This window comes from Viridibacillus sp. NPDC093762, from assembly GCF_050279675.1.
In the GTDB taxonomy this organism is placed as follows: Bacteria; Bacillota; Bacilli; order Bacillales_A; family Planococcaceae; genus Viridibacillus.
Genome location: NZ_JBNNUK010000008.1, coordinates 57,672 through 160,826 on the forward strand (window position 1 = coordinate 57,672; position 103,155 = coordinate 160,826).

The following is a 103,155-nucleotide window of genomic DNA, read 5'->3' on the forward strand; positions in this document are numbered from 1 at the left end:
GCTTTAATACGAAATAGTAATTCTTGTGGTTCAAATGGCTTTACAAGATAATCATCTGTACCGGAATCAAAGCCTTTTTCCTTATCCGTAATTTGGTTTTTGGCCGTTAGTAAGATGACAGGAATATCAAACTGCTGACGTATTTCTTTTGTTAAAGAATAGCCATCCATATATGGCATCATTACATCGATAACTGCTAAATCACAGAGTGTACCTTTAAGAATACGCAATGCTTCCATACCATCATTTGCTTTAAATACATGGTATCCAGCATCTTGTAAATGCACCTCTACCAAATTTAGAATATTTACATCATCATCCACAATTAAAATGCTGGTCATTTATTTTGCCCCTCCAATTAATAACAGTCCCTTTAACTAATAATCATATAGTACTTCGGTAAATAATTAAAATTACAAGATTAGCGTATCTATTTTGTTGACATGAAACTAAATGGTTATATATAATCTTGATACGAAACCAAATGGTTGTACATTTGTGGTAGGAAAAGGAGAATATCAATGACAAACAATAAGCAAGAGACATTACAAGATATAAAACAAACAGTACTCGTAAATGCACCGATTCAAAAGGTGTGGGATTATGTATCGACGGCAGAAGGAATTGAAGCTTGGTTTATGCCGAATAATTTTAAATTAGAAAAAGGATATGAATTCCAAGTGCAATCTCCATTTGGTCCTTCACCTTGTAAAGTAATCGAAATCAGTGAACCAAATCGCTTATCTTTTGAATGGGATACTGATGGCTGGGTTGTGACCTTCATTTTAAAAGCATTAGGAGAGAAAACAGAATTTACTCTTATTCACGGTGGATGGAAGTATGCAGATACTATTGTAACGAAAGCACAACAGCCAAGCTCTATCATTCGAGATACCATGGAACAAGGTTGGGTTGGTATCGTTCAGCATAAATTCAAACAAGCGGTTGAAGGCTAGGCATGTCAGCTGCAGAAAAGTATGGTGTGTTCCAAGCGATTGCTGATCCAACACGTAGAGAAGTATTACATTTATTAGCTACAAAGGAACGATCCATTGCAGAAATTACTACTCATTTTGATATGAGCCGTACAGCAATAGCAAAGCATCTTCATGTACTTGCAGATGCGGAGCTTGTACGTGGTACAAAAGTGGGTAGAGAGAAAATCTATATGCTACAACCAGAACCATTAACAGAATTGAAGCAATGGCTCGCCTTCTATGAGCAATTTTGGAATAACAAATTATCAAAATTGAAGTACGTTGTAGAAAATGAGTCTATAACAGATACGGAGTAGTTGGTATATGTAATAACAATTTCACTGATAGTAAGTGAAGGGAAAGGGTGAGGAAAATGACAAAAGTGACACCGTTTTTAATGTTTCAAGGGAATGCTGAGGAAGCGATGAATTATTATGTTGCTTTAATACCAGATTCAAAAGTTTTGCATATTACTCGTTATGGGGCTAATGGAACTGGAACTGAGGGAAGCGTAATGAAAGCTGCATTTTCATTGAAAGGGCAGGAGATTTTGTGTATCGATAGTAATGTACAACACGATTTCACGTTTACGCCATCATTTTCTCTTTATATTACTTGTGATTCAGAGAAGGAAATAGATGATTTATACGGCAAGTTATCTGATGGGGGTAGTGAGTTAATGCCATTAGATAATTATGGATTTAGCAAAAAGTTTGGTTGGCTTGTTGATCAATTCGGTGTTTCTTGGCAACTTACATTTGAGTGATTGTATGATGATTTTAAAATTTCTTTAATAGGTATCAAAATTTTCAAAAATAGTATTTAAAGAAAAAAGGTTTTGCCCAAACGTTGAAGTGGGGGCAAAACCTTTTCTTTGTATCAAGCTTGTAAAAGAGCTTTATCTTTTCGACCGTGTAGAAAATAATACAGAACAATTGAAATTAAGATGACTATTACCATTGAAAGAAATAGATGACGATAGCCAAATACAGGTACTAGGAAGCCAAGTAAATACGGACCTACACCTAGACCAAAGTCGTAAAAAATAAAATAAGTGGATGTTGCTAATCCTAATCGATGATTCGGTGTTACTTTAATCGCAAGTGCTTGGGCAATGGAATTAAAGTTACCATAACCTAGACCGATTAATGCGGCAGCTAAAAGCAGAATAATACCTGAGCTTGCTTGACTGAATAATGTCATACCAACTGCAAAGATGATCAGACTTGGGTAGACGATTATGTTGGCACCTTTAGTATCCATTAAGCGTCCAGTAAATGGTCTTGAGAGTAATATAACAATTGCATAAACAAGGAAGAAGTAACTACCTGCAGTGACTAGATTGATAGACTCTGAATAAAATGATAAGAACGACATAACTCCTGAATAACTAAATCCGATGACTAGAGCTACGAATGAGATAGGAATTGCTTTCGTTTCGATAAAGTTTGAAAGTTTAAAACCTGGAGTAGCAGCTTTTTCGATTTGTGAAGATTTAGTTGCTATTTGCTGTGGTACTTTTACTAGTAAGAAAGTAGCTAAGCAGATGAAAGATAATCCTAAATTGATCAAGAAAATCATATAGAAATTCGAGAACATTTGAGTGAGTAAAATACCAATAAATGGACCTACTGCTGTTGCCATAATGGCGCTCATACTGTAATAACCAATACCTTCACCACGTCTTGTAGGAGGAATTAGTTGGGCAATGATTGTACCTGTTGCAGTACTTGCAATACCAACAGAGACTCCGTGAAGAAAACGGTTTGCTAGTAAAAGTGGTAGATTAAATGCAACGAAGTACAATGCGGTAGTGGCTGAAAAAGCAATTAGTCCGATTAATAATGTTTTTTTACTTCCTACGTCGCCAATAATTCGACCAGTAACTAGGCGACCCATTAATGTTCCGATAATGAAAATACTAGATACTAAACCGGCCATGCTAGTTGAGGCGTTAAATTCTGATTTTGCAAATGATGCAATAGTGACCATTAACATGAAAAAAATTAATGTAATTAGAAAATTAATTAATGAAACAATGATAAAATCTTTTGTCCATAGTTTTTCTTTAGACATTCGTCATTCGCATCTCCTATTTCAATAGATTATTTCGTACAGTTTCGAGTACTTTACTAACGATTATTTGCTCGTCTTCACTTACACCCTCTAATGCATCAAGTTGAAATTGTTCAATTGTTACTTGTACATCTTTACATACATCGTGTCCAAATGAAGTCAACTGTACTTTTTTTTCACGTTTATCCTTACCTGGTACGGTAGTTACATAACCAAGCTCGATTAATTTTTGAATCATTCTAGTAGTAGTTGGTTTTTCTACATTCAAGGAATTAGAAATTTCAACAAGAGTAAGTGATTTTTCGTTAATGAGTAATCGTAGGATAGCCCATTGAGAGCTATAAAGTTGATGGCTCGCCAAATAAACGTTCAATTTATTAATGAAAGGGCGGTACATCATTCGGTATTCATGGAAAAAAGCTTGATGTGGTTGCATGTCGAAATACCCTCCGTATAGTTAGTTAGGTTAAGTAACTATTGAAATACTAAACCTTTTTTAACCATTTGTCTAGATATGGTTTTAAAAAGTACAAAAAAGATGCCTAGACTTTTTATGGCCTAGGCATCTTTTTATAGTTTTACACTTTAAATTCTTGAATCATGTTTTGTAATTCTTGAGCATTTGTACTTAAATCTTCAGCAACTGAGTTAACTTGGTTCATCGAAGTAGTTTGTTCTTCAATAGATGAAGAGATTAATGCTATATTATCCGATGAATCTGAGGATCCGCTTGCAATTTCAGTAACAGATGCGGAAACCTCCTCAGCACTAGCGGAAATTTCTTCTGATGTAGCAGAAATTTCCTCCACTTGGACAGTGATTGATTCAATAGCAGAAGAAATTGATTTGAAGGATACTCCTGCTTCTCCAATAACTCGAACACCATCTTTGACAGAGGTTAAACCTTCACTCACAGCGGAAGCAACGTTTTTAGTATCACTTTGAATTTCTTCAGTAAGTGTTACGATTTGAATTGCTGACTTTTTAGACTCCTCTGCAAGTTTACGAACCTCATCTGCTACAACGGCAAAGCCTTTACCATGCTCGCCTGCACGAGCTGCTTCGATTGCTGCATTAAGTGCAAGTAAATTTGTTTGGTCTGTAATATCCGTAATGACATGCGTAATGGCGCTAATTTCTTCTGACTGTTTGCTTAGTTTTCCTGTTAGTTCAGCGATTAAATTAGTTGAATTAGAGATGATTTGCATCTGATTTTGGGCCACATCAATTGTTTCTACACCATCTTTTGCAGTCGTAGTCATATTAACGGTATTTTGAAGTAATGTTTGTGTTGCTTCAGCTATACGCTGAACACCTGCTGCAGTTTCGTCCATTGCAACAGCACTTTCTTTCGCTGCCGAAGCAGAAATAGAAGCGATATCTGCAGTTTGGTGGATACGTATGGCTACTTCACTCCCAGCTGCAGTAATTTCCTCAGTACTAGCTGACAATTCCTGTGAAGAAGCAGAGAGATGCTCACTGTTTGTTTGAATATTATGGATGAGACCTCGTAAATTGATTTTCATATTGTTGAAGACGTTTGCCAATGTACCAATCTCATCTTTAGATGTGTATGTAATATCCGATTGAGATAAATCGCCCGTAGCAATAATCTCAGCAGATTGAACTACTTCTTTTAATGGCTTTGTTATCGACTTTCTAATGAAGCTAATGAAAAATACAGCTAGGGCTAAGCTAACTATTAAAGCAGCTATTGAACTCCATAGAGATTGTTTAAGAAGAGTTTTTAATCCATCACCAGTAATTTGTAACTTCTCACTTTGGTACTGAATAATATTGTTAGATGATTTTAGAAGACCTTTACTTGCGCTCGTAGCAGTTGTATCAACTATTTGGATTGCAGCGTCTTTATTACCATTATCAAATTCTTTCAATGCACTTGCTACTGCAATATTAAAATCATCGTTAAATTTAGAGGTTTCTTTTAAATAGCCTTTCATTTCTTCGGAACGGACTATCTGAGATAATTCAGCAATTTTATCGTCTACTAAGTTTTGATACGTATGTAAATTATCAAGTCTTACATCAATATCTTGTATGAAATAAGAACGCAAAGAAGAGTCTTGCATTGCTATTCCAAATTGAATATCTTTTACGATTTCTATTTGAACAAAACGGTGATCAATGGCTTCTTCAACCTGTGATTGGATTTTAGAATATTGATAGTAAGATAAAACAATTAATAAAGCTAATAAACCAACAATACTGAGGAATCCTATATTTAATTTTTTGCCGACAGACATATCTTGGAACCTTCTCCCTTTTTTAGATTTAATATAATAATTACTTTGATGGAAAAACAATAAATAGTCAACAAATATTAGTCTAAAAGATACAAAATGGCGAGATTAGTAGGAAATTGTAATTAGTTTACTGTCATATACTTTTATCGTTTTAAAAGTATCGATTTGAAGTATCGGCTTTAAATATTCCTTCTTACTCTAAAAAATGCTAATCTAATGTATATGGAAAATTCTGAAAATTAAAGAGAGTGGGTTATATTATGTCTATAGATAATAGGAATCGTGTGTTGCCGTTTGAACAAGTTGTGAACTTCAGAGATATGGGTGGCTACCCTGCAGCAGATGGTCGCAAAGTGAAGTACGGAGTGTTTTACCGTTCGGGCGAGTTACATAAAATGACTACAGCTGATCATGAACTTTTTAAAACTTTAGGAATTAAAACGGTTTTCGATTATCGAGATGATAAAGAGGCAGAATCTAAGCCTGATCCTCAATTAGAAAATGTACATAATGAGCGTATTCCTGCAAAAGGGGACGTAGGCTTTAAAATGCCGACTTCTTCTTTGAAGGAAATGGATAATCGAGCGTTTCTACAAACTGTTAATGCGGACGTATTTACGGAGCTCTATGGACATTTACCGTTGGATAATCCATCCTATAAGCGTTTAATGGACATTATTCAGGATCCTGGAAATCTTGGATTATTACATCATTGTGCGGTAGGGAAGGATCGTACAGGTGTGGGTGGGGCACTTATTTTACTTGTCTTAGGTGTAGATGAAGACGTTGTAATGCAGGATTATTTAATAACAAATGATTGTATGAAGCCAGTACAAGATGCGATGATTCCTATGTTATCGCAACATTTAAACTCAGAACAATTACATCATTTTGGTGATATTATGAGTGCTAAAGAGCGATATTTACAAGCTTCTTTTGATGCCATTAAAAAGCGTTATGGAAATTATAGTACATTTTTTGAAAAAGAATTTGGGCTGACAGAGGAAAAAAGGAAGGCAATACAAGAATATTGTTTGGAATAATTTTATAAAGCAAACTTAAAACGCTCTATTACCAGAAATTTAATAAGGCAATAGAGCGTTTTAATATTATTAGATTTTAAATTTATGAACGGCACGGTGTAGTGTTTCGGCCATTTGAGCAAGATTATTTGAAGAGGTGGTGATCTCTTCAATACTTGCAGATTGTTCTTCTGAGGCAGCAGCTACATTTTGAATGCTACTAGATGTTTCAACAGAAATGACGCTTACCTGGTCCATCGATTGGGCAATATCCTCAATACCCTTATTCATATTCTCCATGGCGTTATTCACTTCAGTCATTTGAGCATTTACTTGATCTACTGATGTAACAATGTTCTCAAAAGCTTCGCCTGCATTTTCGAATGTTGTTGCACTTTCTTTTAAGTTGCCATGGCTGATAGCCATTGATTCAGAGGCGTCTGATGAATCGGTTTGGATTGTTTCAATCCTAGTTCTAATTTCATTTGCTGCTTCGCGAGATTGCTCAGCTAATTTACGGACTTCTTGTGCAACTACAGCAAAACCTTTACCGTGGTCACCTGCACGAGCCGCTTCAATTGAAGCATTTAGAGCAAGCAAGTTGGTTTGATCTGTAATTTCTGTTATGAGTGTCACGATATTACCAATTTCCCTTGTATTATCGCTTAGACGATTTACTACGGCAGATGTCGCTTGAATGGCATCATATGTAGTATTCATCTTCTCTACAGCGCTATTGATAATGGTATTTCCACTTTTAGCAATTTCCGAAGTCTCTTGAGCTTTTGCAGAAACATCTACAGTGCTTGAAGCGATTTGATTCATTTTGGTAGAAATCGTTGCAACGGTCGTATTCATTTCTTCTACAGCGCTTGTTTGAGTTTCTGAACCAGCTGCAACCTCTTGCATCGATTCTGTAATTTGTTTAATCGATTCATTTGTTTGTTCAGAGCTAGCGGTAAGTTCCTCAGAAGTAGCTGCGACTTGTTCAGCGTTTTCTGCAATCGAAGTGATTAAAGATCGTAAATCGGTTGCCATATTTTGAACGCCTTCGGACAATTGTGCAACCTCATCTTGTCCTTTAGTCTTTAAACGTTCCAACGTAAGATTACCTTGTGCAATTTCCTCTACATACCCTACAACAGAAACGATTGGAGCCGTAATCCGTTTACTTATGACGTAAGCGATGAGTGCTCCAAGTACTATAAAGATAAGAGTCAAACCAATGGAAATCATTAGTACGGTTGATTCTAGGGAAGAGATAAAGGAAGCATCCATATCAATTCCGAAAATAATATCTGTACCAATAAACGGAACAAATATTGATTTATGGACCCCGAATTCATCTTTGTAAATTTCACTAGTTTGAGTTTTTTGATCATTGACTGCCTTGATCATATTTTCATTGAAAGTATAGTCCGTTTGATGATCATCTGTATTACTTAAAGCAACGATATGTTCTTTACCATTTGAATTTGAAAGAGCATATATATTTTCAACACCAAACGCTTTTTGTTTTTTGTTTAGAATGTTAAGTAATTCATTGTATTTTTCAGCATTATTGTTATCTGCGCTTATCACAAGTTCTTTGTCTATATCTGACATAATATCTTGTGATATTAAAGTAAGACTTTTTTCAAATTGTACAATCACATAGTTATTAATAATATGTGTTGAGAACAAGTATAGTGCAATGCTGAAAATGATTGAGAAAATTGCAATTGGTATTACAAAACTAAATACATATTTATACATAATAGAGCTTCTGAATTTAGTAAACAAGTTCAACGTTTGAATCCTCCAAAGTTTGAATTGCAGTTAATATAGAAGCTACCATTTCATCTAAATGTTGAATCTCTGTATAAGGTGAAATTGCAAAAAGTTTTGCAGCTGCAACAGGAATCATATCTACTGAATTGATGACCGGGATAGTGCAAACCTTCGTTGTATCACCAAAGAAAACATTTTCACGATTATGACCAAGTATTTCAAATAGAGATTGATTTAAATTATTGATTGCTTGTACTTGTTCTAATGTAAAAGTACCTGTTTTTTCTTGAGTCCAATCTAATCCTTCTGGATACAGTCGGAATGCTGTTACCGGACCAATATTTGAATCATTCACAACGGATACATTAGGAAGTTGTTTTTGGATTTTATCTCTGAAAGCTAGGTTTACACGGACATAGTTAGCTAAAATTTGTTGATAACCTTCAATACCGAAAGCAGTTAAAGCAGCATAAATAGCTATTGAGCTACCCATACGAGAGCATTCTAGTGTGTAACCTGTATGATAACTACCATATCCTCTATTACCAACATAAGGTGTATCAAAGTCTTCTAAATCAAGTAATCCGAAGTGTTTCCCTTCTTTGACTAAAAATAAGCTTGTTAAGTAAGGTGTTTGTCCAAGTTTCTGGAAGTCAAAGCACAAGCTATCAGCCAGAGAAATATGTTGCATACGCTCATTAATGCTTTGCAAGCTTGCAACCACATTGTCTTCGAATTTAAGTGGGTTTGTATTGAAATCATAAGATTTAAAGAAAGAATAGAATCCACCCAATGCCGAGTCAGCGTGAATATGAATTGGTTTCAAGTCATATTTAGCTTCAACTATAGTAGTGATGTCTTTGATAGCTTTGACATCATCAATCGCAAAACTATCTGTTGCTCCAGTAGTAGCAACGATATAGACAGGAATACCGCCTTTATGAATAACTTCTTCCAATTTGTTTGCTAAGTCTTTTAAATCCATCGAATGATCGCTAGTTGCCTTAACTCTAATAAGGTTATTACTACCAATACCAACAGCTTCAGCAGATTTTAATAGACTATAGTGAGCATTTTCGGAAGCAAAGCAATATAAATTACGAGGGACACCTTCTTCTTTTGCATGCGGGAATTGTTTTGCAATTGCAAGACGTAATCCACTAAATACTGCCCCTTGTCCTCCCCAAGTTGTATAACCCCAGCTTTGTGTGAAATCATAACCAACAAGCTTTGACATCATGCCAATAACTTTTACTTCACTTTCAGCTGCAGCCGGTCCGTAAACATCCCATAGATTATTACCATTTAATAATGTCGTTGTTAATAATCCGATGATGCCAGGAATACTAGCCATTGGTAGAACGTTTGTTACAAACTTTCTTGTATGGTATGGATGGCCTTTCATTAACTCGATTAAATCATTTACTACATTATCCATTCCAGTTGCTTTAACAGGAACTTCATAGTTTTCAATTAGTTCTTTATAGAAATTAGCGGATCTTTCTTGCATGGGACCTAGTGTGCTTTTTTCTGGGTCTTTCAATTCGTCAAGTGATGTGAAAATCTTTTCTATATAATTTAAAATCTCTTTACGTTGTTCTAGATTCCCATCTTCACTAGGGAAAAGTTGTTGTATTTGCTGCATTTGTTTAACACCTCTAATTTAAATTTTAAATAAAATAGTCAATAAAGCATAATTATAGCACATGATTATTAGTTCTTAATACACTAAAAACAAAGTTTATTAAGTAGGGATAAATAATCAACTTAATATATTTAATAGTAATTATATATAGAATTTTCAGTGTTTTGAAATTATTGATAACTGAAGGTAGGTTAAGAGTATGATAGATGTTATGATATAAAATAATTAACATAATATTAAAAATATAGGAAAGGTTGTATTGTTATGAATATAGCAGCAATGTTCAAGATGACTATTGCGATGGCATTATTCGGCTCTATCGGCTTTTTTACAGTGAATACAGGAATTCCAGCGGAGGAGCTAGTATTCGTCCGCTGTATTTGTGCGACATTTTTTTTAGGAGGAATATGGTTTTTTACTGGCGGTCATAAAACAGAACAGTGGTCACGTCAGGAAATAATGCAGACACTTATTTGTGGTGTGTTTTTAGTATTAAACTGGGTGTTTTTATTTAAAGCATTTCAAGAGATGTCTATTTCAGTTGCTATTACGATTTATAATTTAGCGCCTATTTTTGTGTTGATTTTGGGGAGTTTATTTTTAAAGGAAAAAATGACAGTTCAAGCGATCTTAGCGATTATTGTATGTTTCCTTGGTAGTATTTTTATTATCGGATTAGATCAGTTTACATCTTTTAAATCATTGTTTAATTCAGGGTTTGTGTGGGCCGTGTTGTCTGCAGTTTGTTATGCATTAACGATGTTTGTAGGTAAGGGCATAACTCACTTAAGTGCCTATGCAATGACGTTTGTACAGACAGCGGTTGGAATTGTCATTTTATTACCGTTTATGGATTATGGGGTATTTGAAGGACTGACAACTTCAAATTGGATGTACATTTTAGGGACAGGATTAATACATACTGGCTTTGTTTATTATTTATTTTTTGATAGCTTACGCAAGTTGCCCACAATTGTGGTGTCTGCGTTAGTTTTTGTTGATCCAGTTATTGCAATTTTATTGGATATTGCGATTTTAGATTTCCGACCTACTTTGATACAAACTGCTGGAATAGTACTTATTTTCGCAGGTATTATTTATACGTTAGTTAAGCCAAGTAAGCAGATTACTGAATTGTCACAAGTATAAAAAGAGCTGTCCCAGGTTATATGGGACAGCTCTTTATAGTCTTAAACTTCTTTTATCATTAATACATGTTCAATACCTGCATCTAGGAAAATATCAGATGCCACGTAATAGCCTAGTTTTTCATAGAAACCTTGTGCTTGAACTTGGCCATCCAATTTTACTTTTGAAGCACCTAATTCTTTTGTAGAGATATCCTCTAAAGCCTGAATAATAACTCGGCCTAATCCAAGGTTACGATATTCTTCAAGAATAGCGACACGTTGTATTTTGCCAACACCTTCAACTAAGCGGATGCGGCCAGTGCCAACAGCTTGATCTTCATCATTTGTAACAAGAATATGATGGCATTCCCCTCCAAGATGATCGAATTGATCCATTTCCTCTTCAGCAGGTACTTTTTGTTCCTCTACAAATACTTTAACTCGAATATCAAATGCTTTTTGTAAGTCTTCTTGTGTTGTGATTTTGTGCGTTTTCATATAATTCAGCTCCTCTACTTTTCTATTCAGAAATTAAGTTTGTTCTATAAGTTATTTTAACAGGTGCTGTGTTAAGAATCTCTATTAATTGTTCTGCCATGTAGGCGGATGAGTGTTGAAACCCCTCCTTCACCCATTCTATCATCATGCCTAAAATAGCATATGAAGTATAACTAGCAAGTAAATTATTATCTATTTTATTGTTAGTGTTAGTGTATATATTCGAAAGATCTTCTAGTGCTAATCTTTTCAACTCGATGCAAATTCTATTTTGAAAGCCATATAAAACATTTGATTTAACTATAAGCGTGTAGAAACTTGCATGTTTTTCAACATGTTCGAAAATTTTCACAGCAGATGAATTGAGTTCTCTAATTACAAAAATTTTCACTTGTTTATACGGTTCACGATAGGAAATAATTAAATCAGCCACGACATCCTCAATAATCTCATTCAATAGCTCTTCTTTATATTGGTAATGTTTATAGAAGGTACCGCGGTTGAGATCTGCAAGTTGTACAATATCAGTTATAGTGATAGCTTTGAAATCCTTATTTTGCATTAAAGAAAGCAAGGATTCTTTTAACGCTATTTTAGATTTAATAATTCGTTTATCAACTATAGTGTTTTTTGTAGACATAAACGTGCCTCCGCTATTCAATATTTTGGCTTAATGAACAAATACCTAATCAACTGTTGGTTATTCAACAAAAGTTCTATGATTTGCTGATTGAATGGCGTATCTAAACCACATTATACTATAAATGGATGAGGTGTATTAAACATCTGTTGATTACTATAATAGTAGGGGGAAGTCTATATGAAACTTCAAGGACAGGTTGCAGTTGTAACAGGAGCTGCTTCAGGGATGGGTAAAGCAATTGCTGCTTTATATGCACAAGAGGGAGCAAAGGTAATCGTATCAGATATTAATGCAGAAGCTGCGGATGTAACGGTAGCGGAAATCAAAGCTAATGGTGGAGAAGCTACAGCAGTAGTGGCAAACGTTGCTAAAGAAGAAGATATTCAGAACTTAATCGATACAACAGTGAATCTTTATGGAACAGTTGATATTCTAGTAAATAATGCGGGAATTATGGACAATTTCGAAGCAGCAGCTGATATTGAAGATAATCAATGGGAAAGAATTTTTGCTATTAATACAACGAGCGTAATGCGTGCGACACGTAAAGTTCTACCTATTTTCTTAGAAAAGAAAAAGGGAACAATCGTGAATGTCGCATCAGCAGGGGGCTTAAACGGAACTCGTGCAGGAGCAGCTTATACAGCTTCCAAACATGCAGTTGTCGGTTTCACGAAAAATACGGCGTTCATGTATGCAAATGATGGAATTCGCTGTAATGCGATTGCACCGGGAGCAGTAGAAACAAATATTAATAGTTCAATGACGAATATTAATGAATTTGGTGTAGGACGTGCAATGTCAGGATTAAATATTAACCCTCGAGTTGGTCAACCGGATGAAATTGCAAAAGTAGCATTATTCTTAGGATCTGATGACTCTAGCTTTGTTAATGGAACAGTAATTGTTGCAGATGCAGGTTGGACTGCTTACTAATATATAAAAATAAGACACCGTTTCCTAATAGAAACGGTGTCTTATTTAGTCTTGACCCACAATGGTACTTCTTCTATCAAGTAAGGTAACGTCTCTCCACATACCATTTAACTGACCAAAGCGTTCGCGTACACCAACCTCTTTGAAGCCGAATTTCCGATGTAGATGTATGCTAGAGGCATTCTCAGAGAAAATTTGTGCCTGGATTGTCCAAATACCACACTTTTCACTTTCTTCGATGCATTTTTTTAATAACTTAGTACCAACGCCCAATCCTTGAGCACGCTTACTAATATAAATGCTATCCTCTGTCACACCCTTGTGGAATATATTATTGGAAAAGGGGCTAAGTGCAATCCATCCAACGATTTCTCCATCCACACGTGCGACAAAACGACATTCTTCTAAATGTCCAGCGTCCCATTGCTCCCATGTAGGTGGAGTGGTGCGAAATGTTGCATTACCGCCTTCAATCCCTTCGATAAAAATAGCTCTAACTTGGTCCCAATCAGTGGGCATCATTGTTTCAATCTTGACTTGTTCTGCCATATGGTTGCCTCATTTATAATAGATTTCAATGCTTGGAAATATTATATTCTATAAAGCATAGAAATGGTTTAATTATCTGAAAATAAATTAAGATACGAGTTTTAGTCCGACTGCTGCACTTAGCACCATCGTAATAAAAACAATACGTTTCCAATCTTTTGATTCACCAAAAAAGAAAATGCCAATTAATGCTCCACCAGAGGCACCGATTCCTGTCCAAATAGCATAAGCAGTACCCATAGGAATTGTGTTCATAGCATAAGAGAGACAAGAAAAACTAATTGTAAAGCCAGCGATTAGGCTTAACATAATAGTTGCTTTCTTTTCATGCTGCCATTTGTTCATCATAGCTACTCCGAAAACCTCACAAAATCCTGCTACAATTAACGCGATCCAAGCCATTATTCTGCACCCTCCTTTTTATCATCTGTGACAATCTTCAAGCCCATTACACCGACAAGCAATAAAATAATGAGTAAAATTTTTGAGATTTTAAATGGCTCATCGAAAAACAAAATGCCTGTAATGACAGTGCCAGCAGTACCAAGTCCTACAAAAACGGCATATACCGTGCCAACAGGAAGATAACGTCCTGCTACGAGTAATAAATAAAAGGTAAAGACGATGGCAAACACAGTACCTCCCCAAGTCCAAACGTCATATGAGTGTTTTAATCCGACAACCCATAACACTTCAAAAACAGATGCAACAATTACAATTAACCAATGTTTATTCATTTCATTCATCCTTTCTAATTTTAGATAAAAAAAGCCCAGGAGACACTGAATAACAGTAGTCTCCCAGGCTTTTATCCTTCCGTGGCATAGCAATATGGCTATGAGATTTCTCTCGGACCAGGCTAGTAACATACTACGGAACCCTAGAAATCATTGTTGTATCAAGTTAACCATATTGTAATAAAAAGGAGAGAAAAGTTCAAGTGAGAAGGTTATTTATCAAGATAACCGCGTTCGCCAAATGGTTCTAATTTAGTTATCCATTGCTCTTCAAGATTTGCTAATTCTCTCTTCGCATCGAAGAAACCTTCTTCTTTTTTCTTCAATATTTCAAGAATTTCAATTTCAAATGAAGCTTCACCAAATTTGTTCCAATCTGCTTGTAGAGCTTTATTTGTATGATTATTCATTTTAAGCATGAATTGTACACCATTTAATCTCTTTAAATTATTTGTACTACCGATATAGATTTTATTATTTGTGGTGTTAGTAATTTTATAAACACCTGATTGGATAGGAGTTTCTTTATAAATTTGTTTGAGTTCTTTTTGACGGTCCACTATGAGCTACCTACTTTCTTTATTTTTTAATCCAATATGCACTGCCATCTGCTTTACGATCTAAAAAGCCGTATTCTATTAAATAACGACGAATCATAGCATAGTCATCATGAATTGGCATGAGAATAGCATTAATTTCTTTTTCTGTATAAGTACTTTCGCTAGCAAAGCGGTTAGTAATTTCGCGTAGGATAATAAGTTTTTGTTTTTCCTTTTTCGGAAAGCGTAACAAAGGTCCATTTGTACCTTCAGGGAAAAGTTTATTTAAAACTTCATCCTGTTCATTATTGGTGATATTATAACGGTCATCCACCATCGTAGCGGTTTTGTGTACAGGTACGAATGTAGGTGCATTCATATCTTTTTCCTTTAATAGCTCCATCATGACTAAAAATGTTTTCGCTTGGCGTTCCTTTTCCTTTAAGGCAAATCGATGATGACGGATTGTAGAGGCACTACCGATTTCTAATTCTTCCTGTACTTCAGCATCTGTCTTTCCTGCATAAAATAGTCGTAATAAATTGCTTTGATGCTCAGTAAGACCTGTCATCTTTTTGTTAAGTCCGATTAAATATGCAAAAACAGATTGATGTGTGTCTTTAATGTGCATTTGCATATATTTCTCTGCTTCATAAAGTACATCATTTTGAGGATAAATAATGCCCTTTTCTATTTTTTCGCCGCAAAGAAGACAAGTGTAACAATGTGCATCTTCTGAATAGCCCTTTTTTAGTTGATCGATTGATGCATTCCAAAATAGTTCTGAGTTCTCCATACATAAACACCTTCAATTCTTGTTTTCTATTTTTAAACTTAGATATAAAACGTTTGTTTATTTATAAACATAATACTTAATCGTTTGTTTTTTGTCAATGATTAACAATCTGGTTATAATGAAGAGAATAGATAGGGATAATTATGTTAAAACGATTCAAAATGCAGATGGAGAAGATGTGGAAGGCGAGGCGTGTGTTGCTTTTCGTTAATATTTGAGTAAATAGCTTCTAAAATAAAGTGTTGATTAGAAATGAACGATTCATGTTGAACCATTAAAAATTTGATTTGGGAGTGAAATAAAATGCTATTGCATACGAATGTTAGCGGTGAAGGAGAAACTATTGTTTTTTTACATACAGGTTTGCAAACAGGGAAATTAGATTTCGAATATCAACAAGCATTTTTTAATAAGAATTATAAAGTTATATCTCCTGATTTAAGAGGTCATGGGCAATCCACATCGAATGATTTTACTAATTATTTTAATGTATCAGCAAAAGACCTATTAGAAACTTTTGATCACTTAGGATTAGGTCGGGTTCACCTGGTAGGTGCTTCACTGGGTGCAATTGTTGCGACTGTTTTTGCAAAGTTATATCCAGAAAGGTTGTCCTCATTAATTATTTCGGGCATAACTCCTGAAAAACCAGAAAATTGGTTATCGTTGCATGAGCAGGATGTTGCATTTCAATCAAAGCTTTTACAAAATGAAGAAACTTTAGCTTACTTTAACTCAATACATACATCTGACTGGTTTCAAATGTTAGATTTGGTTCGTGATATGAATTGGTATCCATTTGAAATAACGAGAGAGTTAGCTTATTTAAATTGCCCAACCCTATACTTAGCAGGTGAAGGTCAAGTAAATGAAGTGAAGGGCGCAATTAACTATGCACAAAAGAATGACAATATTCATCCAGCAATAATTCCGTTTGCAGCTCATCTAGTTCATAATGAACAGCCAGAAGTTTATACAATTTTGATGGAGCAATTTTTAAGGGAAACACAAAAAAGGCGCTAAAATAGCGCCTTTTTTAGTCCTTAATCTGAATCTGATAATCTTCAAACCAAGTATGAATTTGTGCTAAATAAGCGAGAAGCTGAGGACCGGCCATTAATTGTCCAAACCAAGGGACTTTAAATGAAGTACCACCGGATTCTATGAGGCTATCTAGACGTTTCCGTTCAAAGAATTCATGTAGGATTGAGTTTTTATCTTGGAGAATTTCTTTAAGCCATTGTTGGACACCAGCTGTATAAGCAGGGTGATATGTTTTTGGATATGGATTCTTTTGTCGATAGAGCACTTCTTTTGGCAAGAGCTCTTCCATTGCCTTTCGCAAAAGTCCTTTTTCCATATTACCTGTTGATTTCATTTCCCAGGGAATATTCCATATATATTCTACGAGGCGATGGTCTGCAAAAGGAACTCGCACTTCAAGACCTGCCCCCATACTCATACGGTCCTTGCGCTCTAATAATGTCGTCATAAACCAAATCATGTTGAGATAGAACAATTCTCGTCGTTTTGCGTCTTGTGGTGCTTCTCCGTCAAGTCGAGGCGTTTCGGCAATGGATTCTTCGTAGGCATTTTGCATATAGTCTGGGATATTGAGTTTTTGCTGCCATTCGGTGCGTAGCACAGATTCGCGTTCATCAATTGATCGAATCCATGGGAAGCTGGAGAAAGACTGTTTAAACCAAGGATAGCCTCCAAATATTTCATCGGCACATTCACCTGACAAACCAACAGTGAAGTCTTTTTTAACTACTTTTGCAAACCATAATAGGGATGAGTCTACATCAGCCATACCTGGGACATCACGTACATGTACCGCTTCTTTCAAATAATCAATTAGTTCTTGTTGTGTAATTACTTCTGAATGATGTACGGTATTAAACGTTTCAGTCATTTTTTGAATCCAGAAAGCATCTGTGGAAACTTGAAAATCATTCGATTCAAAAAACTTAGCATTATCTTCGTAATCGATGGAATAGGTGTGAAGAGCTTCTTTACCATCTTTTTTATATTTATTTGCTGCAATTGCTGTAATAATACTGGAATCTAATCCTCCTGATAAGAAAGTACAAAGGGGTACATCGGAAACGAGTTGTCGCTCCACTGCATCTGTCACAAGGTCACGTACATTGGTCACTGTCTGTTCAAAGGAATCTGTATGCTCTGAGCTTTTAACATTCCAGTATCGCCAAATACGAAGACCGTTTTTTGTAAATGTAAGTGCGTGAGCAGGGCGTAATTCATGTATATTGTTGAATATTCCTTTGCCTGGAGTACGAGAAGGTCCCAGACTAAAAACATCAGCGAGTCCTTCGTGTTTAATGATTGGTTGAATATCTGGGTGTGCAAGTATAGCTTTTATTTCAGAACCAAATAATAAGCCGCTATTTTGTTCTGTATAGAATAGTGGCTTTACGCCAAGTCGATCTCGTGCAATGAAGAGCTTTTCAGAAATATTATCCCAAATAGCAAAGGCGAAAATTCCATTTAGATGATCGACACATTGTTCCTGCCATTCAATATAGCTTATTAGTAAAACTTCAGTATCAGAATTAGATGAAAAGTGGTAGCCGCGCTTTTGCAATTCACGACGCAATTCGTCTGTATTATAGAGTTCTCCATTATAGGCCATTGTGTAGTTAGTGCCGCCTTTTGAGCGGGTCATTGGTTGCTCGCCACCACTTGGATCGATGACGATGAGTCTTTGATGTCCAAATGCTGCATGTGTTTCAGTCCAAATATTTTCCGCATCTGGGCCACGTTTTTTTAATGTTTTAGTCATGGTATGTAAAACATTTTGTTGCAACCGTAAATCCTTTTTGAAATTTACCCATCCTGTGATACCACACATCATTTCACATCCTCTGCTTCTAGTCGTTACCTAGTGTATGCGAACTGGGCGGAGGATGTTCGCAGGTTATTGTTCTTTTTCTTTCATATGCTCAATATGCTTGGCGCCCCACTTTTGCATAGTTGTTAAAATAGGCCGTAGTGTCATGCCATATTCGGTGATTTGGTATTCTACTTTTGGAGGTACTTGTGGATATACAGTACGTGTTAGGATGTCGTGTTCTTCTAATTCGCGTAGATGCATTGTGAGCATTCGTTGAGTGATATCCGGAATGAGTTTTTTTAATTCATTAAATCTAAGTGCTTCTCCATGTAATAAGTGATCTAAAATAATAGGTTTCCATTTGCCGACAATCATGTTTAATGCAACAACCATTTGGCATTGACTCGGGTTTTTTTGTCCCTTTAACATGCGTAACCTCCCATTAGTATCTTTTTTTATACTATGTTTAATTAATGTGCCTACTTACAATTCGTAACTAGATATATCATAATTGATTTTAGTTAAGAAATATACATTAATTGGAGGATTTATAATGACTAAAAAAGATTTTGCAACAGCTGTAGAGGAACGTCGTAGCGTATATGTAATTAATAATGAAGCCATCGTATCTGATGAACGTATTCAAGAAATCGTTGAACATGCAGTAAAACATACACCATCTTCTTTTAACTCTCAAACAGCACGTGCAGTTGTTTTGTTAGGTGAGCAACATTCAAAATTATGGAGCATTACAACCGAAACTTTACGCCAAGTTGTACCTGCTGATGATTTCGCGCCGACTGAAGAAAAAATGAACATGTTCGGTGCTGGCTATGGTACTGTGCTATTTTTTGAAGACCAATCAATTGTAAAGGGCTTGCAAGAAAAATTCCCTTCATATGCGGGTAACTTTCCAATTTGGTCTTTACAATCATCAGGTATGGTGCAATATGTAGTATGGACTGCACTTGAACAAGAAGGTTTTGGTGCCTCATTACAGCATTACAACCCATTAATTGATGATGCAGTGAAAAGTGAGTGGAATATTCCTTTAGACTGGAAATTACTAGCTGAAATGCCTTTCGGTAAACCGGTTGTTGCAGCTGGAGAAAAACAATTTTCTCCTGTTGAAGACAGAGTGAAAGTCTTTAAATAAGTTATGGATATTAAAGCTACTCTTAAGTATGACTTAGGAGTAGCTTTTTTTGTCGTTTATGCGAATCAAGTAATCTATAAAAATTCTACTTAATTGATTAGAAATTTCTCCTTTGGCGCGATATCTGAAAATCAGTTAATATAGAGTAGTTGTAGTTTAATATGAAAGGAAGTCGATTATGAGTCAAAATCGTAATCAAAATATAGAAGAGATTAGTACAGCGAAGTTGATGTGGCAACTTACTCGTCCGCATACATTAACGGCGACATTCGTACCAGTCATTCTTGGGACAGTACTTGCTGTGTTTGATGTAAGAATAGACTGGCTATTATTTGTAGCAATGCTTGTGTGCTGTTTAGCACTACAAATTGCAACAAATTTATTCAATGAATACTATGATTTCAAACGTGGATTAGATACAGCTGATTCTGTAGGTATTGGTGGTGCACTTGTCCGTCATGGTACTAAACCTTCTACAGTACTAGCTTTTGCACTATCGTTATATGGAGTTGCTGTTGTACTTGGGATTTTTATTTGTATGAATAGTAGTTGGTGGCTTGTAGCAATAGGTGCGGTAGGAATGGCAATCGGTTATTTATATACCGGTGGACCTTTCCCGATTGCGTATACACCGTTTGGGGAGTTGTTTGCAGGTCTTAGTATGGGAATTGGATTTGTATTAATTTCATACTTTATACAAGCAGGAACGGTTAGTATGACAAGTCTTTTGGTGTCAATTCCACTTGGGATATTAGTTGGAGGCATTAATATGTCGAACAACATCCGTGACATTAAGGAAGATACAATTGGAGGACGTAAAACATTAGCAATCCTTTTAGGGCGTGAAAAGGCTGTGAATTTACTAGCGCTTTCATTTATCGTGTCATATCTATGGATAATTGTACTTGTTATTATTGGAACGGTTAGTCCATGGTTACTTGTTGTATTAATAAGTATTCCGAAACCAATACAGGCAATTAAGGCCTTTAAAGAGGGCGTAAATGATCCAGCTAAACAGGGGATTGCAATGAAATCCACTGCACTGACGAATACATTCTTTGGATTTTTATTGTCGGTTGGACTAGTTTTAAGTTACTTATCCTAAATGAAAAACTGTCTAACAATCAAATGAGATTGTGGACAGTTTTTTTGTGGGTATATTTAGTGTTTTTGTAGTTGATGAGCAAATTTTGTTTCCTTTAGGCGAACAGAGATAATGCAACCAAGCAAAGCACCGCTAACACTTGATACAAGGAAAACGGGCATAAAGAATAGTGCAGTAACTGAAGTGCCCATTAAAATTTTGGCATAGGGTACTGCAACCAATGAAGCGAGTATGCCAGTACCAATAGTTTCTCCTACAGCAGCTAGCCAGACTTTACCGTAGTGTTTGTAGAGTACACCTGCTAAAAAAGCTCCAATCATACCACCGGGAAAGGCGAGTAAGGAACCGGTGCCAGTTATTACTCGGACAAGCCCAGTAAGAAATGCAATAAGAACAGCTGGGCCAGGTCCTAGCATTACAGCAGCTAGAACATTTACAGCATGTTGAACAGGATATGCACGTGCAATACCTGCTGGAAATGATACAAAAACAGATCCTGCAACGGCGATAGCGACAAACATGGCTATAGTCGTTTTGCGTGAAGTCATGAAATTTTCGCCACCTGTTGTAAGACATGAAGTAGTTGTCGTGTGGCTACAAATGGTTCTTCATGTGTTGTGATAGCAGAGATGAGTGAAACGCCATCTGCTCCTGCTCTGATCACGGTTTGACAATTATTTATTGTAATACCACCAATACCAACAATAGGTAGAGAGGGATACGTAGCAGCTGTTTGTTCTATTAATGTTGTACCAGCAGGGGAATTTGCGTCTGACTTAGAGGTAGTAGCGTAGACTGGACCAATGCCTACGTAATCAGCTCCTGCCTTTATTGCAGCGGTTACCTCTGTTAATGAATGGGTAGAGACACCTAGAATTTTATCTAGACCAATCTTTTCTCGGACCGCATTTGCGTTAGCGTCATTTTGGCCGACGTGCACACCATCTGCATCTAGAGCGATTGCTAAATTTACATCGTCATTGATAATGAAAGGTACATTATATTTTTTACACAGGGCTTTGCATGATTTAGCAAAGTTTATTTTATCTTCCCCGGTGAGCGCATTTTCTCCTTTTTCTCTGAATTGAAAGAAGGTAATGCCACCACGGAGAGCTTCTTCTAAAACAACGAGTGGATCGTGTTCGTCGATGTTTTGACTCCCCATAATGAAATATAACTGAAGTTGTTCTCTATTCAATGATCATAACTTCCTTTCTTGCCCTTTCTGAAATTTCACGATAGGCCCAATGATTTGTAGGTCCATGGCCAGCACCCAATTGTAGTCCATTCTTTATAGCGGCTTGGATAAAATGTTTCGCATCAATTACGGCATCTGAAGCAGTAAAACCTTGTGCCAAACGAGCTGCAATAGCTGCTGAGAATGTACAGCCTGTACCATGTGTATCTTTCGTGCTGATTCTTTCAGAACGCATGATGAATCGTTCACCTTTTGCTGATAAAAATAAATCCTCTGCATAATCTTTTGTATCGCGGTGCCCACCTTTTAAGACAACGGCTTGAGCGCCCATTGTAATTAGCCGATTTGCAGCATTCTCTACATCACTATCTGAGTGAATCGTTAATCCTGTGAGTACTTCAGCTTCAGGAATATTAGGTGTAATAATGGTTGCAAGTGGTAGTAGCTCAGTTTTCATCGAGTGTACAGCTTCATTTAATAGAAGTGATGCACCACCTTTTGCAATCATGACTGGATCAATAACGAGCATTGGTAGATCATAACTTTTTAATGTTTCAGCTACTCCGTGGATGATTTCTGCTGAAAAAAGCATCCCTGTTTTAATAGCTCCTACTTGGAAGTCATCAAGGACAGCTTTGATTTGGCTGACTACATTGTTCACTTCTACGGCATAAACGTCGTGAACACCTAGTGTATTTTGTGAAGTCACTGCTGTGATTGCAGATGTACCAAATGTACCAAGTTCTTGAAATGTTTTTAAATCTGCTTGAATACCTGCTCCACCACCACTATCAGAACCTGCGATTGTCATAGCAACATTTGTCATATTTGAATATCCTCTTTTTCTACAATTTTCATATTGTCACGTAAATCTTCTGAAGTAAGAGAATATAAACTGTTAATCATTTCAACTGCAAAAGTGCCTGGAGCAATGGCTGTTTTTGCAGCTCTTTCTCCAACTTGTTTGTAAAATGATAGAGCATTAGCTGTTGCTTGCAAATGATGGCCATCTGAAACAGCAAGAAATGCACCTGTCACCGCACTAAGCAAGCACCCGGAGCCTGTAATTAGTGGCATTAAGTCATGCCCACCATCAATTTGAATTGTCGTTTGGCCATCGGTTACGGTATCCTCAAACCCAGTGACTGCAACAATACAGTTAAGCCGTTTAGCAACTTGTTTAGCAGTTAGTTGTACATCTATTTGACCTTCACCAGCATCAGCTCCCCTTGATTGCCATTCGATATTACCGAGTGTAGCAAGTTCACCTACATTACAGCGGATAGCCGTAACTTGGACTTCCTTTAAAATGGTTGTCACGGATTTCTTACGAAACACACTAGCACCTACGCCAACTGGGTCAAGAACAACAGGAATACCTTTTTTATTGGCACTTTTACCTGCCTCAATAATGGATAAAACAGTTCCTTGATCGAGTGTACCAATGTTAAGAACTGTACAGTCTGCAAGAGCAGCCATTTCAGCTACTTCCTCGATTCCCTCCGCCATCATAGGAGAAGCACCTAGTGCGAGGAGACCATTAGCTTGGAAATTGGCAACAACGATATTGGCAATATTATGGACTAGCGGTTTTTCGCCACGTAACTTTTCAAGGAAAGGTTGTTGATCCATTATTTAGTCAGCTCCTTTTCGTAATGTCCAATTGTCCATTGTTGTTTCGTCCAAGCCATTTCCCAGAAATGCCATTCATAATAACTACTTTTACGGAAATGTTCTTTTAGTTGTTGAATACGTGCAGGGGGTAAGTCTTTGGCAAGGTCATTCATGCGATTAATTTGTTCTTCTACTAATTCTCCGAACCACTCAGAGCCATATGTTTGAATCCATTTATCATAAATAGGGTGATTAGGTTTTGAATCTTTTAGGCGGTCGCCAATTTCATAGTAAAGCCAGTAACAAGGAAGTATTGCAGCGAGAGTATCAGCTAAATCACCATTGTTTGTAGCGCGATACATATGAGATACATATTCATATGCTGTCGGTGCGGGCTCAAATGCAGCAAACTCTTCATCTGTAATTTCCAACATAGTAAAAAATTGTTCATGAAGTGACAATTCAGCAATACAAGTTGATTCAGCATGTTTGGCAAAACGTTGTGTAGTATGTAAATCATTTGCCTTTACTGCTCCTAGTGCTTGCACCTTTGCAAAGTGGGTTAAATAATAAGCATCTTGTTGTACGTAATATTGGAAAATATCGAGTGGTAAAGTACCTGCTGCTAATGATTTTACAAACGGATGTTGAAAGCTACCTTCCCATAAATCATTACACTCTTGTCTTACTTCTTCACAAAATGTCATCTTTATGCACCCCAAGTTCATTTGTTTTTGAAAACAAAAAGCCGCCCCCTGATCTGTGTCAGTAGGCGGCGAGCAATCATTTTCAATAAAACAAAATAGACTGATAGCGCCACTTCCCTCCGCTGGTATGAGCCAGATCAGGTTCCAAGGGTCCGTAGCACTCTACGTCTCAGCCAATTATATGACTCCCCTAGTGGTTAAAAAGCGATTTAGTTTTCAACATCAATATAACATAAATATTGGAATTAGCAAGGTGTAATTAAGCAAAGTAAATAGATTGTAATAAATGGCATTAAGCCATAGATATGAGCTGATTTCTATGTTAAGATACAAATTATCTGAATTTGATAGTGGGAAGCAAGGTGTTTAGATGGGCACAACGGCAACAGTGAAAGAGCCTGAAGTGAAATTAAATTTATTTCATTTAACTTGGCCGATTTTTTTAGAAGTATTTTTATTTATGTTAATGGGGCTTGCTGATACATTTATGCTGAGCGCATTGTCTGATGATGCAGTATCAGGAGTAGGAGCAGCCAATCAATATATTCATATAGCAATTTTAATATTAGAAGTAATAGGAAACGGGGCATCGATTGTTGTTGCTCAATATTTAGGGTCTAAGCGTTATTTGGAAGCAGCCAAAATTTCAGCACTAGCCGTTTCCTTGAATTTAGTTATTGGTTCAATAATGAGCATCGCTTTCGTGATTTTCTCGAAAAATATTATGATTGCAATGAATTTACAAGGTGATGTGCTTGAGTATGCTAGTAAATATTTATTCATTGTTGGGGGAGCAATTTTCCTACAAGCAATCATCAACTCGTTAGCAGCGATTATTCGTGTGCATGGTTGGACCAAACAGACTATGTATGTATCGCTTGGAATGAATATTTTTCATGTAATAGGGAACTATGTTTTGATCTTCGGTAAATTTGGCTTCCCTGAACTAGGGGTGCAAGGTGCGGCAATTTCATCAGTCGTCAGTCGTGTTTTGGCTCTATTAGTATTCTTCTGGCTATTGTATCAAGCGCTAGAGGTACGTATTAAATTTCAATACTACGTTTCATTATCAAAAGAATACATCGGTAAGATTTTGCAAATTGGGCTTCCATCTGCATTTGAGCAGGTGATGTACCAAGGTTGTCAAATTGTCTTTTTATACTACGTGACGTATTTAGGTGCAGAATCACTAGCAGCTCGGCAATACGCTTATAATATTTCAATGTTCACCTATTTATTTGCTATAGCGATTGGAACAGGAACTGCGATTATGGTTGGCCGTTACGTTGGTGCCAATGAAAAGGATGCAGCGTATAAACAATTGTGGGTTAGTCTGAAATGGGCGATTATATTTACACTAGTGATGGTCACAGTGGTGGTTATTTTCCGCTATCCGCTAATGCGTCTCTTTACTGATAATCCAGAGGTTATAAAAATTGGTGCGGCAGTGTTAATGTGTAGTATTTTGTTAGAAACAGGACGTACATTTAATATTACGATTATTAATTCATTGCGTGCTTCAGGTGATGCTAAATATCCATTAGTCATCGGATTTTTCTCAATGGTTTGCATGAGCTTACCACTTGGCTATTTACTTGTATTCCAATTAGATATGGGTCTAATAGGTGTATGGTTGGCAATTGCAGCGGATGAATGGTTCCGAGCTATTCTTGTTTTCTTTAGATGGAAAAGTCGTCGCTGGGAAAGATATGCTCTCGTTGCGCCTGATAAAACGAAGTAAATTGATTAGATGTGAGTTTTGCAAGTGATAGATTAGTATTACTTGAGAATTTAATCGCTGATGGCATAAAGTCATCAGTGATTTTTTTATTATAAAAAGATTACTCATTGTTCGTAAGTATCCCTATTATCAAGATGTTATGCAAGACCCTTGATATTTTATCTTTAGCCAACCAACACTTTGTTTTGTATACTTGGTAAAGAAGATTAATGAACGAGGTGTTAGGCATGGCATTGCCGAGAAAAGTAGAGAGTGCTAATAATATGAGAGAGAATCATGCGCTGTTCGCTTGTCCAGTTTGCGGGGATGAGATGATGGTGACTGAGGATTGTATTGTTGTTTGTGATAATCGACATTCTTTCGATATTGCAAAGCAAGGCTATGTAAATTTTATGACGCATGCTGCGACTTCAATGTATGGCAAAGATTTATTTGAAGCGCGTAAGCTGGTTATTGAGAGTGGATTATATGCACCTATGCATACAGCTATTTGTGATTTACTTAAGCAGATGAATACTAATGTTGCTGTACTAGATACGGGTTGCGGTGAAGGATCGCATTTAGAAAGTATTAAAAATAAATTCCAGGAGCGATCTGATAACGGTTTTGTTGGAGTAGGTATTGATATCGCAAAAGAAGGAATTATTGCAGCAGGAAGGCATTATAATGACATAATTTGGTGTGTCGGTGACTTAGCAAAAAGTCCATATCAACAAGAAAGCTTTCATGCAATATTGAATATTTTATCACCTGCCAATTACACGGAGTTTAAACGACTTTTGAAGCCGAATGGATTGGTTATTAAAGTCGTACCACAAAGTGGATATTTACAACAATTACGTGCTTTATTCTTTGCGGAATCTGAAAAGGAATCTTATTCAAATGAACATACTGTCGAACGGTTCAAGGAGAATTTCCTTGAGGTTGAAGTAAAGCGTATTACACAAACAATAGAAATAAATCAAGAATTGGTGCCTTTATTAATGCATATGACACCAATGGGGTGGCATCAAAAAAGTGATGTAGCTGCTACAAACTTAACCGAAATTACGATTGATTTAGACATATTAATTGGGAAAATATAAAACTGTCCTCCGCTTTTTTAGCGGGGGATATTTTTATTTAGAAACTTTTTCCTTATTTTAGACGTAATAGTAAAGAAGGAGTGGTTGGATGTATTTAAAGATTGAAGCGCCACAGCGATGTATTTCGAGAGAAGCTGTAAAGGTTTGGCGTATGACTGAAACATTAACAAATACAGGGATTATTGCTGTGCTTTTAGTCCTCTACTATTTACATATTCACTTTGAGTGGAAAGAATGGATTGGTTGGATCGTCTTAGGACTTATAGTATTGACTTTCTTCACTGCAATTTGGGAAATCCTGTTTAAACCTAGTTTTATGCAAAAGTATTGGCGTTATGATGTAAATGAGGAATTTATTCAATTAAAGTACGGAGCTTTTAAAGAAGTCAATGAGTTAGTTCCGATGACAAAGGTACAGTCTGTAGAATTAATTCAAGGGCCATTAATGCGCAAGTACAATTTGTATTCAATTCAGATAGGTACTATGGGAACAGAACATGTAATCCCTGCCATTTCTGAGGAAGAGGCATTTGAATTACGTGATCAAATTGCGCATTACGCAAAAATTAAGGAAGTGGAATGATGACGCAACCATTGAAAAGATTACATCCTCTAGTACTAATATTCGATCTGTATAAGCTTATTAAAAGTAATATAATCTTTTTTATATTTCTTTTTTTATTAAATATGGGTTCTGAAAAATGGTGGATTCAAACAGCGAAATGGATATTCTTAGCCTATGTTGTGATAATGCTTTTTTTAAGTATTGGTAAATGGATAACATATAGATATGTGATAAAGAATGATGCTTTCTATATTAAGTCGGGGATTTTTTCGAAAAGTGAGCGGACTATTCCATTTTTAAAAGTGCAGAATGTCCAACGCCAAACGACTGTTTTTCATAAAATTTTTAAAGTGACGTCACTAACTCTAGAAACAGCGACTGTTGGTGATGAAAGCTCCATTACATTTGACGTGATTTCTAGAGTAGAAGCAGAAAGTATAGAGAGCGCAGTTACAGAAACTCATGAACAGAAGAAAATTATTGAACAATCATCAGATGGGTTGTTTGAAGAGTCGGTTGTGGTTGTAGAACCAGAGAAAAAAGATAAAAAAGTGATCCATTTTACACCGACGAAAAAGGATTTGGTGAAGGCGTCTTTTACTTCATTTAGTTTTTTAATTTTAATTCCAATCATTCTTAAACTAGATGATGTTGTTAAATTTGATGTATTTAGAGATGAAGTGACGAATGCTTTGAGATGGGGGTGGGCAATCTTAGCAGCTATATTAATGGGCGTACTACTTATTTCCATTGCAATTGGTATGGTTCATACCTTTATTAAGTATGGCAAGTATGAAATTTCATCGGATACTCAGAAGGTTTATATTAAAAAAGGTGTCTTAGATGAATCAATTTTTTCAATTCGCAAAGAGAAGATACAGGCTGTTGAGATTTCGCAATCTTTCATGAAGACACTTCTCGGACTAGCTGAGGTAAAACTAATTAGTGCAGGAAACACTACGATTGGGGAGGTAGAGTCGAATACACTTTATCCATTTTTACCAGTTAGAAAGGCATATACATTGATAAGTGAGTTACTTCCAAATTATCAAGTAGTAGAAAGTATGCATGAATTGCCGAAAAAAGCATTTTGGATTCGTATGATTCGTCCAAGCTATATTTGGCTAATTGCAACGTCATTAATTTGGTATTTCAAGCCTTCATTGTGGTGGGTTTCTGTAGTATTACTTCTAATTATATATTCTTCACGCATATTAGATTATAAAAATAGCCGATATTTACTGAATGAGTCATTTATTCAAATGAAAACAGGTGGATTTTCTACCGTATTATTTATTACAAAGCGTAGTCAAGTTATTGAAGTGAAGACAGAACGTTCGAAGTTGCAACGATACTTCAAGTTGGCTTCAATTAAAACGGTAAACCGAGCAAAACCAGTGCTACATAAGGAGATTCTTGATGTGCCTCACGGGGCCGCATCTGAGTTTTACAGCTGGTACGTAGATAGAACTAAAGATGTCAAAATGTAATAAGTAGTTTTAACGCGCATAGAATGGGAATAATGGAAGCAGGGGTGAATGATTATGAAATATGTAATTATTGGCGGTGATGCTGCAGGTATGAGCGCAGCTATGGAAATTGTACGTCGCGATAAACAAGCGGAAGTAACGACATTGGATAAAGGGCATATTTACTCTTATGGACAATGTGGTTTGCCATATGTTATTGATGGACGAATCCCATCGACAGACAATGTGATCGCACGGAGTGTAGAAACTTTTAGAACGAAATATGGTATTGATGCTAGAACAGGGCATAATGTGACAAATATCAATTCAGAGGCTAAAACAGTATCTGGTGTTGTGCTTGAGAAGGATGAAACCTTCCATATTCCATATGACCGTTTACTTATTGCTACTGGTGCTAACCCTATTTCCCCAGGCTTTGATGGTTCTGACTTAGCTGGGATCCATACGTTAAAAACTATACCTGATACAAAAGCTATTTTAAATGATTTAAATGATGCTTCTGTTAAACAGGTTACCATCATTGGAGGTGGCTACATAGGCTTAGAAATGGCTGAAAGTATAGCGGAACTTGGCAAAAATGTACGCATTATTCAACTTGGTAGCCAGTTAGCTGATATATTCGATCAAGATATGGCAGAGCTCATTCATGAAGAGGCAAGACAAAATGGGATTGAATTAATTTTCAATGAAGAAGTGAAAGGCTTTAAGGGCAAAGGTCATGTACAAACGGTTGTGACGGATAGGGGAGAGTATGGGACTGATTTTGTACTAGCAGCTATTGGTGTAAGGCCTAATACAAACTTTCTTGATGGAACCGGTATGCATATGATGCCAAATGGTGCAATTTTGGTGAATCCATATATGGAGACAAGTATAGAAAATGTTTATGCCGCTGGTGATTGTGCTAGTCATTATCATCGTATTAAACAGAAGGCTGATTATATCCCACTTGGGACTACAGCAAATAAGCAAGGGCGTATTGCAGGGATGAATATGGCTGGAGGTGCAAATACGTTCAAGGGAATCGTAGGTACTTCTGTTGTGAAATTCTTTCATCTAACTTTAGGGCGAACCGGATTATCTGAAAAAGAGGCAGATGAGCTGGGGTTCGATTACGAAACACATAAGCAAAAAGCGAAAGATATTGCTGGTTACTATCCTGGAAACCAGGAAATGCAATTGAAGTTTATCTATGAAAAAACGTCGCAGAAATTGTATGGAGCACAGATTATAGGTGGAAATGGTGTAGATAAACGTATTGATGTTTTTGCAACAGCACTCTATCATGAAATGACTCTGAATGACTTATTGGATTTGGATCTTGCCTATGCACCGCCTTATAACGGAGTTTGGGATCCGATTCAACAGATAGCAAAACGAAAATCATAAGATATATATAGTTGGTTTTTTAGTCTAGCTTCTATATAAAATGAAAATCCGTAGAGATATTAAGCCTCTACGGATTTTCTTCGTGTAAGTACTAGTATGAATTTTAAAAGGATGAGAAATGTTACAGCACCTGCTGTATCTAACATCACATCTTGAAAAGTAGCCGTTCGACCGGTTGTAAAATATTGATGAAGTTCATCAAGTGCCGCTAATGAAAATGTCAGAAGTGCAGCGGTGAATAGGCGGAATTTATGTTTAGGTAAAGCAATAAATATTGTTATCGCTATCAATCCGAACATGCCAAAGTGTGCAGCTTTTCGGATTAAGAATTCTAAAAAATAATAATAGCCGCGCTCGTCTACTGATACAATTATGCCCCAATAGGGAATTTCTAATAGGGATAATAAAGGTTTTAGTGGTTCATTTGGAAACCACTCGCGTAATGTTGGTACGATAGTTTGCTGCTCATAACTCTGACTAGAAGAGATGAAAATGACTAAGAGTAATATGAGTAAAGGAATTAATTTTTTCATATAAGAACCATACCATAAATCGACAGGATTTTCAGTTGGCGTAATGAAAATGCTAATTATAGTGTAACCTTTTGCAATTTCATGAAAGATGGTATGCTAAAAAAGCACTTAAATGATAAAGGACGTGTTAGAATGCCCGGACGTAATGAACCGTGTCCATGTGGTAGTGGTAAGAAATACAAAAAATGCTGTGAGAAGAAAGAAGCAGTCACAGTAGAAACCGTATACGCAGAAGAATTAGAACGAGTATTGCAAACATTTTATGATAAGTATCCGTTACGTAGCGACATTCCTGAGTTTGCTGAAGTAGCGAAGAAATGGCATGATGCAGTCGGCAAATATTTATTAGAAGATATGATTGAAGCCATTGCATTAGATGCATATTTCTTCCATAATAGAACGGATATTTGGCAAGGATATTTGCAAAAAGTGAAAAAAGAAGTAGTACGCCCATCGACTTTAACTGTATTAAATACTTGGGATCATCCAACAATGATGGTTGCTGAAATAACAGCAATTGAAGAGAATTATATGGTGGTGCGAAATATTTTAACAGATGAAGTTGTACATTTGCGTCGTGAAAGTGACAAGCCTGTGCCTGTAGGCGTGCATGTATTTTGCTTTATCTTATCAGACGGCTCAAATAAAGAATCGCATCATTTAGCGGTATCAAGTATGATTTTCTTCCCGAAAGATCATCAAGCTGTATTCGGAAAATTAGCAGAAACTTTTAAAGCACAATCGGCTTTAGACGAAGAAGCTTATTGGAAAGAAAATAGCCTGAGCTTCTGGAAAGAGCTAGGTGAAGCTGGCTTTGAAGGCGGAGAATTTACGGATTTTGAAGCGGATGTATTTTTACGTGTGCTAGAATTTTTAGAAGACAAAGGACAAGACCCAAGACCAGTTCTTGAAATTGTAGAAGATTATGTTGTAGAGCGCCAACCGAAAGCACGTAAGGCTGTAGCAATTGCAGCTGGTGCCATTCGTTTTGGTGAAGAGCAAAAATTATTTGGACCACTTGGCATGACAGTGAAAGAAATTGCTGAAAACTTTGAGGTTTCTCCATCTTCATTAAACAAATATTATAATGAGCTAACGACTTATTATACTGAAAAAAACAACTGATTTTGAGGAACCAAGCCTGGTATTATACCGGGCTTGGTATTTTTAGTTTTTTCTTAATTCCTCTGATTAGTGGTAGTTAGGGGCATTAGTCTAGAAATTTACTTTCTCTATAAGAAAGGTTAGGCTAAAGGTGGATTTCTAAAAGTACAAAAAGTAAAAAGTTTGCATTCTTAAGAGGTCTGTTATAGCTTTAAAATATGAGAAGTATTGTCCAACCTTCAGGAGGTTTTAACAGATGAACACAAATCAACCTTTTACAGATGCAGAATTTGATCATATTTTTGAAGAAAAGTCAGAAGAAATTAATGCCCAGCTGGATCGTGAAATTTTGATAGCCATGATAGGTGATGTAAACGCTGGGAAATCCTCAACAGTAAATAAATTAATGGGTGACGATGTGGCACCAGTGGGCGCAAATCCTGGTGAAACTCAGCATGTCAGAAAGTATATATACAAAGATAAAATTGTTTTCGTCGATACTCCAGGGCTTGATGATATTAAAAGTGAGAACTCGGATTTAACGATGAATTTTTTCCATGAGGCAGATGTCGTGCTATTTTTCCTTAATGCAGCGGGTACTGTTCTTTCAGAAACGGAGCTTGCTTCACTAAAGAAAATAAGTGCGGTCAATAAAGACATTATTCTAGTACTTAACAAAATTGATGCAGCCGACGATATACCAAGCCTTGTGAAATATGTACAAGACCATACAAATTATCAGTATCCAGTGACACCGATTTCTTCTCGCACAGGTGAAAATATGTCCATGTTACAAGAAAAGGTGTTAGAGCTTTTAGAGGTCAAAAAAAAAGACATTTTAATGGCAGCTCATCTGGCTGATAAGTCGGCTACTGCTAAAAAATGGATTTTAGGAGCAGGTGCATCAGCGGCTGCGATTGGAGCAGTACCGATTCCAGGTGCTGATTTCGTACCATTAACAACTTTACAAGTAGGTATGATGTTGAAGTTATCTACCCTTTATGGAAAGCCCATTTCTAAAGATAAAGCTAAGGAAATGATTATCGCAACGATAGTTGGTAACGTTGGGAAAACAATCTTCCGCCAAATAGTAAAATTCGTACCAGGAGCAGGCACTGTTGCTGGTGCGAGTGTGGCAGGTGGAATGACAATAGCACTCGGCTATGCGGTGAAATATGCGTACGAAAATGACATCGACGTCAATTCAAAAACACTTAAACCGTTATATGAAATGTTTTTAAAAGACCAAAAGAAAAAGTAATATTATATTCTGTGCTATAAATCCTATGAAGGATTTATAGCACGTTTTTTGTTTTATGTAAGATATAATATAGCTAACGGCTTTTTTTATTTTGAAGTAGATTATTCCGTATTTAGTGATAGAATATGTAAAAGTATTTTTGTAGGGGGTAATTCTCATAGCTATTATTAAGCCAAAAAGATTAAAGGTTGGTAGTACAATCGGAATTATAGCGCCATCTTCAGGTATAGCAGCTGATTGTCCTGGTCGTTTGCAAAGAGGAATTGAAGCGATTGAGAAAATGGGCTATAAAGTAGTTGTTGGAAAGAATGCGACAAAGAGCGACCACTATATGGCTGGCGCTGTAATTGAAAGATTGGTGGATTTACATGCGATGTTTAGTGATCCAAAAATTGATGCGATTATTACGACCATTGGTGGGACTTGTTCACATCAATTATTAGATAAAATCGATTATGAACTAATTAAAAATAATCCTAAAATATTTATGGGCTATAGTGATATTACAGCTTTGAATAGCGCTATTTATGAAAAAACAGGACTCGTTACATTTTTAGGACCAGCGATTTTACCTCAGTTCGGTGAATTCAATGGGTTGATGGATTATACATATAATTATTTTCAAAATACATTGGTTGAGGCAAATACTGTTGAGATTAACAGTTCATCATATCGTGTATTGGAATCATTATCTTGGGACAAAAAAGATACTAGGGAGCGTTTTAAAGAATTTAATACTGGTATGCAAATTTTCAAACAAGGAAAAGCAAATGGCAAGATTATTGCAGGTAATGTTGGGGTTATGTTACTTCTAGCAGGAACAGAATACTTTCCAAATGTGGATGGAGCAATTCTTTGTTTAGAAGATGATGAAGGTGAATGTCCAGAATCAATAGATCGATATTTTACACAACTGAGACATATGCAGGTATTTGAAAAAATTTCTGCGTTAGTCATTGGTCGGTTCCATCCATCGGTAGGTTTTGGAGATAATCACGAAAATGGGTTATTACACGCTATTTTACAAAGAGCTACAGAGGGGTATGATCTCCCGATTGTTTACAATGCTGACTTTGGTCACACAGATCCGATGTTCATTTTACCAAATGGTATTCAAGCTTCAATTCAAGCAAATGAAGACGGAATTGAATTTCGATTTTTAGAAACAGCTGTACAATAAATAATTAGAAATAACGGTGTATTAGTTGACCTAAAAGAGCAGATATAAAATTTCATGCAGAAACATAGTATTTAATAGTGAAATAATAACATTCTTTTACTAGCAGATTCATATTTATCATGGTACTATCGAAATAAATAAAACTGAAATTTTCAAATAAAGAGGCGAAGTAATTTGTTAAAAGGTTTACCATTATATATGGTGTTAATCGCTGTCGGTTCGCTTAGTATCACATTTGGTATGACGCGTAATTTACCTTTGACGATGCAATGGATATTACTTATAAGCGGCACGATTTTGAACATCATTAGCTTAATCGGACTTTTTATATTTTTGGCAAAGCAAGACTCGAATAAAAAAGCATAACTATTAAGAAAGCTATCTCACTAAAAGTGGGGTAGTTTTTTATTTTTGGAAAATATTGTTGTATAGATTTAACGCAGCGTGATATAGTCGAAGTGTGACATAGTTGCAGTAAAACAAGTGTCGCATGAATATAAAGCAAATGGTATCTTGTTTTATGGTGTTTCGGCAGTTAAAATGTTTTTTGTTTTTGATACAACAGTTTAGTTTGAGCTATCCATAAAAAAGGATAGCTTTTTTATTAAATTCAGTACCTTGCATTGAACAATAGTCATATGATATAGTACTGTTTAATAAACAATAGTGAAGGGAGGAAGCTGTATGAACGTGCAATTTAAAAAGGGTGTATTGAATTTATGTGTGTTAGCTTTACTTGAAAATCAGGATCGTTATGGATATGAGCTAGTGCAAGCTATTTCACATCAAATTGAAATTTCAGAGGGCTCTGTTTATCCATTGCTTCGCCGTCTCACGAAAGAAGGCTATTTTACCACTTATTTAAAGGAATCAACGGAAGGACCGCCACGTAAGTATTACCAAATTACAAAGCAGGGCCTAATTTATCTGGAAGAATTACGTCAAGAATGGGATTCATTTATTGCTGGAGTAAACCATTTAATCCATGAGGGGGATGTAAAATGAATGAGGAACGTTATTTACAAGCACTAGAAAAAGAGTTGGATTGTTTAAAACAAGAGGAAAGACAGGATATCATTCGTGATTTTCGCGAGTATTTTTCAAATGGACGTAGTGAAGGGAAAACAGATACCGCAATCATTGATGCCCTTGGGACTCCAGCACATATTGCTAAGGAATTATTAAAGGCTTATGGTGAGGAGGATATGAAGGTGACGGAGGAACAGCCTAAAGGGGAGTACTTTACGAAAGTTAGTATAGAGGCTGATTTTGCAGACCTAGATATTATTCCATCACCAGATGACCGTGCATATGTTGATATGAAAGATCAATTAAGCAATAAGTTGATTTCAATGGATATTGTCGGAGATACACTTAAAATCGTTATTAAAGAGAAGAAAAAATGGTTCACGTTTGGCGTGATTTTAACATTTGGCAACGCACCTAAAGTGACGATTAAATTACCTAAACGTATGTATGATATGATTCGAGTTGATAACGATAATGGTGCAACGAAAGCGGAACAATTACATGCTATTTTAATGCATATCGAATCAGATAATGGTCGAATTATATTAACAGATAGTGCTTCTACAAACTTACATGTAGAAACTGACAATGGCCGTATTACGTTAAAAGATGTTCAATGTAAAACATTAACGGGTGAGACGGATAATGGCCGTATAGAGTTACATCATGTACAAACAGAGACAGTTAAGGTTAAAACAGATAATGGTCGAATCGACATTCGAGAAGTAACAGGTGCCATTGAAGCAGAAACAGATAATGGCCGTATTGAAGCTTTTATTCCTATTATCACTAAACCAATTTCTTTGGAAACGGACAATGGTAGCATTCAATTATACGTAAAAGAAAAGCCAGATAATGCTACGATTCAAACTAAAAAGGATATGGGGAAGAGTATAATTTTCGGTGAGAAAACGAAAAAAGTAATCTTGGGTAATGGTCTATTACCAATATTCTTAAAAACAGATAACGGTAGCATTACCGTTGCAGAAAAATAATATCTAGCCCCCTGTGCATATTGTACAGGGGGCTTTGCTGTAGTTAAAAATATATAAATGACGGAATATTTGCTAAAATAAGAATGGTAGAAATTTCATAAGGGGGAGAGATTATGAAGAAAATTTTAGTACTAGGTGGCACGCGTTTTTTTGGCAAGAGATTAGTTGAATTGTTAGTAGAGGATGGCCATGAAGTAACAATTGCTACACGTGGAAATTTAGCCAATCCCTTCGGTGATAAGGTACAACAAGTCACAGTAGATAGACTAAATGCCAAGGCGCTAAAATCAGCAGTAGGAAATGAACAATGGGATATTGTATACGATAATATTTGTTATTCACCAGATGATGCAGCGGTGGCTTGTGCTATCTTTGATAAAAATGTAGGACAGTATGTTTTCACTTCAACATTATCAGTTTATTCAGCAGATGGGGTTGCTAAGATAGAAGAGGATTTTGATCCTTATACTTATCCAATTCAAATGGGAGATCAACAAGCATTTTCATATAGCGAAGGGAAACGTTTATCAGAAGCGCTATTTTTTCAAAAAGCAACGTTTCCAGTAACAGCAGTCCGATTCCCAATTGTAATTGGTGAAGAGGATTATACAGAAAGATTACTTTTCCATGTTGAGCATGTGAAAAATGAAGAAGAAATAGGAATGGTTAATACAGAAGCACGTATGTCCTTTATCTCATCTGATGAAGCAGGCTCTTTCTTGAAGTGGGTTGGACAAGAGCAGGTTACTGGGCCTATAAATGCGACATTAAAAGGCACATATTCATTAGCAGAAATGCTAGAAATTATTGAAGAAGAAGTCGGTAAAAAGGCCATTGTTTCAGCTGAAGCGGAACAGGAAAATGTTTCACCTTATAATATTCCGGATTCTTGGTATATGGAAACATCAAAAGCAGAGTCTGCTGGTTATACATTTGCAACATTGGAAAGTAGTTTTCCACAACTTGTCCACAATCTTGTACAAGAAATACATCACAAAACTAGATAAATAAATCATTGATATGCGAGGAGCTACTATTTTTACAAGTGGCTTCTTTCAGTTTTAAGTGTATAAATCTATTTTTCGGGAACTATAAAAATATGTAAAGAATCTATTTTGAATGCGACTAGGAGTTGAAAACTATGATTGAAATGATTTTACTAATCATTGTAATTAACATTTCTTATATGACTTTAACAACGCTACGGTTGATTTTGGTCATTAAAGGCTATCCGAAAGTTGCGTCCCTGCTCTCGATGGTAGAAGTATTTATCTATTTGATGGGATTAACGATTGTATTAGACAATTTGGATAATCCGTGGAATATCGCTGCTTACTGCCTAGGTTGGGGATTAGGTGTTTATTCGGGAAGTCTAATTGAACAGCGCCTGGCATTAGGCTATGTACTATTTGAAGTAATAGTTGATGCAAGTGAAGCAGCACTAGTCGGAGAGTTACGTGCTAAGGGGTATGGCGTCACTTCATGGTTTGCAGATGGTAAGGATGGCAAGAAAATAAGTATGACAGTAATAGCCAAGCGCAAAAATGAAGCAAAATTACGTGCAACAATAATAGGCATCTCGCCAAAGGCATTTGTTATCTCTTATGAACCAAGTAAGCTCAATGGAGGATTTTTAGTAAAGCAAATGCGTTAAATGTAATAAAGAAGAAGCATCATATCGTCTAGTTTTCTAGACAGTATGATGCTTTTTTAGTCAGTAGAATCATTAGCCAGAAGAATCTTCACTACTTCTAATGGACGTACATCTAATTCACCTATTTTTGTGAGGGGTAGCCAGACAGCTTCATATGTACCACCTTCAATTGAAGATTTTGTGAATTCTTCACCATTTCCTGTGCCAAATTCACCTGATATGATTTGAGCTGTGAAATAATATTGTGTACCATTGTATGGAACGGTTGTGAGTAATTTTTTGAGTTCTACGTGAACACCTAGTTCTTCAAAGGTTTCCCTAATCGCTGCTTGTTCAGCTGTTTCGCCATGCTCAATTCCACCCCCAGCGAAAACATAATAGTTACCATGACCTTTATTTCTTTTCAATAAAGCTACTTTATCTTCTCGGATAATGACAGTAGCTGCTCGATTCCGCATAGACATACCTCATTCAACTTAAAATGTTTGAAAAAACAATTAATTATAACCTTTTTTTGTACATTTGGTACAAATTTTATAAATATCGATTACAATAATAGGTAGGGGAATGTAGAATTATGGATTCAATATATGAACCACCTATTCGTTGCTATCGTTTGAATTTAATTTCTTTTGTAGATACTATCTCTAGTATAGAATATTAGAGCTCTTCAAAATAGTAACAATCGCAGTAAATGAATATCGCTGAAGATAGATATTTATAGTGCAAGTAAGGAGTAGAAAATTGTATAGATTTGTAGGTCTTTTTGTAGTAAAGTTTTTAGGTTTATTTAATAAGGTGAGAGTTTATGACAAGCATAATGTGCCAACAGAGGGTGGTTATGTTGTAGCTTGTACTCACACAGGTTGGATTGATATTTTGAATCTTGGTGTTTCTATATACCCGAAACCTATTCATTTCATGGCTAAGAAGCAACTTTTTGATCATAAGCTACTAGGTTGGTTTATTACGAAGATGAATGCTTTTCCTGTAGATCGTGATAATCCTGGACCAAGTGCAATTAAAATACCAATGAAGTTGTTAAAAGATGGTGAAGTAGTAGGTATTTTCCCAAGTGGAACACGAAATGCGGAAGGAAACTCTTTAAAGCAAGGTGCGATTACAATTGCTCAATTATCCAAAGCACCAATTGTACCAGCTGCATATATTGGGCCGAATACACCGGGTGAAGTATTTGCTCGTGAAAAGGGCTACCTTATCTATGGTGAACCCATTTATATTACGGCTAAAGGTAAAGCTGGAAGAGAAGAATTTACGCATCTTCTTGAAGAACAATTAGCTACGTTACAGAAGAAGCTAGAAGAGAAAATTGCTCATGACGCTAGCTGATTTTTAATCAGTTAGTGACTATAAAACAACATAGAGTATATCTACCTACTGCGGGGGCAAATCAACTTTAAAGTAGCTGAAAAAGAATCGTTAATACACAATTTCTTTTAGGGGTGGAGCGTATGGTTACTGTTGATTTTTATGAAAAAGACGAGAAAGTTGGAGGTAAGTCTCCGTTAGAAGTAATGGCAGAAAAGCGTAGTCAACTGATTTTTAAACAAAGAATGTCAGTTGGACTTACGCAGTCTGAATTAGCGGTACAGGCAAATGTAACGCAGAAAACGGTAAGTCGAATTGAACGTGGAGACATAAAAGTTCGTGAAACGACTTTACAAAAGGTTTATGATGTTTTGGGGATAACGGAAGAACATCTTATTGTATTAAAGGACCATCCGAATACATAAAGAAATACTACTTTTAAGTGCCATATCTGATATGATAGGGCGCTTTTTTTAGGTTCAACTACTTGGAAAAAGGATTAATTGGTTGATTTGTATAAATAGTTGTAGTGAAAAATTGCGTTAATGAGCTGGTAAATGGGATAATATAACTAATGTTAAGTTATAATGAAATATATGGAATACCTTTAGTAGGGGGAGAGTTTAAGTGGAAAAAAGTCAAAAAAAAGAATTGCTTTCTTGGTTACGTCCCATTCTCATTGCTGTTATTATCGCTGTTGTTTGTCGCCAGTTTTTGATTGCACCTATAACAGTTAGGGGAGAGTCAATGGAGCCAACATATGTTGATAACAATAAAGTGTTAATAAGTAAATTAAGTCATATTGAAAGATTCGATATCATTGTATTTGATGCGCCGGACTCAGACGAGAAATATATTAAAAGGGTAATTGGTTTACCTGGTGACCATGTAGCAATGAAGGATGACACGCTTTACATAAATGGGAAGGCATACGAAGAGCCGTACTTAAACACGAAGAAAGAAAATTTATTGGAAGGCCATTTTACATATGATTTTACGTTAGAAGAAATAACAGATGAAAAAGTAGTGCCTTCTAATAGCTATTTTGTTCTTGGGGATAATCGTTTGGAAAGCTCTGATAGTAGAGAATATGGCTTTATTTCAAAAAACGCAGTGAAGGGCGAAGTGAAGCTTAAGTTTTTCCCCATATCAATAGTTAAATAAGGGAACCTTAATTGATATTTTGGGATGTAAAAAGGTATATTAAACTAAATTGAAAAAATGAAATTGAAGAGACTCGTAGAGTGAATATAAAAAGGTCTTCCTATCAAGGGAGGCTTTTTGTTTTGTATAAATTTATGTAAAGTAATATAAAATTGTTTATATATATTTATATCTATCAAATAATTATAATAGATATGGAATATATGCTAAAAATAGCGGAGAAATTGTGGAGATAATTGAATGCGAGAGTGTTTTATAATATGCAATTTTTTTAGAATAAGAGGTGTAAAGAGTTGAAGATGTTCATAAATTTTAGGTCGGTGGCATTGGTAGCATGGCTAATTATAACAATAGTTATGATTTTGACAATGCCTGATATGGACCGGCTTGTTAAAGAAAAAGGGCATTTGAATGTAAGTAGTGCAGTGCAAAGTGGAATTGCAGCTGAGATGATGAAAGAAATGAATGATAAAAGTGGTGAACACTATTCCTTCACTGCAGTCTTCCATAGTGATACAGATAAAAAATTATCTGGTGAGCAATTAGAAGAAATTTGTACAGCGATTACTCGTTTAAAAGATCACCAAATTGATCTGGGTATTACATCCATAATGTCGCATACAGACAGTAAGGAAATGAAATCGCAGCTTGTTTCAGAAGATGGGACAACCATCTTGACGCAAATTACAATAGATAAAAAGCAAGGTGAAATTTCAAATGTTGAGAAAGAATTAAATACATATTTTCAATTGAATAATGTAGATACATATTTAACTGGAACTGACTTGGTGATTAGAGATTTTGCAAAGTCTACACAAGATGGCGTTGCGAAGACAGAGGTTATTGCTATTATGTTTATTGTAGTTGTATTAATTCTAGTTTTTCGTTCACCGGTAGTTCCATTGATTTCTGTAGTAACAGTTGGTATAGCTTACATCGTTTCTTTAGGAGCTATCGCACATTTAGTGGACAAGTGGGATTTTCCATTCTCCAATTTTACACAAGTGTTCCTAGTTGTTGCGCTCTTTGGTGTCGGTACAGATTACAACATCTTACTGTATACCCGATTTAAAAAAGAACTTAGAGATACTAGCAATTGTTTAATAGCTGTAAGAGCAACTTATAAAACTGCTGGGAAAACGGTTCTTTATAGTGGTGTAGCTGTGTTTATAGGTTTTATAGCATTGAGCTTTTCAGACTTTCCTTTATACAAGGCAAGTTCCCTCGTAGCAGTAGGTGTGGGGATCTTATTACTTGTCCTTACCACGTTGAACCCATTCTTTATGGTTTTCCTAGGTGAAAAAATGTTCTGGCCAGTCAGAAATTTCGAAGGACATGGTGAAAGTAAATTATGGTCAATTTTAGCGAAGTATGCATATTATAGACCCATTTTAGCGTTGCTTTTAGTAGCCATTATATGTACGCCATTTATTATGAAAAATTCAGGTGAATTAAATTACAATGATTTATTAGAGATTGCTGATAGCTATGAATCAAAACAAGGGATTAAGGTTATTGAAGAGCATTTCCCACCAGGTTTCTCATCTCCAACAAATATCGTCATTAAAGGAAGAACGACTTTAGATAACCAAAAGTCTCTACAATCACTTGATGAATTAACTCAAGCTATTGCAGAAATAAATGGTGTATCAAAGGTATATTCGACAACTAGACCTGAAGGGAATCGAGTGAAGGAACTTTACTTGAATCGCCAAACTGAACAAGTTAATAGTGGCTTAGGAAACGCACAGGATGGCATCGGAGCAATTCATAATGGTTTATCAATTGCTGGGGATGGACTTAGTAAAGCCGATGATAGTGGGATTGAAAATGTCCAAAAGTTAATTGACGGTACTACAGAAGTAAAATCAGGAATATTAGCATTGAACTCTGCTATGGAGAAAGTTACAAATGGCTTCCAACATGGAGCAACAGGAGCCGATCAAATTCAAACAGGCTTAAATGAATTAAATAACAATATCGCGAAATTGTCTGTTGGTACCAGACAATTACAGGATGGGTATGCAGATTTATATACAGGCCTTCATACATTTTCACAATATTTTTCATCATTGAGTGATGCAATTATCGGCGCTAGACAAGGGTATGCGCGGATTGAAGTTTCTATGAAGGCTCTGATTAAAACAAATCCTGAATTAGAAAATGATGAAAATATAAGAACTACTCTACGTATAGCACGAGCGGGTCAGCTAGAGTTCTTGGTATTAAAAAACCAAATGAATAAAATTGAGCCACAGTATAATAACGCGATGAAATCATTTAATAAAGCAAATGCTTCATTCTCAACAATTAATAATGGCTTAACGTATGTTGAGCAGGGTGTGAAGCAACTTGAAAATGGAGCACGAGAATTAAAAACAGGATTAGATAAAGGAGAAAATGGTTCTGAGCAAATTGCTAGTAATCTACCCTATTTACAAAACGGACTAACTCAAATTAATAATGGCCAGGAGCAACTGAAGTCAGGACTTTCTGATTTACAACAACACATGGAAACTTTGCAAAAAGGTCTTGCTGATAGTACAGATGGTTTAGATGAAGTTAGTGCAGGCCTAGCGAATGCACAAGATTATTTAGGCAACGTTAGTAACTCAAAATCAACTGCGAAATTCTTTGTTCCTAAGAATGTTTTAGAGGGAGAGGATTTCCAAAGAAGCTTGGATATGTATATGTCTGAAAATCGGGAAATGACAAGATTAATGGTCGTTCTTGATGTTAATCCATATTCAAAAGAGGCAATGCATATCGTTGAGAAAATCAATGAACGTATAGAATCAGTTTCAAAAACTGGCGAGTTAAAAAATGCGCAAATTGCAATAGGTGGGAAGACTGCTCAAAATCTAGATTTACAAGATATTTCGAGCAATGATTTTACGAGGACTATTATTATTATGCTCATCGGTATTGGAGTGGTACTTGTTATTATTACACGTTCACTTTGGAGACCAATAATTATTATTGCTTCATTAATTATTGCCTATTACTCATCACTTGGAATTTGCGAATTAATTAGTAAATATATTTTAAATATTGATGCCTTAAGTTGGAGTGTCCCTTTCTTTGGCTTCATTATGCTAATTTCATTAGGAGTAGATTATAGTATCTTCATGATGATGCGCTTCAATGAACTTGAACAGAAATCTAGTGAAGCAATAATAGTGGCTGCAAAAAATATCGGTGCGGTTGTATTATCAGCAGCAGTTATTTTAGGTGGTACATTTGCTGCGTTAATTCCTTCAGGCATTTTGACGTTGATACAAGTAGCACTAGTTGTCATAGTGGGGCTTGTATTAATGAGTTTACTATTGATGCCAATCTTTACACCTGCAATGTTTGGGCTAACTCATAAGCTTAGACAGTTTGGTGATAGAAAGAAGTCCAATAATTAAAGGGATTCTTTAAAAAAAATGTAAGCTACTTTACCATTTTGAAAGAGATGTGTAGAGTAGCTTATATTTTTATCTAGAATGGGCTTTCTGACTATTCGTGACTAAGTGCATATATAGATGGGTGAAAATAAATGAAGTTAGAGTAATAAGGAGATGTATTACGATGAATGGTAAAGTATCGCAAGCTGAGTACAATAAATATTCTGTTATGCTAGAGCTCCAAGCGGATTACTATGCAGGTGTATGGAGTCATACATGGTTATGTCGTACCTGAAAGTTTTACACACGGTACATCTAAACAGCGTGTAAAATGGTTTGAAAAAGGATTTCATAATGGGACAATTGAAGGTGGAGACACTTTCAATGCTAAAGACTTATAGGAACTAGAAAAGGGTATAAAACGCTGAAAAATACGAAAGAAGACTAGTTTAGCCCCCTTTCCGCATTTGACGAATATATTAATTGCTATGAAAATAGTGTATAATACTACAGTAAATTAATGGCTTATCCTCAAGTGGGCAAAAGTAATGCCCGCGCGTCATTTATATGTAGACTATTTGAAAGAGAGTGAAAATACATGGGACGTAAGTGGAACAATATTAAAGAGAAAAAAGCTGCTAAAGACCAAAGCACAAGCCGTATTAACGCTAAATTTGGACGTGAAATTTATGTAGCTGCTAAACAAGGAGAACCTAATCCGGAATCTAACGGTGCATTAAAAGTTGTTTTAGAACGGGCTAAAACATACAGTGTACCAAAACATATTATTGATCGTGCAATCGATAAAGCTAAAGGCGGCGGAGATGAAAACTTCGATGAACTTCGTTATGAAGGTTTCGGACCGAATGGCTCTATGGTCATCGTTGATGCTTTAACAAATAACGTAAACCGTACTGCTGCAGATGTACGTGCTACATACGGTAAAAACAACGGGAACATGGGTGTCAGTGGTTCTGTAGCTTATATGTTCGATCCTACAGCTGTATTCGGTATCGAAGGAAAAGAAGCTGAGGAAGTACTTGAAATGCTAATTGAAGCTGATGTTGATGTACGTGACGTATTTGATGAAGGTGAAGCAACAATTATTTATGCTGAACCATCTCAGTTCAACGCAGTACAAGAAGCTTTAAAGGCACAAGGTATTACGGAATTCACAGTAGCAGAATTAACAATGCTACCACAAACTGAAATCCAACTTACAGGCGATGATCTAGCAAAATTTGAAAAGTTAATTGATGCACTAGAAGAACTTGACGATGTTCAACAAGTTTATCACAATGTTGAACTTTAATAGCTGAGGGTTCTCAGGTTCAATAAATCCAATTTATTACTTGGACAACTTAAAGCCAGTGGCAATTTTGCCACTGGCTTTTTTATGAACTTTTGAGGCATGGACAGTAAATATTACTGATTCCATAATGTTAGTAACAATAATTGATCTATAGAAAAAGGATGTGCATATGAATATGCACATGTTGAATTAGAGCAATGATACATAAAAATAAAACTAAGAGGTATGTCACAAGTCGATTTTTTGACTTCGGGATACCTCACTTTTTGTAGGAAGATAGAATGTGTATTTATATTTTTTTGCCGTTATTTAAAACTATCTAATGTCTATAGTCACATTCCTTGCTTTATTACTATGAAAATTAGGTAAAGAATAGTAAAATAGAATTAAATAATAGAGATAAATAGTAAGTAAATGGTTTGAAATGGGTTAAAAAAACGATTTTCCCCTATATTAATATATTGAAAATAATTAATGAAGTGTTAAAAAAGCGGAAAGTTTATATCTCTATTTAGATGAATAACTTTTAAATGAACAATATAAAACTTATTAAACATCGAATCATAATATAGATTTGAAAATATTTAAGTCATGAAAGGTATTTAAGAATAGATGCCATTATATTATTTCAATATATGTGTAATAGGGAGAATATATCTGATGTTTACTAATGACATAAAAGGGTAGCTGATAACCGTGGAAACAAAATTCCCTAATTTTGGTCATCTAGTAGACCCGATAGGAAGGGTATTATATATGAGAATACTATCAATGTTATTGCTTTTTTCTGTACTTATTTTAAGCTCATGTTCTTCAGTTGAACAATCAGATAAGCAATTAAAAGTGCTCAAGGCAGAGGTACCTAAAGTTGAAACAGAAGCATTTATTCAAAAGTATCTTATCCAAAAGGATGGACGTATACGCACTAATTTGACAGATCGAACTGATAACTATTTATCTGAATCAGTCGGATTATGGATGCAATATTTAGTAGAAAGAGATAGCTATAATCAGTTCCAGAATCAAGTTGAAGTGCTCAGAAGCTTTTTTTTAACCAACGATAATTTAATTGCTTGGGAGCTAAATGGAGAAGAGAAGGCAGCTACTAATGCTGCTATCGATGATTTACGCATTGTGGATGCACTGTTTAATGCAGGGGAGCAGTGGGGGAATCCAGCTTATACAAAACTCGCTCAACAGTTAGGTGAACGTTTTGTTAGTGTTCAGATAAAAAATAAGCTAATGGTTGATTACGTAGATTTAAAAAGTAAGAAGCAGAGTAATGAAGTGACTATTAGCTATATCATTCCGTCTGGTTTTGATCATTTACAAAGTGCGGGATTAATATCGTCTGATGTATATGAAGCAAATCGTAATTTACTATTAAAGGCTCCGCTCTCTAAGAATGGATTTTACCCAAAATATTACGATGTGGAAAAAGCTAATTATTACTATGATGAAGAAATCAACTTAATTGACCAGCTATATGTCGGATATCATTCGTCACAATGGAAAGGCAATACGGATAAGGTAATGCAATTCTTGAAAAAGGATTTTGCAACAAACGGAGGAAAGTTATTTGGTCGTTATGATGCAGAGACGTTTAGGCCAACAGTAAATTATGAAGCTCCTTCGGTTTATGCGTTGGCAATCTTATTTTCATTAGAACGTGGTGATAAGAAGTTTGCTCAACAACTTTATAATAGAATGCGGATTTTACAACAAAGCAATAAAAAGCAGGAGTATTACGGAGGATACATTGATGTAGAAACTCAAGAAACACATGCATTTGATAACTTATTGCCTTTAATTGCAGAAAGGAAGGGATTGAATGGGGCGGTTTTTAAACGCAAATAAGCAATCTCTATTGCTAATTACGATACTTATTTTATTATTACAATTTCCTGCTTATTTCATGTTGGGTTATGAGAGAGAAGAAATTCTTTTATATATTTTTTTAATCATTTTAATTATTGTGAGTTTATTATTAGGAACAGTAACAGGTCTGATTTTTAGTTTAATATTCATCTTCGTTATTGGTAGTGTTTTGATTTATTTTAATTATACTGATAATGCAATTGCAATTAGCTTTACAATGCCGGTACAGCTGTTTTTGGTTTATGGGCTAATGATCATTATTCTGGTGTTAGTTGCAGGGCGTTTACATGAAGTTATTATTGCCCGGGAAAAGCTGAATCAGCGTTTGCAAGAGGAAGTACGCAATTTTATCGCTGTCGATGTAGAAACTGGTTTTGATAACAGCTATCGAATGGGGATAGCGATAACAGAAGAGATGATGCGTGTAGATCGTTATGGTAAATCATTTACTCTAATTCTATTACAGATTGACCACTTAAAAGATTTTAATAGACTTTATGGTGCTAAAGAGACAAAACAATTGCTTCAGGGATTAGCTCAAACAATGGATAAGGCAATGCGTTTGACAGATAAAAAATTTAGATATGATACGGATCGTTTTGCTATTTTATTGACAGAAACCGGTGGCGATTCAATTGATTTAGTAATCGGTAAACTTGCTAGCAAGATTAAAACGCACCAGCTTTTAAGTGGTAAATATGTAACTTTGACATTCCGTACGGGTTATTTTGTATATGAGCCGAAACTAGATACTTCATATGATGAGATTATCAGTAGGGTTGAAAGTGAGATGGTTTCTCATGAATTATAAAAGGTTGGTTCTAGGGATTTTCATCATAACTGTGATGTGCATTCAAAGTATACCTGCATTCGCTACAGTCTCAACAGAGCAGAAGAATCCAACAATACTGATAGCTTATCAGTCAGAGAATGGTGTTGCGAAATCAGATACTCTATTACTGGAGGCAATTTTTTCAGGAATATCTGATCAAGTTCAGTTGTCGAGTGTCCAACAAGTAACAGTAGAAACCATAAAAAAAATAGATGTCGTGGTATTTGTAGGAGAAGACAGAAGTAAGCTACCAACGGAATTTATTAATGCTATAAAGAAATTTAAAGGCCATTTGATTGCTTTTGGTAAAAATGCTGAACAACTCCCTCGCTTTGAAAAGTGGCAATTCTTCGGTAGCCAATCACTGCGTACTTTGGATGGAGAGCCTCTTTCTAAGTTAATAACTATCGAATATGTTAAACCTCCAAAAGGTAGTGAAGTGCTAGTTGAAGGTACTAATATAAATATTAAATATCCTGTTATTGTGAAAGACGGAAATACATCTTTTATAGCAAAGACAAATTTTATTTCCAATGATAATTATATTTTGTCTCGAGAATTATTTAATTTACTAGACTTGCAAGAACCGGTAAAACACCTGGGGTATATACGTCTAGAAGACATTTCTCCTATATCAAATCCGAAGCTTGTGAAGGAAACAGGTGAGTATTTAGCACAAAAGGGTATTCCTTTTTATATGGCACTAATTCCTGTTTATGTGAATAGTGAGTCTGGGGAGCAAGTGCAGTTAAAAGATAATAAAGAGCTTGTGAAAGTACTTCAGCATCTACAAAGCTTAGGCGGTATGGTTATTGCTCATGGCTATACACATACATATCGACATACAGAAACAGGCGAAGGTTTCGAGTTTTGGGATTCAATAAACAACCAAAAAATTTCATCGATTAGCGCTAGTGATGATCCTATAAAAATGAAAAAAAGAGCTGACTTTTCTACAGAGAAAGCATATCAACACTATTTGGAATCGATCGATGCGATAGAGAAGAAATATATTGAAGATAAAATGAAGCTCTCTATTGAAAAATTAACAGAATTAAAATTGTACCCAATTTCCTTTGAAGCGCCACACTATGCAATGAGTTCAACAGGATATGACATCATTGCAAAACACTTCACATCTATATTTGGGCAAATTCAATTATCAGATGATACGTGGAAGAGAATGGGCGTGCCATTAATGATAAGTAAGCCATCACTGCTAAGTGATATGACATTATATCCTGAAACGATCGGCTTTATTGATCCGAGTAGACCGGAGCCATTGAAAGAAATGGAAGAGGAAATTAAAAAAGTTCAGCAGGTTCCTGGCTCAGTCATTGGCGGTTTTTATCATCCATATTTAGGGATGAAGTATTTACCTGAAATGGTGAGTTTAATGGAAGAGGTACCCAATTTAGAATGGCTCGATTTACGAAAATCGAAACAAACTGTACAGTCTGAAAACATCAGGATTCAGCAAGTGGAAGATGGAGAGTTAAAAGTAGTCTCTCATATTAAATGGACAGACAAGGTAAAGCAAAGGATGGAAGAAAATCCATTTGAAATGGTGTTATGGATTTTAGCAATCATCGTCGCATTATTTGTCATAGCATTCTTTATTTATGTTGTGAGCTTACGTACAAAGCTGCGAAAACGATTGTTTGAGGAGCGAAATTTTAATGGCTAATATATTATTCTACATTGCGCTATTTTTGATATGGATTATGCTTTTATACCATATGTTCTTAATGCAAGGTGGCTATCTTCACTTTAAGACATTTGAGCGTGTTATTCCTGAGTGGGAAAAGAAAATGGTTGATTTACCTACAGTAAGTGTTTTTATACCCGCGCATAACGAAGAGGTTGTAATTGGGCAAACTTTACAAGCAATGTCGCGGTTACATTATCCGAAAGAGAAACTTGAAGTAATTGTTATAAATGATAATTCTTCAGATAGAACAGGTGAAATTGCAAGGCAGTTTACAGAAAGGTACCCCTTTATTCGCGTCATAGAAACAGAGCCCCCTAATAAGGGAAAGGGTAAGTCATCCGCGTTGAATGAGGCGTTAAGAAAATCATCTAGTGATGTAATTGTTGTTTATGATGCAGATAATACACCGGAGAAAATGTCAGTTTGGTATTTAGTCATGGGCTTAGTAAATGATCCGAAGGCAGCTGCTGTGGTTGGTAAATTTCGAGTTATTAATGCGGCAAAAACATGGCTTACACGTTTTATTAATATTGAAACGATTTGTTTTCAATGGATGGCGCAAGGTGGCCGATTTAAATGGTTCAAAGTGGCGACTATTCCAGGGACTAACTTTGCGATTCGAAGAAGTATCGTAGAAGAACTTGGTGGCTGGGATGTTAAAGCATTAGCCGAGGATACTGAGCTAACTATTCGTGTTTACAATAAAGGCTATCATATTCGATTCTTTCCTAAGGCAATAACATGGGAACAAGAGCCTGAAACTCTAAAAGTTTGGTGGAAGCAACGAACTCGCTGGGCCCGAGGAAATCAATATGTCGTCCTTAAATTCTTGGGTCAATTTTTTAAGTTAAAACGTAAAAGTATTATTTTTGATTTGTTTTACTTTTTCTTTACGTACTTCCTATTCTTTTTCGGTGTTATTTTATCAAATACTCTGTTTATCATTAATCTCTTCTATGATTTAAATCTATCAATTGGAAATGTAGCTCTTGCACTATGGATCCTGGCATTCCTTTTATTCTTAGCTGAGGTGATGATTACGCTAAGTATAGAAAAGACAGAGATGAATCGAACAAATTTCTTTTATGTAATATTAATGTACTTTACGTATTCACAAATGTGGATTGTTTTAGTTGTTTATTCATTATTTTTAGAGATGAAAAGGGTGTTATTTAAACAAGAAGTAAAATGGTATAAAACAGAGCGCTTTGAACAAAAAGAAAAAGGGGAAAAAAAATGAAGCAATATCAGTTATTAATAGCGAGTTTATTATGCATAATTATTGTGGCTTTGGCACCAACCAAAAGTGAAGCTAACACTACAATTTCAGTCAATGGAGTAAAAGTGAATAATGTTAAAGATACCAATCAACCACAACCGTTTACCAATTCTCCTATTACTTTAAATGGCCCAGCAGCTGAGGTCACTTTTTACTACGAATTAGTAGAGGATGCAAAAGGAAAAGAAAGTAAAATTGTATTGAATACCGAAAACTCTGAGTTACTAATTGCACCATCGTCTCTGTCAGTTAGTATAGATAATAAAATGGTGAAATCTATTGCAATTAATGGGGACAAGCCTGTACGTGAAATGACTATTCCAATTAAAGGTGATGCTCTGAAAGAAGGAGTTCATGCTGTAACTGTTAAATATTATGGTGTGCTAAAAGAAGGTATTTGTGTTAAGCAAGGTACTTCAGCTAATTGGCTTACACTTAATATCAATTCATATTATCAGTTGAATGGTCTAGTAGAAAAATCAGATGTTACGCTAGGGGAGTATCCGACTAAATTTGTTGGAACTGAGGAACAACCTGTATATATTGTAATACCAGATAAGGCTTCAACAAGTACGTTAAACAGTGCACTTCAGATGACTAATTTCTTAACAAATCAATCAGGTAGAAAAAATACAGTACAAATTATTAGAGAATCTAAAATAAAAGAATTAAATCAGAATGCAGTATTTATCGGTGTACCTTCTGAATTTTCAAATTCTAATATAAAAAAACTATGGCAAGATGCTAATGTGAAGCAAACAGCAAATGCACTTAACTTATCAATTCGTACGATAAAACAAGGACAGCAAGAAACTTCAGCAATGTTTGTAACAGCAAACAAGGCAACTGATATAGAAGATAGAATGGCTATTTTAACTAATCCACAATTTTCAAAACAACTAAGCGGCTTAGATTTGTCGGTAAAGGATTTACCAAAACAGTTAAAATTGACACAGAATGGAAGCGTCACATTAGAACAACTTGGTGCAGAGAATATTACCCTTGATAGTCAGAGTACTAATAGTGCGCATTATTATTACTATGTTTCAGCTAATACGCAACTAAATAAAGCATTTACACTCAATCTAAAATTAAAAAAATCCGAAAGTATTACATCTATAAAAGAGCAAATGGAATTAGACACTAGTACGAATATAGAGTTAATTGTATATGTAAATAATATACCGCATTCGGTGAATCTACGTACCTTGGCAGATAGTAAGGATGGAATTTACAATGTAAGTGTACCAATTGATGCTAAAGCTATTAGAGATAACCGTTTAATAGATTTGCAATTTCAAACTACTGGTCTGAGCGTGAATGATTCTTGTAAAGAAACAGATGAAAAACGTTGGATTTATATTGAAAAGGATAGTAGTATTACATTTCCAATAATACAAAACGCTAATGAACAAAAAGGGATTACATTTGCTGCATTTCCTTATCCATTTGTAAGTACGGAAGGGAGGACTATGGTTGTCTTACCCCAAAAAACAGATGTTTCAGATAAACAATTACTCAAGTTGTATAATGCTATTTTGCAAGGTGTTCAACAACCTACTATACAATTAAAAACTGCTGAGCAAGTAACAGCTAAGGATGTTGAAAATGCAAATGTTATATTTATAGGCGGACCGAATGAACAACCTTTGTTACAAAAAAATGTGAATGATTTGATAGTTTCATATAAGGGAAATAAACCTGTATTAAGTGATGAGGGCTTTGTTTCGGAAACGGTTCAACAATTTAGCTGGATCCAAAAAAACCCTTGGAGTAAAGGGAATAATTCAATTCTAGTAATGGATCATCAAGGGTCAACTCCAGATTATATTGAAAATAATTTTCTTCAAGAAGTAATAAACACAGATGAATTGGCAACGGTCGTTGTACAATCTAGTGACAAGCAATTTTTTACTAATGCTGAATATGCGAAAACAAATAATCAAGTAAGTATCGATAGTAAAAATGGAAAAAGCAATAACACAATTTCAAAATGGTGGATTGTTGGATTTGCAGGGTTACTCTTACTAATTGGATTGTTGATTTTTAGGGTTAAAAGAAAAAAGTATAAGAAGTTAAGATAGATTGAGACAAGACTAGTTCAGATTAAATGGGCTAGTCTTTTTTAGAGAATTAATTACTGTTGTACTCTATGAAAATACAATATGTAAGCAGATTCTAATCATTATATTCAGATAATATTTAAATACCCTTGGAGCATCGATAGCTCTTAGGTTATCTTTAATGTAATTATGGAAATGTTCAGAAGGAGGAACTTGGCGTGTTTCTAAAGAAAGTAACTTTATTAAAAGATGGTACTGAAAATTTAAGTGATTATCCGTTCAACATTCCTTCATTACAAGCGCTTGAAACATTAGAATTTACGCAAAATGTAACGTTTCTAGTAGGTGAAAATGGTTCCGGGAAATCGACATTACTAGAGGGTATTGCTGATAAATGCGAGTTTAACACAGCAGGTGGAGGTCGCAATAATTTATATGAGGTGCATGCTGCAGAATCTGTATTAGGGAACCACTTACGGTTATCTTGGTCACCAAAAGTGATGAATGGTTTTTTCCTTCGAGCGGAAACGTTTTATCAATTTGCTTCACATATCGATTCGGATCCTTTGCATTTAAAAGCATACGGTGGGAAATCATTACATCAACAATCCCATGGAGAAGCGTTTCTTTCACTTTTCAAAAATAGATTTGGTAAAAAGGCCATATACTTATTGGATGAACCTGAAGCAGCATTATCTCCTGCTAGACAATTATCATTAATGCGTATTATGAAAGATTTAGAGCAGGAAGCACAGTTTATTATTGCAACACATTCACCTATTTTACTTGGTTATCCAGAGGCAACTATTTATGATTTTGATAGTCAGCCTATTCAAGAAGTACGTTATGAGGAAACATTACATTATATCTTAACAAAACGTTTTTTAGATAATCGGCAAGCTATCTTACATGAGCTTTTTGCCGATGATTAGAAGGAGAGAAAAAAATGAATTATACATATTTCAAGGGCATTCCTAATAAAGAAATCCTTATAGGCATACAAGACCTTCATAAGCATGTATTTGAAGGTGAAGAGCTAGAGGTGAGTGAGCTGAAGGTGAAGCGACAATTGCTGTGCTGTGTTGCTATAGATAATGCTAGATTAGCTGGTTTCAAATTAGGGTATGAGATGGAAGAAGGAAAGTTTTATAGTTGGCTTGGTGGAGTTCATCCGGATTACCGTGGTCAAGGAATTGCTTCGCATCTAATGGAGCTACAGCATAAAGTAGTACAGGAGAGAGGGTATAAAACAATTCGTACGATTGGGAGAAATCACCGCCGAGCGATGCTTATTCTTAATATTAAGTATGGTTTTAATGTAATCGAAACATTTATAAGTAAAAAAGGTACCCATAAAATAATACTAGAGAAAGATTTATAATGACTTTCATTTGTGAATCTTTTCCATAACCTTTAACGTTTAAAAATAAAAAGTGGAAGAGGTTGATATATTGAAAGGTTTATTGAGGAGGCTTCTAATGATTGGAGGAGGCATTGTTGTCGTAGCGAGTTTAACGTTTTGGGTTGTGACAACTATATGGCTATCAGATGGAGCAGAGCCAAAAGCGGATGGCTCCAATGAGTATGCACTTGTACTAGGTGCCAAAGTGAAGAAAGGGAGCGTACCATCAAAATCTCTTTCCTATCGCTTAGATGCTGCGTTACAATATGCAAAGCAATATCCTCACGTCAAGTTGATTGTGTCAGGTGGTCAAGGGGCGGATGAAGATACTACGGAAGGATCTGTTATGCAAGCATATCTAGTTGAGCATGGTTTAAGCCCTGAACGTATTATAATAGAGGAAAAAGCAACAAATACCTATGAAAATATTGTTTATTCTTTAAAGCTATTGGATGAGGATATTAGTGCTTTAACAATCATTTCAAGCGATTATCATTTAGCAAGAGCTAAGATGCTTGCTAATCGATTGGATCTTAAAGTAGATGTAGTTACAGCGAAAACGCCAAAAATTATTGAGGCAAAAGTACGTTTTCGTGAACGTTTTGCATTAGTAAAATCATATATACTGGGTAGGTAGTAAATAGGAGGCTGTTAAGTGAGTATTTATAAATGGCAAGGTGCGGCAGGGGTTAGCTTAAATGATAACGGAGAAGTATTGATGGTTCTTCAAGCAGCACCAGGTGAAGATCAGAAATGGACAGTACCTAGCGGGGGCGTCGAAGGTAATGAAACGTTTGAGGAATGTTGCCGTCGAGAATTTTTTGAGGAGACAGGTTATGAAGTAAAAGTGATAAGAGAACTTTATACGAAGTCAAACGAGCTTAAAGCGCTAGGTATTGAGATTGATGTACATTATTTTCATGTGGAAATCATAGGTGGAGAGCAAGTTATCGCAGATCCCGACAATTTAATATATGAAATCGCGTGGAAAAAAGGTGAAGAGCTATCGTCCTTACCGATGGCATATTCTGACGATGTACCATTGTTGCAGGAATTTATTCGAGCATTAAAATAAACATAAAAAGGCAATCCCTAATTGGATTGCCTTTTTGTTATTGTGCTAAAAATTCGCTAATTTGATCGCGATATTTTGACACAGATGAAGCGGATACTTCATAGTATGCTGCAACATCTTTGACTTTTGATAAACCGCCTTCAGGAATGATAGCAGAAGCTTGTCCAGCAAGCACTGCACCTGCAGCGACAGTATTGGCTTTTTTCGCTTTTACTGTGTTTTGTTCTAAATATTGTTGTAGTAGGGCAGTGAATGCATCAGCAGACAGATTGTATTCAGTTAAGTATTGCTGCACTAGTTCAAGAATTTCAGTTTGGAAAGGTGATAGTTCACTTTCTGTTACTGCTTTCTCTACTTCAACAGCTTTAGTCACAGGTACTTCTTCAACAACAGTAGCTGCCACGTCTGATTGAATCTCTGGGGTAACAGCTTCTAGGAACGTTTTGTACAATTCAAATGAATCAGTAACATTACCTTCAAGCTTGCTATGTAAAGCTTTTGAAATGTTCACTTTGTCATTTGGAATGAAAATAACGCTACTTGTTGCAGTTAAACCATTTTCACCTTTACGCTTATCCGGCATGAAAATACCGAATAACCAGTTACCGCTGAATTTCTTAGATGGAGAGCCAGTCATCAAATAACGTTTTTTAGATACTTCATCTATTAAAGTAATTAATTCGCCATTTTGCGACTCAACTTTTGCAAGTAAGAAAGCCGGTGTTAACCAAGCTGATAGAATATCTTTTACTTGAGGACGAATAGGTTGTGCTAATTGTTTATTTAAATAGTTTCTCCACAAATTTGGGCGATCAATATAAATATATGTTTCCATAGCAATTGTATCTATTAAACTGTCTGCAAATGCATGATTTAATGCATTTTGCCATTGATGATTGCGTTTTTCTAATGCATGATAGTCAGCTGTATTAAAAGATTCTTTTACAAAACCTTCCACAATGCGATCGATATCTTCACTTACTAGTGTTGAAATATCTCCTACTGCATTTTTACCACAACATTTTTTGTATTTTTTACCACTGCCACATGGACAAGGATCGTTACGACCTATCAATGTAAAGCACCTCACTTTATAATTAGGCATGAAAATAGGTTAGCACAAAATGAGCTAAAACATAAGTCTTTTAGATGTAGTATTTTAAATAAGTAATTAAATACCATTTTTTTTAACTAATTACGACAATAATAGTTGCAATATTTCTGAAAATATTGAACAATAAGCTTAACGTTTCGACTATCGAAAGATAAAGGGGAGAAGGATACAATGACAACATTTAAAGACTATGAATATAAAAAACCAGATTTAACAACTACTAAAAGTAAATTCCACAAACTTTTAGAGGAATTTAAAGCTGCTCAAACAGTAGAAGATCAAAGTGCAGTGATCAGTGCTATTAATGAATTACGTAATAATTTTTCTACACAATCTACTTTAGTAGAAATTCGTGCTTCTATTGATACAAATAATGAGTTTTATCAAAAAGAGAGAGACTATTTCGATGAAATTAACCCTGAGATGGATGATTTAGTCACTGAATACTATAAAGCTCTAACAACTTCAGCGTTTAAACAAGAATTGCAAGAGAAGTGGGGACAGCAATTATTTGATTTAGCAGAATACCAAATTAAGTCATTCTCACCTGAGCTTATTTCATTGATGCAAAAAGAGAACAAACTAACGTCGGAGTATTCTAAATTAGTAGCTTCAGCCCAAATTGATTTTAATGGTGAAGTATTAACGCTTGCACAATTAGGTCCTTATGGAGAATCGACAAACGCTGAAACTCGTAAAAAAGCAAAAGAAGCAAGCTTTGGTTTCTTTAAGGAAAATGAAGCTAAATTTGATGAGATATATGATGAGCTTGTAAAAGTACGTCATGAAATGGCTGTGAAATTAGGTTATAAAAACTTTGTTGAACTAGGTTATATTCAAATGAATCGTATTGATTATAACGCTGAAATGGTGAAAAAATTCCGTGATCAAGTACGAGATTATATTGTTCCTGTAGCAAATAAATTATATGAACGCCAAGCAAAACGCATTGGTGTAGATAAATTAAAATACCAAGACGAAGGATTAAATTTCTTAACAGGTAACGCAACACCAAAAGGAACACCTGAATGGATTGTGGAAAACGGTAAAAAAATGTATGAAGAGTTATCCCCAGAGACTGCTGAATTCTTCAATTGCATGATTGACAATGATTTGATGGATTTAGTAGCGAAGAAAGGAAAAGAGGGGGGCGGTTATTGTACATTTATCGATGATTACGAAGCACCGTTCATTTTCTCGAACTTTAATGGTACTTCTGGTGATATTGATGTGTTAACACATGAAGCAGGCCATGCTTTCCAAGTATATACGAGCCGTAATATTGGTATCCCAGAATATATTTGGCCGACATTTGAGTCTTGCGAAATCCATTCTATGAGTATGGAATTCTTCACTTGGCCGTGGATGGAGCTATTCTTTAAAGAAGATACTGAGAAATACAAATTTGCTCATCTAAGTGGTGCATTATTATTCTTGCCGTATGGTGTAGCTGTAGACGAGTTCCAACATGTAGTTTATGAAAACCCTGAAATGACACCAGCAGATCGAAAAGCTGCTTGGAAGAAAATAGAGGAAATTTACTTACCACACCGTGACTATGATGGTATTGAATATGTAGAGCAAGGTGGTTTCTGGCAGCGTCAAGCACATATTTATGCTAGCCCGTTTTATTATATTGATTACACGTTAGCGCAGATCTGTGCATTCCAATTCTGGAAACGTTCAAGAGAGAATCACGAGGAAGCATGGGCAGATTATATCCACCTTTGCCAATTAGGAGGTTCACAATCTTTCACTAATCTTGTAGCGGAAGCGAATCTAGTATCACCGTTTGAAGAAGGGTGTGTGGAATCTGTCATTGATTCGATTGAGGAATACCTAAATTCAGTTGAGGATGACAAATTGTAAAAGGTATCTAGAAAACTATTTACTTTCGTTAGATAAATAAAAAATTTAAATAGTTAAAATTAAAAGTATTGAAGAGAATTGAGTAAAATGAAAGCATCAAAAATAACTCTTGATTGCCATATAGAACATATCTATTCAGCACCAGTATATATCTCGTCCTTTTTAATCATTTTAATGATTGAGAGGGCGAGTTTTTTTGCATTTATATTGTGGCTTATAAATTGATATAGTAGAAGACCATTTATAGCGTAGAAAAATAAAAAAGCCTTATTGAAATTAAGTTTTCAATAAGGCTTTCTTTACTTATTGTCCGATTTGCTCTCGACGTAGTTGATCGGAGTATTGCAGTATCGTTAGTGTATTATTGATGTTTTTTTGTGATCTGTTTGTGAGTTTTGCCTTTTTCATCGTTTCTCTCGTTAACAATGAGGCGGGATGTTGAGCACTCGGTGCAATATACAGCGTGTGGTCGCTTATATAAGAGCCCCCAGGCAAGTAATAGCGCATGCCGAGTAGATTATGTTCATATTGAAATAAGTTGTGTCCTATAAGCTGTGAAGTAGGTTCAATGCCAAGTATATTCAAAAGTGTAGGCATTAAATCTGTTTGACCACCAAGATGTGTAATTTGCTCATTGTCAAAAATTCCTGGTGCTGTGAATAGTACAGGTACTATGAATCGATCATTCAAATTGTAAGGATGACCAAGTAAATCTTCCAATAGCACTTGGTCTTCTTCTGTTACAGGTTTTCCATGCAAACCCGAATGATCACCATAAATGAGAATAACGGAATTATCATACAATCCTAAACGCTTAAGATTCGCAACAAACTGTCCAATTTGCCTATCTGTATAACGAACTGATTGTAAATAGTCTCCGACATATGTGTCGTTGAATTTCGTTGGTAAGTCTAGGTATTTGTAGCCTTCAGGCATGTTAAATGGCGTATGGCTGGTTAGTGTAATGATATTGGCGTAAACTCTATTGAATTGTTGTAACAAGCTTTGTACTTGTGATTCAGCAAAACGAAATGTAACTTCATCTGCGGGGCCAAAGCCGATAATTTGCTGTTCTGGAATATCCTCCGAAGTATAAATATGATCAAAACCGAGTGCAGGATATAGCTTATTACGATTCCAATACGATATATCATCTGCATGAAATGTGGCTGTACCGTAACCTTCTTCACTTAGCATTCGGGGCAAGGAATCAACCTTAGAATCCTTTAGCAAATTGACAGTAGGATCCATGCCTTCGGGATAAAGTCCTGTATGCATAGCCCATTCAGCATCTGAAGTGTTACCTGCACCGATTTGTTGGTAAACATTATTGAAATATGCACTATCTTCTAGTATCTTATTTAGATTTGGTGTAATTTCTTGGCCGTTAATATCACGGTTAATGACAAAGTTTTGTAACGATTCTACTTGAATTACAAAGACGTTTCGGTTTTTAGCTACGCCAAATGTTTTGTGCTGGTTAAATGGGACATAGTCATTGCCCTTTAGTTTTTCAAGATCGGCATCACTTAACTTTTCATGAGTAGCAAGTGCGACACCAAAGCTTCGTGCGTACAATTGGACGACTTGTGATTGTAAGTAACCGTTTTCTTTTGCGAAATAAGATACATCAATAAGAGGCTGTTTAAATGCACTTGCTGTCGATACGACACAGATACAAGTGAAGGCAAGTAGCCCTTTTCTAACGCCGGTGCAGTAAAGTTGCCGCTTGTCTTTTGTGAAATAACGAATTAGTGGCAACAACAAGACAATATCTAAGAAAAACAGGTAGTCATAAGGGGTTCCAAGTAAGGCAACGGTACCACCGACTGAATGAGATTGATAAATTTGCTTGACGTCATAATAAGACGGTAAAGTTGAAAAATAGCGAGTGTAATACAATATGACGATAAACAAAGTAGATAAAATAGTATTGAAAATCCATACAGCAAGCCATGTACGCTTTTTAAATAACACTACGACAAGAGTAAGTGCCAAAGCCCACATTGGATACTCTAGTAACACAATCTGAGTAACAGAGCGGTTGTGGAAAATCACCGTACGAAATGCGATTATCTTCACAAGTAATACGGTGAGAATGAGAGTATATGGATGTAGTAAGTCTTTCTTGGCCACATGAGCCCAATTGCTTTTCATTACACCATCACCTTTATGTAAAGTTCTACTAAATAACGTAACAACACCCAACTGGAAAATCAACTCATGTCACTGTAATTATTTATTTTTTTTAGAATATTTGTATTATTGTATTTTCTATTCTAACTGTTAGATTTCTTTTCCTGCATAAAATATCGTATACTTAATGATAAAATGGGCCTATTTAGGCGATAAGGAAGTGAAGTTTGTGACGAAAAAGTTATGGTTTCAAACAGGTGTCGGTATATTACTCGTTTTATTAATAGTTAAGTATTTTTTAGAAATTAAACATTTGTTTCATCCAGTGGTTATTATTGCAAGTGCAATTTTTACGCCACTTTTACTAGGCGGAATTTTATATTACATAACAGAGCCTATTCAGCGTTTTTTAGAGAAACATAAATTTCCGCGCTGGGCGAGTATTTTGACCATTATTATTGCATTAGTAGGAGCATTTGGGAGCATTGTCTCGTGGATTGGTCCTTCTATTGCAGAACAGTTGAATCATTTAATAAAGAGCACACCTTACCTAGCACGTGAAATTACAGATATGGCTGATTATATCCAAGATAATCGTGGAAGTTTTCCATCCCAAGTAAATGAATTCATAGATAAGATGGCAAACTCTATTCAAAAATACGCAGTTATGTCGAGTGTATTTTTAGTACAACTAATACAAACTATTTTGTCATGGGCATTTATCTTAATATTGGTGCCTTTCTTCTTTATTTTCATGTTAAAGGATCATGAGAAATTTGCGCCATCAATGTATAATCTGTTTTCTGGGAACCGTCGTGAATGGATAAAGAAAACACTGTCGGATATTGATGATGTGCTGCGTGCTTATATCCAAGGGCAGCTTCTAATTAGTTTATTGTTAGCTATTATGATGTGTATCGGTTATTTAATAATAGGATTAGATTACGCATTATTATTGGTTGTTTTTGCCTTTTTTATGAATATCATTCCATTCATTGGACCGTGGATTGCATTTGTGCCAGCGCTAATCATCGGATTTTTACAAGAACCTAAATTAGCTATCTGGGTGTGTGTTGTAACATTAGTAGCGCAACAGATCGATAGTAATTTAATCACACCGAATGTTATGGGGAAATCATTAGATATTCATCCACTGACTGTTATTACAATCATTTTAGCTGCAGGTAATATTGCAGGTTTCCTAGGTATTTTACTTGGTGTACCTGCTTATGCAGTTGGGAAAGTAATTGTAAAAAGCGTTTATGAACATCGTAAAGAAATTCGTTCAGCTGCAACAAAGAATGTGTAGGTGCCAAATATGGAAAGTGAATTATTAAGAATATTTAATGATGAACATGAACCTATTGGTGAGGCATCTAGAGAAGAGGTACACGCGAAAGGCTTTTGGCATGAGACTTTTCATTGCTGGCTTGTTAGTAAGATAGAAGATAAGTACTACCTTTATTTTCAGCTCAGAAGCGCTTGTAAGAAGGATTATGCAAGTCAGTTTGATATAACGGCCGCTGGGCATTTACTAGCGAATGAACGAGCTGAGGAAGGCATTCGTGAATTACAAGAGGAGCTTGGTTTGCCACTTACGGTTAATGATGTGAAAAAGCTTGGGGTATTTGAAACGCGTATTCAACAGCCACCGATGATTGATATGGAATTTGCCCATGTGTACTATGTATTTAGTGACGTAGACTTTGTAGGATTTCAATTACAAGAGGATGAGGTTGCTGGTATTGTTCGAGCAGAGCTTGGTACAGTGCAGGATTTCTACTCAGGTAAGATTAAAACTCTATATGTCGAGGGGTTTGAAATCATCGAAGGTGGAAAGAAGATACCTCTTGTAAAAAATGCTATATACGCTGATTTTGTTGAGCATAATGCATCCTATATGGATAATGTTTTAGTTAAATTAATGGAGGTTTTATAAGGGAAGCACGTTGCAGATGCAACGTGCTTTTTGTTTTTGAAGTATAGCCGTTGCCACAGGACGTGGCGGTTTTAGGCTATCTTCAATTATACGAGCCGCTTCAGCATTTAATATGCCTTAGCCCATACGACCATTTTTTCTGCGGGTTTGCTGCAACAGATACACACTTCTGAGATCTGTTCTTGTTTAAATGGCATACATCGGGAAGTTGCACCTGTTTCTTCTTTAATCTTATCTTCACACGCTTGGTCACCACACCACATGGCTTTGATAAATCCTTGTTTTTCTTCAAGTTGTGCTTTGAATGCATCAAATGTTTGAACGATAAATGTGTTTTCTTCACGGTGATTTAGTGCTTTATTGTATAAATCATTTTGTATTTCTTCTAACATTGCAGGTAATTTTACTTCTAGTTCATCAAGTGACACGATAATTTTTTCCCCTGAATCACGACGGGCTAGAACCACTTGATTATTTTCGATGTCCTTTGGTCCTACTTCAAGGCGTACTGGAATACCCTTCATTTCATACTCATTGAATTTCCAACCTGGTTTTTTATCACTAGCATCAATATTAACTCGTGCCACTTTTCCAAGACGTTCTTTTAAATCATAAGCAAAATCCAGGACGCCTTCTTTATGTTGAGCAATTGGAACAATCATTACTTGTGTGGGTGCAATACGTGGAGGAACGACTAGACCACGATCATCACCATGAACCATAATAAGTGCCCCTATTATACGTGTTGTGAAACCCCAAGATGTTTGATGAACAAATTGTTGTTTGCCTTCTTTATCAAGATATTTAATATCAAATGCACGTGCAAAACCATCTCCAAAATTATGTGATGTTCCTGATTGTAATGCTTTCCCGTCATGCATTAATGTTTCGATTGTGTAAGTGGATTCAGCGCCTGCGAATTTTTCCTTCTCAGTTTTTTGCCCTTTTAATACAGGGATAGCTAAGTACTCTTCACAAATTTGAGCATACACATTTAACATACGTAATGTTTCCTCTTGCGCTTCTTCTTGTGTAGCGTGAGCAGTGTGTCCCTCTTGCCATAAAAACTCAAGTGTACGCAAGAATGGACGTGTCGTTTTTTCCCAGCGTACAACATTAGCCCATTGGTTATAAAGCTTTGGTAGATCACGATAAGAATGAATAATATTAGCATAGTGTTCGCAGAATAGTGTTTCTGAAGTTGGACGTACAACTAAGCGCTCTTGTAGTTTTTCGTCCCCACCATGCGTAACCCATGCCACTTCCGGTGCAAATCCTTTTACGTGATCTTTTTCTTTTTGTAAAAGTGATTCAGGTATGAATAGAGGCATATAAACATTTTCATGACCTGTTTCTTTCAGTTTTGTATCGAGTTCATTTTTGATATTGTCCCACAATGCATAGCCATAAGGACGTATAATCATTGAACCACGAACGCTTGAATAATCGATTAAATCAGCTTTTGTTACAACGTCTGTATACCATTGAGCAAAATCCTCATCCATTGCTGTTACGTCTTTTACAAATTGTTTTGCCATTATAAACACCTCTTCTTTAAAATAAAAAGCCCCGCCTTAAACAAGGGACCCATTACGGCGGTACCACCCTTATTTAAAGCGAAGCTTTACTCTCGAACATGTTAACGACTGTCGCCGCGCCATTTTTCAATGACGAACTCGAAGGTAGGTTCAAGAAGCTGTTAATGAGAATCTTCCACCAATCAATCCTCTCTCTATAAAAACAGGTCATTCTTTACTAATCCTTGTCTTAGTTTCAATTATTGTTGTTTGTGATTATAGTATTGTCTAAATAGTATGTCAATACTATATAATATTATTCAAAAGATAGGGGAGTTGTGTTAATGAATAAAATTTACATTATTCGTCATTGTAAGGCTTATGGTCAAGAAAAAGAGGCAACTCTTACAAGTGAGGGTATTGAGCAGGCTAAACAATTAGCAGAGAGATTACAACAATACGATATAAAGAGAGTTATTTCTAGTCCGTTTACAAGAGCAATCCAAACGATAGAACCATTTTCCAAGAAAATGCAAATAGAAGTTGAACAGGATGAAAGACTAGCTGAACGTGTATTAAGTACACAAAATTTTGATGATTGGTTAGAAAAGTTGGAACAAACTTTTCTCGATGAAAACTTGAGGTTCATAGGTGGAGAATCAAGCAAAGAAGCAGTTGTACGAATTGAACAGTTAATCAAAGAATTACTCGAATCATCTATTGCTGATACTGCAATTGTTTCGCATGGCAATCTATTATCAATACTCATTACAAAATACAATTCGAAATTTGGTTTTACAGGATGGAAAACTATGAGAAATCCTGATGTATTTTTATTGACGAAAGATGGACAAGATGTTGATATAAAGCGAATTGATATGTAAAAAATGCTATACTAAAGGTTGAATGCAAACGAAAAAGGAGTATATTATGTTAACATTTGAACAAAAACAAGCGATCATCGAAAGTTTCCCTCAATTAACTCGTAAAGAAATTTCGATGAAACGATTAAATTATCACTTTGATGGTAGCCAATATGAGAAAAAAATTGTGGTAGAAAAATTACACCCAAACGGTAACGGTTTTGTTTACGTAGGGGATTTACTACGTTATAAAGCAGACGATCGTGGTTTAATAAATATCCGTGATTTCTCTGAGCAAGAGCTACGTGAAATTATCGAAGATTCCCTTATGTACTTATCTGAAATTGATGAAGTAGTTCCTGAAGTGAGAATTGAGCAAAGCTGGCGTAACCGTAATGATGACCAACTTCTTTTAGTAGAAGAAGATCCTTTTTGGAATGTATATCATGGCTTCAATTTAGAAGAAAGCTTCGGAACTCGTGATGATGCGGAAAACTATTTATATTCTGAAGGCTTTAAGCCGTCTAAAAAATGATGTTAACAATATCGTTTATTGGCGGTATTTGAACGACCACCAATGGACTTGCTGTTACTAGCTGATCCGTCTGAGCACATGATTGCACAATATATTCGCGATGGTAATTATTATATCGCGAGTATGGCGGGTGAGGATGTTGGGGTGGTCGTTTTGTTGATTCATAATACAGAAACCATCGAGGCAGTGAACATTGCTATAGCTGGAAAAGGTAAGAATATAATTTTGGTACGTCACTTATTCAGTAAGCCATAAGTGAAGCAACAGCTGGTTCGTCGAATTCTAATCGCTACGGGTAACTCTAGCATTGGTCAACTGGGGCTGTATCAAAAATGTGGATTCCACATGATTATTGGATTAATCATTATTAAGAAGAAATTTTTGAATATGGCATACAATGTCGAGGTCGGATAGTTCTCGCAAAAATGCTAAAGGAAGTAGGTAATTTTATGTCTGGTAAAAAAACAGTTATTGCATTAGTTACTGTCGTAATATTTGCAGTTATATTGATTGTCCTTTCAATTCAACTATTTTATAAGAATCATTCTAAGCATGGTTCCAAAGCATATTCATTGACTCCTAGTACTGTTCAATCTATAATTATCTCGAATTCAAGATATTGATTGTAGAATATAGATAGGGGGATTCTCCGTGCAACATATTTTCATTAAAGGTACTGATGATAGTAAGCCAACATTGTTGTTGCTACATGGCACTGGTGGGAATGAACATGATTTAATCTCTTTAGCAAAAGAGATTGATCCAACAGCTTCTCTTTTAGGTGTACGAGGAAATGTTGTAGAGAATGGCATGCCGCGCTTTTTCAGACGTTTAGCAGAAGGCGTTTTTGATATGGCTGATTTAGAGGTCCGTACAAAGGAATTGGCTGAATTTATCGACGGAGCAGCGGTGCGATATAGCTTCAATCGGGAGAATGTTGTAGCAATTGGCTATTCGAACGGGGCAAATATTGCAGGTAGTCTGTTATTCCGAAATGGGGCAATCGTGAAAGGTGCTATTTTGCATCATCCAATGGTTCCAAGAAGAGATATTGAAGTGCCAGTATTACCACAGTTACCAATTTGGATTGGTGCTGGTAAAAATGATTATATGTGCCCTCCTCAAGAATCTAAAGATTTAGAAGGATTGCTAACAGCAGCAGGGGCAGAAGTAGAGGTATATTGGAGCGATTATGGTCATCAGTTAACACATGATGAATTAAAAGCGGCAAAAGCTTGGTATGCAAATCACTTTTAATAAATATGAAAAGAGGCAACCTGATTATTAACAGGTTGCCTCTTTTTTATTTGCGATATTTCTTTTGAAACGGCATCCACCAGTTCCAGTCACCTAATAATTTCATCAGACTTGGTACGAGCATTAGACGTATAATTGTCGCATCAATAGCGATGGCAATGGCAATGCCGACACCTATTTGCTTCACAGGCATTACATCTGTGAAGGCAAATGCACCTGTAATAACAATCATAATTAATGCAGCAGATGTAATGATTTTACTTGTAGAAGTAAGTCCATCAATCGTAGCACGCGTATTACTCGCGCCTTTTTCATATTCTTCTTGAATTCTTGAAATCAGGAATACTTCATAGTCCATACTTAAGCCGAATACCAGGCAAAATGTAATAACCGGTATGATTAAAACAATTGTCCCTTCCTCTATGCCGAAATTTCCGTATTGGAATATATATACAAGGATTCCGAAAGCTGATGATAAGCCAATAATATTCATTAAAATAGCCTTTATAGGAATTAACACAGAACGGAATGCAAGCATTAGAATAAAGAATGTTGAAACAATAATAATGGATAAGGCTATAACGATTTTATTTGAAATTTCATCGAAAATTTCTTGATTAAATTTCGCTTCTCCACCAAGTTTAAAGTTCATGTTTAAATCTTTATTCGACCACTTTCTCACCCAATCTTGTGCCTTTGTAGAAGCTCCTTTAGCATCTAATGTAATGGGGATAAATAATTGATTATCATGTATAAATGTTTCTTTTAAGGGTTTTAGTTGCTCGCTAGCAGAAAGGTTTTTCATACTTTGCTGCCAGTCCTCTACGCGATTGATTTTAGATTCAGTGAAAATGGTCTTCACATCGAGGACTAAGGCATCTTTCTGTAATGCTTTTTGTAGCTCTAGGATGTCATTTAAACCAGCTTTGGAATCCCATCCATCTTCACGTTCTGCTAATAAATAAACTGTAGAGTTTTTGCCTAAATCAAATTCTTTTTGTAGTTTCTCAAAAGAAGTACGAGAATCGTATGAAGTTGGTAAAGCATCCATTTGTGGAATGGTTAGTTTCATATCCTTCACGGGGACAATACCTATTCCTAAGATAATCAAGGAAATAATAGCGATTGTCACGGGACGTTTCATGACTAGTGTTGCAAAACTACGCCAACGCGATACACTATTTGGTTTCACTCGAATAATCGTCCATTTATTTAAGTGATCACCTAGTAACAATATGCTTGCGGGTAACAAAGTTAATGAAGCAACAACTGCTAGGAAAACTGCAATCGTACCACCGAGTGCGATATTATGGAATATTTCTACTTGGATAACAATCATCGCACCGAGGCCAATCATGACACAAAATGCAGAAAAGATAATCGAGCGACCGGCAGTTTGAATAGTTGTTTGCACAGCTTGTTGAATGGTAGAGTGTAATCTTTCCTCACGATAACGATTGATAAATAACAAAGCGAAATCTATACTGAGTGCGAGTCCAAGCATAGGAATAATATTCATAATGAAGATGGATAAATTAAACTGTCCACTCAACATAGATAGTATGCCAAACGCAGATATGACGGTAATGATACCAATTACAATTGGTAGGAGTGAAGCAACAACACTACCAAATGCTAGTAATAACACAAGTAATGCAATGGGTAAACCAATTGCTTCTGCATTAGCTAAGTCCTTTTGACTGGCTGTATTAAGATCAGAAGAAATCACCGATCCACCTGTTATAGTAACTCCTTGTTTATTGTTTATTTTATCTCGAATTTTCGGGACTACAATTGACATATCCTCAATGGTATTATCGAAATTTAAAATAGCATAGGAGATATTTTTTTTATGAAGTTCCGAGTTCTGTAAAGGAGATTGAATAGAATCGATTTCCTCTACCTCTTCGATTTTCTGTAATGTCGCTTTAATATCGTCGTCTTTGACTTTATCAAATACGACAAATATAGTTTCAGCAGGTAGTCCAAATTCTGCTGTTAGTTCGTTCATAACCGCTTGATGATCGCCATTAACTTTAAAACCATCGCCTTTCAATTGACCAGGTAACTGAATAGCGAAGTATGCAAAGATAATGAACAATGCACACCAAATCGTTGCGATTATTTTATAATATTTTGTTATAAATCGAGATAAGCCTTGCAAATGTATGTACCACCTTTCTTAAACAGCTCTATGGATTAGTGTAAAGCATACTGTCTAGCTTTGTCGTTAAACAGTCAAAATTTTTTACATAAAAAAAGTTCCCATCCGATAGCGAATGGAAACCTAGTATGGTAATTATTAAATAAATAAGTTGAGAACAAAAAAGATAGCTGCTCCCATTAATGCAGATGTTGGCAAAGTGATTATCCACGTAATAACAATTTTCCTTGCTACGCCCCATTTAACCCCTTTTACACGTTGAGCCGAACCAACCCCCATGATAGAAGTGGAGATAACATGTGTTGTACTTACAGGTAAGTGAAGCTGTGTAGCACCAAAAATAACAGCAGCAGAAGCTAAATCAGCAGCTGCTCCGTTAACAGGTCGGATTTTCATAATTTTACCGCCAACAGTTTTGATAATTTTATATCCACCAATGGATGTACCTAATCCCATTGCAGTTGCAGCTGCGATACGTACCCACATTGGAATATCGTCACCAGTTTGTAATCCAGCAGCAATTAAAGCCATTGTGATAATACCCATTGATTTTTGAGCATCGTTTGTACCGTGTGTAAAAGATTGTATCGCAGCAGTGAAAATCTGTAGCCTGCGGAATCCTTTATTAGTACGGTATAAGTTTAAGTCTTTGAATAACACTTTGAAAATGGACATCATGATAAAACCAGCAAAGAAAGCAATAAATGGTGAGTAGATTAATGCTTTAATAATTTTGATAAATCCTTCATAGTTTAAAACAGCAAAACCTGCAGCAGCAATTGCTGCACCAGCTAAGGAGCCGATTAGGGCATGCGATGAACTAGATGGAATGCCATAATACCAAGTTACTAAGTTCCAAATAATTGCGGATAGCAAAGCAGCTAAAATAATGACAACCCCGTTATCAAGTGAAAAAGGGTCAACGATATCTTTGGCCAATGCTTTTGCTACGCCTGTAAATGTGATTGCACCTATAAAGTTCATAGTTGCGGCCATTAAGACAGCTACACGAGGAGGTAATGCACGTGTAGAAACAGCAGTTGCGATGGCATTTGCAGTATCGTGAAAACCATTAATGAAGTCGAATAATAATGCGAAAACTACAACAAGAATGGTTAAAAATAGAACAGTATCCAATATATCTACATCTCCTAGGCGTTACGCATTATAATTGTATCCATTGTATTTGCAACATCTTGGCAGTAATCAGCTACTTCTTCAAGTTGTTCATAAATATCTTTGAATTGAATTATGCGAATAGGATCTTTTTCATGTAAGAATAGTTGTTTAATTGATGTGCGAAGAACGTCATCACATTTGCGCTCATAGTCTTTAATGAGGATGGAATGATCACGCATATCGATCAGTTTTTTGTTTGTTAAATGTCCCATTGCTGCGACGATTTCATCTGTACTTTTTACGATGTATTTAAGGAAATCACGCATATAGTCGTCTACCTCTGTTAATGAGAACATTTCGAAGTGGGCGATACAGCCTTCAATGCCATCAAGAACATCATCCATACGTACAGCTAATTCCAAAATATCTTCACGTTCGATCGGTGTCATAAATGATTTGTTTAACATGAAAATTAATTCATGAATTAATTTATCTCCATCGGTCTCATACTGTTTTAATGTTACGCTAAGCTCTTTTAAATCTGCGATGCTTGTAATTTTAAAATCATCTGCATAATGTACAGCTTCATTAACTGTTTCTGCAATTTTCAATAGCGACGCAAAAAAAGGGTCTTGTTTTTTTGAGCTAAACATGTGAATCCTCCTAGGTTGAATCTCAACTTATCAATCTCTTTTAACGCTACACAATCATATCAAAATGCAATAGGAATCCCCACATTATTTACATAATTTCGACTAAAATTTACATTCCCGTAACATTAGAAATAATTCAAAATAAAATGTGTAAAATATTTGAAAAAAAACGAAACTTTCCTTCTACTTAACCGTATAACTTATTGTGAGGAAAATAACATAAGTATGAGAGGTGAGTCTAATAGAACTGTTTGGTATAGCAATCCAACAAGTGTATTTATATTCCCTAATAATTCTTGCAGTATGCATGGTCTTATTTTTATTTTTTGGAGATGTAATTGATGGTGTTGGAGAAGGTATTCCGTTTTTTAATCCAGCGGTTATTCTTTCTTTTCTAACATTCTTTGCAGCAATTGGTTTCATCTTGGAAAGTTTAACGTCATTTTCTAGTATCATGATCATCGCAATTGCAACAATTATCTCTACCGTATTAAGTGTATTGCTCTATTTCTTTATCTTATTACCACTTAAATCAGCAGAAGTATCAATGGCATATACAGATGAGTCATTGGCAGGGCAAATTGGTAAGGTGATCGTACCTATTCCTGTTGATGGGTTTGGTGAAGTTGTTATTGAAACTGTAAATGGTTTAATTTCAAAACGTGCTGTAGGTTATGATAATGAAGAAGTTGAGTATAACCAAAAAGTCCTTATAGTAGAAGTAAAAGAAGGCACGGTGTATGTCAGAGCATATGAGCCGATGTTTTCAAAATAGATTAAAGGGGGAAATGAAATGGATTTTGGAAATATAGGGTTATTAGTCGTTATAGGAATTGTAGCTTTTGTGTTATTGGCGATTATTGGTGTTTATGTTACGAAATACCGAACAGCAGGTCCAGATGAGGCGCTAATCGTAACTGGTAGTTACTTAGGATCAAAAAATGTACATACAGACGAATCAGGAAATCGAATTAAAATTATCCGTGGTGGTGGTACATTCGTACTTCCTGTATTCCAGCAAGCGGAACCATTAAGCTTATTATCAAGTAAACTAGAAGTCACAACACCTGAAGTATATACAGAGCAAGGTGTTCCAGTAATGGCGGATGGTATTGCAATCATTAAAATCGGCGGTTCTATTTCTGAAATTGCGACAGCAGCAGAGCAGTTCTTAGGAAAACCTAAAGAAGAACGAGAGAATGAGGCGAAGGAAGTTTTAGAAGGCCATCTACGTTCGATCTTAGGTTCTATGACAGTTGAAGAAATATATAAAAATCGCGATAAATTCTCACAAGAAGTTCAACGTGTTGCATCACAAGATTTAGCTAAAATGGGTTTAATCATTGTATCGTTTACAATCAAGGATGTACGTGATAAAAACGGTTACTTAGATTCATTAGGGAAGCCAAGAATCGCACAAGTAAGACGTGACGCTGACATTGCAACAGCAGAGGCCGAAAAGGAAACACGTATTAAACGTGCTGAATCAGATAAAGAAGCGCAAAAAGCAGAGCTTGAACGTGCCACTGAAATTGCAGAAGCAGAAAAAGAAAACCAATTAAAAGTAGCTGAATTCCGCCGCGAGCAAGATGTCGCTAAAGCCCGTGCTGACCAAGCATATGAATTAGAATCAGCTAAAGCAAAACAAGAAGTAACAGAACAGGAAATGCAAGTTCGTATTATCGAGCGTCAAAAACAAATTGAATTAGAAGAAAAAGAGATTCTTCGTCGTGAGAAACAATACGATTCTGAAGTGAAGAAAAAAGCGGACGCGGATCGTTATGCAATAGAGCAAAATGCAGCAGCAGATAAAATGAAACAATTAGCTCAAGCTGATGCGGAGAAATATAGCATCGAAGCAAGAGCGAAAGCTGATGCAGAAAAAGTACGTTTAGATGGTCTTGCAAAAGCTGACTCAGAGCGCGCACAAGGTGAAGCAGAAGCAGATATTATCCGCCTTAAAGGTCTTGCAGAAGCAGAAGCGAAACGTAAAATTGCCGAAGCATTCGAGCAATACGGCCAAGCAGCTGTGCTCGATATGGTTATCCACATGATGCCTGAGTATGCGAAACAAGTTGCTAGCCCGCTTTCAAATATCGACAAAATAACAGTTGTTGATACAGGAAGTGGTGGTGAAGGTGGCAGTGGTGCTAACAAAGTCACTGCTTATGCAACCAACTTAATGTCTACTTTACAAGAATCTCTTAAAGAGACATCAGGAATTGATATGAAAGAACTAATAGAAAACTACTCAGGCAAGGGTACCATTCGTCCAAGTATCGAAAGATTGGCAGATGAAGTTCAAGGTAAGTCAACTGCATCTACAACTGCAGTTTTAGAACCAAAAGAAGAAGCTTAAATGAAAGAGCTGGCTCATGAAAATGAGTCAGTTTTTTATGTATAAAAAGATGAGGATCTGTTTAACAATATAGAAAAGCTTACTACCTACTGATAATGTAAATTATTTGTCATAAAAGTTTTGATACTTATTAAGGTACAATAGGGGAAAAGTGTATGAAGGAGTTATTAGTAATGAAATTTAAATGGTTAACGTTATTACTAGCTGGTTCAATGTTATTGACTGCTTGCAGTAGTGGTGAGGACAAGGCAGATGCGCCGGTAAAACAAGAACAACACAATGTAGAAGCAGGACATCAACACACTGTAGCCAATGGTGATATTCAAGAGACAACACCTTCAGCAGAAGTTCTACCAAGCTTTTTAGATAAACAGTCTGAAGATTTGAAACTTGTTTATAAAGCAACAGGTCAAGCAACGGAAATTTTAAAATGGATACCTTGCTACTGCGGATGTGGAGAAAGTGCTGGCCATAAAAGTAATATGAACTGCTTTATTAAAGAAGTAAAAAAGGACGGTTCAATCGTTTGGGATGATCATGGGACACGCTGTGTAGCTTGTGTAGAAATAGCAATCCAATCAATTAAAATGGCGCAAGAGGGTAAGTCATTAAAAGAGATTCGCGATGTAATTGATGAAGCTTATAAAGAAGGTTACGCTAAACCAACGCCAACACCAACACCAGCTTAATATAATTCTCAAACCTTGTACTAGCTTTTGCGTGCAGGGTTTTTTTATATCTCTTATGCAAACAGCATTTAGGACATTTCAATAAGAAAGCGTTATCATAAATAATAGAAAGGTAATAAATTTCGTAGAAAAACAAGGGAGATGGATGATTTTGGATTATCGTATTGAACATGATTCTATGGGAGAGATAAAAGTACCATCAGCACATAAATGGGGAGCTCAAACACAGCGTAGTAAGGAGAATTTTAAAATTGGTACAGAACAAATGCCAATTGAATTTATTTATGCGTATGCACTTCTAAAAAAAGCGGCAGCTACTGTCAGTGCTAAAATTGGTAATCTGTCACAAGTTAGGGCCAATGCCATTGTACACGCAGCTGATGAGATTATGGCAGGTAAATGGGATGGAGAATTCCCGCTTGTCGTGTGGCAAACGGGTAGTGGTACGCAAACTAATATGAATGTCAATGAAGTGATCGCCCATCTTGGAAATGCATATTTGCAAAAACAAGGTAGTGATGAAAGACTGCACCCAAATGATGATGTTAACAAATCTCAAAGCTCTAACGACTCATTTCCGACAGCTATGCATATTGCAGCTATTACTGTTGTTACGAATGATTTACTACCAGCTCTACAAGAGATAAAAGAAACATTGCAGGCGAAAGCTGAGCAATTTAAAATGACGATTAAAATTGGCCGTACGCATTTGCAAGATGCAACACCTTTAACACTGGGTCAAGAGATAAGTGGATGGTTGCATATGATTGAGAAATCAGAGCAAATGATTAAGCAAAGCAAAGAGCATTTACTAGAGCTTGCGATTGGAGGAACGGCAGTAGGGACGGGTATCAATGCACCTAGTGGATTCGGTGACAGAGTAGCTAAAGCTTTAGATGAAGAAACAGGACTCCATTTCATTTCATCTAAAAATAAATTTCATGCGCTCACTAGCCATGACCAAATTGTTCATGTGCATGGTGCTTTAAAGGGCTTGGCAGCAGATATGATGAAAATTGCCAATGATGTTCGTTGGCTTGCAAGTGGTCCTCGAAGTGGTATTGGCGAAATTACCATTCCTGAAAATGAACCGGGTAGCTCTATTATGCCTGGTAAAGTAAACCCAACACAATGTGAAGCCGTTACGATGGTGGCAACTCAAGTTATGGGCAATGATGTGACGATTGGTATTGCAGCTAGCCAAGGGAATTTTGAACTCAATGTATTTAAGCCTGTTATTCTATACAACTTCATGCAATCTGTCAGTTTGTTAAGCGATGTTATCCGAAGCTTTAACGAACACTGTTTAGTAGGCATTGAGGCAAATGAAGAAAAACTAGACCATTTTGTGAAAAATTCACTTATGTTAGTGACGGCACTTAATCCACATATTGGTTATGAAAATGCAGCAAAAATAGCGAAGCATGCACATAAAAATGACCTAACATTAAAAGAAGCAGCTCTTGAAACAGGATTATTAACTGAAGCTCAATTTGATGAAATAGTAGACCCAGTGAAAATGATTAAATTTTAAATTACAACATTAAAAAGCCTTGTACAACAGCAGAAGAAATACTGCTGAGTGCAAGGCTTTTTATTATTATTTAATATAGTGATTACTTACAAGGTCTTTTTGTATAATATTTGTTGGGATTTTGAATTTTACAGCACCCATATAGCCTGGTGCCACCTCATATTGATCAAAGTAGATGATAAGCTCATTATTCTCCGTAATAGTGAAGTTTTGATCTGCTTTAATTTTGTCAAAGCCATCGTTTGCATCTGATTCTCCTACAATTAGGTAGATTTTCTCAACATCAGCAGCCATTTGTTTACGCATTTCATCTTTAATATAATTTGAGATGGTTTCGATATAGGCATTATCTTTGAATAGACTTGGTAAAGTAATGAGTAATTCATTCTTTTTGTCTATTGTATCGTTGTGAATTGTCTCATAGCTTGAAGCTTGTGTTTCTACTGTATAACGACTAATTGAAAGTAAATCTTCTGTATCTGTTAATACTTTATAGCCGACGTCTACCCCTAAGTGTCCTCCGCCTCGTTCTTCAATTTTGGCCATTTTCTTTTGGAACTGAGCAAATAGCTTAGCATTTTCATGCTCGTATTTTGAATTCAATGTTGCTTCCAATTCTTTGTTCTCAAGACCCGTAATTTGAGGAGTTGAAATGTTGGCTTGCGAATTGTCGTTACCATCAGCTATTTCATGAATAGTGATAACTTGGACAATTGAATTTAAGACAGGAATGTTAGACATTGATTGTGCAAAGGCTGGACTTATGTTTACACTACCTGCAAATAATATTGCAGCAGCTGCGGCCCCTAGTCCAAAAATTTTAAAAGGGTTCATTTTTTTTCGGTTATTGTTTTTCATTGGATTAGCTTCCTTTATTGCTTTTTGGACAACAAAATTTAGTTCATCAGGAATTTCAATATTGTCGAATCTTTTTTTGGCGTCGTCAATTTTACTCATGATTCCACATCCTCTTTCATTTCTATGCGTAGCTTACGCAATGCGGCATAAAGCCTTGTTTTAATTGTGTTGCTATTTTCCCCGAGCATTTCGGCAATATCATCGATTTTCATATCCTCGAAGAAGCGCAAGATGATAATGGTTTTGTAAGTAATGGGTAAATGATCAATGGCGTCATATAAATCTAAATCATGTAAATTATTTTCTTGGATGGGTAAATGAAAATCTATAATTTCATCTGGAGAGGCAATTGTTCGTTTATTTCTTTTTAAATAATCGATAGATGTATTGATTAAAATACGGTAAAACCATGTTTTAATATATTCAATTTGCTCTATATAGTCGATTGATTTGAGTGCTTTGACAATGCTCTCCTGTACGATATCTAGTGCATCTACTTTATTTTTGATATAGCTAAATGCTAGCCGATAATATAAATGCTGATTTTCTATGATAAATGCTTCTACAAGCTTGTATTTTTCCTCTTTTGTCATGACCAGTTAAACTCCTTCACAAATATAGCGTATCGCGAAAACACTACAATATTTTGACTTGGAAGTATCTCAAAAAGTTTGCATCTATCAAAATTTAATTGAAAACCTTAACGCCACTATATCTAATCTTAAGAAATTCTTCATCTTTACCCTTCTTTTTCCTTAAGAATCTACGTGTATACTTAATTTCAGTAAGTAAGTGGAGAGGGGCTTAAATAAATTGATAGAAATAAAAAATGTGAGTCATACATTTGCTATAGGAAAAAAAGGAAAAGAAAAGAAAGTACCTGTGTTGAAGGATCTATCATTCGATGTGGCAAAAGGAGAAATAGTTTCTATTGTTGGTAAGAGTGGATCTGGTAAATCGACTTTGCTAAATACTATCGCTGGTTTTATGACACCTGAGCATGGGTCAATCGTTATCAACGGTCAAGAAACAACATCTATGAGTGAGATTACTCATGCACAGTTTCGTTTAGAAAATTTCGGTTTTATCTTTCAAAATTTTCAATTGATGCCTGGTTTAACAGCATTTGAAAATATTGAATTACCGCTGAAAATTAAAGGTATCCCGTCGGCAAAGCGTAAAGTTAAGGTGAAAGAACTATTACAACAAGTTGGACTTGAGAACGTTTCAGATCATTATCCAAATGAATTATCAGGTGGACAGCAACAACGTGTTAGTATTGCTCGTGCATTGGTAACTAATCCCCCTATATTATTAGCGGACGAGCCTACAGGAAGCTTAGATTCGGAAACAGAGCAAGATATTTTACTCCTTATTCAAAGCCTTAACAAAGCGTTGAATTTAACGTTTGTCATTATTACACATGATGAAGAAGTGGCTAATATTGCACATCGCAAATTCAGAATGCACGATGGCGAATTAGTGAAGGAGGTATTGTAATATGTTATTTAAGGATCAAGTAGATTTTGTTAGACAACATTTAAAGAAAAATAGGCTACGTGTGTTTACAACTGTTTTAGCAACTACTATGGGATGTGCGTTTTTAATTGTATTAGCATCCATCGGTTTTGGTTTACAAGGGTCAATAGAAAGAGAAATCTTAACAGATCAAACAGTGACTGAAATTGAAGTATACGGAGATCCTCAAAAGAAAATCGATGTAGATGCCATTAGAAAAATGGACAATGTCAGGGCTGTAATTGAAAAAACAAATGCTAATTTAATGGCTAACGTAAAATTTGAGGAACGTACAAATAGCGTACAAGTAAACATGACTGATTTTGATAACGAAGAAAAGATCGGGAGTAAATTATCTGAAGGTCGTCTACCTCAAAATGCAGATGAAATTGTAGTAGGTTATCATTTTGCAGAGAATTTATTATCGAAAGCAGATTTGAAAGAGCAGGAAAAGTTAAATGAGGAATCTGCAGAAAATGACACAACTGCTACTGAGCAAGCAAAGAAATTTGGTTACAAGGAATCGCTAGTAGGTAAAACAATTTCAGTAAAACTACAAGATTTTGATAATGATAAGGCGATTAATAAAGAGTTAACATTCAAAGTGGTTGGTGTATCAGAAAAACCGGCAAAAGATTGGCTTATTCAAAATACGATACTATTTAGTAATGAACTAAAAGGCGAGTTTTATAATATTTATAAGGCATCTGTAAAAGATTCGAAAGACATTAAATCTGAAAAAGATATGTTCTATCCGGAGATAAAAGTACATGCGACGAATTTAGAAGCAGTAAAAGGTGTAATAACCAAGCTGAAGGATAAAGGTTTAAGTGTTTACTCTGTTACTGAGCAGCTGGATGAAATAAATGTTATATTCTTAGCATTTAAAGTAGGTTTAATCTTTGTAGGGACGATTGCGGTTTTAATCGCTTCTATTGGCATTTTCAATACAATGACAATGGCAGTAACTGAACGCACACGTGAAATTGGCGTTATGAAAGCGATTGGAGCAAGTCCAAAATTGATTCAGCGATTATTCTTAATGGAAAGTGCTTGGATTGGTATTATTGGAACAGTGATTGCAATTGTTATTTCATATGGCATTAGTTTCTTATCGAACTGGCTATTACCGATTATTATCGATATGGCTACTGATTCGAATCAATTCCAAGAAGCGGATATTGTGTTCTCACATATTCCATGGCAACTCATACTTGTAGCTTCAGTGATTAGTATTGGAGTAGCATTACTTTCAGGATGGAGACCTGCACGTAAGGCAACAAAAATTGATGTCATCCAAGCTTTGAGACAGGAATTATAAATATAAAAAGAGCGATCAGCCGTTAGGCTAATCGCTCTTTTTGATAGTTTCATCCAGCTACTCTTTCGTTATGTCGTTTGTAGAAGAAAGTAATAATTACTAGAACAATTAATATCACTTGTCCAATAATTGTTTCGATTGTAGGGTAGAAACCGATTGGGGCCCATACAGGCAGATTACTAATAATGGTTGTTGGTAGCACATTTGTTAACTGCAATGTATGAATACTAACACCGATAATTTTAAATGCTAATATATAGATTAAAACGGTTGCGACAGCAAATAAGTAGTGGATTGGGATTTTACCACTTGCTCGCAGTAATACGATGGCTACAACAATTAAAATAGCAAGTGCAATGCCAATCCCTAAAGTGAAGTCGAAAGTCGACATTTTAGGTGCAATCCCAGCGTAGAATATAAGTGTTTCAGCACCTTCACGGAAAACAGATAAAAAGCTGATAAAGGCCATTGCCCATACACTTTGTTTAGACATCGCATGATTCATTTGTTTTTCAATGTAATTATTCCATGATTTGATATTGGACTTGCTGTGCATCCATACACCAACACCAATCATCATTGCAGCAGCTGCAAGCCCGATATAACCTTCTAGCATTTCACGGCTCGTATTAATAGTTGTTGAGTTAAATAATGTTGACATTAAAATTGCTGCTACAGCACTTAAACCAATACCAATGCCAGCCCCAATATAAATCCATCTTTCCATATGTGTTTGGCCAGATTTTTTTAAGAAAGCCACAAGTGCAATAATGATTAATAAAGCTTCTAGACCTTCACGTAAAAGGATTAATGCAGCATCCCAGAAGCTATAATTCTGATCTCCTTGGATAAGCTGGATTTGCTGTTTAAAGTTGTTTAACTGAGATGTGATGTCCTTAACATCTTTAGAATCTTTCATTAAATTGCTGGCGATGATAGGCATATCACTTTCGATTTTCGTATATAGGCTTGCGTTTTTAGTGCGAATATCCCCTTCAACATTAGGCCATGTAGTGATGAATTTTTTTATAGTTGCCGATGCTTTAGAGTATTCTTCATCATCAATTTGATCTTTTGCCTCGTCAATTAGATCTAATAATGTTTGCAGGGAGTAGGTATTAGATTGAGTAGCTGTTTTTTTCCCGGCTGCAAAGTTATCTATTGCTTGTTTTAATGAGTCGAATTGATCTTTTAATGAATCGATATTAGGATTGTCGTCTGCAAGTGTCATTCTCATAAAGGACATTTGCGTTTCTATTTGTCCGTATGCTGCAATATCATGCTCTCGGACTGGGCGTTCAGTTCTTTTCCAAAAAGTATTGAACTGTTTGTACTGCACTTCAATTTTCTCTATGTCACCAGTTTGTATGGTTTGACCTAGCGAGTTCAATGCAGGAGTAATCGTTTTTAAAAATCCAGCACGTTCTGCCATTTCGTCTACAGGATTTTCTGCTTTCTCTAAAGCTGTTAAAGCTTTTGATAGCTTTGTAAGTGCAATAAGGCGATCTTCATTAGATGAGGCATTTAAAGCTTCATCTAATGAAGATTCGATTGCCTTTGTTTCATCGGATGATTTAACATCAGCTTTTTTCCAATCAGACTGGAAAGTTTTAATAGCATCGATTGCTTCTTTATCTTGATCCTGCTTAGAGTTCATAATGGCATCACTAATAGAAATATATAAATGACTATAGGATGTAGCAGCATTTACAGAATGTAATGATGTTAAGATGATTACTCCAAGAATAACGGCAATTTGACTACAGCGTTTTAAAAAGTGCTTCACCGATATAACTCCCTTTTTGTATACCAGGGAAGCAAGCGAATAAGGCACTGCCTCGATGGGTAATATATTCGTTCATTTTGTCTAGTCGGCCTAGACTATTTTGAATTTTAATGAATTGTTCAGGATTTTTTTGGAATGAAACAAATAGTAATCCTGCATCATATGAGCCTGTAGCATCCATTACGCCAGATGAGTACGAATACGAGCGACGAAGAATTCGTGCATCGACAGATTTCGCCAGGAAGACATGTGAAGTTTCAGGGACAATATAATTTCCTTTGTCATCTTTTCGATGGATATCCATCTTTTCAAACTCATCTTTTTTACCGATTGGAGCTCCACTATCACGGTGTCGCCCAAATGTATTCTCTTGTTCTTTTAGAGAAGTACGGTCCCAAGTTTCTAAATGTAACTGAATACGACGGGCAACTAAATAAGAACCGCCAGTCATCCAACCTTTAGATTCACCAGATTGTACCCAAACCACTTTATCCATATCTTTATTACTAGAAGTGATCGGATTTTCTGTTCCATCCTTAAATGCAAATAGATTACGCGGAGTTTGTTTTTTTCCTTTTGAAATAGGAAATGCATTAAAACCAGCTTGTGACCATTTCAATGATACTTTACCAGAAGCCGCACGTACTAGATTACGCACAGCGTGGAATGCAACTTGTGGATCATCAGCACATGCTTGAATGCAAATATCCCCACCTGTATAGGCAGCATCTAACTGGTCTTTTGGAAAGTGAGGTAAGTCTTTTAATTCGTTTGGTTTTTTAGAAGCTAGTCCGAATTCTTCTCTATCAAAAAGAGATGGTCCAACTCCGAAGGTAATACTTAAGTTAGCTGCATCAAGTCCTTTGGCTTCCCCAGTATCTTTTGGAGGAACCATGCCATTAGCTGTTGAATCGCCAATTATTTCACCGTTCATCAAACGTACAGCAAGAGGTGTCCACATTTTGAACAACTCTTGCAATTCTTGTTTAGAAGTAACTAAAACGTTTAAAGAGGCGAAATAGATATTTGTTTGTACATCTGTTGCGATTCCAGATTGATGCTTATCGTAGAAACTTACCTTATTGGTAGCTGTTGAATCGTCATCTAAGAAATCCATACCAAAGGTTTTGATGACACCCCCAAGACCTGTTGCGCCAATTGCTACACCAGCAGCTCCAAGACCAGTTAATTTCAACATCTTTCTACGTGATATTTTTTTATCTAAGATTTTTTCGTCTTTTGTTTCAGTCATTGTAATCTCACTCCAATATGGTTCCCATTTGGCTTAGTGGTTCTCCAAGATGGTTTACTGCTTCAGCTAGAGCTTTTGTATCGTCTTTTGTAAGCTCAGTGTAAGAAACGTAACCATCTTTAGTTTCGTATTTAGCTAGCAGATCATTAACTGCTTTGAATTTTTCATTTAGGTTTTTAGCCAATTCAGGGTCTTTTGCTTCGATTTTATTTTCTAAAATAGTAAAGATTTTTTCGGCACCTTCAACATTAGCTTTGAAGTCATATAAGTCAGTATGAGAAAAGATTTCTTCTTCACCTGAAATTTTAGATGTAGAAACTTCGTTCAATAAGTCTATAGCTCCGGTCATCATTAAATCAGGAGTTACTTCAACTGTTTCTACTCGCGCACGTAATTCTTTTGCATCTTTAAGTAATTGATCAGCTGTTTTTTCATAGCCTTTTGTTGTATTTTCTTCCCATAATCCAAATTCAATTTTGTGGTAGCCACTCCAATCTTCTTTTCCTTGACCTTCTTCTTCTAAATCAGCTAAACGAGCATCAATACGAGGGTCAAGATCACCGAAGCTTTCAGCGATTGGTTCAGAACGTTCAAAAAACATACGAGCATTTGGGTAGATGGCTTTTGCTTTTTCAATATCGCCAGCTTTTACAGCAGTAACGAATTTTTCCGTTTCAGTTGTGAATTGGTCCATTTGATTAAGAGCGAATTCTTTATATGCATCTACTTCAGTCTGTAAGTCAATTGCTGCTGTATCTTTAGTTGTTGTTTCAGTTGATGATTTCTTAACAGTAGATTCCTCATCTGAGCTATTGCACCCTGTTACGATAACGCTTCCTGCTAATAAAATGGCTAATAATGATTTTGAATTTGATTTCATTGATATCCTACTTTCTTCGAATCGATTTTATACCTACAATAATGATAATCATTATCAGTGAAAAGTCAATGCTTTACAAGACAAAAAATTCAATGAAATGGAATTGAATTCCTTTCTAAGTAAAAGTGTACCATTTATAAGGGGAGTGATATGATTTTTCTCCACTGTCCTTCTTACAATATACCTGATTAGAAAAATATCTCCTACACCAAATATTGGTATAGGAGAAATCATTAGCTGAGATATTCCTTTAATTCTTTTTCTAAAAAAGGCTTTGCGGATAAAAAATTAGTAAATGCATCATAACCTTCTTTTTGAGTAACTGTTGGTTTTTTACCTGTGAAGTAAGCTCGAATTAAAATATTCTTCGGTGTATTCTCCATATCGATAAATTCTAGCAGCTGTGTTTCGTAACCAACAAGTGTTAAAATCTCAGCTCGAATAGAGTCTGTAGCTAATGCAGCAAATCGCTCTTTTACTAAACCATGTTGAAGCATAATATCGAGTGGTGAAGATTGAATTTGAGTATTTAATTCATGTTGACAGCAAGGAACACTCAAAATTACTTTCGCTCCCCATTTTACTGCGCGAGCTAATGCCATATCTGTAGCAACATCACATGCGTGTAAAGTAACGACCATATCGACAGCTGTTTCATCATTATAGTCATTAATGTCACCTACCAAAAATTCAAGTTGGTCATATTCTAGATCCTTGGCGATTTGGTCACAATGCTCAATGACTTCCTTCTTTAAATCTAAACCTGTTACACGAATATCCAAGCCTTGCTCAATTTTTAAATAATGATAAAGTGCGAAAGTTAAATAGGATTTACCTGAACCGAAATCGAGTATACGAATGGTACGGTCTTTCGGTAGATAGTCAAGTGAATCATGGATAAATTCGATAAAGCGATTTATCTGTTTGAATTTATCGTATTTTTGTTTTTTTACTTTACCATCATCAGTTTGCACCCCTAGGCGGATAAGGAATGGATAAACAGTGTCAGGATCTAACAAGTAATTTTTTTTGCGATTATGTGAAAGGTCGACCGTTTTATTTGTTGTTTGTTTAACTTTCCAAAGTACTTTGTTTTTCTTGGATAGTTGGATTTGTATATTCTCACTAGTGAATTCTCCATGGAACTGACGGAATTGCTCAAATAGCTCATTAACCGTCATTTCAATAGAAGATAACGGTATATTTTCGTGCTTTAAAATACGTTCATATTGATATTCAAGTTGAATATGGTAAATACCTTTTAGTTCAATTGGCTTTAATTTAATACGTTTAATTTCATTTGATTTTGTACGTGGTTGGCTAATTGTAGCAGTTACTAATTCTTTATTTAACAATCGTTGCAATAACGCTTGTGTCATTTCTTGATAATCCATTGTTACTCGCCTTCTTTATTGTTTAATAGTTGGCATTAGTGTACCATAATTCGCCCCTATCAAAGAATAAAAGAAGTTGAGCAATTATTTTTCATCAATATATGAAAGTGTTTTGCCTGTCCAGCCAAATAGAATTGTTAAGATGGGTGATAACAAACAGAAGAAGGTAAATGGCAAGTAATCCCAAGTTGAAACACCTAATACATTGGTGATGAAAATACCACATACACTCCAAGGAACGAGTGGGTTTACAACGGTACCTGCATCTTCCATTACACGTGCAAGGTTTTTACTTTTCAAGCCAACCTTTTTGAACTGTGCTTGGAATGCTTCACCTGTTAATAGAATAGATAAGTATTGCTCACCGATTAATGTGTTAATTCCAATCGCTGTAACTGCTGCACCTGTTATAACAGATCCAGTACTTTTAAAGAGGCTTTCTACTTTTGATAATAGTGCTTGCACGATACCAAGCGTGAATAATAAGCCACCCATGCTAAGTGCTAAAAGGACAAGTCCGATTGTGAACATCATGCTATTAATACCGCCGCGTGAAAGTAGGGAATCAATATCTTCTATACCTGTAGTAGATTTGAAACCATTAAATAAAATGTCCATTACTTCACTAATTCCAAATTGCGTATGGAAGTATGCAACGATAATAGCTGAGATAGAGCTAACTGCTAATGTTAAAATAGCGGGTGTTTTTTTCAAAGTTAGAATGATAAGAATAACTAAAGGGATTAGTGTATACCAATGCACCATACCTGTTTGTAACAGACCGTTTTGAAATGCATCAATTTTGTCTGCGTGTTGTAATTCTTTATTCGGCGAAATTGCACCATAAACAACTAATGAGATAAAAAATGCCGGGATTGTTGTCCATCCCATATTTTTAATATGTTCAAATAAATCTACGCCAACAATGGCAGATGAGAGATTTGTCGTATCAGATAGAGGTGACATTTTATCGCCAAAAAAAGCACCTGAAACGATAGCGCCGGCAGTGATTGCTAATGAAATATCCATTGCGCTAGCCATGCCGATAAATGCTACACCGACTGTAGCAGTAGTTGTAAGTGAGCTACCTACTGCAAGTCCTACAATACAAGTAACAAGAAATACAACAGCATAAAAGAAATGTGGTGTAATTGTTTGGAAGCCTAAGTAAATCATTGTCGGGATGGTGCCACCCATCATCCAACTACTAATTAAAATACCGATAAAGAAGAAGATGAAAATAGCGCTTAACCCAGCTCTAGAGCCTTCAACTAGACCATCTTCTAGTTGTTTATAAGGGACTTTTTTGGTTAAGCCATAAAAAAGTAATAATAATATACTCATAATAATTGGTATATGTGGTACTGCATCAAATTTAGCAATACTAATCCCCATAGTAGCAATAATGATGCCTACAAGAAGTAATGACTCAAAAAAAGATGGTGTAATTTTAGATTGAATACGAAACATGGAAATCCTCCTATATATTAAAATGGCATAAAAAAATCCTTCTATCCCTATAAAAAGGGACGAAGGAGAACTCCGCGGTACCACCCTAATTGTTGAATAATAGAATCCAACCACTTCATTTATAACGAATATCTAATGGTGTAATTCATCTATAATACAGACCTAAGTTTGCACCAATTACTTAGTCTCTAATTGCTGTCTGTAAAATACCTACTATGTCCATCACTCGTAATGTTCACTTTGTCGCTTCAACGCATTGAAGTTAATAAAAATTCTACCACGTTTAAGTATATAGTCAATAGATTTGACTTAAATATATTATTTGAGACAGTATTTTTATATCTTTATAAAAAAGAAAGTCTGTTGATAGTGTATTTCGAGGTATACATAAACTATACCGTGTTGGAAAAAATAATAATAACTAATAAACTTTACCATTTTGCAAGTTAATTAATCAGAATTTTGTGATAAAATAACTTAAGATATTACTTCGAACAAAGGGGGCATGTTTTATGTTATTACATAAGACTGTTGGAGAAGTTTTACGAAGCACAGCGGAAGCGTTTCCGAATAACGAAGCATATGTGTATCCAGAAAATAATGTAAGAAAAACTTATGAGGAATTTAATCAAGAGACGGACGAATTAGCGAAGGCATTTATCGGCATGGGTATCGCAAAAGGGGAGCATATTGCCATTTGGTCGGATAATAAGAGGGAATGGCTACTTAGTCAGTTTGCATCAGGGAAGATGGGAGCTGTTCTTGTAACAGTAAACACAAATTATCAAGAAAAAGAACTTGAATATTTGCTACAGCAATCGGACTCAACAACATTAATTCTAGGGGAAGAATTTAAAGGTACTTCTTATATTAATATCATCCAAAAGATATGTCCGGAACTAATGAACTCCCAAAAAGGGTATATTCAATCAGGAAAATTACCACAATTCAAACGTGTGATAGTTATGAGTGAAAATGATTATCCGGGTATTTATAAATGGAGTGAACTTGTAGAATTTGCGGAGCAAGTGACGGATGAAGAATTAGAAGAACGTTTTCAATCTCTGGATCCAGATGATGTTATTAATATTCAATACACATCAGGAACAACAGGTTTTCCAAAAGGAGTCATGTTAACACATAATAATGTCATTAATAATGCTCAGCTAGTTGGAGAGTATATTCACTTAACGGAGCATGATCGTTTGTGCATCCCAGTACCATTCTTCCACTGCTTTGGTTGTGTGATGAGTACATTAGCTTCTGTATTACGTGGTGCCACAATGGTCGTGTTGGAACAGTTTGAACCGGGGTTAGTGCTACAAATCGTCCAAGATGAAAAGTGCACAGCTTTACAAGGGGTACCTACAATGTTCATCGCAGAACTAAATCATCCTGACTTTGGAAAGTTTGAATTATCCTCACTACGTACAGGGATTATGGCGGGTTCAATTTGTCCAATCGAGGTAATGAAAAAGGTCATTAACGATATGGGTGCTCGTGAAATTACGATTTGCTATGGTCAGACAGAATCTTCACCAGTTATTACACAAACAAGCACGGATGATTCGATTGAAAGGCGTGTATCCACAGTTGGTAAGCCTCATCCGAATGTAGAGGTAAAGATTATTGATTCAGTGACTGGGGGTGAAGCTCAAATTGGTACACCAGGTGAATTATGTGCGCGTGGTTATTTAATTATGAAGGGTTACTATAATAATCCGGAAGCTACGCATGCTGCAATCGATCATGAAGGTTGGCTTCATACAGGGGATATCGCAGTTATGGATAACGATGGTTATATCGACATTACGGGGAGGATTAAAGACATGGTGATTCGTGGCGGTGAAAATATTTATCCGCGTGAGGTGGAGGAGTTTTTATATGAGCATCCACAAATTCAAGATGTTCAGGTTGTCGGAGTACCGGATGAAAAATACGGAGAAGAACTAATGGCTTGGGTCATATTAAAAGAAGGGGCATCTGTCACGGAAGAAGAGCTTAGAGCATATTGTAAAGGGAAGATATCCTATCATAAAATTCCGAAGTATATTCAGTTTACAGATGAATATCCAATGACAGCATCAGGAAAAATTCAGAAGTTTAGATTAAGAGAATTATCACAATCACACCTAGTGAAGTGAGTTTTTATGAGCACAGATTATATGCTGAAGTATTGTATAACCTGATTTTACTTTTAATGATTTTATAGATGAGAATTGTTGACACGTAATGAATAAATACACTACTCTACTTACTTATGCTAGGAAAGTCATGATAAAATGGCTATATCGTATAGGTGAAGGGAAGAGTGAGATTTATCATGTCTGATAACATGTATCAACTCATTGCAATCGTTATTTATATGATTGCGATGTTAGTAATTGGCTGGTATGCATTTAGGCGTACGACTAATTTGACAGATTATATGCTCGGTGGTCGCTCATTAGGACCTGCAGTTACGGCGTTAAGTGCCGGAGCAGCAGATATGTCAGGTTGGTTATTAATGGGGCTACCAGGTGCAATTTACGCAAGTGGATTAATAGAAGCATGGATTGCCGTTGGTTTAACTGTAGGAGCATATTTAAACTGGGTGTTTGTGGCACCACGTTTACGTATGTACACACAAGTATCAAACAACTCAATTACAATTCCAAGCTATTTAGATAACCGCTTAAGAGATAATACGAAGTTACTTCGCATTGCTTCAGGTTTAATAATTCTTGTGTTCTTTACTTTCTACGTTTCTTCGGGCATGGTTGCTGGTGGAGTATTTTTCGAGAGTTCGTTTGGATATGATTATCATACGGGGCTATTAATTTCATCTGGTGTTGTAATTGCATATACATTATTTGGAGGATTTTTAGCTGTTAGTTATACAGACTTTATTCAAGGATTAGTGATGTTTTTAGCACTTATAATTGTTCCGATTTTCGGTTTATTCTTAACAGGCGGATTTGGAGAAACTGTAGATTCCATTAAAGAAGTTGATCCGAAATTATTAAGTTTATTTGCTGGTACAACGATTACAGGAATTATTTCTACTGTGGCATGGGGGCTAGGTTATTTTGGTCAGCCGCATATTATTGTTCGTTTTATGGCTATTAAGAGTGTGAAGGAAACAAAACAAGCTCGTAGAATCGGAATAAGCTGGATGTTACTAAGTTTATTTGGTGCTATTGCAACAGCGCTTGTTGGTGTTGCCTATTACCAACAAAATGCTGGAGTATTAAAGAATCCTGAAACAGTATTTATTGCTTTAGGGCAAATTTTATTCCACCCATTCATTGCGGGGATTATGCTTGCAGCTATTTTAGCGGCAATTATGAGTACTATTTCATCTCAATTAATCGTAACATCATCTGCATTAGTGGAAGACATTTATAAAGCTGTATTTAAATCAAATGCTTCAGATAAACAATATGTGTTTTTAGGACGTGTAGCTGTACTTTTAGTATCTATTTTAGCTATGGCTTTAGCTTGGAAACAGGATAACAAAATTTTGGATTTAGTATCCTTCGCTTGGGCTGGCTTTGGCGCGGCATTTGGCCCTATTATTTTATTGACATTATATTGGAGGAAGATCACAAACTGGGGTGCTCTAGCAGGTATGGTAACCGGCGCAGTGACAACATACGTTTGGGGCTCAAATGATAAGCTTCACGCGGCTATGTACGAGATTGTACCAGGATTTATTATCTGTCTACTCGTAGCGGTTGTTGTTAGTTTATTAACGTATAAACCAAATAAAGAAATTGAAGAAGAGTTTGATAGAACAATAGAGTTATTGAAAGAAGAACAAGAAGGCTAATCATTCTTGTGTCCGTAGTTGGCTATGCTTGCATACATACAGCTACGGACTTTTCTATATACATAAGGGGTGATAGGGATGTTTGAATTAGATCATGTCGTATATTTCACAACAAAAAATCCGCAGCAGGTTGTCGAACAGGAACAAATTGAAGGTTTGCACCCTGTCGAAGGTGGGCAGCATTTGGATTGGGGAACGTATAATGCACTTTTTTATACAAAGAATAGTTATATCGAATGGCTGGCTGTTGAACATGAAAATATAGCGAAACAATCAACTCAGCCTTTAGTGAAACAACTTTTATATGATATTGTCGATGGTGAAGGTTTTGCATCATTATGCTTACGTTCAAACGATTTAGAAAAGAAGAATCGCTATTTTAAAAAGATGGGCTATCGTACATCAGGAATTATCCCTGCCGAGAGAAGAACGTCCAATGGCGGTTTGCGCAAATGGAAAATGCTTTTCATTGATCATAAAATTGACCATAGTTTACCTTATCCATTTTTTATTCAGTGGGAGCAGACGGATGAAGAACGTTATTCGTCATTAAGAGAAGATGGAACAGTCAAATCGGAAAATGAAGAATTGACGATTAAACGTTGTATCTTCCATGTGAAAAATGTTGAAGAGAAGCTTATTCAATGGTCAAGATTATTATCGTTATCTACAAAGGGGAACACATTGAAGTTGGGGAATACCTTATTTGTTTTTGAGGAAAAACATGATAGTAAGGAACGATTGCACGCAATCGAAATTGCAAAAGGTTGAGAGTAAAGAAATGAATGTGTTAGGATAAATTTACCTTTTTAAATAAGGGTTCTAAATGGAATTTGAACTGAACTGTTTGAATATTTGACGGAGTGATTATGACACAGCTGCTTTTTAGAACATGTTATATTTAATGGTAAGAGAAGAGTAGAGTAGATATATCAGCTCTACTCTACTGTTTATTTCAGTGGGAATTAAGAATATATTCATACTCTTTGTTTTGCGTAGTAAGAGGAGGAAATTTGTTGGATGAATTAATGGAAAAAGCCGTATTAGTGGGTGTTAATTTACGAGGGGATGTTCATTTCGAATATTCGCTTGAGGAGCTACGAAATTTGGCGGAAGCATTAGATGTAGAAGTAGTTGGCACCGTTACACAAAATTTAGAACGTGTAAATCCATCTCATTATGTTGGAACAGGTAAAATAGAAGAAATTAAAAATTTCTATGATGAATCAGACGCAAATTTAGTCGTTTTTGATGATGAGTTATCACCATCTCAAATACGTAATCTTGAGGCTGATCTAGAATGTAAAGTGATTGATCGTACAATGTTGATCTTAGATATATTTGCTAGACGTGCAAAATCGAAAGAAGCACAAATGCAAGTAGAATTAGCACAGTTACAATATATGCTACCACGTTTAGTAGGTTTGCATGCGTCCCTTAGCCGCCAAGGTGGAGGAACAGGTGGTGGTTTCAAAAACCGTGGTGCAGGTGAAACTAAACTTGAACTAGATCGTCGAAAAATCGAGGATCAAATTGCAAAATTACGCCGTGATTTAGAAGTGGTCAAAGAACAACGTGAAACACAGCGTAAGCAACGACGCAAAAATGAAATACCTGTCGTATCCATTGTAGGATATACGAATGCTGGGAAATCGACGATTATGAATCAGTTGTTACGTAAAACTGAGCATGAGGAACATAAGCAAGTATTCGAAAAGGATATGCTTTTTGCTACTCTTGAAACATCGGTTCGTCAGATTGAATTACCGGATCATAAAAGCTTCCTATTAACTGATACTGTTGGTTTTGTTAGTAAATTACCCCACCATTTAGTAAAGGCGTTTCGTTCCACTTTGGAAGAAGCACGAGATGCAGATTTACTTTTACATGTAGTGGACTCTTCTAACGAAGAATATCAGTATATGATGGAAGTAACGAATGATACATTACATTCTGTTGGGGTTGAAGATGTACCAACAGTATATGTGTATAATAAGGCTGATCTTGCTAATGCAAAGTATCCACATGTAAGTGGAGATACGGTATGGATGTCTGCAAAAGAGGGTGTGGGATTGGATGAACTTTTACAGGTTGTTCGTCGCCATATTTTCTCTGATTATGTAATATGTCGCATTTGCATACCATATGATAGAGGGGAAATTGTCTCGTATTTAAATGAGTATAGTAATATTCAAGAAACAGCATATGAAGAAGAAGGTACTGTATTGAAAGTTGAAATGAAAGAAGCAGACGCAAATCGGTTTGCTGAATTTATCTTGAAATAAGAAAGAGTAGAGAGTCGATGTGAAACCGACCCTCTACTCTTTTAGTTTTGATCAAACTGAATGTTGTGTAGCTTTGTGAAAATGCCGTTTGCTGCGACAAGTTCGTCGTACTTACCATCTTCAGCAATTCCTTCTTCAGTGACGACGACGACTCGATCAGCATCTCGTATTGTTGCAAGACGATGAGCGATGACGAGAGTCGTACGATTTTTTGCAAGTTCATTTAAAGAACGTTGAATAATTTTCTCTGTTTCTGTATCTAGAGCAGATGTTGCTTCGTCTAATATGAGAATAGGCGGATTCTTTAGAAACATTCGTGCAATTGCTAGTCGTTGTTTTTGACCACCAGATAATTTCAATCCTCTTTCACCAATTTGTGTATCATAACCATCTTGAAGATCTTCGATAAATTCCTCTAAATGAGCCTTTTTTGCAGCCTCTTGGATTTCTTCAAATGAAGCCCCAAGTTTACCATAAGCAATATTATCACGGACCGTTCCGGTAAATAAGAAGACGTCCTGTTGTACGATGCCGATTTGTGAGCGTAAAGAGTGTGATGTCATATCACGTACATCAATGCCATCAATTGAAATCGAACCTTCAGTGACATCATAAAATCTTGGTATTAATGAACAAATCGTTGTTTTACCAGCACCTGAAGGACCAACGAATGCAATTGTCTGTCCTTCTTGAATCGATAAATTAATATTGGACAAAATCTCTTTATAAGACTCGTATCTGAAATGTACATTTTTAAATTTAATATTTCCAGACAATGCATGATTATCGAGGGCATTGTTACGATTTTGGATGTCAGGTTCTTGGTCAATAAGCTCACGAAATCTCTTGAATCCAGCCATTCCTTTTGGATACAACTCTAAGAGGGCGCTAATTTTATCGACGGGTTTAATTAGTACATTTGAATAGAGCACGAAGCTAACAAGTTCACCGTAAGTTAGCAATTTGTTGAAGCTAAGCCACGCACCAACAACTAATATGATTAGTGTGACAAGGCGGGTCATCATATAAATGCTGGAGTGTGTACCTGCCATAATTTTATATGCTGAAAGCTTTGCAAGACGAAATCGGCCGTTATTTACTTTGAAGCGGTCCATTTCAAATTGTTCGTTTGTGAATGCTTGTACAACACGTACGCCTGACACGCTATCTTCTACTCGAGCATTGACGTCTGCAATGCTACCGTACATGGACTTCCAAGCTTCATTCATTTTGATATTGCCATATGTTACTAACCAAACTAAGAAGGGTACCATGATTATAGCGATAATGGCTAATTGTGGGTTGATACTGAACATAATAGCAAAGGCACCAAAGAACGTCATAATGGCAATGAAGAGATCTTCCGGACCATGATGAGCGAGCTCACCGATATCAAATAAATCATTCGTAACCCGACTCATAATATGACCTGTTTTCGTGTTGTCAAAAAAGCGGAATGACTGTTTTTGTACATGATTAAAAAGTTCTTGTCGCATATCTGTTTCAATATTAATGCCAAGTTTATGACCTAAATAGCTGACGATATATTGCAACAAGGTGCTAAAAAGGTAAATGATTAATAGTAGTACACTCACTGTCACAATTGTGTCCCAATCGCCACTTGGTAAAAGTTTATCAATAAACCATTGTACGGCAATTGGAAAGGCAAGTTCTAAAATTGCAACGATGACAGCACTTGTAAAATCGACAATAAATAATCGCTTATGCGGTTTGTAATAGGAAAAAAACTGTTTTAGCATGTATTTGCTCCTCTGTAATTTCAATTATTTGTATTATAACGAAAAAGTTAGATAAATGTAATAACTCGTCCGACATACAATTGTTTTATAATTCAAAAAAATGTTAAAATACTCAATATTTTGCAAACTTCTATTCTTTGACATGCATACAACTAACTATTTATAATAGACTTACTGTTTTTTCTGAAAATAGACATCCTACTTACTTATTGGAAAGAGGGAAATTAAATGATAACGAAAGAAGATATCGTTAAGTCGGTACCCCAAAAAGGCTTTGTCGGTCATCCTAAAGGATTATTAACCTTATTCTTTACTGAATTCTGGGAACGTTTTTCATACTACGGCATGCGGGCCATTTTACTTTACTTTATGTACTATAGTTTAAATGATGGCGGTCTAGGATTAGATAGAACGACAGCTAACTCAATTTTCGCTATATACGGCTCACTTGTATATATGTCAGGGATTATTGGCGGTTGGGTTGCTGACCGTTTATTAGGTACCAGAAGAACCGTATTTTACGGTGGTATTTTAATAATGTTAGGTCATATTTGTTTGGCATTTCCAGGTGGATTGACAATGCTACTAATATCAATGGTATTCATTGTAATGGGTACAGGTTTATTAAAACCAAACGTTTCAAGTATTGTTGGTGACATCTATGCTGAAGCTGATAACCGTAGAGATGCTGGATTCAGTATTTTTTATATGGGTATTAACTTAGGTTCATTCATTGCACCTTTAATAGTGGGAACAATTGGACAAAAGTACAGCTTCCATTTAGGTTTCGGTATTGCTGCAATCGGTATGTTTATTGGTTTAGTCATGTATGTAATTACTTCTAAGAAATATCTAGGCTTAGCAGGTAAACAAATTAATAATCCGTTAACAAAAGATGAATTCTCAAAATTAGCAATAAAAACAGTTATTGGCGTTGCAATTGTTGCAGTACTCGCAGTGATTGCTTATATAAACGATCAATTAACAATTAACAATGTTATATTATTCATTTCTATTTTAGGAATTCTAATTCCTACTGCGTTTTTTGTGGTGATGTATAGAAGTCCAAAAACTAATGCAGAAGAAAAATCTCGTGTGTTGGCTTATATACCAATGTTTATTGCTGCTGTAATGTTTTGGGCAATCCAAGAGCAAGGGTCAAATATTCTAGGAACGTATGCAGACTCACGTACTGATTTAAATCTTGGTCCAATTAAATTGGAATCTTCTTGGTTCCAGTCATTAAATCCGTTATTTATTATTACAATGGCACCGTTATTTGCCTGGATTTGGATGAAACTTGGAACGCGCCAACCATCTACACCAGTTAAATTTTCATTAGCATTATTTTTCTCTGGATTCTCATTCATTGTCATGGTAATTCCTGCTTTTCTTTCAAATGGTACAGCTTTAGTAAGTCCTTGGTGGCTAGTACTTAGCTTCTTCCTAGTAGTAATAGGAGAATTATTAATCTCTCCAGTAGGGTTATCTGTTACAACGAAATTAGCACCAAAGGCATTTAGTGCACAAACTATGAGTTTATGGTTCCTAACGAGCGCAGCAGCCCAAGCGGTGAATGCACAGTTAGTAAAAGTATTCGATAAAATTAGTGAAGTTGCTTACTTCGGTACAATTGGTACAGTTTCAGTGCTGCTTGGTATCGTGATGTTAATCATTTCACCAATAATTTCGAAAGCGATGCAAGGTATTCGTTAATAAATAATTATAAAAGCACTGAGATTATCCAAATCTCAGTGCTTTTATATATAAGGAATAATAGAAACTAATGCATAAAATCCTAGGATATTACGTAACTATAACGAAATTAGTCCGGATAAAGAAGTATAAATAGATTTTAATAGAATAAAGCGTTTTACTCTGAAATAGCTCTATACCGGTGTTTTAAGGCAATGAGCAACTTTTTGAATTCACAAAACTGTCATTGTAGTATGATAATCATTTTCATTTAAGGTTGACGGAAAAAGTCGTCATGTTATAATGGGAATTGTGAGTCAATGATAATCATTTTCAATAAGAAGATTATTTACTCATAAAATGAATACATCGGGGATTACAATGAAGAAACGATACCTTTTTATAGCACTTATCTTGTTATCATTAATATCGCTTTTTGTGGGAGTGAGCCGAATCTCTCCGGCAGATTTGCTAGATTTTAAATCTGAAGAAACTCAAATTTTCTTAATTAGTCGTGTGCCTAGACTAATAGCCATTATTTTAGCTGGTATGGGAATGAGTATTGCAGGTTTGATCATGCAAAGTTTAAGTAGAAATAAATTTGTTTCGCCAACAACTGCAGGTACACTAGATGCCACTAAGCTAGGCATACTAGTATCAATGTTACTGTTTGCGAATGCATCTTTGATTGAAAAAATGGCGGTTTCATTTGTATTTGCGCTAGCCGGCACGCTTTTATTTATGCAAATTTTAAATCGTATTAAATTCAAGGATGCCATTTTTATTCCACTTGTTGGATTAATGTTCGGAAATATTTTATCGTCTATCACGACGTTTTTCGCTTATAAGGCGGATATCATTCAAAATATATCTTCTTGGTTACAAGGTGATTTCTCAATGGTTATGAAGGGGCGTTATGAACTTTTATACATAAGTGTACCTATATTAATTATCGCTTATTTATATGCGAACCGATTTACGGTTGCGGGTATGGGTGAAGATTTCTCGAAAAATCTTGGCCTTGGTTATAAAAGAATCGTTAACTTTGGTTTAATCCTCGTGGCACTCATTACAACAACCGTTGTGCTAACGGTTGGGATGATACCTTTCCTTGGTTTAATCATTCCGAACATTGTATCGATCTTCAAGGGAGATCATTTACAAAAAACACTTCCACATACCGCATTATTGGGTGCAATTTTCTTATTAGCCTGCGATATTCTAGGTAGGATATTGATTTATCCATATGAGATTTCAATTAGCTTAATGGTAGGGGTAATTGGTAGTGGCGTCTTTCTATACTTGTTATTTAGGGGGAAGGCGTATGCGTAACAGTACAAAAATGATACTATTAGCAGCCTTGGCTGCAGTATTTTGTGGTTTATATTTGTTTCAAGGTTTAAATGGAAGCTATGACTATGCATTGCCTCGACGAGGTATTAAAGTGCTAGCAATGGCCATAACGGGTATTGCAATTGCGTATTCAACAGTTGTTTTCCAAACAATTACGCATAACCGCATTTTAACGCCAAGTATTATGGGACTAGATTCACTTTATTTGCTATTGCAAACAGTGATTATTTTCTTCTTAGGTTCCGGGCATATAGTAGTTCTCAATGCAAAAGTAAACTTCGTTCTATCATTAGTCGTCATGATTGGATTTGCACTTCTACTATACAAATTTCTTTTCCGTACAGGAAAACAGCCAATTTATTTCCTACTGCTTGTAGGTATAATTCTTGGTACTTTATTAGGTAGTATCACGACATTCATGCAAGTTTTAATTGATCCAAATGAATTTATGCGCGTGCAGGATAAAATGTTTGCCAGCTTCAATAACGTAAGTGGAGACTTAGTATGGTTCGCATTAATTATCGTACTAGTGACGATGATATACGGGTGGCGAATGGTTCGTGACTTGGATGTATTATCTCTAGGGAGAGATAATGCCATCAACTTAGGTGTTCCCTACGATAAAGTTGTTAAACGTATGCTTGTTATTTCAGCGATTTTAGTTGCTTCGTCTACAGCACTAGTAGGACCGATAACTTTCTTCGGTTTAATTGTTGCAAACTTGTCATATCAATTTTTTAAAACGTACAAGCACACGGTGTTAATCACTGGTGCTAGTCTAATGAGTTTAGTGGCGTTAATTGGTGGGCAATGGATTGTTGAGCGTGTATTTACATTCTCAACAACATTAAGTGTTATCGTCAATTTTGTCGGTGGTATCTACTTCATCTATCTATTATTAAGGGAGAGTCGATCTGCATGATCCAAGTAAAAGAAATATCTAAACTATTCGGCAAGAAAGTAGTAGTTGATAAGGTAAGCGTCGATATTCAACGCGGCAAAATCACGTCTTTTATCGGCCCAAATGGTGCAGGTAAATCTACGCTTCTGTCGATGGTAAGTCGTTTACTTGATGCAGACACTGGTGATGTATTACTAGACAGCTCAGATGTGAAAAAATTAAAATCGAATGATTTTGCTAAGCGGGTATCAATTTTAAAACAATCAAACTATATGAATGTGCGCTTGACGATTCGTGAGCTTGTATCTTTTGGCCGTTTCCCATATTCTCGAGGTCGCTTAAATGAGGAAGATGTAAAAATGATCGACCAAGCGATTGAGTATATGAATTTAGCAGAAATCCAATATGATTTTTTGGACGAATTATCTGGTGGTCAACGCCAACGTGCTTTCATAGCAATGGTTATCGCACAAGATACCGAATATATATTACTTGATGAACCACTCAACAACTTAGATATGAAGCACTCGGTGCAGATTATGAAAATCCTAAGAAAACTTGTGGATGATTTAGGCAAAACAGTAGTCATTGTTTTGCATGATATTAACTTCGCTTCTGTTTACTCAGATCGAATTGTTGCTTTGAAAGATGGTCGTATTGTAAAAGATGGTCCAACCAATGACATTATCAACTCAGAATCATTAAAAGAAATTTACGATATGGATATACCTATTCAAGAAATGAATAGTTGTCGTATTTGTGTCTATTTTAATTCATAACAAAAGGAGACTTTACCCAATGAAAAACTGGAAATTACTTACGTTAGTTTTTGCAATGCTTTTAGTATTAACAGCTTGTGGCTCTAAAGACGATAAAAAAGAAGAATCAACTTCAGGTTCAAAAGCAGAAGAAATTACGATTACAAATGACTTCGGTATTTCAAAAGATGACGGAACTTCTGATAACGTTAAAGATGAAGTGAAAGTTAAGAAAAACGCTGAAAAAGTTGTTGTATTTGATATGGGATTCTTAGATACTCTTGACACTTTAGGTGTTAAAGTTACTGCATTACCACAAGATTCAGTTCCGAGTTACCTTGAAAAATATAAAAGTGCGGATTATACAAACGTTGGTTCTTTAAAAGAGCCTGATTTTGAAGCAATTGCAGCATTAAAACCAGATGTTATTTTCATCTCTGGTCGTCAAGCTAGCCTTTACGAACAACTTAAAGAGATTGCACCAACTGTTTATGTAGGATTAGATACTTCAAAATACATGGATTCATTCAAAGCTAATACCGAATTAGCTGGTAAAATCTTCGATAAAGAAGATCAAGTAAAAGAAGAACTAGCAAAAGTTGATGATAAAGTTGCTGCAATTAATGAAAAAGCATCTGCTTTAGATAAAAAAGCATTAATACTCTTAGGTTCAGAAGGCAAAGTCAGTGCTTACGGTCCAGCATCTCGTTTTGGTGTAATTCATGATGTATTCGGTTTTAAACCTGCGGACGAAGGTATTGAAGTTTCAACTCACGGACAAAACGTATCATTTGAGTACATTTTAGAGAAAAATCCAGATATTATCTTTGTAGTTGACCGCGATGCAGTAGTAACTGAAGGTGCATCTTCTAAAGACTCAATCGAGAATGCTTTAGTGAAGAAAACAAAAGCTTATAAAGACGGTAAAATGTTCTACTTAAATCCAGAAGTTTGGTACCTATCAGGTGGCGGATTACAATCAGTATCACTAATGATTGATGAAGTAGAGAAGGCGCTATAATATGTTTTATCAAATGAAACGAATAATTGTACAGGAAGGTTTTTCTGGACAGGTTGTAGAACGTTTTAGTGGCGATACACCATTAGCAAAGCAACCTGGTTTCATTGATATGAAAGTACTTGTGAAGAAAGTTAGACGTGGGGACGAGGAAGTAATGATTCTCGTTCAATGGCAAAGTGAAGAAGATTGGAAAAATTGGGAGAAGAGTCCGGAGCACATCGCTGGTCATAAAGCGAATATCGGCAAGCCCAAACCAGAGTATATAATCGAATCCAGCCAAAACGTCTATGAAGTAAAAGCAACAAAATAAAGTAAGCTCCCCTAGCTTATTATTACTGAAAGTGCTCTAGCTTGATGCTAGAGCATTTTTTTATGATTTTCGTTCATTTTGCTATTACATCGAGTAGAAAAGAGCTATAGTAGAAGAAATGTTAATCGCAAGCGTGAGGAGGGATTAGTATGAAAAAGTTGTTTTATCCACTTGCGATAGTTACCACAATCGTTTATATCGTTCTCTTTTTAAATATAAAAAGTAATTGGGTATTCAATCTAGATCAGTGGGCATCAGATTTGTTGAAGGGTAATAATTTTTTAGGTTTTTTCCATTACTTTGGTGAACCAGCTTTCGTTGTGGTCATTGCCATTATATTATTATTAGTGTTATGGATAAGGGATCACAATTACCGAGGAATGTTTTTTGTCCTTGTAACAATAGCAGCTGGTAATGTGCTTAATCAGTTATTAAAAGTGTGGGTGCAGAGACCACGTCCTGACATACCTGATCAGCTTAAAAGTTTTAGTTTTCCATCAGGTCATTCTATGACGGGGATTTTATATTTGTTTACATTGGCCTATATAGCAAATGAATATCAATATTCTAAAAAGGTAAAGATACTCACTTGGGTAGGAGCTGTCATACTGACGGTGCTTATTGGTATGTCACGTGTTGCTGAAAGTCGTCACTTTGCTTCAGACGTGATAGCGGGTTGGTCGATGGGTTACACTTGGTTTATAATTGCAGTAATATGGTATGAACGAAGAAAACGAATATTTAAAGAGTTAGCACAGGAAAAAATAGAAGAATAATAAAATACTTAGTTCTACGTTATTTGAAATTAACCAAAATAAAACAACCAGCCGTCGAGTAGATATCGACAACTGGTTGTTTTGTTTTGAAATCTGTTAAAAAACAGATGAAAGACTCTTATTTAAGCTAAGTGACTGGTTGTACTTCGATGGTTCTAACAAATATTTCTGCAAGACCGAGGTCACCTGAGTTATAAATGTAAAGCGTATATGTTCCCTATAGAGCTTGCTCATGCAGAACTTTTCGCAAGGAAAAAGCTAATATGAAAGAGGCAAGTAGAAAACCTATAATCATACCAATAACCCCATGCCAGCCATATACTGTCCAGAATATTCCCCCTACCGTTCCGCCAACACTTGAACCTACATAGTAAAAGAATAAGTACAATGAGGATGCCTGTGCTTTGTCATGTGTAGCATGTCGACCAACCCAACTACTAGCAATAGAATGTCCACCAAAGAATCCGAATGTGAAAATAGCGATGCCAGCTATCTTTAAAAGTAAGTGGTTTTCTAATGTGATAATACCACCAAAAAACATAATGACTATTGCAATGACTAACATTTTATATTTTCCGAAACAATCAGAAAGGCTGCCAAACCATGTAGAGCTAAATGTACCGACAAGGTAGATGATGAATATCCAACCGACAATTGTTTGGCTTAAAGAAAAGGGAGGTGCTATCAATTGAAAGCCGATATAATTATAAAGTGTGACAAAGCTCCCCATTAACAAAAAGCCTAATCCGAATAAACTTAGTAAAGCAGGATCTTTCAAATGAAGAATCAATGAATGTAACATTCCTTTTACATTAAGTTTCTTCGCTTCAAAGTGTTTAGAAGCTGGAAGCAAAAAGTAGAAGACGAAGCTCACAATAAAACTAATCACCCCAATTGCAATCATCCCAATCCGCCAACTGAATAAATCGGTCATCGTCCCAACGATGATTCGCCCACCCAATCCACCAATTGTATTACCACTAATATATAATCCCATTGCAATACCTAAACTTTTAGGTTCGATTTCTTCTCCTAAATAAGCCATAGCGATGGCCGGCAGCCCGGCAAATACAATGCCTTGTATAATTCTTAATGTTAATAAAATAGAATAATTTGGTGCAAAAGCAATAAATAAAGTTAAAATAGCACCTGCAAACATGGAGAAAGTCATAATCTTTTTTCTGCCCCAAGCCTCTGATAATGAACCAATGATTAGCATACTGAATGCTAATGTTAAAGTCGTTACAGACAATGACAAACTAGCTACTGTAGGTGAAATGTGGAACACTTCTGTGAAAGCTGGAAGTAATGGTTGTATCATGTATAAATTTGCAAATGTACTAAAAGCTCCTGCGAATAGTGCTAGATTCACGTTTCGGAAGTTAACGGTACCACGTTTTATATAGTCCATTAGAGGTCACTCCAAAATTGAGTTATTTAATACTTATTATAAGGATGTACAAATCATAATAACAATTGATTAGATTTGTACATGGATTTAAAATAGGCATTCATGAAAGTTGTATACGTGTATAAAAGTGTTATGATTTCTAAAATTTTCTCTCACCCACTTTATTTTTGGTAGTTAAAGAAAGTTGCATTAAGGAAACATTTTGCATACAATGAAATTAACATTTTAATAGAGAAAGTAGTTGAGTATATGGATGGGAATGTCGTTTTTGCCTTAGCGTTAACGCTCTTCGCTGGTTTAGCAACAGGAGTAGGTAGTTTAATAGCATTTTTCACTTCGAGGACGAATACAAAGTTCCTATCGTTTTCTTTGGGTTTTTCTGCAGGAGTTATGATTTATGTTTCACTTGTTGAAATATTTGTGAAAGCTAAGGATTCGCTTGTTGGTGAGTTAGGGGAGAAGCAAGGATACACATTCACGGTAATTGGTTTTTTTGCTGGTATGTTGTTAATCGCACTTATTGATAAAATGATCCCAAAACACGAAAATCCTCATGAAGTAAAAAAGGTTGAAGATATGTATGTGGGGCCATCGAATGATGAATATGCTAAGTTAATGAAGATGGGTATATTCACCGCACTTGCAATTGGAATTCATAACTTTCCAGAGGGAATTGCGACATTTGCATCTGCCTTGCAAGATCCGAATCTCGGTATTGCGATTGCAATTGCGGTTGCTATTCATAATATTCCAGAGGGAATTGCTGTCTCTGTCCCGATTTTTTTTGCGACAGGAGATCGTAAAAAAGCATTTAAGCTTTCATTTTTATCCGGTTTAGCTGAGCCAGTTGGAGCATTTGTAGCATATTTGATTTTAATGCCATTCTTAAATGATATTGTGTTCGGAATGCTTTTTGCGGGTGTTGCCGGTATTATGGTATTCATTTCGTTAGATGAATTATTACCAGCTGCAAAGAAATATGATGAGGCTCATACATCGATTTATGGTGTTATTGCCGGAATGGCTGTAATGGCTATTAGTTTAGTATTATTAGTTTGAAAAAACAGGACCCATCATGAACTGACCCAAGAAAGTTAGACATATTTATTTAAGCAGCTTCTAAGACCTGAGTTCGGTATTCCACCGGGCTTAGGTCTTTTAATTTTTCCTT

The 103,155-nt window shown here is 35.8% G+C and carries 99 protein-coding genes, 1 pseudogene, 2 riboswitches and 1 other annotated feature (1 of these 103 cut by a window edge); of the genes and pseudogenes, 63 read left to right on the top strand and 37 right to left on the bottom strand.

What is annotated here, in order from left to right; all coding sequences use genetic code 11:
- On the bottom strand, nucleotides 1-341 hold the 5' portion of the coding sequence (locus tag ACQKM9_RS11825; RefSeq protein ID WP_427734539.1) for a response regulator transcription factor. It extends 340 nt beyond the left edge of the window; 341 of the gene's 681 nt are visible here — the first part of the coding sequence; its start codon is at nucleotides 339-341; its stop codon lies off the left edge, out of view.
- Nucleotides 342-521: 180 nt separating this feature from the next.
- Between ACQKM9_RS11825 and ACQKM9_RS11830 the strand changes: the two genes are divergently transcribed.
- From ACQKM9_RS11830 to ACQKM9_RS11840, 3 genes are read left to right on the top strand one after another with little or no spacing between them, the layout of a single operon-like run.
- Entirely contained in the window at nucleotides 522-956 is a 435-nt protein-coding gene (locus ACQKM9_RS11830; RefSeq protein ID WP_427734540.1) for an SRPBCC family protein, read from the top strand.
- A gap of 2 nt (nucleotides 957-958) precedes the next feature.
- Complete coding sequence (locus ACQKM9_RS11835; RefSeq protein ID WP_427734541.1) at nucleotides 959-1,294, top strand: ArsR/SmtB family transcription factor; 336 nt, start codon at nucleotides 959-961, stop codon at nucleotides 1,292-1,294.
- 56 nt (nucleotides 1,295-1,350) lie between these two features.
- On the top strand, nucleotides 1,351-1,743 hold the full coding sequence (locus ACQKM9_RS11840; RefSeq protein ID WP_427734542.1) for a VOC family protein: 393 nt from the start codon (nucleotides 1,351-1,353) through the stop codon (nucleotides 1,741-1,743).
- 113 nt (nucleotides 1,744-1,856) lie between these two features.
- Here the strand turns inward: ACQKM9_RS11840 and ACQKM9_RS11845 are convergent, their stop codons facing one another.
- The 3 genes from ACQKM9_RS11845 to ACQKM9_RS11855 all read right to left on the bottom strand — a co-directional run bounded on the left by ACQKM9_RS11845 (nucleotide 1,857) and on the right by ACQKM9_RS11855 (nucleotide 5,317).
- The gene (locus ACQKM9_RS11845; RefSeq protein ID WP_427734543.1) at nucleotides 1,857-3,053 is read right to left on the bottom strand and encodes an MFS transporter; all 1,197 of its coding nucleotides are present in this window, start codon (nucleotides 3,051-3,053) and stop codon (nucleotides 1,857-1,859) included.
- 16 nt (nucleotides 3,054-3,069) lie between these two features.
- Complete coding sequence (locus ACQKM9_RS11850; RefSeq protein WP_427734544.1) at nucleotides 3,070-3,489, bottom strand: MarR family winged helix-turn-helix transcriptional regulator; 420 nt, start codon at nucleotides 3,487-3,489, stop codon at nucleotides 3,070-3,072.
- Nucleotides 3,490-3,631: 142 nt separating this feature from the next.
- Complete coding sequence (locus ACQKM9_RS11855) at nucleotides 3,632-5,317, bottom strand: methyl-accepting chemotaxis protein (protein ID WP_427734545.1); 1,686 nt, start codon at nucleotides 5,315-5,317, stop codon at nucleotides 3,632-3,634.
- 260 nt (nucleotides 5,318-5,577) lie between these two features.
- On the opposite strand from ACQKM9_RS11855, the gene ACQKM9_RS11860 reads away from it, so the two are divergent.
- On the top strand, nucleotides 5,578-6,360 hold the full coding sequence (locus ACQKM9_RS11860; RefSeq protein WP_427734546.1) for a tyrosine-protein phosphatase: 783 nt from the start codon (nucleotides 5,578-5,580) through the stop codon (nucleotides 6,358-6,360).
- Between the two features lie 69 nt (nucleotides 6,361-6,429).
- On the opposite strand, the gene ACQKM9_RS11865 is transcribed toward ACQKM9_RS11860, so the two are convergent.
- Together ACQKM9_RS11865 and ACQKM9_RS11870 are read right to left on the bottom strand one after the other, a co-directional pair.
- Nucleotides 6,430-8,127, bottom strand: coding sequence for a methyl-accepting chemotaxis protein (locus tag ACQKM9_RS11865; RefSeq protein WP_427734547.1), 1,698 nt, complete (start codon nucleotides 8,125-8,127; stop codon nucleotides 6,430-6,432).
- On the bottom strand, nucleotides 8,111-9,754 hold the full coding sequence (locus ACQKM9_RS11870) for a pyridoxal phosphate-dependent decarboxylase family protein (RefSeq protein WP_427734548.1): 1,644 nt from the start codon (nucleotides 9,752-9,754) through the stop codon (nucleotides 8,111-8,113). The genes ACQKM9_RS11865 and ACQKM9_RS11870 overlap by 17 nt, the downstream gene beginning before the upstream one ends.
- A 264-nt stretch (nucleotides 9,755-10,018) precedes the next feature.
- Here ACQKM9_RS11870 and ACQKM9_RS11875 point away from each other — a divergent pair, with 264 nt between their 5' ends.
- Nucleotides 10,019-10,903 (top strand): DMT family transporter, encoded by an 885-nt coding sequence (locus ACQKM9_RS11875; protein WP_427734549.1) that lies wholly within the window; start codon nucleotides 10,019-10,021, stop codon nucleotides 10,901-10,903.
- 41 nt (nucleotides 10,904-10,944) lie between these two features.
- Here ACQKM9_RS11875 and ACQKM9_RS11880 read toward each other — a convergent pair whose 3' ends face one another.
- Nucleotides 10,945-11,382, bottom strand: coding sequence for a GNAT family N-acetyltransferase (locus ACQKM9_RS11880; protein ID WP_427734550.1), 438 nt, complete (start codon nucleotides 11,380-11,382; stop codon nucleotides 10,945-10,947).
- Between the two features lie 22 nt (nucleotides 11,383-11,404).
- Entirely contained in the window at nucleotides 11,405-12,022 is a 618-nt protein-coding gene (locus ACQKM9_RS11885; protein WP_427734551.1) for a TetR/AcrR family transcriptional regulator, read from the bottom strand.
- A gap of 180 nt (nucleotides 12,023-12,202) precedes the next feature.
- Between ACQKM9_RS11885 and ACQKM9_RS11890 the strand changes: the two genes are divergently transcribed.
- Nucleotides 12,203-12,961, top strand: a complete 759-nt coding sequence (locus tag ACQKM9_RS11890; RefSeq protein WP_427734552.1) for an SDR family oxidoreductase — start codon at nucleotides 12,203-12,205, stop codon at nucleotides 12,959-12,961.
- A gap of 45 nt (nucleotides 12,962-13,006) precedes the next feature.
- Here ACQKM9_RS11890 and ACQKM9_RS11895 read toward each other — a convergent pair whose 3' ends face one another.
- The 5 genes from ACQKM9_RS11895 to ACQKM9_RS11915 all read right to left on the bottom strand — a co-directional run bounded on the left by ACQKM9_RS11895 (nucleotide 13,007) and on the right by ACQKM9_RS11915 (nucleotide 15,582).
- Nucleotides 13,007-13,510, bottom strand: a complete 504-nt coding sequence (locus ACQKM9_RS11895; protein WP_427734553.1) for an N-acetyltransferase family protein — start codon at nucleotides 13,508-13,510, stop codon at nucleotides 13,007-13,009.
- Between the two features lie 87 nt (nucleotides 13,511-13,597).
- Complete coding sequence (locus ACQKM9_RS11900) at nucleotides 13,598-13,912, bottom strand: DMT family transporter (protein WP_427734554.1); 315 nt, start codon at nucleotides 13,910-13,912, stop codon at nucleotides 13,598-13,600.
- A complete protein-coding gene (locus ACQKM9_RS11905) occupies nucleotides 13,912-14,247 on the bottom strand; it encodes a DMT family transporter (protein WP_427734555.1) in 336 nt (111 codons plus the stop codon). The genes ACQKM9_RS11900 and ACQKM9_RS11905 overlap by 1 nt, the downstream gene beginning before the upstream one ends.
- A 58-nt stretch (nucleotides 14,248-14,305) precedes the next feature.
- Nucleotides 14,306-14,405, bottom strand: a riboswitch (guanidine-I (ykkC/yxkD leader).
- A gap of 54 nt (nucleotides 14,406-14,459) precedes the next feature.
- On the bottom strand, nucleotides 14,460-14,807 hold the full coding sequence (locus tag ACQKM9_RS11910; RefSeq protein WP_427734556.1) for a GIY-YIG nuclease family protein: 348 nt from the start codon (nucleotides 14,805-14,807) through the stop codon (nucleotides 14,460-14,462).
- Between the two features lie 19 nt (nucleotides 14,808-14,826).
- Entirely contained in the window at nucleotides 14,827-15,582 is a 756-nt protein-coding gene (locus ACQKM9_RS11915; protein WP_427734557.1) for a DUF2087 domain-containing protein, read from the bottom strand.
- A 303-nt stretch (nucleotides 15,583-15,885) separates the two neighbouring features.
- On the opposite strand from ACQKM9_RS11915, the gene ACQKM9_RS11920 reads away from it, so the two are divergent.
- Nucleotides 15,886-16,605 carry an alpha/beta fold hydrolase gene (locus ACQKM9_RS11920; protein ID WP_427734558.1) on the top strand — a complete coding sequence of 240 codons (720 nt, stop codon included), beginning with the start codon at nucleotides 15,886-15,888 and terminating at the stop codon, nucleotides 16,603-16,605.
- Between the two features lie 13 nt (nucleotides 16,606-16,618).
- On the opposite strand, the gene asnB is transcribed toward ACQKM9_RS11920, so the two are convergent.
- On the bottom strand, nucleotides 16,619-18,454 hold the full coding sequence (gene asnB, locus ACQKM9_RS11925) for an asparagine synthase (glutamine-hydrolyzing) (protein WP_427734559.1): 1,836 nt from the start codon (nucleotides 18,452-18,454) through the stop codon (nucleotides 16,619-16,621).
- A gap of 66 nt (nucleotides 18,455-18,520) precedes the next feature.
- Nucleotides 18,521-18,865: a winged helix-turn-helix transcriptional regulator gene (locus ACQKM9_RS11930; protein WP_427734560.1), complete on the bottom strand. Its 345-nt coding sequence runs from the start codon at nucleotides 18,863-18,865 to the stop codon at nucleotides 18,521-18,523.
- A gap of 124 nt (nucleotides 18,866-18,989) precedes the next feature.
- Between ACQKM9_RS11930 and ACQKM9_RS11935 the strand changes: the two genes are divergently transcribed.
- Both ACQKM9_RS11935 and ACQKM9_RS11940 read left to right on the top strand, forming a co-directional pair.
- Nucleotides 18,990-19,592, top strand: coding sequence for a nitroreductase family protein (locus tag ACQKM9_RS11935; RefSeq protein WP_427734561.1), 603 nt, complete (start codon nucleotides 18,990-18,992; stop codon nucleotides 19,590-19,592).
- A 178-nt stretch (nucleotides 19,593-19,770) separates the two neighbouring features.
- Nucleotides 19,771-20,697, top strand: a complete 927-nt coding sequence (locus tag ACQKM9_RS11940) for a 1,4-dihydroxy-2-naphthoate polyprenyltransferase (protein WP_427734562.1) — start codon at nucleotides 19,771-19,773, stop codon at nucleotides 20,695-20,697.
- 56 nt (nucleotides 20,698-20,753) lie between these two features.
- Here the strand turns inward: ACQKM9_RS11940 and thiW are convergent, their stop codons facing one another.
- The 5 genes from thiW to tenA are packed head-to-tail and all read right to left on the bottom strand — an operon-like array spanning nucleotide 20,754 to nucleotide 24,216.
- Complete coding sequence (thiW, locus tag ACQKM9_RS11945; protein ID WP_427734563.1) at nucleotides 20,754-21,245, bottom strand: energy coupling factor transporter S component ThiW; 492 nt, start codon at nucleotides 21,243-21,245, stop codon at nucleotides 20,754-20,756.
- A complete protein-coding gene (gene thiE / locus ACQKM9_RS11950; RefSeq protein ID WP_427734564.1) occupies nucleotides 21,242-21,895 on the bottom strand; it encodes a thiamine phosphate synthase in 654 nt (217 codons plus the stop codon). Before thiE ends, thiW begins: the two co-directional genes overlap by 4 nt.
- A complete protein-coding gene (gene thiD, locus ACQKM9_RS11955; protein ID WP_427734565.1) occupies nucleotides 21,888-22,721 on the bottom strand; it encodes a bifunctional hydroxymethylpyrimidine kinase/phosphomethylpyrimidine kinase in 834 nt (277 codons plus the stop codon). The genes thiE and thiD overlap by 8 nt, the downstream gene beginning before the upstream one ends.
- Nucleotides 22,718-23,527, bottom strand: a complete 810-nt coding sequence (gene thiM, locus ACQKM9_RS11960) for a hydroxyethylthiazole kinase (RefSeq protein ID WP_427734566.1) — start codon at nucleotides 23,525-23,527, stop codon at nucleotides 22,718-22,720. Before thiM ends, thiD begins: the two co-directional genes overlap by 4 nt.
- Nucleotides 23,527-24,216: a thiaminase II gene (gene tenA, locus ACQKM9_RS11965; protein WP_427734567.1), complete on the bottom strand. Its 690-nt coding sequence runs from the start codon at nucleotides 24,214-24,216 to the stop codon at nucleotides 23,527-23,529. Before tenA ends, thiM begins: the two co-directional genes overlap by 1 nt.
- Nucleotides 24,217-24,313: 97 nt before the next feature.
- Nucleotides 24,314-24,418: riboswitch (TPP riboswitch) on the bottom strand.
- A gap of 168 nt (nucleotides 24,419-24,586) precedes the next feature.
- Here tenA and ACQKM9_RS11970 point away from each other — a divergent pair.
- The 5 genes from ACQKM9_RS11970 (at nucleotide 24,587) to ACQKM9_RS11990 (ending at nucleotide 30,486) form a co-directional block, all read left to right on the top strand.
- Nucleotides 24,587-25,957: an MATE family efflux transporter gene (locus tag ACQKM9_RS11970; protein ID WP_427734568.1), complete on the top strand. Its 1,371-nt coding sequence runs from the start codon at nucleotides 24,587-24,589 to the stop codon at nucleotides 25,955-25,957.
- A 227-nt stretch (nucleotides 25,958-26,184) separates the two neighbouring features.
- Nucleotides 26,185-27,042, top strand: coding sequence for a putative RNA methyltransferase (locus ACQKM9_RS11975; protein WP_427734569.1), 858 nt, complete (start codon nucleotides 26,185-26,187; stop codon nucleotides 27,040-27,042).
- Between the two features lie 88 nt (nucleotides 27,043-27,130).
- Complete coding sequence (locus tag ACQKM9_RS11980) at nucleotides 27,131-27,625, top strand: PH domain-containing protein (RefSeq protein ID WP_427734570.1); 495 nt, start codon at nucleotides 27,131-27,133, stop codon at nucleotides 27,623-27,625.
- Complete coding sequence (locus ACQKM9_RS11985; RefSeq protein WP_427734571.1) at nucleotides 27,625-29,097, top strand: PH domain-containing protein; 1,473 nt, start codon at nucleotides 27,625-27,627, stop codon at nucleotides 29,095-29,097. Before ACQKM9_RS11980 ends, ACQKM9_RS11985 begins: the two co-directional genes overlap by 1 nt.
- A gap of 54 nt (nucleotides 29,098-29,151) precedes the next feature.
- Entirely contained in the window at nucleotides 29,152-30,486 is a 1,335-nt protein-coding gene (locus tag ACQKM9_RS11990; protein ID WP_427734572.1) for a CoA-disulfide reductase, read from the top strand.
- Nucleotides 30,487-30,545: 59 nt separating this feature from the next.
- Here the strand turns inward: ACQKM9_RS11990 and ACQKM9_RS11995 are convergent, their stop codons facing one another.
- Nucleotides 30,546-31,019, bottom strand: coding sequence for a VanZ family protein (locus ACQKM9_RS11995; protein WP_427734573.1), 474 nt, complete (start codon nucleotides 31,017-31,019; stop codon nucleotides 30,546-30,548).
- An 81-nt stretch (nucleotides 31,020-31,100) separates the two neighbouring features.
- Here ACQKM9_RS11995 and ACQKM9_RS12000 point away from each other — a divergent pair, with 81 nt between their 5' ends.
- The 8 genes from ACQKM9_RS12000 to ACQKM9_RS12035 all read left to right on the top strand — a co-directional run bounded on the left by ACQKM9_RS12000 (nucleotide 31,101) and on the right by ACQKM9_RS12035 (nucleotide 38,242).
- A complete protein-coding gene (locus ACQKM9_RS12000; protein WP_427734574.1) occupies nucleotides 31,101-32,144 on the top strand; it encodes a YecA family protein in 1,044 nt (347 codons plus the stop codon).
- A 235-nt stretch (nucleotides 32,145-32,379) separates the two neighbouring features.
- On the top strand, nucleotides 32,380-33,384 hold the full coding sequence (locus tag ACQKM9_RS12005; RefSeq protein WP_427734575.1) for a GTPase: 1,005 nt from the start codon (nucleotides 32,380-32,382) through the stop codon (nucleotides 33,382-33,384).
- Between the two features lie 208 nt (nucleotides 33,385-33,592).
- Nucleotides 33,593-34,564 carry a S66 family peptidase gene (locus ACQKM9_RS12010; RefSeq protein WP_427734637.1) on the top strand — a complete coding sequence of 324 codons (972 nt, stop codon included), beginning with the start codon at nucleotides 33,593-33,595 and terminating at the stop codon, nucleotides 34,562-34,564.
- A gap of 174 nt (nucleotides 34,565-34,738) precedes the next feature.
- Nucleotides 34,739-34,930, top strand: coding sequence for a hypothetical protein (locus ACQKM9_RS12015; RefSeq protein ID WP_053419097.1), 192 nt, complete (start codon nucleotides 34,739-34,741; stop codon nucleotides 34,928-34,930).
- Nucleotides 34,931-35,248: 318 nt separating this feature from the next.
- Nucleotides 35,249-35,569, top strand: a complete 321-nt coding sequence (locus ACQKM9_RS12020; protein ID WP_053419099.1) for a PadR family transcriptional regulator — start codon at nucleotides 35,249-35,251, stop codon at nucleotides 35,567-35,569.
- Nucleotides 35,566-36,588, top strand: a complete 1,023-nt coding sequence (locus tag ACQKM9_RS12025) for a DUF4097 family beta strand repeat-containing protein (RefSeq protein ID WP_427734576.1) — start codon at nucleotides 35,566-35,568, stop codon at nucleotides 36,586-36,588. The genes ACQKM9_RS12020 and ACQKM9_RS12025 overlap by 4 nt, the downstream gene beginning before the upstream one ends.
- A gap of 113 nt (nucleotides 36,589-36,701) precedes the next feature.
- The gene (locus ACQKM9_RS12030) at nucleotides 36,702-37,595 is read left to right on the top strand and encodes an NAD-dependent epimerase/dehydratase family protein (RefSeq protein WP_427734577.1); all 894 of its coding nucleotides are present in this window, start codon (nucleotides 36,702-36,704) and stop codon (nucleotides 37,593-37,595) included.
- Between the two features lie 134 nt (nucleotides 37,596-37,729).
- On the top strand, nucleotides 37,730-38,242 hold the full coding sequence (locus ACQKM9_RS12035; RefSeq protein ID WP_038186334.1) for a DUF2179 domain-containing protein: 513 nt from the start codon (nucleotides 37,730-37,732) through the stop codon (nucleotides 38,240-38,242).
- Between the two features lie 56 nt (nucleotides 38,243-38,298).
- Here ACQKM9_RS12035 and ACQKM9_RS12040 read toward each other — a convergent pair whose 3' ends face one another.
- On the bottom strand, nucleotides 38,299-38,700 hold the full coding sequence (locus ACQKM9_RS12040) for an NUDIX hydrolase (RefSeq protein WP_427734578.1): 402 nt from the start codon (nucleotides 38,698-38,700) through the stop codon (nucleotides 38,299-38,301).
- Nucleotides 38,701-38,986: 286 nt separating this feature from the next.
- Here ACQKM9_RS12040 and ACQKM9_RS12045 point away from each other — a divergent pair, with 286 nt between their 5' ends.
- The 15 genes and pseudogenes from ACQKM9_RS12045 (at nucleotide 38,987) to ACQKM9_RS12115 (ending at nucleotide 55,676) form a co-directional block, all read left to right on the top strand.
- A complete protein-coding gene (locus tag ACQKM9_RS12045) occupies nucleotides 38,987-39,592 on the top strand; it encodes a lysophospholipid acyltransferase family protein (protein ID WP_427734579.1) in 606 nt (201 codons plus the stop codon).
- Nucleotides 39,593-39,714: 122 nt separating this feature from the next.
- The gene (locus ACQKM9_RS12050; RefSeq protein ID WP_427734580.1) at nucleotides 39,715-39,996 is read left to right on the top strand and encodes a helix-turn-helix transcriptional regulator; all 282 of its coding nucleotides are present in this window, start codon (nucleotides 39,715-39,717) and stop codon (nucleotides 39,994-39,996) included.
- A 202-nt stretch (nucleotides 39,997-40,198) separates the two neighbouring features.
- Nucleotides 40,199-40,735, top strand: coding sequence for a signal peptidase I (gene lepB / locus ACQKM9_RS12055; RefSeq protein ID WP_427734581.1), 537 nt, complete (start codon nucleotides 40,199-40,201; stop codon nucleotides 40,733-40,735).
- Between the two features lie 293 nt (nucleotides 40,736-41,028).
- A complete protein-coding gene (locus tag ACQKM9_RS12060) occupies nucleotides 41,029-44,145 on the top strand; it encodes an MMPL family transporter (RefSeq protein ID WP_427734582.1) in 3,117 nt (1,038 codons plus the stop codon).
- Nucleotides 44,146-44,308: 163 nt separating this feature from the next.
- Nucleotides 44,309-44,525, top strand: a pseudogene (locus tag ACQKM9_RS12065) (neutral zinc metallopeptidase); the annotation flags it as partial.
- Between the two features lie 197 nt (nucleotides 44,526-44,722).
- Nucleotides 44,723-45,436, top strand: a complete 714-nt coding sequence (locus ACQKM9_RS12070; protein WP_427734583.1) for a YebC/PmpR family DNA-binding transcriptional regulator — start codon at nucleotides 44,723-44,725, stop codon at nucleotides 45,434-45,436.
- A gap of 756 nt (nucleotides 45,437-46,192) precedes the next feature.
- Entirely contained in the window at nucleotides 46,193-47,293 is a 1,101-nt protein-coding gene (locus ACQKM9_RS12075; RefSeq protein ID WP_427734584.1) for a glycosyl hydrolase family 8, read from the top strand.
- Nucleotides 47,268-48,125, top strand: coding sequence for a diguanylate cyclase domain-containing protein (locus tag ACQKM9_RS12080; protein ID WP_427734585.1), 858 nt, complete (start codon nucleotides 47,268-47,270; stop codon nucleotides 48,123-48,125). Before ACQKM9_RS12075 ends, ACQKM9_RS12080 begins: the two co-directional genes overlap by 26 nt.
- Entirely contained in the window at nucleotides 48,115-49,833 is a 1,719-nt protein-coding gene (locus ACQKM9_RS12085) for a DUF2334 domain-containing protein (RefSeq protein ID WP_427734586.1), read from the top strand. Before ACQKM9_RS12080 ends, ACQKM9_RS12085 begins: the two co-directional genes overlap by 11 nt.
- Nucleotides 49,826-51,097 carry a glycosyltransferase family 2 protein gene (locus ACQKM9_RS12090; RefSeq protein ID WP_427734587.1) on the top strand — a complete coding sequence of 424 codons (1,272 nt, stop codon included), beginning with the start codon at nucleotides 49,826-49,828 and terminating at the stop codon, nucleotides 51,095-51,097. The genes ACQKM9_RS12085 and ACQKM9_RS12090 overlap by 8 nt, the downstream gene beginning before the upstream one ends.
- Entirely contained in the window at nucleotides 51,094-53,220 is a 2,127-nt protein-coding gene (locus ACQKM9_RS12095; protein WP_427734588.1) for a hypothetical protein, read from the top strand. The genes ACQKM9_RS12090 and ACQKM9_RS12095 overlap by 4 nt, the downstream gene beginning before the upstream one ends.
- 197 nt (nucleotides 53,221-53,417) lie before the next feature.
- Nucleotides 53,418-54,131, top strand: coding sequence for an AAA family ATPase (locus ACQKM9_RS12100; protein ID WP_427734589.1), 714 nt, complete (start codon nucleotides 53,418-53,420; stop codon nucleotides 54,129-54,131).
- Between the two features lie 14 nt (nucleotides 54,132-54,145).
- Complete coding sequence (locus ACQKM9_RS12105) at nucleotides 54,146-54,580, top strand: GNAT family N-acetyltransferase (protein WP_427734590.1); 435 nt, start codon at nucleotides 54,146-54,148, stop codon at nucleotides 54,578-54,580.
- A gap of 97 nt (nucleotides 54,581-54,677) precedes the next feature.
- Complete coding sequence (locus tag ACQKM9_RS12110; protein WP_427734592.1) at nucleotides 54,678-55,238, top strand: YdcF family protein; 561 nt, start codon at nucleotides 54,678-54,680, stop codon at nucleotides 55,236-55,238.
- Between the two features lie 18 nt (nucleotides 55,239-55,256).
- A complete protein-coding gene (locus tag ACQKM9_RS12115) occupies nucleotides 55,257-55,676 on the top strand; it encodes an NUDIX hydrolase (protein WP_427734593.1) in 420 nt (139 codons plus the stop codon).
- A gap of 37 nt (nucleotides 55,677-55,713) precedes the next feature.
- On the opposite strand, the gene ACQKM9_RS12120 is transcribed toward ACQKM9_RS12115, so the two are convergent.
- On the bottom strand, nucleotides 55,714-56,751 hold the full coding sequence (locus ACQKM9_RS12120) for an SEC-C metal-binding domain-containing protein (protein WP_427734594.1): 1,038 nt from the start codon (nucleotides 56,749-56,751) through the stop codon (nucleotides 55,714-55,716).
- Between the two features lie 210 nt (nucleotides 56,752-56,961).
- Here ACQKM9_RS12120 and ACQKM9_RS12125 point away from each other — a divergent pair, with 210 nt between their 5' ends.
- Nucleotides 56,962-58,659, top strand: a complete 1,698-nt coding sequence (locus tag ACQKM9_RS12125; protein WP_427734595.1) for a M3 family oligoendopeptidase — start codon at nucleotides 56,962-56,964, stop codon at nucleotides 58,657-58,659.
- 303 nt (nucleotides 58,660-58,962) lie between these two features.
- Here the strand turns inward: ACQKM9_RS12125 and ACQKM9_RS12130 are convergent, their stop codons facing one another.
- Nucleotides 58,963-60,816 carry an LTA synthase family protein gene (locus ACQKM9_RS12130; protein ID WP_427734596.1) on the bottom strand — a complete coding sequence of 618 codons (1,854 nt, stop codon included), beginning with the start codon at nucleotides 60,814-60,816 and terminating at the stop codon, nucleotides 58,963-58,965.
- Nucleotides 60,817-61,024: 208 nt separating this feature from the next.
- On the opposite strand from ACQKM9_RS12130, the gene ACQKM9_RS12135 reads away from it, so the two are divergent.
- On the top strand, nucleotides 61,025-62,104 hold the full coding sequence (locus ACQKM9_RS12135) for an AI-2E family transporter (protein WP_427734597.1): 1,080 nt from the start codon (nucleotides 61,025-61,027) through the stop codon (nucleotides 62,102-62,104).
- Nucleotides 62,105-62,113: 9 nt separating this feature from the next.
- A complete protein-coding gene (locus tag ACQKM9_RS12140; protein WP_427734598.1) occupies nucleotides 62,114-62,734 on the top strand; it encodes an NUDIX hydrolase in 621 nt (206 codons plus the stop codon).
- A gap of 107 nt (nucleotides 62,735-62,841) precedes the next feature.
- Here ACQKM9_RS12140 and proS read toward each other — a convergent pair whose 3' ends face one another.
- A complete protein-coding gene (gene proS, locus ACQKM9_RS12145; protein WP_427734599.1) occupies nucleotides 62,842-64,272 on the bottom strand; it encodes a proline--tRNA ligase in 1,431 nt (476 codons plus the stop codon).
- Nucleotides 64,273-64,312: 40 nt separating this feature from the next.
- Nucleotides 64,313-64,512 (bottom strand) — a binding site (T-box leader).
- A gap of 83 nt (nucleotides 64,513-64,595) precedes the next feature.
- On the opposite strand from proS, the gene ACQKM9_RS12150 reads away from it, so the two are divergent.
- The 5 genes from ACQKM9_RS12150 (at nucleotide 64,596) to ACQKM9_RS12170 (ending at nucleotide 66,906) form a co-directional block, all read left to right on the top strand.
- The gene (locus ACQKM9_RS12150) at nucleotides 64,596-65,135 is read left to right on the top strand and encodes a histidine phosphatase family protein (protein ID WP_427734600.1); all 540 of its coding nucleotides are present in this window, start codon (nucleotides 64,596-64,598) and stop codon (nucleotides 65,133-65,135) included.
- 46 nt (nucleotides 65,136-65,181) lie between these two features.
- Nucleotides 65,182-65,649 (top strand): hypothetical protein, encoded by a 468-nt coding sequence (locus ACQKM9_RS12155; protein ID WP_427734601.1) that lies wholly within the window; start codon nucleotides 65,182-65,184, stop codon nucleotides 65,647-65,649.
- A 48-nt stretch (nucleotides 65,650-65,697) separates the two neighbouring features.
- Entirely contained in the window at nucleotides 65,698-65,904 is a 207-nt protein-coding gene (locus ACQKM9_RS12160) for a hypothetical protein (RefSeq protein WP_427734602.1), read from the top strand.
- Nucleotides 65,905-66,063, top strand: a complete 159-nt coding sequence (locus ACQKM9_RS12165; protein WP_427734603.1) for a hypothetical protein — start codon at nucleotides 65,905-65,907, stop codon at nucleotides 66,061-66,063. It abuts the gene before it with no gap.
- Nucleotides 66,064-66,300: 237 nt separating this feature from the next.
- Nucleotides 66,301-66,906: an alpha/beta hydrolase gene (locus ACQKM9_RS12170; RefSeq protein WP_427734604.1), complete on the top strand. Its 606-nt coding sequence runs from the start codon at nucleotides 66,301-66,303 to the stop codon at nucleotides 66,904-66,906.
- A 46-nt stretch (nucleotides 66,907-66,952) separates the two neighbouring features.
- Here ACQKM9_RS12170 and ACQKM9_RS12175 read toward each other — a convergent pair whose 3' ends face one another.
- The 3 genes from ACQKM9_RS12175 to ACQKM9_RS12185 form a co-directional block, all read right to left on the bottom strand.
- A complete protein-coding gene (locus ACQKM9_RS12175) occupies nucleotides 66,953-69,070 on the bottom strand; it encodes an MMPL family transporter (protein WP_427734605.1) in 2,118 nt (705 codons plus the stop codon).
- Nucleotides 69,071-69,208: 138 nt separating this feature from the next.
- A complete protein-coding gene (locus ACQKM9_RS12180) occupies nucleotides 69,209-70,207 on the bottom strand; it encodes an inorganic phosphate transporter (RefSeq protein WP_427734606.1) in 999 nt (332 codons plus the stop codon).
- Between the two features lie 14 nt (nucleotides 70,208-70,221).
- A complete protein-coding gene (locus tag ACQKM9_RS12185) occupies nucleotides 70,222-70,842 on the bottom strand; it encodes a DUF47 domain-containing protein (RefSeq protein ID WP_038186284.1) in 621 nt (206 codons plus the stop codon).
- Between the two features lie 241 nt (nucleotides 70,843-71,083).
- Here ACQKM9_RS12185 and ACQKM9_RS12190 point away from each other — a divergent pair, with 241 nt between their 5' ends.
- The 4 genes from ACQKM9_RS12190 (at nucleotide 71,084) to fumC (ending at nucleotide 75,424) form a co-directional block, all read left to right on the top strand.
- Nucleotides 71,084-71,617: a hypothetical protein gene (locus tag ACQKM9_RS12190; RefSeq protein ID WP_427734638.1), complete on the top strand. Its 534-nt coding sequence runs from the start codon at nucleotides 71,084-71,086 to the stop codon at nucleotides 71,615-71,617.
- 18 nt (nucleotides 71,618-71,635) lie between these two features.
- On the top strand, nucleotides 71,636-73,201 hold the full coding sequence (locus ACQKM9_RS12195; protein ID WP_427734607.1) for an SPFH domain-containing protein: 1,566 nt from the start codon (nucleotides 71,636-71,638) through the stop codon (nucleotides 73,199-73,201).
- A 173-nt stretch (nucleotides 73,202-73,374) separates the two neighbouring features.
- Entirely contained in the window at nucleotides 73,375-73,890 is a 516-nt protein-coding gene (locus tag ACQKM9_RS12200; RefSeq protein WP_427734608.1) for a PCYCGC motif-containing (lipo)protein, read from the top strand.
- 151 nt (nucleotides 73,891-74,041) lie between these two features.
- Nucleotides 74,042-75,424, top strand: coding sequence for a class II fumarate hydratase (gene fumC, locus ACQKM9_RS12205; RefSeq protein WP_427734609.1), 1,383 nt, complete (start codon nucleotides 74,042-74,044; stop codon nucleotides 75,422-75,424).
- A gap of 66 nt (nucleotides 75,425-75,490) precedes the next feature.
- Here the strand turns inward: fumC and ACQKM9_RS12210 are convergent, their stop codons facing one another.
- The gene (locus ACQKM9_RS12210) at nucleotides 75,491-76,381 is read right to left on the bottom strand and encodes an RsiV family protein (protein ID WP_427734610.1); all 891 of its coding nucleotides are present in this window, start codon (nucleotides 76,379-76,381) and stop codon (nucleotides 75,491-75,493) included.
- Complete coding sequence (locus tag ACQKM9_RS12215) at nucleotides 76,378-76,875, bottom strand: RNA polymerase sigma factor (protein WP_427734611.1); 498 nt, start codon at nucleotides 76,873-76,875, stop codon at nucleotides 76,378-76,380. The genes ACQKM9_RS12210 and ACQKM9_RS12215 overlap by 4 nt, the downstream gene beginning before the upstream one ends.
- Nucleotides 76,876-77,095: 220 nt before the next feature.
- Here ACQKM9_RS12215 and ACQKM9_RS12220 point away from each other — a divergent pair, with 220 nt between their 5' ends.
- Entirely contained in the window at nucleotides 77,096-77,782 is a 687-nt protein-coding gene (locus tag ACQKM9_RS12220; RefSeq protein WP_427734612.1) for an ABC transporter ATP-binding protein, read from the top strand.
- A gap of 1 nt (nucleotide 77,783) precedes the next feature.
- Complete coding sequence (locus tag ACQKM9_RS12225) at nucleotides 77,784-79,121, top strand: ABC transporter permease (RefSeq protein WP_427734613.1); 1,338 nt, start codon at nucleotides 77,784-77,786, stop codon at nucleotides 79,119-79,121.
- A 49-nt stretch (nucleotides 79,122-79,170) separates the two neighbouring features.
- Here ACQKM9_RS12225 and ACQKM9_RS12230 read toward each other — a convergent pair whose 3' ends face one another.
- From ACQKM9_RS12230 to nhaC, 5 genes are all read right to left on the bottom strand, one after another.
- Complete coding sequence (locus ACQKM9_RS12230) at nucleotides 79,171-80,907, bottom strand: FTR1 family iron permease (protein ID WP_427734614.1); 1,737 nt, start codon at nucleotides 80,905-80,907, stop codon at nucleotides 79,171-79,173.
- Entirely contained in the window at nucleotides 80,882-82,159 is a 1,278-nt protein-coding gene (gene efeB / locus ACQKM9_RS12235) for an iron uptake transporter deferrochelatase/peroxidase subunit (RefSeq protein ID WP_427734615.1), read from the bottom strand. Before efeB ends, ACQKM9_RS12230 begins: the two co-directional genes overlap by 26 nt.
- A gap of 7 nt (nucleotides 82,160-82,166) precedes the next feature.
- Nucleotides 82,167-83,039: an iron uptake system protein EfeO gene (efeO, locus tag ACQKM9_RS12240; protein ID WP_427734616.1), complete on the bottom strand. Its 873-nt coding sequence runs from the start codon at nucleotides 83,037-83,039 to the stop codon at nucleotides 82,167-82,169.
- 233 nt (nucleotides 83,040-83,272) lie between these two features.
- Nucleotides 83,273-84,433, bottom strand: a complete 1,161-nt coding sequence (locus ACQKM9_RS12245) for a class I SAM-dependent methyltransferase (protein WP_427734617.1) — start codon at nucleotides 84,431-84,433, stop codon at nucleotides 83,273-83,275.
- Nucleotides 84,434-84,517: 84 nt separating this feature from the next.
- A complete protein-coding gene (gene nhaC, locus ACQKM9_RS12250; RefSeq protein WP_427734618.1) occupies nucleotides 84,518-85,903 on the bottom strand; it encodes a Na+/H+ antiporter NhaC in 1,386 nt (461 codons plus the stop codon).
- 512 nt (nucleotides 85,904-86,415) lie between these two features.
- Between nhaC and ACQKM9_RS12255 the strand changes: the two genes are divergently transcribed.
- The 4 genes from ACQKM9_RS12255 to hflX all read left to right on the top strand — a co-directional run bounded on the left by ACQKM9_RS12255 (nucleotide 86,416) and on the right by hflX (nucleotide 91,999).
- On the top strand, nucleotides 86,416-88,047 hold the full coding sequence (locus tag ACQKM9_RS12255; protein ID WP_427734619.1) for an AMP-binding protein: 1,632 nt from the start codon (nucleotides 86,416-86,418) through the stop codon (nucleotides 88,045-88,047).
- A 179-nt stretch (nucleotides 88,048-88,226) separates the two neighbouring features.
- The gene (gene putP, locus ACQKM9_RS12260) at nucleotides 88,227-89,714 is read left to right on the top strand and encodes a sodium/proline symporter PutP (RefSeq protein ID WP_427734639.1); all 1,488 of its coding nucleotides are present in this window, start codon (nucleotides 88,227-88,229) and stop codon (nucleotides 89,712-89,714) included.
- Between the two features lie 78 nt (nucleotides 89,715-89,792).
- Nucleotides 89,793-90,485: a VOC family protein gene (locus ACQKM9_RS12265; protein ID WP_427734620.1), complete on the top strand. Its 693-nt coding sequence runs from the start codon at nucleotides 89,793-89,795 to the stop codon at nucleotides 90,483-90,485.
- A gap of 245 nt (nucleotides 90,486-90,730) precedes the next feature.
- A complete protein-coding gene (gene hflX, locus ACQKM9_RS12270) occupies nucleotides 90,731-91,999 on the top strand; it encodes a GTPase HflX (RefSeq protein ID WP_427734621.1) in 1,269 nt (422 codons plus the stop codon).
- A gap of 41 nt (nucleotides 92,000-92,040) precedes the next feature.
- Here the strand turns inward: hflX and ACQKM9_RS12275 are convergent, their stop codons facing one another.
- Nucleotides 92,041-93,759, bottom strand: a complete 1,719-nt coding sequence (locus ACQKM9_RS12275) for an ABC transporter ATP-binding protein (RefSeq protein WP_427734622.1) — start codon at nucleotides 93,757-93,759, stop codon at nucleotides 92,041-92,043.
- Nucleotides 93,760-93,987: 228 nt separating this feature from the next.
- Here ACQKM9_RS12275 and ACQKM9_RS12280 point away from each other — a divergent pair, with 228 nt between their 5' ends.
- The 7 genes from ACQKM9_RS12280 (at nucleotide 93,988) to ACQKM9_RS12310 (ending at nucleotide 100,573) form a co-directional block, all read left to right on the top strand.
- On the top strand, nucleotides 93,988-95,475 hold the full coding sequence (locus ACQKM9_RS12280; RefSeq protein WP_427734623.1) for a peptide MFS transporter: 1,488 nt from the start codon (nucleotides 93,988-93,990) through the stop codon (nucleotides 95,473-95,475).
- 360 nt (nucleotides 95,476-95,835) lie between these two features.
- Nucleotides 95,836-96,786: an ABC transporter permease gene (locus ACQKM9_RS12285; RefSeq protein ID WP_427734624.1), complete on the top strand. Its 951-nt coding sequence runs from the start codon at nucleotides 95,836-95,838 to the stop codon at nucleotides 96,784-96,786.
- Entirely contained in the window at nucleotides 96,779-97,729 is a 951-nt protein-coding gene (locus ACQKM9_RS12290; RefSeq protein WP_427734625.1) for an iron chelate uptake ABC transporter family permease subunit, read from the top strand. Before ACQKM9_RS12285 ends, ACQKM9_RS12290 begins: the two co-directional genes overlap by 8 nt.
- Nucleotides 97,726-98,487 (top strand): ABC transporter ATP-binding protein, encoded by a 762-nt coding sequence (locus ACQKM9_RS12295; RefSeq protein WP_427734626.1) that lies wholly within the window; start codon nucleotides 97,726-97,728, stop codon nucleotides 98,485-98,487. The genes ACQKM9_RS12290 and ACQKM9_RS12295 overlap by 4 nt, the downstream gene beginning before the upstream one ends.
- Nucleotides 98,488-98,506: 19 nt before the next feature.
- Nucleotides 98,507-99,487 (top strand): siderophore ABC transporter substrate-binding protein, encoded by a 981-nt coding sequence (locus ACQKM9_RS12300; RefSeq protein ID WP_427734627.1) that lies wholly within the window; start codon nucleotides 98,507-98,509, stop codon nucleotides 99,485-99,487.
- A gap of 1 nt (nucleotide 99,488) precedes the next feature.
- The gene (locus tag ACQKM9_RS12305) at nucleotides 99,489-99,797 is read left to right on the top strand and encodes an antibiotic biosynthesis monooxygenase family protein (protein WP_427734628.1); all 309 of its coding nucleotides are present in this window, start codon (nucleotides 99,489-99,491) and stop codon (nucleotides 99,795-99,797) included.
- Between the two features lie 149 nt (nucleotides 99,798-99,946).
- The gene (locus tag ACQKM9_RS12310) at nucleotides 99,947-100,573 is read left to right on the top strand and encodes a phosphatase PAP2 family protein (RefSeq protein ID WP_427734629.1); all 627 of its coding nucleotides are present in this window, start codon (nucleotides 99,947-99,949) and stop codon (nucleotides 100,571-100,573) included.
- Between the two features lie 217 nt (nucleotides 100,574-100,790).
- On the opposite strand, the gene ACQKM9_RS12315 is transcribed toward ACQKM9_RS12310, so the two are convergent.
- A complete protein-coding gene (locus tag ACQKM9_RS12315; protein ID WP_427734630.1) occupies nucleotides 100,791-101,984 on the bottom strand; it encodes an MFS transporter in 1,194 nt (397 codons plus the stop codon).
- A gap of 249 nt (nucleotides 101,985-102,233) precedes the next feature.
- Here ACQKM9_RS12315 and zupT point away from each other — a divergent pair, with 249 nt between their 5' ends.
- Nucleotides 102,234-103,043, top strand: a complete 810-nt coding sequence (gene zupT / locus ACQKM9_RS12320) for a zinc transporter ZupT (RefSeq protein WP_427734631.1) — start codon at nucleotides 102,234-102,236, stop codon at nucleotides 103,041-103,043.
- Nucleotides 103,044-103,155 lie beyond the last annotated feature (112 nt).

Excerpts from the sequence above, each read along its gene's own strand:
- ACQKM9_RS11830 (WP_427734540.1), top strand. The coding sequence starts at position 522 with ATGACAAACAATAAGCAAGAGACATTACAAGATATAAAACAAACAGTA.
- ACQKM9_RS11835 (WP_427734541.1), top strand. The coding sequence starts at position 959 with ATGTCAGCTGCAGAAAAGTATGGTGTGTTCCAAGCGATTGCTGATCCA.
- ACQKM9_RS11840 (WP_427734542.1), top strand. The coding sequence starts at position 1,351 with ATGACAAAAGTGACACCGTTTTTAATGTTTCAAGGGAATGCTGAGGAA.
- ACQKM9_RS11845 (WP_427734543.1), bottom strand. The coding sequence starts at position 3,053 with ATGTCTAAAGAAAAACTATGGACAAAAGATTTTATCATTGTTTCATTA.
- ACQKM9_RS11850 (WP_427734544.1), bottom strand. The coding sequence starts at position 3,489 with ATGCAACCACATCAAGCTTTTTTCCATGAATACCGAATGATGTACCGC.
- ACQKM9_RS11855 (WP_427734545.1), bottom strand. The coding sequence starts at position 5,317 with ATGTCTGTCGGCAAAAAATTAAATATAGGATTCCTCAGTATTGTTGGT.
- ACQKM9_RS11860 (WP_427734546.1), top strand. The coding sequence starts at position 5,578 with ATGTCTATAGATAATAGGAATCGTGTGTTGCCGTTTGAACAAGTTGTG.
- ACQKM9_RS11870 (WP_427734548.1), bottom strand. The coding sequence starts at position 9,754 with ATGCAGCAAATACAACAACTTTTCCCTAGTGAAGATGGGAATCTAGAA.
- ACQKM9_RS11875 (WP_427734549.1), top strand. The coding sequence starts at position 10,019 with ATGAATATAGCAGCAATGTTCAAGATGACTATTGCGATGGCATTATTC.
- ACQKM9_RS11880 (WP_427734550.1), bottom strand. The coding sequence starts at position 11,382 with ATGAAAACGCACAAAATCACAACACAAGAAGACTTACAAAAAGCATTT.
- ACQKM9_RS11885 (WP_427734551.1), bottom strand. The coding sequence starts at position 12,022 with ATGTCTACAAAAAACACTATAGTTGATAAACGAATTATTAAATCTAAA.
- ACQKM9_RS11890 (WP_427734552.1), top strand. The coding sequence starts at position 12,203 with ATGAAACTTCAAGGACAGGTTGCAGTTGTAACAGGAGCTGCTTCAGGG.
- ACQKM9_RS11895 (WP_427734553.1), bottom strand. The coding sequence starts at position 13,510 with ATGGCAGAACAAGTCAAGATTGAAACAATGATGCCCACTGATTGGGAC.
- ACQKM9_RS11900 (WP_427734554.1), bottom strand. The coding sequence starts at position 13,912 with ATGGCTTGGATCGCGTTAATTGTAGCAGGATTTTGTGAGGTTTTCGGA.
- ACQKM9_RS11905 (WP_427734555.1), bottom strand. The coding sequence starts at position 14,247 with ATGAATAAACATTGGTTAATTGTAATTGTTGCATCTGTTTTTGAAGTG.
- ACQKM9_RS11915 (WP_427734557.1), bottom strand. The coding sequence starts at position 15,582 with ATGGAGAACTCAGAACTATTTTGGAATGCATCAATCGATCAACTAAAA.
- ACQKM9_RS11920 (WP_427734558.1), top strand. The coding sequence starts at position 15,886 with ATGCTATTGCATACGAATGTTAGCGGTGAAGGAGAAACTATTGTTTTT.
- asnB (WP_427734559.1), bottom strand. The coding sequence starts at position 18,454 with ATGTGTGGTATCACAGGATGGGTAAATTTCAAAAAGGATTTACGGTTG.
- ACQKM9_RS11930 (WP_427734560.1), bottom strand. The coding sequence starts at position 18,865 with ATGTTAAAGGGACAAAAAAACCCGAGTCAATGCCAAATGGTTGTTGCA.
- ACQKM9_RS11935 (WP_427734561.1), top strand. The coding sequence starts at position 18,990 with ATGACTAAAAAAGATTTTGCAACAGCTGTAGAGGAACGTCGTAGCGTA.
- ACQKM9_RS11940 (WP_427734562.1), top strand. The coding sequence starts at position 19,771 with ATGAGTCAAAATCGTAATCAAAATATAGAAGAGATTAGTACAGCGAAG.
- thiW (WP_427734563.1), bottom strand. The coding sequence starts at position 21,245 with ATGACTTCACGCAAAACGACTATAGCCATGTTTGTCGCTATCGCCGTT.
- thiD (WP_427734565.1), bottom strand. The coding sequence starts at position 22,721 with ATGACAAATGTTGCTATGACAATCGCAGGTTCTGATAGTGGTGGTGGA.
- thiM (WP_427734566.1), bottom strand. The coding sequence starts at position 23,527 with ATGGATCAACAACCTTTCCTTGAAAAGTTACGTGGCGAAAAACCGCTA.
- tenA (WP_427734567.1), bottom strand. The coding sequence starts at position 24,216 with ATGACATTTTGTGAAGAAGTAAGACAAGAGTGTAATGATTTATGGGAA.
- ACQKM9_RS11970 (WP_427734568.1), top strand. The coding sequence starts at position 24,587 with ATGGGCACAACGGCAACAGTGAAAGAGCCTGAAGTGAAATTAAATTTA.
- ACQKM9_RS11975 (WP_427734569.1), top strand. The coding sequence starts at position 26,185 with ATGGCATTGCCGAGAAAAGTAGAGAGTGCTAATAATATGAGAGAGAAT.
- ACQKM9_RS11980 (WP_427734570.1), top strand. The coding sequence starts at position 27,131 with ATGTATTTAAAGATTGAAGCGCCACAGCGATGTATTTCGAGAGAAGCT.
- ACQKM9_RS11985 (WP_427734571.1), top strand. The coding sequence starts at position 27,625 with ATGACGCAACCATTGAAAAGATTACATCCTCTAGTACTAATATTCGAT.
- ACQKM9_RS11990 (WP_427734572.1), top strand. The coding sequence starts at position 29,152 with ATGAAATATGTAATTATTGGCGGTGATGCTGCAGGTATGAGCGCAGCT.
- ACQKM9_RS11995 (WP_427734573.1), bottom strand. The coding sequence starts at position 31,019 with ATGAAAAAATTAATTCCTTTACTCATATTACTCTTAGTCATTTTCATC.
- ACQKM9_RS12000 (WP_427734574.1), top strand. The coding sequence starts at position 31,101 with ATGAAAGATGGTATGCTAAAAAAGCACTTAAATGATAAAGGACGTGTT.
- ACQKM9_RS12005 (WP_427734575.1), top strand. The coding sequence starts at position 32,380 with ATGAACACAAATCAACCTTTTACAGATGCAGAATTTGATCATATTTTT.
- ACQKM9_RS12020 (WP_053419099.1), top strand. The coding sequence starts at position 35,249 with ATGAACGTGCAATTTAAAAAGGGTGTATTGAATTTATGTGTGTTAGCT.
- ACQKM9_RS12025 (WP_427734576.1), top strand. The coding sequence starts at position 35,566 with ATGAATGAGGAACGTTATTTACAAGCACTAGAAAAAGAGTTGGATTGT.
- ACQKM9_RS12030 (WP_427734577.1), top strand. The coding sequence starts at position 36,702 with ATGAAGAAAATTTTAGTACTAGGTGGCACGCGTTTTTTTGGCAAGAGA.
- ACQKM9_RS12035 (WP_038186334.1), top strand. The coding sequence starts at position 37,730 with ATGATTGAAATGATTTTACTAATCATTGTAATTAACATTTCTTATATG.
- ACQKM9_RS12040 (WP_427734578.1), bottom strand. The coding sequence starts at position 38,700 with ATGCGGAATCGAGCAGCTACTGTCATTATCCGAGAAGATAAAGTAGCT.
- ACQKM9_RS12050 (WP_427734580.1), top strand. The coding sequence starts at position 39,715 with ATGGTTACTGTTGATTTTTATGAAAAAGACGAGAAAGTTGGAGGTAAG.
- ACQKM9_RS12070 (WP_427734583.1), top strand. The coding sequence starts at position 44,723 with ATGGGACGTAAGTGGAACAATATTAAAGAGAAAAAAGCTGCTAAAGAC.
- ACQKM9_RS12075 (WP_427734584.1), top strand. The coding sequence starts at position 46,193 with ATGAGAATACTATCAATGTTATTGCTTTTTTCTGTACTTATTTTAAGC.
- ACQKM9_RS12080 (WP_427734585.1), top strand. The coding sequence starts at position 47,268 with ATGGGGCGGTTTTTAAACGCAAATAAGCAATCTCTATTGCTAATTACG.
- ACQKM9_RS12085 (WP_427734586.1), top strand. The coding sequence starts at position 48,115 with ATGAATTATAAAAGGTTGGTTCTAGGGATTTTCATCATAACTGTGATG.
- ACQKM9_RS12090 (WP_427734587.1), top strand. The coding sequence starts at position 49,826 with ATGGCTAATATATTATTCTACATTGCGCTATTTTTGATATGGATTATG.
- ACQKM9_RS12095 (WP_427734588.1), top strand. The coding sequence starts at position 51,094 with ATGAAGCAATATCAGTTATTAATAGCGAGTTTATTATGCATAATTATT.
- ACQKM9_RS12105 (WP_427734590.1), top strand. The coding sequence starts at position 54,146 with ATGAATTATACATATTTCAAGGGCATTCCTAATAAAGAAATCCTTATA.
- ACQKM9_RS12110 (WP_427734592.1), top strand. The coding sequence starts at position 54,678 with ATGATTGGAGGAGGCATTGTTGTCGTAGCGAGTTTAACGTTTTGGGTT.
- ACQKM9_RS12125 (WP_427734595.1), top strand. The coding sequence starts at position 56,962 with ATGACAACATTTAAAGACTATGAATATAAAAAACCAGATTTAACAACT.
- ACQKM9_RS12130 (WP_427734596.1), bottom strand. The coding sequence starts at position 60,816 with ATGAAAAGCAATTGGGCTCATGTGGCCAAGAAAGACTTACTACATCCA.
- ACQKM9_RS12140 (WP_427734598.1), top strand. The coding sequence starts at position 62,114 with ATGGAAAGTGAATTATTAAGAATATTTAATGATGAACATGAACCTATT.
- proS (WP_427734599.1), bottom strand. The coding sequence starts at position 64,272 with ATGGCAAAACAATTTGTAAAAGACGTAACAGCAATGGATGAGGATTTT.
- ACQKM9_RS12150 (WP_427734600.1), top strand. The coding sequence starts at position 64,596 with ATGAATAAAATTTACATTATTCGTCATTGTAAGGCTTATGGTCAAGAA.
- ACQKM9_RS12155 (WP_427734601.1), top strand. The coding sequence starts at position 65,182 with ATGTTAACATTTGAACAAAAACAAGCGATCATCGAAAGTTTCCCTCAA.
- ACQKM9_RS12185 (WP_038186284.1), bottom strand. The coding sequence starts at position 70,842 with ATGTTTAGCTCAAAAAAACAAGACCCTTTTTTTGCGTCGCTATTGAAA.
- ACQKM9_RS12195 (WP_427734607.1), top strand. The coding sequence starts at position 71,636 with ATGGATTTTGGAAATATAGGGTTATTAGTCGTTATAGGAATTGTAGCT.
- ACQKM9_RS12200 (WP_427734608.1), top strand. The coding sequence starts at position 73,375 with ATGAAATTTAAATGGTTAACGTTATTACTAGCTGGTTCAATGTTATTG.
- ACQKM9_RS12210 (WP_427734610.1), bottom strand. The coding sequence starts at position 76,381 with ATGAGTAAAATTGACGACGCCAAAAAAAGATTCGACAATATTGAAATT.
- ACQKM9_RS12215 (WP_427734611.1), bottom strand. The coding sequence starts at position 76,875 with ATGACAAAAGAGGAAAAATACAAGCTTGTAGAAGCATTTATCATAGAA.
- ACQKM9_RS12225 (WP_427734613.1), top strand. The coding sequence starts at position 77,784 with ATGTTATTTAAGGATCAAGTAGATTTTGTTAGACAACATTTAAAGAAA.
- efeB (WP_427734615.1), bottom strand. The coding sequence starts at position 82,159 with ATGACTGAAACAAAAGACGAAAAAATCTTAGATAAAAAAATATCACGT.
- efeO (WP_427734616.1), bottom strand. The coding sequence starts at position 83,039 with ATGAAATCAAATTCAAAATCATTATTAGCCATTTTATTAGCAGGAAGC.
- ACQKM9_RS12245 (WP_427734617.1), bottom strand. The coding sequence starts at position 84,433 with ATGGATTATCAAGAAATGACACAAGCGTTATTGCAACGATTGTTAAAT.
- nhaC (WP_427734618.1), bottom strand. The coding sequence starts at position 85,903 with ATGTTTCGTATTCAATCTAAAATTACACCATCTTTTTTTGAGTCATTA.
- ACQKM9_RS12255 (WP_427734619.1), top strand. The coding sequence starts at position 86,416 with ATGTTATTACATAAGACTGTTGGAGAAGTTTTACGAAGCACAGCGGAA.
- putP (WP_427734639.1), top strand. The coding sequence starts at position 88,227 with ATGTCTGATAACATGTATCAACTCATTGCAATCGTTATTTATATGATT.
- ACQKM9_RS12265 (WP_427734620.1), top strand. The coding sequence starts at position 89,793 with ATGTTTGAATTAGATCATGTCGTATATTTCACAACAAAAAATCCGCAG.
- ACQKM9_RS12275 (WP_427734622.1), bottom strand. The coding sequence starts at position 93,759 with ATGCTAAAACAGTTTTTTTCCTATTACAAACCGCATAAGCGATTATTT.
- ACQKM9_RS12280 (WP_427734623.1), top strand. The coding sequence starts at position 93,988 with ATGATAACGAAAGAAGATATCGTTAAGTCGGTACCCCAAAAAGGCTTT.
- ACQKM9_RS12285 (WP_427734624.1), top strand. The coding sequence starts at position 95,836 with ATGAAGAAACGATACCTTTTTATAGCACTTATCTTGTTATCATTAATA.
- ACQKM9_RS12290 (WP_427734625.1), top strand. The coding sequence starts at position 96,779 with ATGCGTAACAGTACAAAAATGATACTATTAGCAGCCTTGGCTGCAGTA.
- ACQKM9_RS12295 (WP_427734626.1), top strand. The coding sequence starts at position 97,726 with ATGATCCAAGTAAAAGAAATATCTAAACTATTCGGCAAGAAAGTAGTA.
- ACQKM9_RS12300 (WP_427734627.1), top strand. The coding sequence starts at position 98,507 with ATGAAAAACTGGAAATTACTTACGTTAGTTTTTGCAATGCTTTTAGTA.
- ACQKM9_RS12305 (WP_427734628.1), top strand. The coding sequence starts at position 99,489 with ATGTTTTATCAAATGAAACGAATAATTGTACAGGAAGGTTTTTCTGGA.
- ACQKM9_RS12310 (WP_427734629.1), top strand. The coding sequence starts at position 99,947 with ATGAAAAAGTTGTTTTATCCACTTGCGATAGTTACCACAATCGTTTAT.
- ACQKM9_RS12315 (WP_427734630.1), bottom strand. The coding sequence starts at position 101,984 with ATGGACTATATAAAACGTGGTACCGTTAACTTCCGAAACGTGAATCTA.
- zupT (WP_427734631.1), top strand. The coding sequence starts at position 102,234 with ATGGATGGGAATGTCGTTTTTGCCTTAGCGTTAACGCTCTTCGCTGGT.